This is a genomic window from Streptomyces sp. NPDC000229 (assembly GCF_040300825.1).
Classification (GTDB): domain Bacteria; phylum Actinomycetota; class Actinomycetes; order Streptomycetales; family Streptomycetaceae; genus Streptomyces.
This window is the reverse complement of sequence record NZ_JBEPEL010000009.1, coordinates 1-114,419: the sequence shown is the minus strand read 5'-3', so window position 1 is coordinate 114,419 and position 114,419 is coordinate 1. Positions and strand designations below refer to the sequence as shown.

Genomic DNA, 114,419 nt, shown 5'->3' with positions numbered 1-114,419 from the left:
CTCCTCCAGCGCGTTGGCGTGCTCGATCACCGGGCCGCGGATCTCGTAACAGACCTCGCTGAGTTTGCTCGACTGCCGGAACTCCATGCGCGACGACCTCCCAGAAGTGGTGTTGCTTGGTTTTACCAAGTTCGAGCTTGGAAAGTCCAACAACTTGTCTAGACTGCGTCGCATGCCACGACGCCGACGTTACGACCAGTACTGCGCCGCCGCCCGTGCCCTCGATGCCGTCGGTGACCGCTGGACGCTCCTGATCGTCCGCGAACTGCTCGCGGGGCCGCGCCGCTACACCGACCTTCACGCCGATCTGCCCGGCGTCAGCACGGACATGCTGGCCTCGCGGCTCAAGGACATGGAGCGGGACGACCTGGTGACCCGCCGCCGCCTCCCGCCGCCCGCCTCCGCGTACGTGTACGAACTCACCGGGCACGGCCGCGACCTGCTGCCCGTGCTCCGCGCCCTGGCGGCCTGGGGCGCCGGGGCGCTCGACGAGCCCCGCCCCACCGACGCGGTGCGGGCGCACTGGTTCGCCATCCCGTTGCTGGATGCCCTGGAAAGGGTGGCTGTGCGGCCCGGCGTGGTGGAAGTCCGGCTCGACGAGGGGACGTTCCACGTGCGGGTGGGTTCTGCCGATGGTGAGGCGGCCTACGCCGACGGTCCCGCGGACGAGGGTCCGGACGCGCGCCTGAGGATGGACGCCGCGACGTGCGTGGCCGTCGCGCGCGGGGACATGTCGGTCGGTGAAGGTGTGAAGTCGGGGCGTATCGAAGTCGAGGGGGAAGGGGACCTGGCGATCGCGCTCAGAGGGAACACGAGGTCGGTCTGACCCGTCGCGAACCGCCGCAGCGCGCGAAGCAGTGGAGCCCGCGGGCTCAGAGGGCGAGCGCCGTCCCGTGAGCGCCGAAGCCGCAGATGACCAGACCGTCCCGGAAGGTCAGTGCCTCGTAGACCCTTCCGCCGATCTGATCGCGGTAGTCGATGACCAGCGAGTCGACGCCCACCCTTACGTCCCCGACCTCGAAGCGCAGGTCGGGGATGCGGCGCAGCCCCTCTGTCCAGTGCTCCCGCAGCGCCTTCTTGCCGCGTACGGTGCCGGACGGATCGCCGTGGAAACGGCTGACCATCGGGGAGGAGAAAGTCACGTCGTCGTGGTAGTGGGCGAGGATGCGGTCGATGTCGTGGGCGTTCCAGTCGTCCGCCCACTGCGCCGCGAACTTCCGCGCGAAATCGAGTCCATGGGCCGGATATCAGATGCGTCGCGCAATGGGCGCAGAGTGACTTCGGCCTGGAGCAGCGCCGCCGCAAGCCGCTCCCGGGCGGCCGTCTGCGCCGCGATCCGGGCGTCCAGCACCGCGAGACGCTCCCGGGCGATCTCCAGGCCCCGCCCGGAGGGCGGCGAGCCCGCGACGTCACCGTCCAGGCAGGCCCTGAACGCCGCCACGTCCTCCAGCGTCAGTCCGGCGTCCAGGAGATGGCGGATGTTGCGTACGCGGACGGCGGCACCCTCGTCGTACTCCCGGTAGCCGTTGGGTGCGCGGGCCGATGTGATCAGACCCTGTTGTTCGTAGTGGCGGAGGGCGCGGGCCGTGGTGCCCGTCGCCCGTGCCAGTTCCCCGATGCGCACCGTGCTCCCCTCCGGTCAGGGAGTCATTGGTATCACGCGCTTCCGAACTCGTGCGCGGCTCACGCCACCACGGCGCCGCCGTCCACGGGCAGTACGGTGCCCGTGACGAACGAGGCGCCCGGCGAAGCGAGTTGGGTGATGGCCCAGGCGACCTCCTCGGGGCATCCGATCCGGCCGAGCGGGGTGTGCGCCCGCTGCCACGCACGCACGCCGGCCACCTCCTGTGGAGACAGCCCGGAGTGCTCGCCCATCGGGGTCTCGACGGCGCCGGGCGCCACGGCGACCACGCGGACCCGGCGCGGGGCGAGTTCGACGGCCCAGCTGCGGGTGAGGAGTTCGAGGGCGGTCTTCGTCGCCGCGTACATGGCATTGCCCGGCCAGGCGCGCTGACCGACCGAGGTGGTGACGTTCACGATCACACCGCTCGCCGCTTCCAGAGCGGGCAGCGCGGCCTGGGTGAGGAGGACGGGCGCCACGAGATTGGTGTCCAGCTGGGGCGCCATGGAGGCGCGGGTGTGGGAGCCGAGGCGGCCACTGCCCACGACGGCCGCGTTGTTCACGAGGACGTCGAGGCTGCCGTGGGCGTCCAGCGCGGCGCTGACGATGCGGTCGGCCGCCCCGGCCTCGGTGATGTCGGCGACGAGCGGCCGGATGGTGCCCGGGTGGCCCTGTGCCGTCTCGGCGAGGGGCTCCGGGCGGCGGCCGACGGCGAGGACGTGCGCACCCTCCGCGGCGAACGCCTTGGCGGTGGCCCGGCCGATACCGGTACCGGCGCCGGTGACGATGACGACCCTGGGGTTCTTCTCGTGGTTCATGGGCCGATCCTCGAACCATGACGCCAATGTCAAGGTCAAGCCGGTCGTCGACTGGGGCAGCATGAGGGCGTGAGGTTCGAACCGATCACCTGGGAACGCCTGGCCGAGGCCCTTGCCGCGCACGTGGACGGGCTGAGCCCGACCGACGGTGGGCCGTGGCTGAAGGTCGCCGTCGACGGGGCGCCCGCCGCCCGGCCGGGAAACCCCGCCGCGCAGCTGGCGGAGGCGCTGCGGTTGCGCGGGCGGGCGGTGATGGCCGTGGGAACGGAGGGATTCCTGCGGCCGGCGTCGCTGCGGTACGAGTACGGCAAGGAGGACCCCGACGCGTACTACAGCGGCTGGTTCGACACCGGTGCGCTGTGGCGGGAGGTGTTCGGGCCACTGGAACCGGGCGGCAGCGGACGGGTCCTGCCCGACTTGTGGGACCCCGCCGCGGACCGGGCGACCCGGAGCCCGTACCGGACGCTGGCCCCGGGCGGGGTACTGGTGCTGCACGGGCCGTTCCTGATCGGCCACTGGTTCCCCTTCGACCTGACGGTCCACCTGCGCCTGTCACCCGGCGCGCTGGCCCGCCGCACCGAGCAGCCGTGGACGCTGCCGGCCTTCGAACGGTACGAGGCCGAGGTCGGCCCTGCGGAAACGGCCGACGTCGTCGTCCGCGCCGACGACCCCCGCCACCCGGCCTGGACGGGCCTGCCCTAGGGCCTCTCGTTCGGATCTTGCTGGGCTCGTGATGCCTGGACACCGCACCTCGCGGCGTTGTCGTCGGTCGCCCATGCTCCGCAGTGGCTCCTCCCCCTGCCTTCGGCGGGGGGACCCCCACCTCCGCCTTGCGATGCACGGCACCGGACGCCACTCCCTGATCCAGCCTGATCCAAACGAAAGACCCTAGCCGCCGCCCTCCCGGTTCCGTGCCCGGTGCTCATCCGTGACCCCGCCGGACAGGCGCCTTGGCCCGGTCCGTCGTTCCCCGCCCGGGCCGTCACGTGTCCTCGTCCGGTCCGTCGCTCCCCGCCCCGCCCGGCAGGCGCCTTCGTCCGGTCCGTCGCTCCCCGCCCCGCCCGGCAGGCGCCTTGGCCCGGTCCGTCGCTCTCCGCCCGGTCCGTCGCCCTCCTCCCCGCCCGTCACCCCGCGCCCGGGCGGCCGCCCAGTACCGTGACCGCCGTGGCGCCGGCCTGGCAGCCGGCCTCCGCGGCCGCGGTCGGATCCGCACCGGACAGGAGGGCTGCCAGGAAAGCGCCGGTGAACGCGTCGCCCGCGCCCGTCGAGTCGACCGCCCGGGCCGCCGGGGCGTCGACCCGGGAGACGACCCGCCCCGCCACGGCGATCACCGCGCCCGCCGCGCCCAGGGTCACCACGACGAGCGGGAAACGGCGGCTCAGCGCGGCCGCCGCGTCCGCGGGGTCGGCCAGGCCCGTCAGCAGCGAGGCCTCGTCGGCGTTGGGCAGGAGCAGGTCCGCGCCGTCCACCGCGGCCAGGAACGGGTCCACGCCGAGCTCCGAGACGAAACCGGCCGACGCGGGGTCCACGCTCACCGGCACACGCCGTTCCCGCGCTGTCGCCAGGGCCAGCCGCGCCGTCTCGCGGCTGGTCCCGGCAAAAAAGAGATACCCGGACAGGTGCAGACGGGACACCCCGTCCAGCAGAGTTGGCGACCAGTCGCCAGCCCCGAGCCGGAGGGCCGCGCCGCTGTCCGTGAGGAACGTCCGCTCGGCGGCCGCGTCCACCAGCGCGACCACCGTCGCGGTCGGCGCCCCCGGGTCCCGTACCAGCCATGGCCGTACCCCCGCGTGCCGCAACCGCTCCTCGTGCCAGGCCGCCCAGTCGGTGCCCACCCGGGCCAGGATCCGCACGTCCGCGCAGCCCGAACGCGCCGCCCAGCACGCCACGTTCGCGCCCGCCCCGCCCGGCAGCGTCCGGATCTCCGCGGCCGTGTCGGTAGCCGGGGCGAGTGGCGTAAGGTGCCGGGCGACCACGTCGGTGACCACGTCCCCGACCACGAGCAGCGCGCCGCTCACAGCGCGGCCGCGATACGCGCCGCCAGCCGCACATTGCCGCGCACCGCCGCCAGGTTGGCCTCCAGGGACGCCCCGTCGGTGTGCCGCATCAGGTGGTCCAGCAGGAACGGCGTCACGGCCTGTCCGGTGATTCCCCGCTCCCGGCACTCCTCCAGCGCCCGCGCGAGCACCCGGTCGTGGAGCTCCGGATCCAGCTGCTCCTCCTCCGGCACCGGATTGGCGACGATCAGCGCCGCCTCCGGGCCGCCCAGTGCGTCCTGCGCCCGTATCACCGCCGCCACCTCCTCCGGCGACCGCACGGTCCAGTCGACCGGCTCGCCGGAGGAGGCCAGGTAGAAGCCGGGGAAGTGTTCCGTCCCGTACCCGAGGATCCCCACGCCCAGCGTCTCCAGCCGCTGGAGCGTCGCGGGCACGTCCAGGATGGACTTGACCCCCGCACACACCACGGCGATCCGGGTCTGCGCCAGCAGCCGCAGGTCCGCCGACTCGTCCTGGGTCTGCGCCCATTCGCGGTGTACGCCGCCGAGCCCGCCGGTCGCGAAGACGCGGATACCCGCCCGTGCCGCCAGGAACGCCGTCGCCGACACCGTCGTCGCACCGCTCGCCCCCGCCGCCAGGGCGGGCGCCAGGTCGCGATGGCCCAGCTTGCGTACATCGGGGTCGGCCGCGACCCTCTCCAGCTGCTCCTTGTCCAACCCCACGCGCGCCACGCCGTCCAGGACCGCGACGGTGGCCGGAACGGCCCCAGCGGCCCGTACGAGAGCCTCCAACTCCTCCGCCACGGCCAGGTTCCGGGGGCGGGGCAGGCCGTGCGCGATGATCGTCGACTCCAGGGCGACGACGGGCAGACGCGCGGCCATCGCCTCCCGTACCTCTTCCGACAACGTCACTGTGGTCTCCGGCATGTCCCATCCCTGGCGCGGCGGCGCCCCGCGCAAACGTCCGGACGGGCGGCAGATGGGCTCGCCCGCACGGCCACCGCCTCACGGTCAGCGGCCCGAGACCCGTGACGGCCGGGGCGCGTACCGCGCGAGCGCCGAGACCCGGAACCGCGGCGGACGACGGATTTCGTCGCGGCGGCCGCTTTCACGGGGCGGAGCGGCACGCGCCGGACCGCACCGGGCTCCTCCGGCCCATGCTGGTCGCGAGGCGCCCGGAGGTCCCCGCTACAGTCACCGGCCATGACGACCCTTGACCGACCTTCGTTTGCCGTGCACATACCCGATGCCGAGCTGGAGCCCGAGCCGCTGGACCCGCAGCAGATCGTCTCCGGCGACCCGGTGGTGACCGGCAAGGTGCTGTGGGAGTCGGCGGACGGCACGCAGGTGCGCGGCATCTGGCAGATCACGCCCGGCGTGGTGACCGACACCGAGGCCGACGAACTGTTCGTGGTCGTCAGCGGGCGCGCCACCGTCGAGATCGAGGGCGGCGACACCCTGGAACTCGGCCCGGGCGACGCGTGCGTGCTGCGTGAAGGCGACCGTACGACGTGGACGGTGCACGAAACGCTGCGCAAGGCGTACCACATCTGCCTCTGACGCCCCGGGGGCCCGGCGCCGGCCCCGCGTCACCCGGTCGTGTCAGCCACGCTTCCGCCGTATCGCCAGGGCGGCCAGGGGGATCAGCAGCAGTGCGCCCACCGCGTTCAGCCAGCCGTATCCCGCCTGGGCGACGACCAGGCCGGCGCCCGCCCCGCCGACGCCCGCCGCCGTGTTCATGGTCAGGTCCGACAGACCCTGCACGGCGGCGCGGGCGGCCTGCGGCACGGAGTCGGTCAGCAGCGCGGAGCCGGAGACCAGTCCTGCGGACCAGCCGAGCCCGAGCACGAACAGCCCCGCGGCGGTCTGCCCATGGCTCGCCCCGGCCGTTCCGGCGAGGAGCGCGGCGAGGGCCAGTAGCCCCACGGCCAGACCGATCACGGACAGCCGGCCGAGCCGGTCCGACAGCCAGCCCATCACGGGCGAGAACGCGTACATGCCCGCGATGTGACCGCTGATGACGAGGCCGATCAGCGTGATGTCCGCCCCGTGGTGGCTGAGCGCCACCGGGGTCATCGACATGATCGAGACCATCGCGGTGTGCGAGACCGCCACGGTGACCAGCGCCAACCGCGCCCGCGGCGACTCCCGCACCGCCCGCACCCCGGCCCGCACCGACCGGCCCTCGGGTCCCGCGGCTTCCTCCGTACCGTCCGCCAGGGCCCGCGCGGTCAGCAGCGGATCGGGCCGCAGCAGGACCGCGACCACCGCCGCCGACACCAGGAACACCCCGGCCGCCCAGAGGAACGGACCGGCTGCCGCCGGTATCCCGAGCCCCGACACACTCCGCCCGGCGGGCGCGGCGATGTTGGGTCCGAGCACCGCCCCGATGGTCGTCGCCCACACCACGGTGGAGATGGCCCGACCGCGCCGCTCAGGCTCCGCCAGGTCCGCCGCGGCGAAACGCGCCTGGAGGTTGGCCGACGACCCGGCACCGAACCCCGCCATACCGGCCAGCAGCAGCGGGAAGCTTCCGACGACCGCGGCCAGCACGACCACACCCGCCCCGACCGCCCCGATCACATACGCCAGGACCAGGCCGGGCCGCCGCCCGCGTGCGGTCATCAGCGCGGCCAGTGGCATGGACAGCACTGCCGTCCCCGCGACGGTGGCGGTCGGGGCCAGCCCGGACAGCGCCTCCGTGCCGCTCACCTCCTGCGCCAGTACGGAGGCGAGGGCGATCCCGGTCGCCACCCCCAGCCCTCCCAGGATCTGGCTGGCGATGAGGACGGCCGAGATCCGCCGCTGGAGGGCGGGCAGATCGGCGGCCACGACGGACGCCACGCTCGCGGCTGCGCCACCGGCACCGGAAGAGGGCGTCCCCGTCGATCCGGGGGTCTCCGGCATGTGAGGGTCTGTAGTCACCGAAGCAGTGTGCCACCCCTTACAGGATCGGAACAGTGGTCGGAACGGTGTCAGAACAACGGCTGCGGCAGCACCCCCTCCAATGCCAACAGCCGGCGCTTGGTCTCCAGCCCTCCGCCGAACCCGCCGATTCCCCCGTCGCTCTCCACCACCCGGTGACACGGCACCACCACCGGCAACGGATTGGCGCCCATCGCCGCGCCCACCGCCTGCGCCGCTCCCGGTTGGCCGACCCGCCCGGCCAGCTCCCCGTACCCGACGACCGCTCCGTACGGCACCCCGGAGGCCAGCTCGCGCAGCACCTGCCGGTTGAACCCGGCGGTCAGCGACCAGTCCAGCCGCACTCCGAACTCCCGCAGAGCACCGCTGAAATACGCCTCCAGCGCGCGTATCGGCCCGGCCAGGCGCCCCGTCGCACACTCCACGAGCTCCGCGCCGAGCTGCCCCTCCAGCCGCTTCAGCGCCCGGCCGCGCACCGCGTCATCGGCGTGGAACACCACGCTCACCAGGCCCTCGGCCGTCGCGGCGAGCAACAGCGGGCCGATGTCGCTGCCGACGACGGCCCACTCCACGAACTGCCCGTTGCTGTCCATGCCGACCACCGTACGACCGGCCACTGACAACGCTCCGCCACGGTCCTGGAGGGCGATGTCCCCGTCGTGGCGCGGACCACGCCGTGTCAGGGCGACGACCGGCTCGCCGCGCCGGCTCATGGACGCGGAATGGCCGAATGTGGGTGGGCGGGCCGCCGCGGCCCCCGACGGAGCTCTTCCGTCGGCACATCTCCGCGCAAATATGTGTTCGGTCCTCGCTGCGCCATAGCCTCGCCCCCGTACCAGCGGGTACACATGGCACCATCGGCGCTGCGGCTCGGGCGCGAGCTTCCGGACGGCGGGGCACACAGGGCGAAGGGCGTACGGGCATGCAGGGCACAGTCGACGGTTTCAGCTATGGCTTCGTCACACCCGTGGCTGCTTTTCTCATGGCGTGCCTGGGCGGCGCCCTCGGGCTGCGCTGCACCATCAGGTCGCTGCGCAAACACGGCACCCTCAAACTCGGCTGGCTCGCCCTGGGCGCCACCTCCATCGGCTCGGGCATATGGACCATGCACTTCATCGCGATGATGGGTTTCACCGTCCAGGAGGCGCCGGTCGGCTACGACCCGACCATTACGTTCGCCAGCCTCGCCGTGGCGATCGTGATGGTCGGCGTCGGGATCTTCATCGTCGGATACCGGGGCGCCACCGCGATGGCACTGGTCACCGGCGGCACCATCACGGGTCTGGGCATCGCCACCATGCACTACCTGGGCATGGCCGGAATGCGCCTGCCGGGCCGGCTCCAGTACGACACCCTCACCGTCACCCTCTCCGTCGTGATCGCGGTCGTGGCGGCGACCTCGGCGCTGTGGGCGGCCGTCTCGATCCACGGCTTCCTGCCGAGCCTCGCCGCCAGTCTGGGCATGGGCGTCGCGGTCACCGGGATGCACTACACGGGCATGGCCGCGGTCAGCGTGCACCTGCACGGCGACGGGTCCCCGGCCGGCGGCGACACCGCGACCTCGCTCCTCGGGCCCATGCTGGTCGGTCCCGCGGTGTTCCTGCTCCTCGCCGGGGCGGTGGTGGTGTTCGACCCGCTGCTGGTGACGGGCGACCGCGCCCGGCAGCGGCCCGTGCTCCCGGCCCCTCGCCGCCCCGGCGCGCCGGCCTCGTGGCAGAGCCACTCCCACGGCGAGCGGGCCGTCCGGCCGCCGGCCCGCCGGCCGCGCCGCCGGGAGCGCACCGGCGACCGCTGACGGTCGCCGGCACCGCCCGGCGAAAGCTCGTACCCCGCTCGCCCCCCGAGTGTCAGTGCCGGGTCGTACGGTGGTTTCATGCGGCCCGTTTCCAAGATCGAACGCTCGGTGGCGCCCTTCGAGGTCGTCAGCCCCTACCAGCCCAGCGGCGACCAGCCGACGGCCATCGCCGAACTCGCCCGGCGCATCCGCGCAGGCGAGAAGGACGTGGTCCTGCTCGGTGCGACCGGCACCGGCAAGTCGGCGACGACCGCCTGGATGATCGAGCAGCTCCAGCGCCCCACTCTTGTGATGGCGCCGAACAAGACGCTGGCCGCCCAGCTGGCCAACGAGTTCCGCGAGCTCCTGCCGAACAACGCGGTCGAGTACTTCGTCTCGTACTACGACTACTACCAGCCCGAGGCGTACGTACCCCAGTCGGACACCTACATCGAGAAGGACTCCTCGATCAACGAGGAGGTCGAGCGGCTGCGCCATTCCGCCACCAACTCGCTCCTGACCCGCCGGGACGTCGTCGTGGTGGCCTCCGTGTCCTGCATCTACGGCCTCGGTACACCCCAGGAGTACGTCGACCGGATGGTTCCCCTCAAGGTCGGCGAGGAGATCGACCGGGACCAGCTGCTGCGCCGTTTCGTCGACATCCAGTACACCCGCAACGACCTGGCGTTCACCCGCGGCACCTTCCGCGTGCGCGGCGACACCATCGAGATCTTCCCGGTCTACGAGGAGCTGGCCGTCCGGATCGAGATGTTCGGCGACGAGATCGAGGCGCTGTCCACGCTCCACCCGCTCACGGGCGAGGTCATCAGCGACGACCGGGAGCTCTACGTCTTCCCGGCCAGCCACTACGTGGCGGGACCGGAGCGCATGGAGAAGGCGGTCAACGGCATCGAGCGGGAGCTCGAGGAGCGACTGGCCGAGCTGGAGAAGCAGGGCAAGCTGCTGGAAGCCCAGCGGCTGCGGATGCGCACCACGTACGACATCGAGATGATGCGCCAGATCGGCTCCTGCTCGGGCATCGAGAACTACTCGATGCACTTCGACGACCGGGAGCCCGGCTCCCCGCCCAACACCCTCCTCGACTACTTCCCCGAGGACTTCCTGCTCGTCATCGACGAGTCCCACGTCACCGTGCCCCAGATCGGCGCCATGTACGAGGGTGACGCCTCCCGCAAGCGGACCCTCGTCGACCACGGCTTCCGGCTGCCGTCCGCGCTCGACAACCGGCCGCTGAAGTGGGAGGAGTTCCAGGAGCGGATCGGGCAGACCGTCTACCTGTCGGCCACGCCCGGACAGTACGAGCTCTCCCGCTCCGACGGCTTCGTCGAGCAGATCATCCGCCCCACCGGCCTGGTCGACCCCGAGGTCGTCGTCAAGCCCACCGAGGGCCAGATCGACGACCTGGTCCACGAGATCCGCCTGCGCACCGAGCGGGACGAGCGGGTCCTGGTCACCACCCTGACCAAGAAGATGGCCGAGGACCTCACCGACTACTTCCTGGAGCTGGGCATCCAGGTCCGCTACCTGCACAGCGACGTCGACACCCTCCGCCGGATCGAGCTGCTGCGCGAACTGAGGGCCGGTGAGTACGACGTCCTGGTCGGCATCAACCTGCTCCGCGAGGGGCTCGACCTGCCCGAGGTCTCCCTCGTGGCCATCCTCGACGCCGACAAGCAGGGCTTCCTCCGCTCCGGCACCTCGCTGATCCAGACCATCGGCCGAGCGGCGCGCAATGTCTCCGGCCAGGTCCACATGTACGCGGACACCATCACCCCGGCCATGGCGAAGGCGATCGACGAGACCAACCGCCGGCGCGAGAAGCAGGTCGCGTACAACACGGCCAACGGCATCGACCCGCAGCCACTGCGAAAGAAGATCAACGACATCGTCGCGACCATCGCGCGCGAGGAGGTCGACACCGAGCAGCTGCTCGGCACCGGCTACCGCCAGTCCAAGGACGGCAAGGGCGCCAAGGCACCCGTTCCCTCACTCGGCTCCAAGGCGGCGCAGGGCGGCGGCAAGGCAGGTGCCAAGGCGGGCAAGGCGGGCGGAAAGGGCGCGCTGGTCAGCGACCGCCCGGCGGCCGAACTGGCCGGAATCATCGAGGAGATGACCGAGCGGATGCGAGCGGCGGCGGCCGAGCTGCAGTTCGAGGTGGCGGCACGGCTGCGCGACGAGGTCAGCGAGTTGAAGAAGGAGCTGCGGCAGATGAAGGAGGCGGGCATCGCCTGACGCCGCCACAGCCGGTGTGTTGCAACACCGCCACAAAAGCGGGCCTGGCCTGATGCCGTGTCGCCGCCCCTGCGTAGGGTGCTGGGCAACCGCACTGTCAGACGGTCGCGGGGGTATGCAATGAGAGGGGACAGCGCGTGACGGTCAATATGACCAAGGGCCAGGCCATCAACCTGCAGAAGAGCGACGGGGGGACTCTCACCGCCGTGCGGATGGGGCTCGGGTGGCAGGCGGCGCCGCGTCGCGGTCTGTTCGGCTCGCGCACCCGGGAGGTCGACCTGGACGCCTCGGCCGTGCTCTTCGCCGAGAAGCAGCCCGTGGACGTGGTCTTCTTCCGCCACCTGGTCAGCGACGACGGCTCCGTCCGCCACACCGGTGACAACCTGGTCGGTGGCGCGGGACAGGGCGGCGACGACGAGGCGATCCTCGTCGACCTGCAGAGGGTCCCGGTCCACATCGACCAGATCGTCTTCACGGTGAACTCCTTCACCGGCCAGACGTTCCAGGAGGTCCAGAACGCCTTCTGCCGCATCGTCGACGAGACGAACGGCCAGGAGCTGGCGCGCTACACCCTGGACGGCGGCGGCCAGTACACCGCGCAGATCATGGCCAAGGTCCACCGGGCCGGTTCGGGCTGGCAGATGACGGCTCTGGGCACCCCGGCCGCCGGCCGCACGTTCCAGGACCTGATGCCGTCGATCCTGCCGCACCTGTAGGCGCGCGGCACACGCACCCACCCGCAGCTCCCGGAGGCCAGGCCGCCGGGGGCTGCGGTTCACACGAGGCACCACCGAGGCACCGCAGCACCGAGGGGACACAGGCATGACGGCCGAGCTGGTCCGGGGGCAGAACCATCCCTTGCCCCACACCCGACTCGAGATCCGGGTGTCGGCCGGGGCACCGGTCGTCGCCGGTGCCACGCTGGGCGACGAGAACGGCACGGTCGCAGGCGTCGAGTGGGTCGCCCACCCCGGCTCGCCCGCCCTGCCGGGCCTCGAAGTGTCCCGGCAGGCGGCCGCCGAGCACCGGCTCGCGGTGGACCTCGACGCCCTGCCCGAGGCGGTCCACCGGGTGACGGTGCTCCTCGCCCTGCCCGGCGGTGCCGGGGGGCCGGCCCGGTTCGGCGCCATGGCCGCGCCCTTCGCGGCGGTCACCGCCCTGGACGGCACCGAGGTCGCCGGCTACACGATGACGGGGCTGGACACCGAGTCCGCCGTCGTCGCCCTGGAGCTGTACCGCCGCCAGGGCGTCTGGAAGATGCGCGCCGTAGGCCAGGGGTACGCGGGCGGGCTCGCAGCGATGCTCGCCGACCAGGGCCTCGACCGGGCCGCCGAGCTCGCGGCAACCATCGAGGAAGCGGTCGCGAAGGGGATGACCCGGTCGGTGGCCGCGCCTCCGCCCCGTACTGCCGGGAGCGACCGCGCGAGGTTCGGCACCCCGCTGACCGCCTCGGGCGCCCCCGGCGGCACGGGCCCGGGTGGCACGGCCCCCGCCGGCACGGCTGCCGACACCGGCGCGGCCACCCCCGCGGGGCCCACCCCGGGCGGGCCCATCGACTACGCCCACCCGCGGCGTAGGGCCACCGCCCCGCCGCCCCCGGGCTCCGACACCGGCCGGCCCGCGGCACCCCCCACCGCTCCGACACCGCCCACCGTCCCTGCACAGCCCACCGCCCCTGCACAGCCCGGCCAGCCCGCTCCGCCGGTCGCCGGCGACGCCAGCGGCTGGTCCATGGACGAACGCCTGTACAACCAGGTCTGGGGCATGTTCGAGGACCTGGCCCGTACCACCGCCGCGTACCGCAGCGCCGTCGACTTCGCGGAGTCCCGCATGGACCAGGAGCTCGACCGCGTCCTGTCCGACCCGCGCAGCCGTATCGGCTCCGCCGGTGAGGCCGCCCGCGCGGCGGCCCGCGCGAAGCGCGACGAGCTGACGGCCCGGGCACGTGAGGCGCTCGACCGGGACCTCGCGCAGCTCACCGCCGAGTCCGAGGTCGTCGAGCCCGCTCTTCCGGTCGCGTACGCCGGCTGGGACAACCCGGTCTGGCACGGCTATCGCGTCCCCACCGAGACCCCGATGGCCCTGCGCCTCGGCGACCTCCACCTCCCCGAGTGCCCCGAGCTGCGCATCCCGATGCTGGTGCGGCTTCCGCTGGAGCGCGGCCTGTGGGTGGACAGCGGCCGCACCGGCTCCGAGGCCGCCCTGATGGTGGACGACGCCGAGCTGCGCCGGCTGGCGATGGACACGGCGGTCCTGCACGTGACACGGATGCTCGCGGTCCACCCGGTCGGCGAGTACGCCGTCCACGTCATCGACCCGGCGGGGTCGGCGGCCGCCTCGCTCGCCCCGCTGACCGGCTCGGGAGTCCTCGCCGCACCGCCCGCGGCCGGGGCCGGGGGAGTGGCCTCGGTCCTCGCCCGCCTCACGCAGCGCGTGGAGCTGGTGCGGATGGCCGTCAGCGGCGGTGCCACCGACGCGCTACCGCCCGACCTGGACACCGCCGGCCAACTGCTGATCGTCAATGATTTCCCGCACGGCTTCGACGACCGGACCGTCACCCAGCTGCGGTATCTCGCGGACGAGGGGCCGGCGGTCGGCGTCCATCTGCTGCTGGTCGCCGACCGGGAGGACGCCGGCGCCTACGGGCCGGCCCTCGACCCGCTGTGGCGCTCGCTGCTGCGTCTGACGCCCGTCCCCGACGACCACCTCGCCGACCCATGGGTGGGCCACGCCTGGACGTATGAGCCGCCCCGGTTGCCGCCGGGCAGCGGCGTCCTTGACCAGGTCCTGTCCCAGGTGGTCGGCGCCCGTACCAACTGGCGTCGCTGACCTGCGGACTTGGTGGTTCTTTTACTTTTCCCTTTACCTTTCTTTGGTCTTTGCGGTAACGTTCTTGGTGCGGAGGGGAGTACTCCCGTGCGCGGCGTGCCCGTCAGTACGGACGGTCGGACGTAAGACCGGTCCCGGGGCGCCGGCCCGTGGCGTGACCTGGTGACGGATGCCGGGACGCCCGGGTGGAAGAGACCTCCGGCAGCGACGACGCTGATCAGTAGCCGTACGACGCCGGAGGCGCAGTGGACGTTTCGATGAGTCTGTGGGTGGCGACCATTCTTGGTCTGTCCGCCCTGATCGCGGTCGACTTCTTCATCGGGCGCAAGCCCCATGACGTGTCGATCAAGGAAGCCGGAACCTGGACGGTCGTCTGGATCGTCCTTGCCGCGCTGTTCGGCCTGGGTCTGCTGTTCTTCGGCGAGAGCCAGGCGTCCGGCGAGTTCTTCGCCGGTTACATCACCGAGAAGTCGCTGAGCGTCGACAACCTCTTCGTCTTCGTCCTCATCATGGCGAAGTTCGCGGTGCCGACCCACCTCCAGCAGCGGGTGTTGCTGATCGGGGTGCTGGTCGCCCTGGTGCTGCGCGCGATATTCATCGCCGCCGGCGCCGCGATCATCGCGAGCTTCTCGTGGGTCTTCTACATCTTCGGCGCGTTCCTGATCTACACCGCCTGGAAGCTGGTCCAGGAGGCGCGTGCCGACGAGCCGGAAGAGGAGTTCGAGGAGAACCGCCTCCTCAAGTCCATCGAGAACCGCTTCGGTGTCGCCGACAAGTACCACGGCACCAAGCTCTTCATCCGCAACAACGGCAAGCGTGTGCTGACCCCGCTGATGGTCGTCATGCTCGCCATCGGCACCACGGACGTCCTGTTCGCGCTGGACTCCATCCCCGCGATCTTCGGCCTGACGCAGGACCCGTACATCGTGTTCACCGCCAACGCCTTCGCTCTGATGGGTCTGCGGCAGCTGTACTTCCTCATCGGCGGCCTGCTGAAGAAGCTGGTCCACCTGAGCTACGGCCTGTCGGTGATCCTCGGCTTCATCGGCGTGAAGCTGGTGCTGCACGCCCTGCACGAGTCCGGCGTGCACGTACCCGAGATCTCCATCCCGGTCTCGCTCGCGGTCATCTGCGGTGTGCTGGTCATCACCACGATCACCAGCCTGATCGCCTCCAAGAAGCAGGCGGAGCGTGAGGCCGCCGAGGCGGCCTCGAAGGACAGCGTCGGCGCCTGACCACCCACCGGGCTCCGACACAGCACGGCACCGGCCGGTGCGGCTCGCATGGCGACCCGCACCGGCCGGTGCCCGTCTTTCACCAGCTGCGACCTCGGGAACCAGCGGGACCGTGATCCGGCCGGCAGCGTGCCTCACGCGGCTGCCGACTCCCTCGCCGGCTCCGCCACCTGCTTGGGCAGTGTCTCGGGCAGCAGCGCGAAGCAGCCGAGACTGAGCAGGGCGATCGCCGTCAGGTACACGGCAACGCCCCATGGCGGCCCCGAACCGCCCGCCGAGGCCGTCGCCACCATGGGGGTCAGCGCCCCGCCCAGGACGCCCGCAAGGTTGTAGCCGACGGCCGCGCCGGTGCAGCGCACCCTCGGCTCGTACAACTCCGGCAGATACGCGGCGACCACGGCGAACATCGTGATGAACGCCAGCAGCGCCCCCGTGAACCCCAGGAACATCAGCAGCGGCCGCGCCGTGTGCAGCAGGCCCACCATCGGGAACATCCACAGAGCGGCGGCCGCGCACCCGGCCAGGCACATCGGCCGCCGCCCGTAACGGTCGCCCAGCATCGCGGCGAACGGCGTGGCAACCCCCTTGATCGCCACCGCAGCCATGATGCAGACGAGCATCACCGTACGGCTCACGCCGAGCCGCTCGGTGCCGTACGCCAGCGCCCACGTGGACACCGCGTAGAAGATCGCGTACCCCACCGCCAAGGCGCCGGCCGTCAGCAGCACCAGCCGCCAGTGGCCGCGCGCCACTTCCGCCAGGGGAGAGGTCGCGCGCCTGCCGGTCTCGGCGAGCTCGCGGAACTGGGGCGTCTCCGTCAGGGACGTGCGCAGCAGCAGCCCACCGGCCGCCAGGAGCCCCGCCGCCCAGAACGGCACACGCCACCCCCACTCCCGGAACTGGGCGTCGCTCAGCGTCGCCGACAGCGCCAGCATCACCCCGTTCGCCAGCAGGAACCCGACCGAGGGGCCGATCTGCGGAAAGCTCGCCCACAGTGCGCGCCGCCGCTCGGGCGCGTGCTCCGCCGTCAGCAGCACCGCCCCTCCCCACTCCCCGCCCAGCCCCAGCCCCTGGAGGAACCGCAGCACCAGCAGCAGCACCGGAGCGGTCACGCCGAGTGTCGCGTACGACGGTACGCACCCCACCCCGACGGTCGCCGCGCCGGTGAGGATCAGGGAGGCGAACATCACCGGACGCCGCCCGTACCGGTCACCGATGTGCCCGAAGAGCGCGGAACCGAGCGGACGTGAGAGGAAGCCGACCGCAAAGGTGCCGAAAGCCGCCAGCGTTCCGGCCACCGGTGAGAAGGTCGGAAAGAACAGCGGCCCCAGGACCAGCGCGGCGGCGGTGCCGTAGACGAAGAAGTCGTAGAACTCGACGGCCGTGCCGGCGAGCGAGGCGGCGGCGAGCCGCCCCATGGAGGGGGTACGCACGGGCGTATCCGGAGTATGACTCTGGCGCATGTCGCGCCAACTACCCGTCGCGCCCCGGGGTTACGGGGCGCGGGGGAGGCGTACGGGAGTGTCTACCAGCCGCGCTCGCGCCACTCCGGGAGCTTCGGGCGCTCCTCGCCCAGCGTGGTGTCCCTGCCGTGGCCCGGGTAGACCCAGGTCTCGTCCGGCAGCACGTCGAACAGCTTGGTCTCGACGTCCAGGATCAGGCCGGCGAAGGCGTCCGGGTCCTTCCACGTGTTGCCGACACCGCCCGGGAAGAGGCAGTCGCCGGTGAAGACGTGCGGATGGCCGTGCGGGTCGTCGTAGATGAGCACGATGGAACCGGGGGTGTGCCCCACCATCCGGCGGGCGGTGAGCTCCACCCGGCCGACCCGGATGGTGTCCCCGTCGTCCACGGGGACGTCCGTCGTGACGTCGATGCCCTCGGCGTCGTACTTCCCGGCGTACGTACGGGCGCCGGTGGCCGCCACGACCTCGGCCAGCGCGTCCCAGTGGTCGCGGTGGCGGTGGGTGGTGACGACGGACGCGATGCCGTCGTCACCGATCAGCCGGAGCAGGGTCGCGGGCTCGTTCGCCGCGTCGATCAGCATCTGCTCACCGGTGGCCCGGCAGCGCAGCAGATAGGAGTTGTTGTCCATCGGACCGACCGCGACCTTGGAGATCATCAGGTCCGCCAGCTCGTGCACATCGGCGGGCCCGCCGACCTTCACCGCTCCGCTGTACGTCATGAAGCCAGCCTATAGCGGGGGCAGTACGGGAAGGGCGCCACCCGCGACCTCCAGGGCCGCGCCGTCGCGGCGGCCCGCGAGCCAGCCGAGGAGGTCCGCCGCGGGGCCGGAGACGGTCACCTGGGCGCCGTCGTCGCCGCCCGTACGCCACTCCCTGCCGGCGGCCAGCAGGCGGGTCGGAGGCACGGTGGGATGGCCGGTGAAGCGGTCCGCCAGGAAAGCGATCTCGCGCTCGGTGAACTCCTGCGGCAGGTCTTCCAGCTCGTAGCCGATGCCCAGGTCGACATGGTGCAGCTCCACCTCGACGAGGCGGCGGAAGGGCAGACGGGCGGCCCGGTCGGTCACCCCGTTGCGGAGCTCCACCGTGCGGTCCCAGTCGGCCGGCACCTCACTCTCCGCCTGGAACCGGGCGGCGCTCTCCCGTACGTCGTCGAGCTGGACGGTCAGGGGGCGGGGGGCGTCGCGCTCGATGTCGGCCTCACGCGCCTCGGCACTGAGATACATCGGTCGGCCCTGGAGAACATTCACGAGGGCGTCGGCGTTACGTGAGAGGTGGGCCAGTACATGGCCACGGGTCCAGCCCGGCAGCCGGGACGGCGCGGTGACGGCGGCGTCGTCGAGTGTGGCGGCCGCGGTGAGCAGCCGGTCGGTCGCCTCACGTACGGAGGTCAGGTCATGAGCATGGTCGATCATGCTGCTGACCCTAGCGCCGCCACACGATCGGGTGAAGGTGGCGGAGCGTGGCCGGAAATCGAATGCACGTGCTATACGCTCGGTGGAGGCATCCTTGAAGGACAGACATCCATTTGGCGGCCCCCCGTAGGCTTGAAAAGTCTGGGACGGGGGCTGTGCCCCCGCTTCTCTCAAGAAAGGTGCGGACCGGCGTGGCCGACCGTCTCATCGTCCGTGGCGCGCGCGAGCACAATCTGAAGAACGTCTCGCTCGACCTCCCGCGTGACTCCCTCATCGTCTTCACCGGGCTCTCCGGGTCGGGCAAGTCCTCCCTCGCGTTCGACACGATCTTCGCCGAGGGGCAGCGCCGGTACGTCGAGTCGCTCTCCTCCTACGCCCGGCAGTTCCTCGGCCAGATGGACAAGCCGGACGTCGACTTCATCGAGGGCCTCTCCCCGGCCGTCTCGATCGACCAGAAGTCGACCTCGCGCAACCCGCGCTCCACGGTCGGCACCATCACCGAGGTCTACGACTACCTGCGCCTGCTCTTCGCGCGCATCGGCAAGCCGCACTGCCCCGAGTGCCGCCGGCCCATCTCGCGCCAGTCGCCGCAGGCCATCGTCGACAAGGTGCTGGAACTGCCCGAGGGCAGCCGTTTCCAGGTCCTCTCGCCACTGGTGCGCGAGCGCAAGGGCGAGTTCGTCGACCTCTTCGCCGACCTCCAGACCAAGGGCTACAGCCGGGCGCGGGTGGACGGGCAGACCATTCAGCTCGCCGAGCCGCCCACGCTGAAGAAGCAGGAGAAGCACACCATCGAGGTGGTCGTCGACCGCCTCACGGTCAAGGAGAGCGCCAAGCGGCGGCTGACCGACTCCGTCGAGACCGCGCTGGGCCTGTCCGGCGGCATGGTCGTGCTCGACTTCGTCGACCTCCCCGAGGACGACCCCGAGCGCGAGCGGATGTACTCGGAGCACCTGTACTGCCCGTACGACGACCTGTCCTTCGAGGAGCTGGAGCCCCGCTCCTTCTCCTTCAACTCTCCCTTCGGCGCCTGCCCCGACTGCACCGGCATCGGCACCCGCATGGAGGTCGACCCGGAGCTGGTCGTCCCCGACGAGGAGCGGTCCCTCGACGAGGGCGCGATCCACCCCTGGTCGCACGGCCACACCAAGGAGTACTTCGGGCGGCTGATCGGCGGGCTCTCCCAGGCCCTCGGCTTCCGCACCGACATCCCCTGGGCCGGCCTTCCCGCCCGCGCCAGGAAGGCCCTGCTGTACGGGCACAAGACCCAGGTCGAGGTCCGCTACCGCAACCGTTACGGCCGGGAGCGGGCGTACACCACGCCGGCCTTCGAAGGCGCCGTCTCCTTCGTCAAGCGGCGGCACAGCGAGGCCGAGAGCGACTCCAGCCGCGAGCGTTTCGAGGGCTATATGCGCGAGGTGCCCTGCCCCACCTGTGAGGGCACGCGCCTCAAGCCGATCGTCCTCGCGGTCACGGTCATGGAGAAGTCCATCGCCGAGGTCGCCGCGATGTCGATCAGTGAGTGCGCCGACTTCCTCGGCGAGCTGAAGCTGAACGCCCGCGACAAGAAGATCGCCGAGCGGGTGCTCAAGGAGGTCAACGAACGGCTGCGGTTCCTGGTCGACGTCGGCCTGGACTACCTATCGCTCAACCGCGCGGCCGGCACGCTGTCCGGCGGCGAGGCCCAGCGCATCCGGCTCGCCACGCAGATCGGCTCCGGCCTGGTGGGTGTGCTGTACGTGCTGGACGAGCCGTCCATCGGCCTCCACCAGCGCGACAACCACCGGCTGATCGAGACCCTGGTGCGGCTGCGTGACATGGGCAACACGCTCATCGTCGTCGAGCACGACGAGGACACCATCAAGGTGGCCGACTGGGTCGTCGACATCGGCCCCGGCGCGGGCGAGCACGGCGGCAAGGTCGTGCACTCCGGCCCCTTGAAGCAGCTGCTGGCCAACAAGGACTCCATGACCGGTCAGTACTTGGCCGGGAAGCGGTCCATCCCCACCCCGGACATCCGCCGCCCGGTGGACCCGGCGCGCCGGCTGACGGTGCACGGCGCCCGGGAGAACAACCTGCGGGACATCGACGTGTCCTTCCCGCTCGGTGTCCTCACGGCGGTCACCGGTGTGTCCGGCTCCGGTAAGTCGACGCTGGTCAACGACATCCTGTACACCCACCTGGCACGCGAGCTCAACGGCGCCAAGTCCGTGCCCGGGCGGCACACGCGCGTGGACGGCGACGACCTGGTCGACAAGGTCGTCCACGTCGACCAGTCGCCCATCGGCCGCACGCCGCGCTCCAACCCGGCGACGTACACCGGTGTCTTCGACCACGTCCGCAAGCTGTTCGCCGAGACGATGGAGGCGAAGGTCCGGGGGTACCTGCCGGGCCGGTTCTCCTTCAACGTCAAGGGCGGCCGCTGCGAGAACTGCGCCGGTGACGGCACCATCAAGATCGAGATGAACTTCCTGCCGGACGTGTACGTCCCGTGCGAGGTCTGCCACGGGGCGCGCTACAACCGGGAGACCCTGGACGTCCACTACAAGGGCAAGTCCATCGCCGAGGTGCTGGACATGCCGATCGAGGAGGCCCTGGACTTCTTCGAGGCCGTCCCGACGATCGCACGCCACCTGCGCACCCTCACCGAGGTCGGCCTCGGGTACGTCCGGCTCGGCCAGCCCGCGCCGACGCTCTCCGGCGGCGAGGCGCAGCGCGTGAAGCTGGCGTCCGAGCTCCAGAAGCGGTCCACGGGCCGCACGGTGTACGTCCTGGACGAGCCGACCACCGGTCTGCACTTCGAGGACATCTCGAAGCTGATCAAGGTCCTGTCCAACCTGGTCGACAAGGGCAACTCGGTGATCGTCATCGAGCACAACCTGGACGTCATCAAGACGGCCGACTGGGTCGTGGACATGGGCCCCGAGGGCGGCAGCGGCGGTGGCCTGGTCGTCGCCGAGGGCACGCCCGAGGAGGTCGCGGCCGTCCCGGCCAGCCACACCGGCAAGTTCCTCAGGGACATCCTCGGCGCGGACCGCATCAGTGACGCAGCCCCGGCGGTACCGGCGGCGCGGAAGCGGACGACCGCCAAGAAGACGGTCGCGGCGGCGGACGGCGCGGCCCGCAAGACGGCCACGGCGAAGACGGCGAAGGCGAAGAAGCAGACGGCCCGGGCCGCCAAGTCCTGACCGGTCGCGGCCGGCGGGCCGGGACCCGCACGACGGGCAGGCCCGCCGTGCCGGGGCCCGTCGGCGGCCCGGCCGTCTTCGGCACGGCACCGCCCCGGGTTCACGTTCGGGGCGGTGCCGTTCGTCCGCCCGGTCCGTCGGGTCAGCCCGGTCAGCCGGGTCCATCGGTCGCACCAGCGCGGTCGGCCGGCTGCCCGGGGGAGTGACCGGCGGCCTGGGCCCGGGGTGTCAGGCGGGCCGCGAGGGCGGGGATGGTGTCGGCGAACCAGAGGTGAGTGCCGCGGTTTGCTTCACGGACGAAGTCCCGTAGCGGCGTGCTGCCCGCGACATGGTGGGAGACGTCCCCGATGACCGCCAGCCGGAGCCGGTAGTCCCCGAACTTCTGCACGACCTCGCCCGCCAGACCCGTGCGGAGCGAGAAGAAGTCCGGACCGAGCCGCTCCACCGGCACAGCGACCAGTTCCGCGTCCCGGCCCAGCGCGTCACCGATCAGGTCGAGCGCGGCCTGCCGGCCATCCAGCGGCGGGCCGTCGGGCACGCAGACCAGCGTGGAGACACCGCGCAGCGGCACCACGGAGTCGGCCGTCACGAGCTCCGCCGCGTACGGCGGCTCCGCACCCGGACGGGAGCAGGTGATCGCCGCCGCCCGGGCCGCGAAGGACAACAGGTCCGTCCAGGCGGCGGCGTCCAGGGCGGACGGGGCACGCGAGCCCAGGCCGTGCAGCAGCGCCGCGTTCACCGTGTCGCCCGCGCCGATGGTGTCGGCGACCGCCACCGGGACCGCGGGCACCGACACGGTCAGCTCGCCCGTGAACACGGTCAGCCCCTCCGCGCCCCGGGTCAGCACCACCGCCGACGGACCTTTCGCCGCCCACTCCTCCGGTGAACCGCCCAGCCAGCGGGCGTCCTCCTCGGACAGCTTCAGCAGCGACACATACGGCAGCCAGCCCGCGAACCGCTCACGGTAGGCATCCGCGTCCGGGATCAGCCCCGGCCGGACGTTCGGGTCCAGCAGCGTGAGCACCCCGCGCCCCGCTTCCCGCCGCAGCAGCGCCTCGTACGCGCTCGCGCCCGGCTCCAGCACCAGTGAGCAGGTGCCGAAGGCCACGGCCCGCACCGCCTCGGGCAGCCGCTCGGGCAGCTCGAAGAGCCGGTCGGCCGTGCCCTGCGCGTAGAAGGAGTACCCCGCCGAGCCGTCCGGCCCGACCGAGGCCACCGCCAGCGTCGTCGGCTCGGCACCTCGCTGTACGAGGCCGGTCGCGACACCCGCCGCCCGCAGCCCGTCCAGCAGCGCCTCGCCGAACGCGTCCGTGGAGACCCGGGAGCAGAAAGCGGCCTCGGCGCCGAGCCGTCCCAGCGCCACCGCCGTGTTGTACGGGCCACCGCCCCGCCGCGGCACCAGGGCCGACAGGGGCCCGGCCCCCGGCGGCGCGTCGGGAACGAGGTCGATCAGGGACTCTCCGGCGGCGACGATCACGAGCCCGAACGTAACCCATCGCCCCCGCCGCCCGACAGCCCCGCAAGCACCCCCGCCCGGTCTCCGCGGGCCGGATCCGTCCGGCGCCCCGCCGCGCCCACAGCCCCGGCCGCCCGGCCCCCGCCCCGCCCGGTCTTGGCCCCGGCGCCCGGCCGCGCCCACAGCCCCGCCCCGCCCGGTCCCCGCCCCGCCCGGTCTCCGCCCCGGCGTCCGCCCCGAACCCCCGCCTCCGCCCCGAACCCCCGCCTACGCCCCGCCCCCGGCCCCACCCCGAACCCCCGCGAAAGGCCGCCGATCTACGCCGGTATCGTCGGTTCCGTCACCGATACCCCCCAGCCCACCGTGGAGCCCCCATGCCCGGCCAGCCGACCGCCCGCCGTACCGTGCTGAAAGGCGCCGCCCTCGCCGGTGCCGCCGGGCTCGGCGCAGCCGCCTGCTCCACCGAGTCGAAGGTCGGCCACGCACAGACCCCCACCCCCACCGCCCCCGTCGACCTGGGCGCGGCGGACGCGGTACCGGTCGGCGGCGCCAAGCTCTACCGCGAGCAGCGGCTGGTGGTGAGCTGCCCCGCCAAGGGCCAGTACAAGGCGTTCAGCGCCCAGTGCACCCACGCGGGCTGCGTCTTCGACAAGGTCGAGGGCACCGAGGGCAACTGCCCCTGCCACGGCAGCCGCTTCGACGTCACCACCGGAAAGGCGCTGAAGGGCCCGGCCACCGCCGCCCTGCCGGAGGTCCCGGTCAAGGTCACCGGCGGCAAGCTGGTCGCGGGCCCCGACGCCTAGGCCCCGACGCCTAGACCCGCTCACTCCCAGTCCCAGTCCCAGTCGATCCCCAGGATTCCCGGCCGGACGCCCTGCTCCACGAAGTGAACGGAACGGTGCCGCCCGCTCAGCGTCAGGTCGCTGCGGGCACCGCGCGGAGCGCCCGCCGCCGTCTGGGCGAAGCGCCGGCACCGTACCGGCAGGGCGTCCTCGTGGAACCGCACCTGGAGGACGTACTGCCCGCCGGCGAAGCTGAAGCCGCGCACGTACTCGCCGCTCACCCCGCCCGTGCCGTCCTCGAAGCCGTACCCGAAGAGGTACGTCTCACCCGCCCTCAGCCGCGCGTCGAACAGCAGCTCCGCGACCACCACGCCGGTCTCCCCGTGCCGCCGCACCCGCCCGGTACGGCAGTTCTCGCCCGCCCGCACCACCACGCGCTCCGGGTCGCAGCCGGGGTCGCCGTGGTGGATGGCCAGGTAACGGTCGACGCCGTCCCGGTGCGCCCGGACGACCTGCTGGGAGTCCCGGCCGGCCAGCTCCCGCCCGGCTCCTATCCGTACCCGTTCCTGGTGGCCCACGGTGTGCAGCCCGCCGTCCGCAGGCGCCTCCAGCTCCGCGATCAGCTGCTCCACCGCACCCGAGACCTCCACCAGTGAGCGGTACGACCGGGCCGCCGGCCTGGTCACCGCCGTCCCCGGCCGCTCGGTCGCCGGGTTGCCGAGCAGCCGGATCAGGGACTCGCCGGGCAACTGGAGCAGCTCCTCCAGGGCCCGCACCGCCTTCAGCGACTCCGGCCGCTGCGGACGGCGGGCGCCCTGCTGCCAGTAGCAGAGGCTGGTCACCCCGACCTTGATGCCGCGGTGCGCCAGATGGTGCTGCACCCGCTGGAGCGGCAGCCCGCGCACCGCCAGGGCCGCGCGCAGCGCCAGGTGGAACGGGCCGGTGTGCAGGATCTGCGCCAGATCGGTCTCGGTGTGTGCCATGGGAGTCCTCGGTGAACGTTCACGACGGGGCGGTGCGACTCCGGGCCGGTGGCGACGGGCGGGCTGGTGGGGGCGGGGATCCGTTCACTCGTCAACCAGTGGCGTTCACAGCGCGGTGTCACCCCGCATTGAAGCGTGTTGACCTGCCCCCGACAACGATCGATGCTCCCAGCAGCGTCCGGACGCGATCCTCCCTCCCCACATCCCCAGTCGGAGGAACGCGATGCGCAACCAGAGCAACCCCCCGAGCACCACCCCAGGCAAAGCCAGAGCGCTCATCCTCGCGGTGCTCCTCGCCGCCACGACCGCCCTCCTCCCGGTGACCGCCGCCACCGCCGAGGATCAGTCCACGACGACGCTCGCCGCCAAGCGTCTGAACATCACCATGCAGGCCCAGGCCAAGAGCAACTGGTGCTGGGCCGCCGGCGGCAACACCATCGCCACCTGGTTCGGCCGCTCCTACTCCCAGAACCAGTTCTGCAACGCCGCCTTCAACCGGCAGCAGGGCAATGACTGCCCCAACTGGCAGGCCACCCTCGGCAACGTACAGAACGGGCTGCGCTGGGCCGGCGTCAGCCCGGGCTCGTACGTCGACGGCTGGCTGCGCTACTCCACCGTCCAGACCGAGATCAACGCGAACCGTCCCGTCGAGACCCGTATCCAGTGGTCGAGCGGCGGCGGACACATGCATGTGATCTACGGGTACGACGACGCCAACAGCTGGGTGTACTGGGGGGATCCATGGCCCTCCAGTGACCGCTACAACTGGGCGTCGCACGCCTGGTACGTCGACAACAACTCTTTCTCCTGGACCCACTCGCTCTACCGGATAGGGGCGTGAGCGCCATGACCCCACGCCGTCTCCTGACAGCAGTCGCCCTCACCCCCGCGCTGCTGCTCCTCCCCGCCCCCACGGCCACCGCCGCCGACACCCCGGACGCGGCGGTCACCGCACCCGCCACCGTCGATACGCTCTCCCGCTTCTTCGCCCGCGACGGCGCCGTGACACGGGCCGCCGCCCACCCCCGTATCGAGGGCTCCGCCGTCCCGGTACGCGTCCTGTCGCCGGACTTCGTGGCGGGCAGGACGGGGGCGCCGGTCGCCCGCGTCGAGTTCCATGCCGCCGGTGCGGTGTCCTCCGACGGACAGAAGGCCTCCGTGTGGACCGCCCGCCAGGGCGCGAAGGGCTGGCAGGTGGTGAACATCGCGACCGGTGACGACGAGATCCGGTACGCGAAGGAGGGCGCCCGCCGCCTGCCCGGCGGGACGGTCTTCCGGGAGCCCCAGATCGACGCCTGGTACGTCCACAAGGGCGGCAAGGTGCTCCCGCTGGACGAGGACGCGGTACGCGCGGTGGGTGCCCCCGGCACCACGCTCGCCGCCTACCAGGACAGGGTCGCGGCGGCGTACGGGGACAAGCTCCCCGGCACGGCGTACGCGCACAAGGGCGGCGCCGGCGGGTACGGAGGGCCCGCCGGACCCGCTGCCCCGGCTCCGGCCCCGGCCCCCGCCGCCGCAGCGGCCGGTGACCGTACGCCCGCGCCTGCGGCGGCCGCCGGAGCAGCGGCGCTCGGCGCCCTGGCCCTCACCGGTGTCTGGGCACTGCGCCGCCGTCGCACCTGAGGCCCCGCCCCGCCACCCCCCCCGTCGGCCGGCCACCCCGCCGGCCGGCACCGCGGAGCGCTTCCGTCCCCACCGGAGGCGCTCCGCGGCCGTTCCCCGGACACCTCGGGGACACCCGTGGTGTCAGTGGACGCCAGTAGGGTGTGAGACATGGCAGACCCCTCCAGCTACCGCCCCAAGCCGGGACAGATCCCCGACTCGCCGGGGGTCTACAAATTCCGCGACGAGCACCGCCGGGTGATCTACGTCGGGAAGGCGAAGTCCCTGCGCCAGCGGCTCGCCAGCTACTTCCAGGACCTGGCGGGCCTGCACCCGCGCACGCGCACCATGGTGACGACGGCCGCCTCCGTCGAGTGGACCGTGGTGTCGACCGAGGTCGAGGCGCTCCAGCTGGAGTACTCGTGGATCAAGGAGTTCGACCCGCGGTTCAACGTCAAGTACCGCGACGACAAGAGCTATCCGTATCTGGCCGTCACCCTCAATGAGGACTTCCCGCGCGTGCAGGTCATGCGGGGCCAGAAGAAGAAGGGCGTCCGGTACTTCGGCCCGTACAGCCACGCCTGGGCCATCCGCGACACGGTCGACCTGCTGCTGCGCGTCTTCCCCGTGCGGACCTGCTCGGCAGGCGTGTTCAAGAACGCCGAGCGCACCGGCCGGCCCTGTCTCCTCGGGTACATCGGCAAGTGCTCGGCGCCGTGCGTGGGCCGGGTCGACCCGCAGGAACACCGGGAACTGGCCGAGGAGTTCTGCGACTTCATGGCCGGACGCACCGGCACGTACATCCGCCGCCTGGAGAAGGACATGATGCTGGCGGCCGAGGACATGGAGTACGAGAAGGCCGCCCGGCTCCGAGACGACATAGAGGCCCTGAGGCGGGCCATGGAGAAGAGCGCCGTCGTCCTCGCCGACGCCACCGACGCCGACCTGATCGCCGTCGCCGAGGACGAGCTGGAGGCGGCCGTGCAGATCTTCCACGTCCGCGGCGGGCGGGTGCGCGGCCAGCGCGGCTGGGTCACCGACAAGGTCGAGGCGGTCGACACGGCGGGCCTCGTCGAGCACGCGCTCCAGCAGCTGTACGGCGAGGAGAGCGGCGACGCCGTCCCCAAGGAGGTCCTCGTGCCGGCACTCCCCGAGGACCTGGACGCGATCACGCAGTGGCTCACCGACCGCCGCGGGTCGAACGTCTCCCTGCGCATCCCGCAGCGCGGCGACAAGAAGGCCCTGATGGAGACCGTGGGCCGCAACGCCCAGCAGGCCCTCGTCCTGCACAAGACGAAGCGCGCCAGCGACCTGACCACCCGCTCGCGCGCCCTGGAGGAGATCGCCGAGGCCCTGGACCTGGACACGGCGCCCCTGCGCATCGAATGCTTCGACGTCTCCCACCTCCAGGGCGAGGACGTCGTCGCGTCCATGGTCGTCTTCGAGGACGGCCTGCCCCGCAAGAGCGAGTACCGCCGCTTCCAGATCAAGGGTCGTGTCGGAGACACGCAAATCTGGCACGGTGAGGGCCAGGACGACGTCCGCTCCATGCACGAGGTGATCACCCGCCGCTTCCGGCGGTACCTCGCGGAGAAGGAGAGGACCGGCGAGTGGACCCTGGAGGAGACCGACGGCGAGGTCCCGGCGGAGCTGCCGGAGGACGACGGCCGGCCGAAGAAGTTCGCGTACCCGCCGCAGCTCGTCGTGGTCGACGGCGGGCAGCCGCAGGTCGCCGCGGCCCAGCGCGCGCTCGACGAGCTGGGCATCGACGACGTCGCCGTCTGTGGCCTCGCCAAGCGTCTGGAGGAGGTCTGGCTGCCCGGCGACGACGACCCCGTCGTCCTGCCGCGCACCAGCGAGGGGCTGTACCTCCTCCAGCGGGTCCGTGACACGGCCCACGACTTCGCCATCCGGTACCAGCGCACCAAGCGCCACAAGCGGATACGGACCAGCCCGCTGGACGCGGTCCCGGGCCTGGGTGACGCCCGCAAGCAGGCGCTGATCAAGTACTTCGGCTCGGTGAAGCGGCTGCGGCAGGCGACAATCGAGCAGATCTGCGAGGTGCCGGGGTTCGGCCGGAAGACCGCCGAAGCCGTGGCCGTGGCCCTCGCCCAGGCGGCCCCGGCCGCCCCCGCCGTGAACACGGCCACAGGAGAGATCATGGAAGACGACGACGGGGGAACCAGAAATGACTGAGCACCACCCGACGGCTGGACCAGAGCCGACAGCGCGAGAAGACGGAGCAGCACACGTGAATACGGGCACGACGATCGAGCCCGGAGAGGCCGCCGAGGCGGCCATCCCCGAGCTGGTGATCATCTCCGGCATGTCCGGCGCCGGTCGCAGCACCGCCGCCAAATGCCTGGAGGACCTCGGCTGGTTCGTCGTGGACAACCTGCCGCCCGCGCTGATCCCCACCATGGTGGAGCTCGGCGCCCGTTCCCAGGGCAATGTGGCGCGCATCGCCGTCGTCGTCGACGTACGCGGCCGCCAGTTCTTCGAGAGCCTCCGCGAGTCGCTCGCGGTCCTCGACGCCAAGCAGGTCACCCGCCGGATCGTCTTCCTGGAGTCGTCCGACGAGGCGCTGGTCCGCCGCTTCGAGTCGGTGCGCCGCCCGCACCCGCTCCAGGGCGACGGCCGGATCGTCGACGGCATCGCCGCCGAGCGCGACCTGCTGCGTGAGCTGCGCGGTGACGCCGACCTGGTGATCGACACCTCCAGCCTCAACGTCCACGAGCTGCGCGCCAAGATGGACGCCCAGTTCGCCGGTGACGAGGAGCCGGAGCTGCGGGCCACCGTCATGTCGTTCGGCTACAAGTACGGCCTGCCCGTCGACGCCGACCTGGTCGTGGACTGCCGCTTCCTGCCCAACCCGCACTGGGTGCCGGAGCTGCGGCCGTTCACCGGCCTCAACGAGGAGGTGTCGGGCTACGTCTTCAACCAGCCGGGCGCCAAGGAGTTCCTCGACCGGTACACCGAGCTGCTCCAGCTGATCTCCACCGGTTACCGCCGCGAGGGCAAGCGGTACGTGACGATCGCCGTCGGCTGCACGGGGGGCAAGCACCGCTCCGTCGCCATGTCCGAGAAGCTCGCCGCCCGGCTCGCCTCGGAAGGGGTCGAGACCGTCGTCGTCCACCGGGACATGGGGCGCGAGTGAAGCAGTACCGTCGGCGTACGCGGTCCCTGTCCGTCCGTACGCTCCGCAGACGCGGCGCCCAGCCCAAGGTCGTCGCCCTCGGCGGCGGCATGGGCCTGTCCGCGTCCCTCGCCGCGCTGCGCCGTATCACCGGTGACCTGACCGCCGTGGTCACGGTCGCCGACGACGGCGGGTCCAGCGGCCGGCTCCGGGAGGAGCTCGGCGTGCTGCCGCCCGGGGACCTGCGCAAGGCCCTGGCGGCGCTGTGCGGCGACGACGACTGGGGCCAGACGTGGTCCCGCGTCATCCAGCACCGGTTCCAGTCCAAGGGCGACCTCCACGAGCACGCGGTCGGCAACCTGCTGATCGTCGCCCTGTGGGAGCAGCTCGGCGACCATGTCCAGGCGCTGGACCTGGTGGGCAGGCTGCTCGGCGCCCACGGCCGGGTGCTGCCCATGTCGGCCGTGCCGCTGGAGCTCCAGGCGCTGGTCAAGGGCCACGACCCCGACCGCCCGGAGGACGTGGACACCGTCCGCGGCCAGGCGACCGTGGCGCTCACGCCCGGCGAGGTGCAGTCCGTGCACCTGGTGCCGAACGACCCGCCCGCCGTGCCCGAGGCGGTCGAGGCGGTGCTCGACGCGGACTGGGTGGTGCTCGGACCCGGCTCGTGGTTCTCCTCCGTCATCCCGCACCTCCTGGTCCCCGAGCTGCTGGAAGCGCTCGTCGAGACCAAGGCGCGTCGGGTCCTGTCGCTGAACCTCGCTCCGCAGCCGGGAGAAACCGAGGGCTTCTCTCCGCAGCGTCATTTGGAGGTTTTGGGACGACACGCCCCTAAACTCGCCCTGGACGTGGTGCTGGCCGACGAGGCCGCCGTGCCCGACCGCGAGTCCCTCGCAGACGCCGCCAAGCGGCTCGGTGCCGCGGTCGAGCTGGCCCCGGTGGCGAGGAAGGACGGCTCGCCGAAGCACGACCCGGAGCTGTTGGCCGCCGCGTACGACCGTATTTTTCGGATGCATGGAAGGATCGGCCCATGGCGATGACGGCAGCGGTGAAGGACGAGATCTCCCGGCTTCCCGTCACCCGGACCTGCTGCAGAAAGGCGGAGGTCTCGTCGATCCTGCGGTTCGCCGGCGGGCTGCACCTGGTCAGCGGGCGGATCGTGATCGAGGCGGAGCTGGACACCGCGATGGCGGCGCGCCGCCTGAAACGGGACATCGCGGAGATCTTCGGGCACGGTTCCGAGCTGATCGTGATGGCACCGGGTGGGCTGCGGCGCGGCTCGCGCTTCGTGGTGCGCGTGGTGGCGGGCGGCGACCAGCTGGCCCGCCAGACCGGTCTGGTGGACGGCCGGGGCCGCCCCATCCGGGGCCTGCCGCCGCAGGTCGTCTCCGGGGCGACCTGTGACGCGGAGGCCGCCTGGCGCGGTGCCTTCCTGGCGCACGGTTCGCTGACCGAGCCGGGCCGCTCCTCCTCGCTGGAGGTCACCTGCCCGGGACCGGAGGCCGCGCTGGCGCTGGTCGGTGCCGCGCGGCGGCTCTCCATCGCCGCGAAGGCCCGCGAGGTGCGGGGCGTGGACCGCGTGGTGGTACGGGACGGGGACGCGATCGGCGCCCTGCTGACCCGGCTGGGGGCGCATGAGTCGGTGCTGGCCTGGGAGGAGCGGCGGATGCGCCGCGAGGTCCGCGCCACCGCCAACCGGCTGGCCAACTTCGACGACGCCAACCTCCGCCGCTCGGCCCGTGCCGCGGTCGCGGCCGGCGCCCGGGTGCAGCGCGCGCTGGAGATCCTCGGCGAGGAGGTCCCCGAGCACCTGGCGGCGGCCGGCCGGCTGCGCATGGAGCACAAGCAGGCCTCCCTGGAGGAGCTCGGCGCCCTCGCCGACCCGCCGCTGACCAAGGACGCGGTCGCGGGCCGTATCCGCCGCCTGCTGGCCATGGCCGACAAGCGGGCCCAGGACCTGGGCATCCCCGGTACGGAGTCCAACCTCTCGGAGGAGATGGCCGACGGCCTCGTCGGCTGACCCCTCCGCCGACGGCCTCGTCGGCCGACGACGCCCTGTGCGCGCCGCCGCCCCATCCGGAGCGGCGGCCTGCCGAGACCGCACCGGCCCGGCGCAGCTCACCGGCCACGGCCTCCGAGGCGGTATTGACATGATCATGAAGTGTCATGAGCCTGGCGCCTGTCCACTTCCGTGGCAGACAACCGCAAGGGGGGCACATGAGACGTAGAGCGAGAGCGATCCTCGCCGCGGCTTCACTGCTGGTGACCGGACTGGCGGCGGCACCCGTCGCCGGGGCGGAGCAGCAGGACAGCGGGAACACCGGAGGCGGCGACAGCCTCTCCGTGTGGCACGCGAAGGTGACCAAGGAGCAGGTCCCGCTCCTGCTCGACGCCGGTACCGACGGCCATGAGCTGAGCGAACAGGTACCCGAGAAGGGCACCGCCACCGTCGAGCTGTACCTCACCGACCGGCAGGCCGGGGAACTGCGCGACAAGGGCGTCGGCATCACCGAGCACGACCTCACCACTGCCGCCGAGAAGCGCGTCGCCGCCGCCGGCGACGGCGTCTTCCGGCCGTACGGCGGCAAGGGCGGGCTCAAGGACGAGATCCTGGCGACCGCCCGGGCCAATCCAGCCCTTACCAAGGTCATCAGCATCGGCAGGACGCTCAAGGGCCAGGACATCCTCGCCCTCAAACTCAGCAAGGGCGCCAAGAAGTACAAGGACGGCTCCAAGCCCGCCACCCTCTACCTCTCCAACCAGCACGCCCGCGAGTGGATCACGCCCGAGATGAACCGGCGGCTGCTCCACCACTACCTCGCCGGCTACGGCAAGGACCCGCGTATCACCAAGATCGTCGACACCACCGAGCTCTGGTTCGTCCTCTCGGCCAACCCCGACGGCTACGACCACACCCACGCCGCCCCCGCCAACCGTCAGTGGCGCAAGAACCTCCGCGACAACAACGGCGACGGAAAGATCGCCCCCGGCGACGGCGTCGACCTCAACCGCAACTTCTCCTACAAATGGGGCTATGACGACGAGGGCTCGTCGCCCGACCCCGCCGACGAGACCTACCGTGGCACCGGCCCGATGTCCGAACCCGAGACCAAGGCGCTCCACGCGTTCCAGAAGCGGATCGGATTCCAGTACGGCATCAACTACCACTCCGCCGCCCAGCTGATCCTGTACGGCGTCGGCTGGCAGGTCGCCACCGACACCCCCGACGACGTCGCCCTCAAGGCCCTGGCCGGCACCCCCGCCAAGCCCGCGGTCCCCGGCTACCGCCCCCAGGTGTCCTCCGAGCTCTACACCACCAACGGCGAGGCCGACGGACACGCGGCCAACGTCAACGGCATGCAGATGTTCACCCCGGAGATGTCCACCTGCGCCACCGCCTCCCGCGTCGACCCGAACGACGCCTGGGAACCGGCCGACTGCGCGTCCATCTTCACCTTCCCCGACGACGAGAAGCTGATCCAGCAGGAGTTCGCCAAGAACGTCCCGTTCGCGCTCGCCGTCGCCGAGTCCGCCGCCCGCCCGGACAACCCGGTCTCCCCGGTCGGCGCCGACGCCCCCGCCTTCGTCCCCGACACCTTCACCACCTCCTACGCGTACGACGGCGACGACCAGGAAGTGGCCGTCACCGCCCGCAAGTCGCTGCGCGACAAGGAGCTCAAGTACCGTGTCAACGGCGGCCGTACGCACGACCAGCGGCTCGAAGCCTGGGAGGGCGGTGAGACGTACGGCGGCGAGGACAACCTCTACTACGACGAGTACCGCGCCGAGGTCCAGGACGGCGAACCCGGCGACACCGTCGAGGTCTGGTTCACCGGCCGCACCCGCGACGGCAAACGCGTCTCCTCGACCCCCTTCACGTACACGATCCAGGCACGCCCGCGCGGCGACACGCTCGTCCTCGCCGAGGAGGGCGGCACCACACCGGCGAAGCACACCGCCGCGTACACCAAGGCGCTGAAGGACAACGGCCGCAGGGCCGCCGTCTGGGACGTCGCCACCCAGGGCGCCCCGCACCCGCTCGGCGTGCTCGGCCACTTCGACACCGTCGTCTGGTACACCGGCGCCGACCGGCCCTCCGGGGCCACCACCCTCGCCGTACGGGAGTACCTCAACGAGGGCGGCAAGCTGATCAACGCCGGTGAGAACTCCGGCGGACTCGTCGACATCGGCCGCGCCGACTCCAACGACTTCGCCCAGTACTACCTCGGCGCCTACCGCCGCTCGGGGATGGCCTCACCCGGCGCCTTCCAGGGCACGGGCCGCTTCGCCGGTACGGAGGTCACCCTCGGGGGCGCGCCGGGCAACCCGCTCGACAGCGCCGGCGCCTACACCGTCACCTCCGACACCCTCGACCCGAAGCGGTTCCCCCAGTTCCGCAGCGCCGCCGCGGGCGACTACCCCGGTGTACGCACCCCCTTCGAGCCGTACGAGGGCGAGACCTTCGCCGCCGCCCGGCACGTGGACAACGCCTGGATGCGGCTCGCCCGCACCGTCGACCTGACCGGGACGGACGCGGCGGCGAAACCCACGCTCCACTTCCGGCTCAGCCATGACACCGAGCCCGGGTACGACAACGTGGTCGTCGAGGCGCACACCGTGGGCCAAGACGACTGGACGACCCTGCCCGACGCCCACGGCCGCTCCTCCTCCGAGGTCCCGGCCGACTGCGCCGAGGGCTACTACCTCGCCGGGCACCCCTTCCTCGCGCACTACCTGACCCTCGGCGAGGACGGCTGCACCGCCACCGGAACCACCGGCGCCTGGCACGCCTTCACCGGCACCTCGGGCGGCTGGCAGCCCGTCTCCGTCGACCTGAGCGCCTACGCCGGCAAGCAGGTCGAGCTGTCCCTCTCGTACATCACCGACCCCGGCACCGGCGAGACGGGCGTCTTCGTCGACGACACCCGGCTCGACATCGGCGGCACCCGGCAGAGCGAGGGCTTCGAGACCTCGCTCGGAGCCTGGACCGTCCCCGGCCCGCCGGCCGGCAGTCCGGGCAACGCCACCGACTGGGCCCGGTCGCCCGCGCTGTTCCACTCCCGGGCGGCCGTCACCACCCGCGACACCGTGCTGCTCGGGTTCGGACTGGAGCACGTACCCGGTTCCGCCGAGCGCAAGCGGCTGCTCGGCACGGCGCTCGGAGCGCTGCGCCGCTGACGAGCGCACCCCTGCACCGACGAGCGCTCCACACTGACGCTCGGTAGCCGGACGAACGCCCCGGTGCACCGTACTGTCCAGTAGGACAGGGGTTGCGGTGCACCGGGCTCGCCCGGGTGCGCTTGATGTCACTCCGCCGCCTGGAGGGAGGTAGGGTCGTAAGCGGTCGGGGACATCCCTAATAGAAACTCGCCGGGCGTCGAAACCCGGCGTACCTAACGAGGAGATCGGTTCGTGACGATCCGCGTAGGCATCAACGGCTTTGGCCGCATCGGTCGTAACTACTTCCGCGCGCTGCTGGAGCAGGGTGCAGACATCGAGATCGTGGCTGTCAACGACCTGGGTGACACTGCGACCACGGCCCACCTGCTGAAGTACGACACCATCCTGGGCCGCCTCAAGGCCGAGGTGACCCACACCGCCGACACGATCACGGTCGACGGCCACACCATCAAGGTGCTCTCCGAGCGCAACCCGGCCGACATCCCGTGGGGCGAGCTGGGCGTCGACATCGTCATCGAGTCGACCGGCATCTTCACGAAGAAGGCCGACGCCGAGAAGCACATCGCCGGTGGCGCCAAGAAGGTCCTCATCTCGGCTCCGGCCACCGGCGAGGACATCACCATCGTCATGGGCGTCAACCAGGACAAGTACGACGCGGCCAACCACCACGTCATCTCCAACGCCTCCTGCACCACCAACTGCGTGGCGCCGATGGCCAAGGTCCTCGACGAGAACTTCGGCATCGTCAAGGGCATGATGACGACCGTCCACGCGTACACGAACGACCAGCGGATCCTGGACTTCCCGCACAAGGACCTCCGCCGCGCCCGCGCCGCCGCGGAGAACATCATCCCGACCTCGACGGGCGCCGCCAAGGCCACCGCCCTGGTCCTCCCGCAGCTGAAGGGCAAGCTGGACGGCATCGCCATGCGCGTCCCGGTCCCCACCGGCTCGGTCACCGACCTGGTCCTGGAGCTGGACCGCGAGGTCACCAAGGACGAGATCAACACCGCCTTCCAGAAGGCCGCCGAGGGCCAGCTGAAGGGCATCCTCGAGTACACCGAGGACCCGATCGTCTCCTCGGACATCGTCAACTGGCCGGCGTCCTGCACCTTCGACTCCCAGCTGACGATGGTCCAGGGCAAGCAGGTCAAGGTCGTCGGCTGGTACGACAACGAGTGGGGCTACTCCAACCGCCTCGTCGACCTCACCGTCTTCGTCGGCGGCCAGCTCTAAGAAACTGAGTACCAGGGCAGGCACTTCGATGTGAGCGCAGGGCTCGGGCAGCGCAACGCCGCGCTGTACGGGCCCTGTCGCTTGCGTCGATCTTCCAAGGAGTACGGAGCAACAGGGACAGATGAAGACGATCGACGAGCTTCTTCGCCAAGGGGTCGAGGGCAAGCGGGTATTCGTCCGCGCCGACCTCAACGTGCCGCAGGACGGCACCACCATCACCGACGACGGCCGCATCCGCGCCGTCCTGCCGACCGTCAAAGCGCTGACCGAAGCCGGCGCCAAGGTCGTCGTCGCCTCGCACCTCGGCCGCCCCAAGGGCGCCCCGGACCCCGCCTTCACGCTGCGGTTCGCCGCCTCCCGGCTCGGTGAGCTCCTCGGCCGGCCCGTCGCCTTCGCCGGCGACACCATCGGCTCCGAGGCCCACTCGGCCGTCGCCGGCCTGGACAACGGCCAGGTCGCCGTCCTGGAGAACCTCCGCTTCAACGCGGGCGAGACGTCCAAGGACGACGCCGAGCGCGCCGAGTTCGCCGCCCGCCTCGCCGCCCTCGCGGACGTGTACGTCGGTGACGGCTTCGGCGCCGTGCACCGGAAGCACGCCTCCGTCTACGACCTGCCGCGCCTGCTGCCGGCGTACGCCGGCTACCTGATCGCCACCGAGGTCGGCGTCCTGAAGAAGCTCACCGACGACGTCAAGCGCCCCTACGTCGTCGTGCTGGGCGGCGCCAAGGTCTCCGACAAGCTGGGCGTCATCGACCACCTGCTGGAGAAGGCCGACCGCATCCTCATCGGCGGCGGCATGGCGTACACCTTCCTCAAGGCCAAGGGCCACGAGGTCGGCATCTCGCTCCTCCAGGAGGACCAGGTCCCGGCCTGCCTGGAGTACCTGGCCAGGGCCGAGAAGAAGGGCGTGGAGTTCGTGCTCCCCGTCGACGTGCTGGTTTCGGCCGAATTCCCGGACCTGAAGACCAAGGCCCCGGCCAACCCGACCCTGGTCGCCTCGACCGCGATCCCGGCCGACCAGGAGGGTCTGGACATCGGTCCCGAGACCCGCAAGCTGTACGCATCGAAGCTCGCCGACGCGGCCACCGTCTTCTGGAACGGCCCCATGGGCGTCTTCGAGCACCCCGACTACGCCGAGGGCACCAAGGCCGTCGCCCAGGCGCTCGTCGACTCCCCGGCCTTCACGGTCGTCGGCGGTGGCGACTCCGCCGCGGCCGTCCGGATCCTGGGCTTCGACGAGGACGCATTCGGCCACATCTCGACCGGCGGCGGCGCGAGCCTCGAGTACCTCGAAGGCAAGACGCTTCCCGGCCTCGCCGCACTGGAGGACTGACCCTCAATGACCGCCCGTACCCCGCTGATGGCGGGCAACTGGAAGATGAACCTCAACCACCTCGAGGCCATCCGCCACGTCCAGAAGCTCGACTTCGCCCTGTCCGACAAGGACTACGACGCCGTGGAGGTCGCCGTCCTCGCGCCCTTCACCGACCTGCGGTCCGTCCAGACCCTGGTCGACGGTGACAAGCTGAAGATCAAGTACGGCGCCCAGGACATCTCGGCGCACGACTCCGGCGCGTACACCGGTGAGATCTCCGGCGTGATGCTGTCCAAGCTGAAGTGCACGTACGTCGCCGTCGGCCACTCCGAGCGCCGGCAGTACCACGCCGAGACGGACGAGATCTGCAACGCCAAGGTGAAGGCGGCCTTCCGCAACGGCCTGGTCCCGATCCTCTGCGTCGGCGAGGGCCTGGACGTCCGCAAGGCCGGTGACCAGGTCTCCTACACGCTCGCGCAGCTCGACGGCGGCCTGAAGGACATCCCGGCCGAGCAGGCCGAGACGATCGTGATCGCCTACGAGCCGGTGTGGGCCATCGGCACCGGCGAGGTCGCCACGCCCGAGGACGCCCAGGAGGTCTGCGGGGCGATCCGCGGGCGGCTCGCCGAGCTGTACTCCAAGGAGCTGGCCGACAAGGTCCGCATCCAGTACGGCGGCTCCGTGAAGGCCTCGAACGTGGCCGCGATCATGGCGCAGCCCGACGTCGACGGCGCCCTGGTGGGCGGCGCGGCGCTGGACGCGGACGAGTTCGTCAAGATCGTCCGGTTCCGCGACCAGTGAGTATGCGGTAGGGCGGAATCGTCGTACCCTTGCGGGGGCCGAGGCTCTTCATCGGAGCCTGGGCCCCCGTCGTCCGTAGAAGTCCGATAGTCCGTGTAATCCGAGAATTGCCAGGAAGTAGGGTCCAGCCGTGGTTATGGGGTTCTCGATCGCCCTCATCGTCTTCAGCGCGCTGCTGATGCTGCTGGTGCTGATGCACAAGGGGAAGGGCGGCGGCCTCTCCGACATGTTCGGTGGCGGCATGCAGTCGTCCGTCGGTGGCTCCTCGGTCGCCGAGCGCAACCTGGACCGCATCACCGTGGTCGTCGGTCTGCTGTGGTTCGCGTGCATTGTCGTACTTGCTCTCCTGATCAAGCTGGACAACTGACGTCTCGGTTCCGCGTCCCGGGGAGGGGTGTAACTCCAATCACTGGACGCGCGTTGGGCCTTACGTAGACTGGGGCATCTTCGAGCACCATCACGCAGGGAGTTACAACCGTGGCAAGTGGCAACGCGATCCGGGGAAGCCGGGTCGGCGCGGGGCCGATGGGGGAGGCCGAGCGGGGCGAGTCCGCGCCGCGACTCCGCATCTCCTTCTGGTGCTCGAACGGGCACGAGACGCAGCCGAGCTTCGCGAGTGACGCACAGGTCCCGGAGACCTGGGACTGCCCGCGGTGCGGGTTCCCGGCCGGCCAGGACCGGGACAACCCGCCGGACCCGCCGCGCACCGAGCCGTACAAGACGCACCTGGCGTATGTACGGGAGCGGCGCAGCGACGCGGACGGCGAGGCGATCCTGGCCGAGGCGCTGGCGAAACTCCGCGGCGAGATCTGAGCAGTCGAGGGCCCTGTAGGTGGATTCCACCGACAGGGCCCGTCTTGTTGCGCGTGGCACCGCCGGTGCCGGGTCCGCGCTTGCCGCCGCCTCGTCGGTGTCCCAGATCAATTAGGTTGGAGGGGCAGCGGGGCAAGCAGGCAGGTACGAGAAGAAGTGGGCTGATGTCCGAGATGAATGCAGAAAGCCGCACGAGGCTCAACCGGATGCCCGAGTGGACGGCCCTCGGCAAGCACCGGGAGCAGCTGGGGCAGACGCATCTGCGCGAATTGTTCGCCGCCGACCCGGCGCGCGGCACGGCATACACGCTGCGGGTCGGCGACCTGTATCTGGACTACTCCAAGCACCTGGTCACCGATGAGACGCTGCGGCTGCTGCGCGAGCTGGCCGCCGCGACCGGGGTGGCCGAGCTGCGGGACGCCATGTTCCGCGGAGAAAAGATCAACACCACGGAGAACAGGGCGGTCCTGCACACGGCGCTGCGCGCACCGCGCGAGGCCGTGATCGAGGTCGACGGCGAGAACGTGGTGCCGGGCGTGCACGCGGTGCTCGACAGGATGGCCGCCTTCTCGGAGCGGATCCGTTCCGGTGAGTGGACCGGTCACACCGGCAGGCCCATCAAGAACATCGTCAACATCGGCATCGGCGGCTCCGACCTCGGACCGGCGATGGCGTACGAGGCGCTGTGCTCCTACACCCGGCGCGACCTGACGTTCCGTTTCGTCTCCAACGTGGACGGCGCCGACCTGCACGAGGCGATCCAGGACCTGGACCCGGCCGAGACGCTCTTCATCATCGCGTCGAAGACGTTCACCACCATCGAGACCATCACCAACGCCACCTCCGCCCGCGACTGGCTCCTCACCGAGCTGAGGGCCGGTCAGGAGGCCGTCGCCAAGCACTTCGTCGCCCTGTCGACCAATGCCGGGAAGGTCGAGGACTTCGGCATCGACACGGCCAACATGTTCGAGTTCTGGGACTGGGTCGGCGGGCGGTACTCCTACGACTCCGCCATCGGCCTCTCCCTGATGATCGCCATCGGACCGGACCGGTTCCGGGAGATGCTCGACGGCTTCCACCTGGTCGACGAGCACTTCCGTACCGCCCCGCCCGAGCAGAACGCGCCGCTGCTGCTCGGGCTGCTGGGCGTCTGGTACGGGGCGTTCTTCGACGCCCAGTCCCACGCCGTCCTGCCCTACAGCCACTACCTGTCGAAGTTCACGGCGTACCTCCAGCAGCTCGACATGGAGTCCAACGGCAAGTCCGTGGACCGCGACGGCAACCCGGTCGACTGGCAGACCGGCCCCGTCGTCTGGGGCACGCCCGGTACGAACGGGCAGCACGCCTACTACCAGTTGATCCACCAGGGCACCAAGGTCATCCCGGCCGACTTCATCGGCTTCGCCAAGCCCGTCGCCGACCTGCGGCCCGGCCTGGTCGGCCAGCACGACCTGCTGATGGCCAACTTCTTCGCCCAGACCCAGGCGCTCGCCTTCGGCAAGACGCCCGACGAGGTCCGGGCCGAGGGAGTGGCGGAGGAACTGGTTCCGCACAAGACCTTCCGCGGCAACCACCCCACCACCACGATCCTCGCCGACGAGCTGACCCCGTCCGTGCTCGGCCAGCTGATCGCGCTGTACGAGCACAAGGTCTTCGTCCAGGGCGCCGTCTGGAACATCGACTCCTTCGACCAGTGGGGCGTCGAGCTCGGCAAGGTGCTGGCCAAGAAGATCGAGCCCGTACTGACCGAGGGCGAGGGCGGCGAGCAACTCGACAGCTCCACCGCCGCGCTGGCGAAGCGGTACCGGACGCTTCGGGGCCGCTGATCGGATGACGGGGGAGGACGCGGTGCGGCTGGGGCCGCCGAACAACACGCTGAACGAGCGGGTCGTCGGTTCCGGCTGTGGCTGCCCGCCGGGATCCTGGCCGTGACCGGGCTCGCCCGCACCGCGTTCTTCCCCCGCTGGTGGTTCACGGTCCACCGCTGGGAGGTCACCGACGACGCCGTCACGTTCGGGCCGGTACCTTCCGGCAGGAGTGGCGGATCGGGCACGTCGGCTGCGCCGGGCCCGGTCACGCTGACCGCGACGACGACGGCGGCCGGAGCGGGCGTGCCACGTCCACGACACGGACGAGAGCGGAGCGCGGCGCATCGCAGGGCGAGTGACGCACGGCACAGCGCCGGCGGTGTCGCCGTCCGGCAGGTGCGTTGATCATGGAGCATGACATACACCAGCCGTCGTACGGTCCTCACCGCCCTCGCCACCGCCGCCGTCAGCGGCCCGCTGCTGGGCGGAGTGACCGCTTCCCCGGCACACGCCACCGACGAGTTCGACCTCTACACCTCCAATACCGACCTCTACACCAAGCTGGCCGGCAAGGAGGGCACCGACTTCGCCCGCCGCTACAAGCGGCACGAGTACCTCGACAGCAGCCTCGGGGAGAGATACCCGTACAACCGCACCACGATCATGGCCATGCACGGCGGCGGCATCGAGACGGGGACCTCCGAACTGTGCCTCGGCATAGCCGGGTACCACCCCGCCACCCTCGCGCCGCTCCAGGACGGGTACGGGGTGCACGACTACTGGATGTTCGAGGGTCTGCGCTCCTCCAACAACCGTGAACTGCACGTCACCGCCAAGAACAACGACGACCGCGTCGCCCTGTCCATGGCCGCCGGCAGCCTCAACGTCCTGAGCCTGCACGGCTGCACGGCGGCGCAGGCGGGGACCGCCAACCCGCAGGCCGTGGTCGTCGGCGGACTCAACGAGCGGTTCAAGACCCTCCTGAAGGCGGAGTTCGGCAAGGCGGGCATCGCCTGGCGCGACGGCAACGACCCCGAGGTCCGCGACCTGGCCGGCATCAATGCGGACAACCCCTGCAACCGCACCATGCTCTCCAAGGGCGGCCAGCTGGAGCTCACCACCGAGCTGCGGGCCGCGATGTTCTCGGTCAACACCCGCGCCGGACGGGCCGGCAGCACGACGGAGGTGTACGACCGGTTCGTCCGGGCCTGCCGGGCGGCGATCGCGGCACTGGAGAAGGACGCGGACCAGGTCATCCTCTGACCCCGCTCGACGCCGAAGGCCCGGCTCACCCGCAGGGGTGAACCGGGCCTTCCACCAACGGGACTGAGCCCCGTCAGGGACTCGCCGGGGGATGCAGGGCCCGCGGGAGCCGGGCGGCCGCCGCCTGGTCCAGCAGCCACAGCGTCCGCGACCTGCCGTACGCGCCGGCGGCCGGGGCCTGTATCTCGCCCGCGCCCGACAGGGCGATCGCCGCCGCCTGTGCCTTGTCCTCGCCCGCGGCCAGGAGCCACACCTCACGCGCCGCGCGGATCGCCGGGAGCGTCAGCGAGATCCTGGTCGGCGGCGGCTTCGGCGCGCCGTGGACGCCCACCACCGTGCGCTCGGTCTCCCGTACCGCCGGAAGCTCCGGGAAGAGCGAGGCGACATGCGTGTCCGGGCCCACGCCCAGCATCAGCACGTCGAACGTCGGCACCGGACCGTGGTCGTCCGGCCCGGCGGCGGCAGCCAGTTCGTCCGCGTACGCGGCAGCGGCGGCGTCCGCGTCCGTGCCGTACGCCCCGCCCGCCACCGGCATGGTGTGCACCCGCGCCGGGTCCAGCGGGACGCTGTCGAGCAACGCCTCGCGGGCCTGGGTGTCGTTCCGGTCGGGGTCGCCCGCGGGGAGGAACCGCTCGTCGCCCCACCACAGGTCCAGGCGCGACCAGTCGATCGCGTCCCGGGCGGGGGACGTACTGAGCGCCGCCAGCAGGCCGTTGCCGTTGCGGCCACCCGTCAGGACCACCGAGGCGGAGCCCCGCGCGGCCTGGGCGTCCACGATCCGCGTGATCAGCCGGGCCGCCGCGGCCTGGGCCATCAGCTCCTTGTCGCGGTGCACGACGAGCTGCGGAGCACTCACTTGGCGGCCGCCTTCTTGGCCGGCGACTTGGCCGCGGCCTTCTTCCCGGCGGGCTTGTCCCCGGCGGACCCACCGTCGGCCGACGCGTCCTCACCGGACGTGCCCGCGGCCGGCTGCTCGCCGGACTCCCGCACACCGCCGGCGGCCGACCGCGCCGCCTCGCCCAGCCGCTCCACCCCGTACCGCAGCGCCGACGCGTACGTGTCGTCCGGGTCGAGGCGCCGCAGCTCCTCCGCGATCAGCTCGGACGTCTCACGCCGCTTGAGGGCCACCGCCCGGTTGGGCTGCCCCTCGATGCAGAGCGTGGCGAGCGAGCCGTCCGGCCGGTCCAGCACGATGGGGCCGCAACTGGTCTGCATCCGTACCGCGGTCAGACCCGGCCCCGACGACGTCGCGCGCTTCACCGGGATCTTCAGCCGGTCCGCCAGCCACATGGCCAGCAGCTCGACGCTCGGGTTGAACTCCTCGCCCTCCACCTCGGCCGACGTGACCTCGCACGCGACCTGGTCAAGGGCCGCCGCCAGCATCGAACGCCACGGCGTGATCCGGGTCCAGGACAGGTCCGTGTCACCCGGCGTGTAGGCGGCGGCGCGCGCCGCCAGCTCCCGCACCGGGTGCTCGGAGGCGTACGAGTCGGTGACACGCCGCTGCCCGAGGGCGCCCAGCGGGTCGTTGGCCGGGTCGGCCGGGCCGGCCACGGGCCACCAGACCACCACCGGGGCGTCCGGCAGCAGCAGCGGCAGGACCACGGACTGGGCGTGGTCGATGACCTCGCCGTACAGCCGCAGGACCACCGTCTCGCCGGTGGAGGCGTCCGCGCCCAGCCGCACCTCGGCGTCCAGGCGCGCGTTGGCCCGGTCGCGCGGCGAACGGGAGGGACGCTTGATGACCACCAGGGTCCGCGACGGGTGCTCGCGGGACGCGTCGTTGGCCGCCTTCAGGGCGTCGTAGGCGTTCTCCTCGTCCGTGACGATGACCAGGGTGAGCACCATGCCGATGGCCGGCGTACCGATGGCGCGCCGCCCCAGCACCAGCGCCTTGTTGATCTTGCTGGATGTGGTGTCCGTAAGGTCGGTCTTCATGGCCGGCGCCAGCTCCGTCCGTCTCGTGCGAGCATCTCGTCCGCCTCGACCGGCCCCCACGTCCCGGCCTCGTACCGGGCGGGCTTGCCGTGCCGGTCCCAGTACTGCTCGATCGGGTCCAGGATCTTCCAGGACAGCTCGACCTCCTCCGTGCGCGGGAAGAGGTTGGCGTCACCGAGCAGGACGTCGAGGATGAGCCGCTCGTACGCCTCGGGGCTGGACTCCGTGAAGGACTCGCCGTACGCGAAGTCCATGGAGACGTCCCGGACCTCCATCGACGTGCCCGGCACCTTCGAGCCGAACCGCAGGGTCACGCCCTCGTCCGGCTGGACACGGATGACCAGGGCGTTCTGGCCCAGCTCCTCCGTCGCCGTGTGGTCGAACGGGGAGTGCGGCGCGCGCTGGAAGACGACCGCGATCTCGGTGACGCGGCGGCCGAGCCGCTTGCCGGTGCGCAGGTAGAAGGGGACACCCGCCCAGCGGCGGTTGTCGATCTCCAGCTTGATCGCGGCGTAGGTGTCGGTCTTCGACTGCGGGTCGATACCGTCCTCCTCCAGGTAGCCGACGGCCTTGGCGCCGCCCTGCCACCCGGCCGCGTACTGGGCGCGCACGGTGGACCTGCCGAGGTCCTTGGGCAGCTTCACCGCGCCCAGCACCTTGGTCTTCTCGGCCGCGAGCGCGTCCGCGTCGAAGGAGGCCGGCTCCTCCATCGCGGTCAGCGCGAGCAGCTGGAGGAGGTGGTTCTGGATGACGTCACGGGCGGCGCCGATGCCGTCGTAGTACCCGGCGCGGCCGCCGATGCCGATGTCCTCGGCCATGGTGATCTGCACGTGGTCGACGTACGACCGGTTCCAGATCGGCTCGAAGAGCGTGTTGGCGAACCGCAGCGCCATGATGTTCTGGACGGTCTCCTTGCCCAGATAGTGGTCGATCCGGAAGACCTGGTCGGGCGAGAAGACCTCGTGGACGATCTCGTTGAGCTCCTTGGCGGAGGCCAGGTCGTGCCCGAACGGCTTCTCGATGACCGCGCGCCGCCAGGAGTCGTCCTTCTCCTCGGCCAGCCCGTGCTTCTTCAGCTGCTGGACGACGACGGGGAAGAACTTGGGCGGTACGGAGAGGTAGAACGCGAAGTTGCCGCCGGTGCCCTGCGCCTGGTCGAGCTCCTCCATGGTCTTCTTCAGGGTTTCGAACGCCTCGTTGTCGTCGAAGTTGCCCTGGACGAACCGCATGCCCTGGCTGAGCTGCTGCCACACCTCCTCACGGAAGGGCGTGCGGGCATGCTGCTTGACGGCCTGGTACACCTCGTCGGCGAAGTCCTCGTCCGCCCACTCGCGCCGGGCGAACCCGATCAACGAGAAACCCGGCGGGAGCAGGCCGCGGTTGGCGAGGTCGTACACGGCAGGCATCAGCTTTTTACGGGACAAATCGCCCGTGACGCCGAAGATCACCAGGCCCGACGGCCCCGCGATGCGCGGGAGCCGTCGGTCTGCGGCGTCACGGAGCGGATTCGCACCATGAACTGCGTTCAAGGTTTACGCCTCCGAAGGGGCGAGGCGCTTGAGCTCCGCCTCGGTCGACTTGAGCAGGTCGTTCCAGGACGCCTCGAACTTGTCGACGCCCTCGTCCTCCAGCAGCTGCACCACGTCGTCGTAGCTGATGCCCAGCTTCTCGAGGGCCGCCAGGTCGGCGCGCGCCTGGTCGTACGTGCCCGCGATGGTGTTGCCGGTGATCTCACCGTGGTCGGCGGTGGCCTCCAGGGTGGCCTCCGGCATGGTGTTCACCGTGCCCGGCGCGACCAGCTCGTCGACGTACAGCGTGTCCTTGTACGCCGGGTCCTTGACGCCGGTCGACGCCCACAGCGGACGCTGCTTGTTGGCCTGCGCCTTGTCCAGCGCGGCCCAGCGGTCGGACGAGAAGACCTCCTCGTACGCCTCGTACGCAAGACGGGCGTTCGCCAGCGCCGCCTTGCCGCGCAGCGACCTGGCCTCGTCGGTGCCGATGGAGTCAAGGCGCTTGTCGATCTCGGTGTCCACACGGGACACGAAGAAGGACGCCACCGAGTGGATCTTCGACAGGTCCAGGCCGCGCTCCTTGGCCTTCTCCAGACCGGCCAGGTAGGCGTCCATCACCGCGCGGTAGCGCTCCAGCGAGAAGATCAGCGTGACGTTGACGCTGATGCCGAGGCCGATGACCTCGGTGATCGCCGGCAGACCCGCTTTGGTGGCCGGGATCTTGATGAGGGTGTTCGGCCGGTCCACCAGCCACGCCAGCTGCTTCGCCTCGGCGACCGTCGCCTTGGTGTCGTGCGCCAGGCGCGGGTCCACCTCGATCGACACCCGGCCGTCCTGGCCCTGGGTAGCGTCGTAGACCGGACGCAGGATGTCGGCGGCGTCCCGCACGTCCGCCGTCGTGATCATGCGGATGGCTTCCTCGACGGTCACCTCACGGGCCGCCAGGTCCGACAGCTGGACGTCGTAGCCGTCGCCCTGCGAGATCGCCTTCTGGAAGATCGACGGGTTGGTGGTGACACCGACCACATGCTGCTGGTCGATCAGTTCGGCGAGGTTGCCGGACGTGATCCGCTTGCGCGACAGGTCGTCCAGCCAGATCGCGACGCCTTCGTCGGAGAGGCGCTTGAGTGCGTCTGTCATGAGAATTGCATCTCCTACTAGTCGTATACCGGCGTCAGCGCGCTGCGGCTTCGAGGGATTCCCGGGCGGCGGCGGCGATCGCCTCGGCAGTGAAGCCGAACTCCCGGAAGAGCACCTTGCCGTCGGCCGAAGCGCCGAAGTGCTCCAGCGAAACGATGCGACCCGCGTCACCGACGTACCGGTGCCACGTCAGACCGACGCCGGCCTCGACCGCGACGCGCGCCTTCACCGAAGGCGGCAGCACCGCATCCCGGTACCCCTGGTCCTGCTCCTCGAACCACTCGACGGACGGCATCGAAACGACCCGGGTCGGGACGCCGGCGGCCTGGAGCTGCTCACGGGCCTCGACGGCCAGGTGCACCTCGGAACCCGTACCGATCAGCACGACCTGCGGCTCGCCGCCTTCGGCGTCGAACAGCACGTAGCCACCGCGGGCGGCGTCGTCGTTCCACTCGTACGTCGGCACGCCCTGGCGGGTGAGGGCCAGACCGTGCGGGGCGCCCTTGCCGAACTCCTTGGTCCAGCGGCGGAGGATCTCGCGCCAGGCGATCGCCGTCTCGTTGGCGTCGGCCGGGCGCACGATGTTCAGGCCGGGGATGGCGCGGAGCGAGGCCAGGTGCTCGACCGGCTGGTGCGTCGGGCCGTCCTCGCCCAGACCGATGGAGTCGTGCGTCCACACGTACGTCACCGGCAGGTGCATCAGCGCGGAGAGACGGACGGCGTTGCGCATGTAGTCGGAGAACACCAGGAAGGTGCCGCCGAAGATGCGGGTGTTGCCGTGCAGCGCGATGCCGTTCATCTCCGCGGCCATGGCGTGCTCGCGGATACCGAAGTGGATGGTGCGGCCGTACGGGTTCGCCTCGGGCAGCGGGTTGCCCTCGGGGAGGAATGACGACGTCTTGTCGATCGTCGTGTTGTTCGAGCCGGCCAGGTCGGCGGAGCCGCCCCACAGCTCGGGGATGACCCCGCCCAGCGCCTGGAGCACCTTGCCGGAGGCGGCGCGGGTGGCGACGCCCTTGCCGGGCTCGAAGACCGGGAGCTTCTCCTCCCAGCCGGTGGGCAGCTCGCCCGCGGCGATGCGGTCGAACTCGGCGGCGCGCTCCGGGTTGGCGGCACGCCACTCCTGGAACTGCTTCTCCCACTTCGCGCGGGCCTCGCGGCCGCGGTCGAGGGCCTGGCGGGTGTGGCCGATGACCTCTTCCGACACCTCGAAGGACTTCTCGGGGTCGAAGCCCAGCACGCGCTTGGTGGCCGCGACCTCCTCGTCGCCGAGCGCCGAGCCGTGGGCGGCCTCGGTGTTCTGCGCGTTGGGCGCGGGCCACGCGATGATCGAGCGCATCGCGATGAACGACGGGCGAGAGGTCTCGGCCTTGGCGGCCTGGAGGGCACGGAAGAGGGCCTCGGGGTCGAGGTCGCCGTTCTCCTTGGGCTCCACGCGCTGGACGTGCCAGCCGTACGCCTCGTACCGCTTCATCGTGTCTTCGGAGACGGCGGTCTCGGTGTCGCCCTCGATCGAGATGTGGTTGTCGTCCCACAGCAGGATCAGGTTGCCCAGCTTCTGGTGCCCGGCCGTCGAGGACGCCTCCGCGGAGATGCCCTCCTGGAGGCAGCCGTCGCCGGCGATGCAGTAGACGAAGTGGTCGAACGGCGAGGTGCCGGGCGCCGCCTCGGGGTCGAACAGGCCGCGCTCGTAGCGGGCGGCCATGGCCATGCCCACGGCGTTGGCGACACCCTGGCCCAGCGGGCCGGTCGTCGTCTCGACGCCGACCGTGTGGCCGTACTCCGGGTGGCCCGGGGTCTTGGAGCCCCAGGTGCGGAAGGCCTTCAGGTCGTCCAGCTCCAGGCCGAACCCGGCCAGGTACAGCTGGATGTACAGCGTCAGGGACGAGTGGCCGGCGGACAGCACGAAACGGTCGCGCCCGGTCCAGTCGGCGTCCGCCGGGTCGTGCCGCATCACCTTCTGGAAGAGGGTGTACGCGGCCGGGGCCAGGCTCATGGCCGTACCGGGATGGCCGTTGCCGACCTTCTGTACGGCATCGGCGGCCAGGATGCGGGCGGTGTCGACGGCCCGCTGGTCCAACTCGGTCCACTCGAGGTCTGTGGTGGTCGGCTTGGTGCTCACCCTGGGTCAGGGCTCCTCTCCACATGTCGAATGCCGGTGGCGTAGATCCCACCGGCCGTTGTTGAGCCTACCCCCGTGAGAACGCGCAATTTTTCGAGTCATTCCAGAGTGCCGGGATCGACCGGGATCCGCCTCCTGACTGGGCTCCAGGGCATTCAGCAAGTGAATACGGAGGCGCTCATCCGATCGCTCATCCGAGCGTGGAAACCACCCTTTGCGGTGCCCTCTCCAACACGACCGACCCCCGAGGAGGGCGAGGTATGGGCAACGTCTACAGTGGCGTGGTACGCGCGAGTCTTTACCGGGCCTTCACGCCCAGGAGGCGACTCGCTGGGATGTCTCTGTCAGGGGTGTGCGTGACGGCCGTCGAATCCCGTCCGGCGGGTGTGCTCGACAGGAGCACGGGGAAGCGGCCATTCGGGGCCCGCGTCAGGGCCTTCGTGGCGCTGACCAAGCCGCGGATCATCGAGCTTCTGCTGATCACCACGGTTCCGGTGATGTTCCTGGCCGAGCAGGGCGTGCCCGACCTGTGGCTGGTGCTCGCCACCTGCCTCGGCGGCTACCTGTCCGCCGGCGGCGCCAACGCGCTGAACATGTACATCGACCGCGACATCGACGCCCTGATGGACCGCACGTCGCAGCGGCCCCTGGTCACCGGGATGGTCTCGCCGCGCGAGGGGCTGGTCTTCGGCCTCACCCTCGCCGTCGTCTCCACCCTCTGGTTCGGGCTGCTCGTCAACTGGTTGTCCGCGTGGCTGTCCCTGGGCGCGCTCCTCTTCTACGTCGTGGTCTACACGATGATCCTCAAGCGGCGCACCGCGCAGAACATCGTGTGGGGCGGCATCGCCGGCTGCATGCCGGTGCTCATCGGCTGGTCGTCCGTGACCAATTCGATGTCCTGGGCCGCCGTCGTCCTCTTCCTCGTCATCTTCTTCTGGACGCCGCCGCACTACTGGCCGCTGTCGATGAAGGTGAAGGAGGACTACGCGCGCGTGGGTGTGCCCATGCTGCCCGTCGTGGCCTCCAACCGGGTCGTGGCCCGCCAGATCGTCCTCTACAGCTGGGTGATGGTGGCCGTCTCCCTGCTGCTGACCCCGCTCGGCTACACGGGCTGGTTCTACACGGCGGTGGCGCTGGCGACCGGTGGCTGGTGGCTGTGGGAGGCGCACGCCCTGCAGAACCGCGCCAAGGCGGGCGAGACCGGTGGCAAGCTCAAGGAAATGCGGCTGTTCCACTGGTCGATCACCTATGTGTCGCTGCTGTTCGTGGCGGTCGCGGTGGACCCGTTCCTGCGGTAGACCAGCCCCTGGCGAGTTTCATTACCGGTGGGTAGCATCCTGTCTATGGCAGACACCAAGCAGGGCGGCACCAAGCAGGCCGAGCACCGGGCGGCGAAGCTCGCCAAGCAGATCCAGGCCTTCTCCAAGGAGCACGGCGGCGCCGAGGGGCAGCTCGCCTACATCGGCCAGATGGGCACCCGCATCGTGCTCGTCGGCGAGGACGGCGGCTGGGGCGATCTCGTCGCCCCGACGCACGAGGTCGCGAAGAGCGCCGCCGAGAAGGCGGGCCTCACCCTCCACGAGTCCTTCGACGGCGACTTCGCGGCGAAGGTCCGCACCGGCCCGTACGAGTGGACCCGCATGGCCGGCATCCAGGTCGGCGGCCCGTCGAACGACTGAGGCAACACCTTGGGCGGGGCTCACCCGTTAGGACCTGTGACGGTTCAGCCATCGCAGGGAGCCCCCGTAATGATCGACACCCCGACGCTGGTGGACCAGTACTGCCACGGGGTGCTCCGCACGGAGCTGGGCCTGGGCGCCTTCGAGACCCTGCTCGGCCGGTCCGCCGGACCGCCCGCGGCCGGCACGACCTTCTTCGACACCCAGACCGGCTTCGCCGTACGGCGCTGGTGCCCGCCCCTGCTCGGCCTCGAACCGCACTGCCCGCCCGCCCACTACCTGGCCCGCCGCCGCGAGCTCGGCGTCCTGGAATCGGGCCGCCGACTGCTCCGCGCCACCGGGATCTCCACCTACCTCGTGGAGACCGGCCTGCCCGGCGACCTCACAGGGCCGGTCGAGATCGCCGCCGCGGGAGACGCCAGGGCCCATGAGATCGTCCGACTGGAACTGCTCGCCGAGCAGGTCGCCGACACGTCCGGCACCGTCGACTCCCTGCTCGCCAATCTCGCCGAGGCCGTGCACGGGGCGGCCGTCTCCGCCGTCGCGTTCACCTCCGTGGCGGCGGTACGCCACGGGCTCGCCCTCGCGCCCGCGCCGCCCGGGCCCGGTGAGGTGCGGGGCGCGGCAGGGCGCTGGCTGGCCCGCCGCAGGGTCGGCGGGGCGCTCACCGACCCCGTACTGCTGCGGCACCTGCTGTGGATCGCCGTCGCGTCCGGGCGGCCGCTCCAGCTGCACGTGGCCGAGGACGACCCCATGACGCTCGGCGAGTTCGCGGCGGCCACCGCCGGGCTGGGCACCGACCTGGTGCTCCTGCACGGCTACCCGTACCACCGGCAGGCCGCGCACCTGACGAGCGTGTTCCCGCACGTGTACGCAGACCTGGGCCCCGCGCTCGCGCGGACGGGTGCGCGGGCGGCGGCCGTCCTCGCCGAGACGCTGGAGCTCGCGCCGTTCGGCAAGCTGCTGTTCTCCAGCGGCGCGCGGGGGCTGCCCGAGCTGCACGTGGTGGGGGCGCGGGTGTTCCGCGAGGCGCTCGGGCGGGTGCTGGCCGACTGGGTCTGCGACGGCTCCTGGTCCCGCCGCGACGCCCAGCGGGTGGCCGGGATGATCGCGGCGGGGAACGCCCGGCGGGTGTACCGGCTGGGCTGAGCGGCTCGGTCAGGCGGTGGGGCTCAGCGCCTGGTCCGGCGCCTGGGCGGGAATCGCGGTGCCCGGCGCCGCGAGCGGGCGCTCACGCAGGCTCAGCGCCAGGCGCAGCACGGCGATCCACATCAGGGACGAGCCCAGCATGTGCAGGCCCACCAGGACCTCCGGCACACCGGTGAAGTACTGCACGTACCCGATCCCGCCCTGCGCCAGCAGCACCAGCAGCAGGTCACGGGCGCGGGCCCGGGTGTCGTCCGGGGCGTCCACCACGCGCAGCACGAAGAACATGGCCAGGGCCAGGGCGCACACCGCCCAGGCGAAGAGCGCGTGGACCTGTGCGACGGAGGCGTAGTCGAACGGCATGCGCGGTACGTCACTGCTGTCACCCGCGTGCTCGCCCGAGCCCGTCACCGTCGTGCCGGCCGCGACGAGCAGCCCGGCGACCACCACGAGGGTCCAGCCGAGCTTCCGCACCGGCCCCGGCACGCGCGGGCGGGCCGCCCCGTCGCCCTCACCGGTACGCAGCCAGCTGAGCGTGGTCACTGTCAGCAGCGCGTTGGCGGCGAGGAAGTGGACGGCGACCGTCCAGGGGTTGAGTTCCAGACGGACCGTGATGCCGCCGATGACGGCGTTGAGCGCCACGATCCAGAACTGCAGCCAGCCCAGGCGGCTCAGCTCCCGCCGCCACGGCTTGGCCGCGCGCGCCGCGATGATGAACCAGCCCACCGCCGCGGACACCACATACGTCAGCATCCGGTTGCCGAACTCGATCGCACCGTGGATGCCCTGCTCGGACGTGGTGAAGAGGCTGTCGTCCGTGCACTTGGGCCAGGTGTCGCAGCCGAGCCCGGAACCGGTCAGCCGGACGGCGCCGCCCGTGACGATGATCACGACCGTCATGACCACGGCGGAGAGTGCGGCGCGCCGGACCGTCTTGGGGGAGGGTGTCCAGCGCTGGGCGATGGAGGCGAGGGGGGTCAACACGGACTCCATCGTAGGTGCCTGCTTGTGCATGCGTTCACGAGGGGCCCCTCCGGGCTACTCCCAGCGGAAGAAACGCCCCGCCGCGCCCAGCCCGAGCACCGCCCACACCGCCAGGACCCCCGCCGCGCCCCACGGCATCGACGCGCCGCCCTGGAGCACGTCCCGCAGCCCCTCCGACAGGGCCGAGATCGGCAGCAGCTCCAGCACCGAGCGCGCCGCGTCCGGGAACCTCTCCAGCGGAACGATCACCCCGCCGCCCACCAGGAGCAGCAGGAACACCAGGTTCGCGGCGGCCAGCGTCGCCTCGGCCCTCAGCGTCCCGGCCATCAGCAGACCGAGCCCGGAGAACGCCGCCGTACCGAGCAGGAGGAGCAGGAGAACGGACAGCACGCCGCCCCGCGGCGACCAGCCGAGCGCCAGCGCGATCACCGTCAGCAGCGCGACCTGCAGGATCTCCGTCACCAGGACCGAGGCGGTCTTGGCGGTCATCAGCGCCCAGCGGGGCAGCGGTGACGCGCCGAGGCGCTTGAGCACCCCGTACCGCCGCTCGAAGCCGGTCGCGATGGCCTGCCCGGTGAACGCGGTCGACATCACGGCGAGCGCGAGAACGCCGGGCGCGAGGAAGTCCACGGCCTTCCCGCTGCCCGTGTCGATGATGTCGACCGTCGAGAACAGCACGAGGAGGAGGGAGGGGATGATCACGGTGAGCAGCAACTGCTCCCCGTTGCGCAGCATCATCTTCGTCTCGAACGCGGCCTGCGCGGCGATCATCCGCCCGACCGGCGCCGCGCCCGGCTCGGGGGTGTAGGTCCCGGCACTCATGAACGCAGCTCCTTGCCCGTGAGCTCCAGAAAAACGTCTTCGAGGGTGTGGCGCTCCACCGCGATGCCGTCCGGCATCACCCCGTGCTGCGCGCACCACGTGGTGACCGTGGCGAGCAGTTGCGGGTCGACCGTGCCGCTGATGCGGTACGCGCCCGGCGTCAGCTCGGCGGCCGCGGTGCCGTCCGGCAGCGCCTTGAGCAGCGAGCCGAGGTCCAGGCCCGGGCGGCCGGTGAAGCGGAGGGTGTTCTCGGCGCCGCCGCGGCACAGCTCCTCGGGGCTGCCCTGGGCCACGACCCGGCCGGCGTCGATGATGGCGACGTCGTCGGCCAGCTCCTCGGCCTCGTCCATGAAGTGGGTGGTCAGGACGGTGGTGACGCCGTCGGTACGCAGTTCGCGGATCAGCTCCCAGGTGGAGCGGCGGGCCTGCGGGTCGAGGCCGGCGGTCGGCTCGTCCAGGAACACGAGCCCGGGGCGGCCGACGACGGCCATGGCGAGGGCCAGGCGCTGCTGCTGGCCGCCGGAGAGCCGCCGGTACGTCGTCCGGCCGCAGGACGCGAGCCCGAGGCGTTCGATCAGGGCGTCCACGTCGAGGGGGTGGGCGTGCAGCTTGGCCATGTGGCGGAGCATCTCGTCGGCGCGGGCGCCCGAGTAGACGCCGCCGGACTGGAGCATCACGCCGATGCGGGGGCGGAGGCGGGCGGCGTCGGCGACCGGGTCGAGGCCCAGGACGCGGACCGTGCCGGCGTCGGCGCGGCGGTAGCCCTCGCAGGTCTCGACGGTGGTGGTCTTGCCGGCCCCGTTGGGTCCCAGGACGGCGGTGACGGTGCCCGCCCGGACGTCGAGGTCGAGGCCGTCCACCGCGGTCTTGGTCCCGTACCGCTTGACCAGGCCCCGGACCTGGACGACGGACTCGTTTCGCATGGGCGGAAGTCTAGAGAGCCGGGCGGCGTGCCCCGTTCGGCGGGTGGCACCCCGAAGGGGAGGAATACGCCGTAATGAGGCGCGGCGGGGCTGCGCTCAGGGGGCCCGGCGGGACGGCGGCGGTGGCCGCGACCGGGCAAAACGGGCAGGTCAGACGGGGGTGCGGTGACTGCGCCGGGTCGCTGCCGCTGATCGTTTCCGCAGGTCAGGTTAGGTTTCCCTTAGTGATGTACGGCACCGTCCACCCCTCAGGACGTCGCTTGTCAGGCTCTGAGGAATTACGCAACAATGGCGTTGTGAAAAACGTCGGTGAGGCTCCCGCGGCTCCAGCGGAGGAACTCGCGACCGGGGAGCGCTCCACGCGCAACCGGGTCGCGCGCTCCATCCTGGATCACGGCCCGTCCACCGTGGCCGAGCTCGCGAAGCGGCTCGGCCTCACTCAGGCCGCCGTCCGCCGGCACCTGGACGCCCTGGTCGCCGACGACGTCGTCGCCCCGCGCGAACAGCGTGTCTACGGCGCTCGCACCCGTGGCCGCCCGGCCAAGGTGTTCGCCCTGACGGACTGCGGCCGGGACGCCTTCGACCAGTCGTACGACACGCTCGCCGTCGACGCCCTCCGCTGGATCGAGCGCAACGCGGGCGGGGAAGCCGCCGTCGCCGCGTTCGCCCGGGACCGGGTCGAGGCCCAGGCGGAGGCGTACCGCGAGGCGGTCGAGGCGGCGGCGCCCGAGGACCGCGCCGAGGCGCTCGCCAAGGCCCTGAGTGCGGACGGGTACGCTGCCACGGCGCGCAACGCGCCCGTCGGGCAGCAGTTGTGCCAGCACCACTGCCCGGTCGCCCATGTCGCCGAGCAGTACCCGCAGCTGTGCGAGGCTGAGACGGAGATCTTCAGCCGTCTGCTCGGGACCCATGTGCAGAGACTGGCCACCATCGCCCACGGCGACGGGGTCTGCACGACGTACATCCCGCACAGCGCCCCACAGACCACCACATCATCAGCATCCGCAAGCACGGCCGGGAGGAACCCCGCATGACCACCGAGATCAGCCACCCCGAGCTCGAGGGCCTGGGTCGGTACGAGTACGGCTGGGCCGACTCGGACGCGGCCGGTGCCGCCGCCAAGCGCGGTCTCTCCGAGGACGTCGTCCGCGACATCTCCGGGAAGAAGAACGAGCCGGAGTGGATGCTGAAGCTGCGGCTGAAGGGTCTGCGCCTCTTCGACAAGAAGCCCATGCCGAACTGGGGCTCCGACCTGTCGGGCATCGACTTCGACAACATCAAGTACTTCGTCCGCTCCACGGAGAAGCAGGCGGCCTCCTGGGAGGACCTGCCCGAGGACATCAAGAACACGTACGACAAGCTCGGCATCCCCGAGGCGGAGAAGCAGCGCCTCGTCGCCGGTGTCGCGGCCCAGTACGAGTCCGAGGTCGTCTACCACCAGATCCGTGAGGACCTGGAGGAGCAGGGCGTCATCTTCCTGGACACCGACACCGCGCTCAAGGAGCACCCGGAGCTCTTCCAGGAGTACTTCGGCACGGTCATCCCGGTGGGCGACAACAAGTTCGCGTCGCTGAACACCGCGGTGTGGTCGGGTGGCTCCTTCATCTACGTGCCGAAGGGCGTGCACGTCGAGATCCCGCTCCAGGCCTACTTCCGCATCAACACGGAGAACATGGGCCAGTTCGAGCGGACGCTGATCATCGTCGACGAGGACGCCTACGTCCACTACGTCGAGGGCTGCACCGCCCCGATCTACTCCTCGGACTCCCTCCACTCCGCGGTGGTCGAGATCATCGTGAAGAAGGGCGCCCGCTGCCGCTACACGACGATCCAGAACTGGTCGAACAACGTCTACAACCTGGTCACCAAGCGCGCCGTGGCCTACGAGGGCGCGACCATGGAGTGGGTCGACGGCAACATCGGCTCCAAGGTGACGATGAAGTACCCGGCCGTCTACCTGATGGGCGAGCACGCCAAGGGCGAGACCCTGTCCATCGCCTTCGCGGGCGAGGGCCAGCACCAGGACGCCGGCGCCAAGATGGTCCACATGGCGCCCAACACCTCCTCCAACATCGTCTCCAAGTCGGTGGCGCGAGGCGGCGGCCGCACCTCCTACCGCGGTCTCATCGAGATCGGCGAGGGCGCCCCGGGCTCCAAGTCCAACGTGCTGTGCGACGCGCTGCTCGTCGACACGATCTCCCGCTCCGACACGTACCCCTACGTGGACGTCCGCGAGGACGACGTGTCCATGGGCCACGAGGCGACCGTCTCCAAGGTCTCCGAGGACCAGCTCTTCTACCTGATGAGCCGCGGCCTGTCGGAGGACGAGGCCATGGCGATGATCGTGCGCGGCTTCGTCGAGCCGATCGCCAAGGAGCTGCCCATGGAGTACGCGCTCGAGCTCAACCGGCTGATCGAGCTGCAGATGGAAGGCGCGGTGGGCTAAAGCCCGCCCGGCCGTATCGATCACGTCCCCGGGCTCACCCGGTGTGAGTCCAGTGAGCCGCCCGCGGGGCGACCGGCCCAGGCCGGCCCCGCCGCGCGGGCAGCGAACGCACCGAACGCAGAAAGCGAGCAGACCGACAGCCATGGCTGAGGCTCAGAACAACCCGGCGGGGACCATCCCCGTGGGCTCCACCACCGCCGGCTCCATCGCGGTGGCCGCCGAGTCCACCGTCGCGACCCGCATGAGCGCGCCCCCGTCCTTCGACGTCGCGGACTTCCCCGTCCCGCACGGCCGTGAGGAGGAGTGGCGGTTCACGCCGCTGGAGCGGCTCCGCGGGCTGCACGACGGCACCGCGATCGCCACCGGCGACGGCGTGCGCGTCGAGGTGGAGGCGCCCGAGGGCGTCACCGTCGAGACCGTCGGCCGTGACGACGAGCGGCTCGGCAAGGCCGGCACGCCGGTGGACCGGATCGCCGCCCAGGCGTACTCCGCCTTCGAGAAGGCCTCGGTCGTCACCGTGCCCAAGGAGACCGTGCTCACCGAGCCGGTCCGGATCTCCGTGCACGGCGAGGGCGGCACCGCCTTCGGCCACCAGGTGATCGAGCTCGGCGCGTTCGCCGAGGCCGTCGTGGTCATCGACCACACCGGTGACGCGGTGCTCGCCGCCAACGTCGAGTACGTCCTCGGTGACGGCGCCAAGCTCACCGTCGTCTCCATCCAGGACTGGGACGAGAAGGCCGTCCACGTCGCCCAGCACAACGCGCTGGTCGGCCGCGACGCCTCCTTCAAGTCGGTGGTGGTCACCTTCGGCGGCGACCTCGTCCGCCTGCACCCGCGCGTGAAGTACGCCGGGACCGGCGGCGAGGCCGAGCTGTTCGGTCTGTACTTCACGGAGAAGGGCCAGCACCAGGAGCACCGCCTCCTCGTCGACCACAACACCCCGCACTGCAAGTCGAACGTGGCCTACAAGGGCGCGCTCCAGGGCGAGAACGCCCACGCCGTGTGGATCGGTGACGTGCTCATCCAGGCCGCGGCCGAGGGCACCGACACGTACGAGATGAACCGCAACCTGGTTCTGACCGACGGCGCCCGCGTCGACTCCGTACCGAACCTGGAGATCGAGACCGGCGAGATCGCCGGCGCCGGTCACGCCTCCGCCACCGGCCGCTTCGACGACGAGCAGCTCTTCTACCTGATGGCCCGCGGTATCCCGGAGACCGAGGCCCGCCGCCTCGTCGTCCGCGGCTTCTTCGCCGAGCTGGTCCAGCAGATCGGTCTGCCGGACGTCGAGGAGCGCCTGATCGCCAAGATCGAGGCGGAGCTGGAGGCGTCCCTCTGATGCCCTTCGTCCGAGCCTGTGGGCTGAGCGAGCTGGAGGAGGACACCCCGAAGCGGGTGGAACTCGACGGCACGCCCATCTCCGTCGTCCAGACCGAGGGCGAGGTGTTCGCGATCCACGACATCTGCTCGCACGCGAACGTCTCGCTGTCGGAGGGCGAGGTCGAGGACTGCCAGATCGAGTGCTGGCTGCACGGGTCCGCCTTCGACCTCCGTACCGGCAAGCCGTCCGGTCTTCCCGCGACGCGCCCCGTCCCCGTATACCCCGTAAAGATCGAAGGGGACGATGTGCTCGTCTCCGTCACCCAGGAGTCCTGAGTCACCCATGGCAACGCTTGAAATCCGCGACCTGCACGTCTCCGTCGAGGCCGACAACGCCACGAAGGAGATCCTCAAGGGCGTCGACCTGACCGTGAAGCAGGGCGAGACCCACGCCATCATGGGCCCCAACGGCTCCGGCAAGTCGACGCTCGCGTACTCGCTGGCCGGTCACCCCAAGTACACGATCACCGGCGGCACCGTCACCCTCGACGGCGAGGACGTCCTGGAGATGTCCGTCGACGAGCGCGCCCGCGCCGGCCTCTTCCTCGCCATGCAGTACCCGGTGGAGGTCCCCGGCGTCTCGGTGAGCAACTTCCTGCGCACCTCCGCCACCGCCATCCGCGGCGAGGCCCCCAAGCTGCGCACCTGGGTGAAGGAGGTCAAGGAGGCCATGGAGCGCCTCAACATGGACCCGTCCTTCGCCGAGCGCAACGTCAACGAGGGCTTCTCCGGCGGTGAGAAGAAGCGCCACGAGATCCTCCAGCTGGAGCTCCTCAAGCCGAAGGTCGCCATCCTCGACGAGACCGACTCCGGCCTGGACGTCGACGCGCTGCGCATCGTCTCCGAGGGCGTCAACCGCGTCCGCGAGACCGGCGAGGTCGGCACCCTGCTGATCACGCACTACACGCGCATCCTCCGGTACATCAAGCCGGACCACGTCCACGTCTTCTCCGCCGGCCGGATCGTCGAGTCGGGTGGCCCCGAGCTCGCCGACAAGCTGGAGAACGAGGGCTACGAGTCCTACACGAAGGGTGGCGTATCCGCGTGACGCAGCTGCCGGGCCTCCTCGACACCGAGGCGCTCCGCAAGGACTTCCCGATCCTCGACCGGGTGCTCCACGACGGCAAGAAGCTGGTGTACCTGGACAACGCGGCGACCTCGCAGACGCCGCGCCAGGTCATCGACGTGCTCAGTGAGTACTACGAGCAGCACAACGCCAATGTGCACCGCGGCGTGCATGTGCTGGCCGAGGAGGCCACGGCGCTGTACGAGGGCTCGCGTGACAAGGTCGCCGCCTTCATCAACGCGCCGAGCCGCGATGAGGTGATCTTCACCAAGAACGCCTCGGAGTCGCTGAACCTCGTCGCCAACATGCTGGGCTGGGCGGACGAGCCCTACCGGGTCGACAGCGACACCGAGGTCGTCATCACGGAGATGGAGCACCACTCCAACATCGTCCCGTGGCAGCTGCTGTCGCAGCGCACCGGCGCGAAGCTGAAGTGGTTCGGGCTGACCGACGACGGCCGCCTCGACCTGTCCAACATCGAGGAGATCATCACGGAGAAGACGAAGATCGTCTCCTTCACTCTGGTCTCCAACATCATGGGTACGGTCAACCCGGTCGACGCGATAGTCCGCCGCGCCCAGGACGTCGGCGCGCTGGTGCTGATCGACGCGTCGCAGGCCGCCCCGCACATGCCGCTGGACGTACAGGCGCTCGGCGCCGACTTCGTGGCCTTCACCGGTCACAAGATGTGCGGCCCGACCGGCATCGGCGTCCTCTGGGGCCGCCAGGAGCTGCTGGAGGACCTCCCGCCGTTCCTCGGTGGCGGCGAGATGATCGAGACCGTGTCGATGAGCTCGTCGACGTACGCCCCGGCGCCGCACAAGTTCGAGGCGGGTACGCCCCCGATCGCGCAGGCCGTCGGCCTGGGCGCGGCCGTGGACTACCTGTCCGCGATCGGCATGGAGAACATCGCGCGCCACGAGCACGCGATCACGGAGTACGCGGTCCGCCGCCTCCAGGAGGTTCCGGACCTGCGGATCATCGGCCCGGTGACGGCCGAGGACCGCGGCGCGGCGATTTCCTTCGTCCTGGGCGACATCCACCCGCACGACGTGGGCCAGGTCCTCGACGAGCAGGGCATCGCCGTCCGGGTCGGCCACCACTGCGCGCGGCCGGTCTGCCTCCGGTACGGAATTCCTGCGACCACGAGGGCGTCGTTCTATCTGTACTCCACGCCGGCCGAGGTCGACGCCTTGGTCGAGGGGCTGGAGCACGTCCGGAACTTCTTCGGCTAGGAGCGGGTGTGAAGCTGGATTCGATGTACCAGGACGTCATCCTGGACCACTACAAGCATCCGCACGGACGGGGCTTGCGGGACGGTGACGCCGAGGTGCACCACGTCAACCCGACGTGCGGGGACGAGATCACGCTGCGCGTGAAGTACGACGGGTCGCGGATCGCCGACGTGTCGTACGAGGGGCAGGGCTGCTCGATCAGCCAGGCATCCGCCTCCGTCCTGAATGAACTCCTCGTGGGCAAGGAACTCGCCGAGGCGCAGCGGATCCAGGCCACGTTCCTGGAACTGATGCAGTCCAAGGGCAGGATCGAACCCGACGACGCGATGGAGGAGGTGCTGGAGGACGCGGTGGCGTTCGCCGGTGTCTCCAAGTACCCGGCCCGGGTGAAGTGCGCCCTCCTGAGCTGGATGGCCTGGAAGGACGCCACCGCCCAAGTTCTGGGTGACGGCGCGGAGAGGAACACCGCATGACTGAGAACGACACGGCCGGGAAGCCGGCGGCGGGCGGCGAGACGGCCGAGGCGGCTCCGGCCGCGCCGGTGACCGGTGCCGAGACGGCCGGGATGAAGCCGGCGTCCGAGGAAGAGGTCCGCGAGGCGCTGTACGACGTCGTCGACCCCGAGCTGGGCATCGACGTCGTCAACCTCGGCCTCATCTACGGCATCCACATCGACGACTCCAACATCGCGACCCTCGACATGACGCTGACGTCGGCGGCCTGCCCGCTGACCGATGTGATCGAGGACCAGGCGAAGGCCGCGACGGACGGCATCGTCAACGAGCTGAAGATCAACTGGGTCTGGATGCCCCCGTGGGGTCCGGACAAGATCACGGACGACGGCCGGGAGCAGCTGCGCGCGCTCGGCTTCAACGTCTGACGCTTCGGCTTTTTCGGCTGCGACGGCCATGCCCCCAGGCACACTGGCGGGCATGGCCGTTTCTCTGTACCAAATCGCGATCGACGCCCATGACGTGAAGGCCCTGGCCCGCTTCTGGACGCGGGTCCTGGACTGGAAGGTGCTGTACGAGGACGACGAGGAGATCGTCATCGGCGCCGACGAGCACGCGATGCCGGGCATCGTCTTCCTCCTCGTACCGGAGAGGAAGACCGTCAAGAACCGGCTGCACCTCGACCTGGCGCCCGACGACCAGGAAGCCGAGGTCGAGCGGATCATCGGCCTCGGGGCGCGGCGGGCGGACGTCGGGCAGGGCGACGACGTGACATGGGTGGTCCTCGCGGACCCCGAGGGCAATGAGTTCTGCGTGCTGCGACCGAAGAAGTCGCTCACCGAGTGAGGTCCGCGGCCGGCCCATGTGTACGCTCGTACATATGGGATACGGACTGCTCGCCGCCGCGATCGCGGCAGAAGTGGCCGGTACGACGGCCATGAAGTACAGCGAGGGCTTCACCCGGCTGTGGCCCTCGCTGATCACCGTCGCGGGCTACCTGATCGCCTTCGCGCTGCTCGCTCAGACACTCAAGACCCTCTCCGTCGGCGCCGCGTACGCCATCTGGGCCGGCGTGGGCACCGCGGCCGTCGCCGCGATCGGAATGCTGTTCCTGAACGAGTCGACCAGCCTGGTCAAGGTCACCGGCATCGCCCTGGTCATCGCCGGAGTGGTCGTCCTCAACCTCGGCGGAGCCCACTGATGGCGCCGCGCGCCCCCCGCCGGTACGACCCCGACCGGCGACACCGCATCATCGACGCGGCGATCCGCGTCATCGGGCGCAGCGGCATCGCAGGGCTGAGCCACCGCACGGTGGCCGCGGAGGCGGACGTGCCGCTCGGCTCGACGACGTACCACTTCGCCTCCCTGGACGAGCTGCTCGTCGCCGCGCTGCGCCGGACCAACGAGGGCTTCGCCGCGGCCGTCCGCGAGAGCGGCGCGCTCACCGACCCCGAGGCGGACCTCGCGGCGGAGCTCGCGAGGCTGACGGGGCAGTGGCTGGGCGGCGGGCGCACCGGCGTGGAACTGGAGTACGAGCTGTACCTCGCCGCCCTCCGGCGCCCCGCGCTGCGCCCGGTGGCCGCCGAGTGGACGGACGGCGTGGTGACCGCCCTGTCGGCCAGGACGGACCCGGCCACCGCCCGCGCGCTGGTCGCCCTGCTGGACGGCATCTGCCTCCAGGTGCTGCTGACGGACACGGCGTACGACGAGGAGTACGCCGCTGAGATGCTCGGGCGGCTGCTCGTGTGAACCCCACCAGGCACTTCGGGCAACAGAGGGTGTGACCACACCCGCCAGAGACGGAGACTCAGTGATCGGCCCACCGGACGCCGGCACCGGCGACGGCCATGACGACTCGACCGTCATAGCCCACTCGCTGGACCGCCCCGAGGCCTTCGCCGAGCTGTACAACCGGTACGCCGCCGACATCCACCGGTACGCCGCCCGGCGCCTCGGTGACGCGGCCGCCGACGACATCACGGCCGACACGTTCCTCGCCGCCTTCCGCGCCCGCGCCCGCTACGACCAGGGGCGCGCCAACGCCCGCCCCTGGCTCTACGGCATCGCCGCCAACCTGATCGGCAGGCAGCGCCGTACCGAGGTCCGCGCCCTCAACGCGCTGGCCCGCACCGGGCACGACCCGGTCGCCGAGTCCTGGGTCGACCACGCCGACGACCGGGTCACCGCCCAGGCCGCCCACGGGCCGCTGGCCGGCGCGCTCGCGTCCCTCTCGGGCGGCGACCGGCACGTGCTGCTGCTGGTCGCCTGGGCGGACCTGACGTACCAGGAAGTCGCCGAGGCGCTGTCCATCCCGGTCGGCACCGTCCGCTCCCGCCTCAACCGGGCCCGCAAGAAGGTACGGGCCGCGCTCGGCGACTGTGACCCCACCCTCGTACACGACTTCGCCACGGAGGTCACCCATGGATGAGATGCGGACGCTCCAGGACTTCCGCGCGGACGCGCCCACCCCCGACCGTGCCCGCCTCGCCGCCGGCCGCCAACGCCTCCTCGACGAGGCCGGCCGCCCCCGGCGGCGCCTGAGGGGCGGCTGGTGGCTCGCGATGGCCGGCGCGGCGGCGGGCGTCGTGGTCGCGGCGGTGCTCGTGACCCACGTCGTGCCGCCGGCCGACGGGCCCCGGGTGAAGGCCGAGTACGCCACACCTCCCGAACCGCGCGACGGGCAGTGGCTCTACCGGAAGGTGCTCACCCGGCAGTCGACGCTGAACTTCCGCGACGACAACAACCCCGTGACAGAGAAGGGGCCCGGCTGGAAGCCGTACTGGACGCACGCCGACGAGACGTGGACGCAGTACGGTAGCGGGAAGATGCGAAAGGCGCTGATGGCGGGGGGCATGGACTCCGTCGAAGTCTCGTCGCGATGGGGAGCGCCGAAGGACACCCGGGCCAAGCTCGCGAAAATGCCGAACGAGCCGCTCGAACTGATGCGGGCGCTGCGCGACATCATCACGATGCCCAAGGGCGACCCGGCCGCGCTGGACATCGGCGACTACCGGCGGATCAAGTTCGCCTTCACCGACCTCGACTCCATCCCGCCGAAGGTCCGCCTGTCGCTCTTCCAAACGCTCCGAATCATCCCCGGCGTCACAGTCCGCGAGGAGCCGGCCGAAGACGCCCTGGGCAGGCCCGCGATCGCCGTGCACTGGTCGGACGACAACGAGTTCACCCAGGACACCCACCGGCGCGACGAACTGCTCCTGGACCCGGAGACCTACGAATACCGGGGTGAGCGGACGCTGCTGCTCGCGGGCGGCATGATCGACTCCAAGGTGACGACGAAGGACACCCTGATCCGGGTCAGCGCGGTGGAGAAGACCGCCGTGGTGGACAAGTCCGGCACACGCCCCTGACCCGTCCCGCGTCGCCCGCCCCGGCACGGGGGTCCGGGGCGGGCGACCGGGCCGCGGGGTGGGGCCGGGGTTCGGCGGGGCGACCGGGACGTGAGACCGGTTCGCCCGGACGGCGGGGCGCCGGTTAGGTTTCTGGCATGACTTCTGCACCTCGCACCACCGGCGCCGTCGCCGCCGGCCTCGCCACCATCGCCGGCGACGGCACCGTTCTCGACACCTGGTTCCCGGCCCCCGAGCTCGTCGCCGAGCCCGGGCCCGCGGGGACCGAGCGGCTCACCTCCGGCCAGGCCGTGAACCTGCTCGGCGAGGGCGCCGCCAAGGCCCTCGGCGTCGACGCCCGCCGGGGCGTCGAGGTCGTCGCCGTACGCACCGTCATCGCCTCGCTCGACGAGAAGCCGCTCGACGCCCACGACGCCTACCTGCGCCTGCACCTGCTCAGCCACCGGCTCGTCAAGCCGCACGGGCAGAACCTGGACGGGATCTTCGGGCTGCTCGCCAACGTCGCCTGGACCTCCCTCGGCCCCGTCGCCGTCGACGACGTCGAGAAGGTCCGGCTGAACGCCCGCGCCGAGGGCCTGCACCTCCAGGTCACCAGCATCGACAAGTTCCCGCGTATGACCGACTACGTCGCGCCCAAGGGCGTCCGCATCGCCGACGCCGACCGCGTCCGGCTCGGTGCGCACCTCGCCGCCGGGACGACCGTCATGCACGAGGGCTTCGTGAACTTCAACGCCGGCACGCTCGGCACCTCGATGGTCGAGGGCCGCATCTCCGCGGGCGTCGTCATCGGCGACGGCAGCGACATCGGCGGCGGCGCCTCCACCATGGGCACCCTCTCCGGCGGCGGCAACGTCATCATCTCGGTCGGCGAGCGCTGCCTGATCGGCGCCGAGGCGGGCGTCGGTATCGCGCTCGGCGACGAGTGCGTCGTCGAGGCCGGCCTCTACATCACCGCCGGTACGCGCATCACGATGCCCGACGGCCAGATCGTCAAGGCCCGTGAGCTGTCCGGCGCGTCCAACATCCTCTTCCGCCGCAACTCGGTCACCGGCACCGTCGAGGCCCGCCCGAACAACGCGGTGTGGGGCGGCCTCAACGACATCCTCCACAGCAACGACTGATTCGTGTGATGGTGCGTAACCTTTCCGCCGGTCGGGTGGATAAGCAGGTCGCGCAGATCACACGAATCGGCAAGGCGAGGGACGGTTCATATGAAGACCGGCAGGTTCATCGTTCCGGGCGTACTCGCGCTGGCGGCCATGTTCGCCCCGGGTGCCGCCGCCCACGCCGACGAGCCCCACAGCGGCTCGGACAACGGCCACCGGGTGTCGCTGGTGTCGATCGGCCAGATCGACGACCCCATGGAGGACGTGCTGGAGCACGTCGCCGTCCTGGGTCACAACTCGGTCGTCGGTTCCTGAACCAGTTCCTCGTACGCCGCCCGCAGCCCGTCGACCGCCTCCCGGTCGGCGGGCTGCAGCGGTTCGCGGACCGGGCCCGCGTCCAGCAGTGCCTTCACCGTCACCGTGCCCGGCAGGCCGGACGCCATCATCAGCTCCGCCAGCGCCGCGGTGCGCTGGTTGAGCCGGGCGGCCAGTGCGGTGTCGCCCTCGTCGAACGCGTCCAGCACCGCCCGCATCTGGCGGGGCGCCACGTTGGCGACCGTGCTGACGAACCCCGCGCCGCCGATCGCGTACAGCGGCAGGTTCGTCTCCTCGCAGCCCGAGTAGTACGCCAGTGACGTGCGGGCGAGGACCTTCGTCGTGCCCAGCAGGTCGTACGCGCAGTCCTTGACCGCCACGATCCTCGGGTGCCCGGCCAGCCGCAGCACCGTCTCCGGCTCGATGCGCGTGCCGGTGCGGCCGGGGATGTCGTACAGCGCCAGGGGCAGGCCGGTCGCGTCCGCCACCCGCCGGAAGTGGGCCTCGACGGCCGCCTGGGGCGGGCGGCTGTAGTACGGGGGGATCACCAGCAGGCCGTCCGCGCCCGCCCGCTCCGCCTGGCGGGCCAGCTCCACCGTGTGCGCCGTGTCCGCGGTGCCGACGCCCGCCACGAGCGGGATGCCCGGGCCCAGCGCGTCCCGCACCGCCCGCACCAGCGCGGCCTTCTCGGCGTCCGTGGTGGTCGGCGACTCGCCGGTGGTGCCGTTCAGCACCAGACCGTCGCAGCCCTGGGCCACCAGGTCGGAGGCCAGCTTCTGCGCCCGGTCCAGGTCGAGCTCCCCGGCGGCGGTGAAGGGCGTGACCATCGCGCACAGCGCGCGGCCGAAGGGGCGAGGGGGCGGGTCGACGACGGTCATGAGCGCAGTCTGGGGCGCAGGACGGTGTAGGTCTACTTAGTTCTTCTACGGGCCAGGGGTGAGCTTTGCTGAAGAATCGGCCGGTTCCGGGACCGCTCGGCGGGGTACCCGGACCTCCCCGTACGAGATGGGAGGCGATCCGCGTGGCCGGAGAACCGTCGGTCGGCGAGCTGGTCAAGCAGGCGTCGGAACAGCTCTCCGACCTGGTGAGGACCGAGATGCGCACCGCGCAGGCCGAGATGAGGGAGAAGGGAAAACGGGCGGGCAAGGGCGGCGGGATGCTGGGGGCCGCGGCGGCCGTCGGCTACGTCGGGCTCATCGGTGTGTGGGCCACCGTGGCGGCCGCGCTGGCCGTCGCGCTCGACGTCTGGCTCGCGGTGCTCATCGCGACCGCGCTGTTCCTGGCGGTCGCCGGTGTGCTCGCCCTGCTGGGCCGCACCCAGCTGAAACGTGCCGTGCCGCCCAAGCCGGAGCGGGCGATCGACGGTGTGCGCTCGGACGTCCACGAGATCAAGGAGAGGGTCCACCGATGACACGGGAGACGCCCCACAGCCCGGGACCTGACGAACTCCGCCTCCAGGCGGCACGCAAACGGCAGGAACTGGGCGAGACCATCGACCAGCTGATGGCCAAGACGGATGTGAAGGCGCGCGCCGCCCTCCTGGTGCACGACAAGACCCCGGAACCGGTACGCGAACATCCGCGCCGGCTCCTGGCGGTGGTCGCCGCGGGCGTGGTCGCGGGCGTGGTGCTGTGGCAGCTGCGGCGCAGTGGAAAGTGGGGATGAGGACGGGAATGGCGAAGCAGCAGAAGAACAAGAAGAAGCGCAAGCAGAAGTTGCTCTACCGGCCGGTGGGCCTCGCCCTGGGTATGGCGAGCGGTGCCGTGGCCAGCACCCTGTTCGCCAAGGCTTGGGCCGCCATCGGGAACGGCGACGCCCCGGACGCCATGGACGAGGAACGGGAGTGGAAGGAAATCCTCCTGGCCGCCGCCGTGCAGGGCGCGATCTTCGCGGTGGTCAAGGCGGCGGTGGACCGCTCCGGGGCGGTGGGGGTGCGCCGCCTGACGGGCACCTGGCCCGGCTGACCGGCCGGTCGGACAAGCGGTACGCGGCCACGCCCTCCCTGTTGCCCGTCGACGGGGAGGGCGTGGCCGCGCCGTCGCCCCTTGACCTCAAGCGCACTTCAGCTTTCACCATGGTCATGCGACCGCGCCACACGGGTGGTGCGGCGTCCGTCCGAGAGGGACACGACATGACCGTGATCCATGAGACCGACGCCCGCCCCGACCTTCGCCGACCCGGCGTGGGCGTCGTCAAGGTCAGCACCTGGCGCGTCGGCACGCCGGAGCGGCAACGGGCCGCCGTCGACGCCATCGCGGCGGCGTGGCGGAAGCGGGACTGGCCGGACGTGGGGCTGCTCTCCTACAGCGTCCACATCGGCGAGGACGGTGACACGCTCCTGCACTACTCGCAGTGGACGAGCGAAGAGGCCTACCAGGACTTCTCCCGGTCCCACCGGGACGACAGGAACGCCGAGATCGACGCCGCCGTGCCCGGCATCGAGCGGGTCGCGCTGCAGTCGTACGAGCTCTACCGCAGCGTCCGGCTGAACCCGGACGACACCCGCGTACCCGGCTGCGTGGTGATCGTCGACGTCGAGTTCGACGGACCGGACGCACACCGGCAACGGGCCTGGGTGGACGCCGTGTTCGAGGCGCTGGAGACCGACCCGAGCCCGCATCCTGGCGGCATCTCCGGGCACTTCCACATCGGCCTCGACGGCACCCGTGTGCTCAACTACGCCGAGTGGGAGAGCGCAGAGGCCCACATCGAGGCGCTCGCCGCGCCGGGCGACGGGATCGGCGCGGCCACCCCGCAGTGGCGGAAGGTGCGTACGTACCCCGGTGTGGCCCGCGGTGGCGTGAAGCGGTACACGCCCGCGCTGAGCCTCAGCGCGGGCGTGTCCTGAAGGCGGTACGGCGGTACGGCGGTACGGCGGTACGACGCGATGCGATGCGACGGCGAAACGGCGTCCGGCGTTCCGGCGTCACGGGCGGAAGCGCAGCACCTGCGGGTCGTGGTCACTGTTCTGCTCGGAGAACTCCGCGTTGATGTGCACGCTGTCGTACTCGAAGCGGCGGATCGACGGGCTGGTCAGGATCTGGTCCAGCACCTGGCTGTTGCCCTGGTACACGTACGAGTAGCGCTCGCTGCGCGGCAGCGAGGTGACCGCCGCGTGGAGCGCGCCGCCGTCCGTCAGCGCCTTCGTCGTCTCGGAGAACTCGAAGTCGTTGATGTCACCGAGGACGACGACGTCGGCGGTGCGCTGGACCTTGAGGATGTCCTTGACGAAGGTGTTGACGGCCTTCGCCTGCTGGAGACGCTGGGGTTCGGAGGAACGGTTCGGCGGCTGGTGGTGCGAGACCAGCGACTCGTCGCCGCCCTTCGAGCCGAAGTGGTTGGCGATGACGAAGACCGTGCGGCCCCGGAAGGTGAACTCACCGGCCAGTGGCTTGCGGCTGTTGTTCCACGCCGCGTTCGCCGGGTCGATCCGGCCGGGGGAGTGGGTCAGGGCCGCCTGCCCCTTCTCCTGTACGACACCGGTCGCCGTCGACGCGTCACCGCCCGCACGGTCGGTGAACGCGACGCGCTCGGGGTTGAAGAGGAAGACCTGGCGGATGTTGCCGCCCGGCTCGCCGCCGTCCTTGTTGTTGACGGGGTCGATGGTGCGCCAATGGTACGTCGGACCACCGGCCGCGGCGATCGCGTCCGTGAACTTCTTCAGCGTCTGGTCGGCGGCGACCGTACCGTCGTTCTTGGCGCCGTTGTTGTCCTGGATCTCCTCCAGGGCGACGATGTCCGGCGAGGCCAGGTTCTCCACGACGGCCTTCGCCAGCGCGTCGAACTTCTCCTGCGGGTCGCTCGGGTCCAGGTTCTCGACGTTGTACGTCGCCACCGCGAGCTCACTGCGGTGCTGCTTCTCGGTCGTCTCGCGCTCCAGGCCGCGGTCGGCGACCGTGCCGAGGGTGCGGGCGGTGAGGGTGTAGCCGCCGAACTGGTTGAAGTCCAGCGGGCCCTCGGTCGTTCCGGTCAGGCAGTCACCCACGTTCGCCTTCGGGAACGGCTGCTGGGCGACGGGGGCGAGCGACTGGATCTTGAGCCGGCCGGTGTTCTGCGAGGTGTACGAACCGTAGACGGTGCCGCCGCGCCGGTTGTCGTTCTCCTGCGGCTTCACCGTCACCCACAGCTCGTTGTGGGCGGTCGCCCCGACGACCCGGGAGGAGCCGATGCGGATGTTCGTGCCCTCCAGGGACTCGTAGTAGTCCAGGGCGTAACGGCCGGGCTGGAGGGGGAGGCCGTTGACGGACCCTCCGGCCGCCGGGTCGCCCTCGGGGGCGTACGCGGAGGGGACGGACCGGGCCGAGACGGTGGTGGGCGCGGGGACCGGGTTGCCGGAGGAGGTGACGGTGACGGTGGGCTTGGTGATCTGGGTGAGCGACTGGTTGCCGGAGGACGTGCCGCCCGGGACGTACTCCGTGACCGTGCCGGAGACGGTGACCGCGTCGCCGACGGCGACGGTCGGGGCGGAGCCCGTGTAGACGAAGACGCCCTCGCTGGTGGCGGGGTCGCCGTCGGCCTGCGTGTCCTGGAACCAGAAGCCGCGCGAGCCGTACGTCCGTACGCCGGTGACGACGCCGGTCACACCGCTGACCTGCTGCCCGGCGAGCGGGGATATGCGGGTGGTGCCCTGGATGTCGTGGATGCGTATCGAGTCGGCGGCGCCGGTGGAGTCGGCCGCGGTCGCCGATCCCGTGGCGATCAGGCCGGCGGCGAGGGCGGTGGCGACGACGGCGGAGACGGCGGCGGTTCGCGTCGCGGTTCTCGGCAGGGGGGAAGACATCACGGGGCTCCGGAAGGTCGTGGGAGGTACTGAGCGGTAGCTCTACGCGCGTCAATCTCTTGGCTGGGGCCTGTACTTGTCAAGGGCTCGCGGGTGGCCGGAATTTGACCGGTACATGAACGAAGGGGCGGATGCGGGAATGCGTCTACGCTGGGGGCCGCCCGACCCCCACGTATGCCCCGAGGAGAAACCGCTGATGTCGTCGGATCGCCCCACCCTGCCGCCGGTACGGCTGCCCTCGGACGCGGAGCTGGCGCGGGACGCGCTCGTCGCCCCGCTGCTGGCCCGGGCCGTACGGCTCGCCCGCTGGGCGGGGCCGGAGACCCGGGTCGGTGCCGGCGGCGAACTCGTCGAGGAGCAACTGCCCGCCGCCGCCGAGGCGCTGGGGCTCACTGCGGACGAGGACGGCGCGGCCTACGCGAGCGAGGCCTGGCGGGTCGCCGTCGACACCGGGCTCGTCGTGGTCGAGGAACCGCAGGACGACGAGAACGGCGGCGAGGGCGGTGCCGTCGAGGCGGGCGGACCGCTCGCGCTGGTCGCCGGCGGGGCCCCGCAGGACATCCTGGCGCTGTGGCTCGAGGCCCTGGAGACCGCGCTCGACGACGCGACCGCGCCGCTGGTCGACGACCTCGCGGACATCATCGGCGAGGACGGCGACCTGGACCTGGACGCGCTGGACTGGGACCCGCAGCACGAGGCCGAGTTCCTCGACGGCGTCCTCGGCAACCTGTACCTGCTCACCGTCGCCGAGGGCGGCTCCGGGGACGCCCCGGTGCCGCTGCCGGCGCTCGCCGCGTCGATGCTCGTGCCCGACGACATGGGCGAACCGACCGACGACATCCTGGAGCAGGTGTCCGAGGCGATGATGCGGCTGGACGACCAGTTCCGGGTGCTGGAGCCGATCGGGCTGGTCGAGTACCAGCCGGTCGACGAGGCGCTCATGGTGGAGGAGGGCGAGGAGCCGCCCGCGTCGGTCGCCGACGACGAGGACGTATCGCGCTACGGGATGGTGAAGCTGACGCCGCTCGGGCTGTACGGCGTCCGCGCCCGGATGCTGGAGGCGGGCATGGACGCGCCGGCGGTCGGTGACCTGGCCGACAAGGGCGCGGACGCGCTGCTCGACGGGGTGGCCCACTACCCGGAGGCGTCGGCGCGGGCCGAGACGCACGCGTGGCTCGCCCGCCGCGAGGCGCTCCCCGCGGCGCGTGAACTGCTCGTGGCGGCGAAGGGCGCGGACGCCGGCTCGCCGCTGCGCCGGCTCCACTGCCAGCAGGCGCTGTCGCTGGTGGGAGCGGATGCGGAACCGGCGGTACGGGAGGTCCTGGACGACCCGGAGCTGGGCGGACTCGCGCGGGTCTGGCTCGCGGAGCTGGGCGCGGCGGACGTGCCGGCGCCGCCGGAGGCGATGGTCTTCTGGCTGTCCATCGACACGATCGCCGCGCAGCTGGACGCCGGGAACGTCGGGGACCAGGAGGAACTGCGGGAGCTGGTGGAGGGGTTGACGAGCCAGCACAGCCAGTTCTTCGACGCGGCGTGGCGGGTGGACCACCCGGCCACGCCGGAGGTCCTCGAAGCGATGGGCCGACTGCACCGTGACAAGCGGGTGGCGAAGGAAGCCCGCAAGGCCGCGTTCAAGGCCCGTTCGCGGGCGGGCGACTGACGGGGGCTGCCGCTCCCGCGGCCCCGGCCGAACGGGGCTCTGCCGGCACGGGGCCTGGCTGGAGCGGGGCTCCTGCCGGACGGGGTCTGTGCTGGTACGGGGCCCTGTTGGTACGGCGGTCTGCTGGAGCGGGGTCCGTGCTGGGACGGGGCTCCTGCCGGAAGCGGTCTGCGCCGGCACGGGGCCTTGCCCTTACGGGGCTTGCGCTGGAGCAGGGCTCCTGCCGGGCGGGCAGGGGCCGGCGGGGGTGGGCTCTCTGCTCGCGGCGGGTGGGCGCAACGGGCGGACGGTGCCCTTCTCGGTGCCTCCGGTGCGGTGCCCCCTCCGGGCTCGTCTCTCGCCCGGAGGGGGCACCCCCACGAGGCCGAAGCCTGTCGGCTCAGGTGTTGAGGGCGTGCCCGGTTGTTGCGTCCACGTGGTCCGGGATCTCGTCGTGGTGATCGCCCACGGTCGGTGTCCCGGCGGGCTCGAACATGAGGAATGCGGTGCCGGACGGAGCGTACGGCTTGTGCTCCGTGCCGCGGGGAACGGTGAAGACCGCCCCCTGTGGGAGCACGACCGTGCGCTCCCCGTCGGGCTCGCGCAAGAAGATGTGCAGCTCGCCGTCGAGTACCAGGAAGAACTCGTCGGTGTCGTCGTGGACGTGCCACACGTGTTCGCCCTCGGCCTTGGCGATGCGGACGTCATAGTCGTTGACGCGCGCGACGATGCGGGGGCTCCACAGGGCATCGAAGGAGGCCAAAGCCTTGCTGAGGGGGATGGGTTCGCTACTCATGGGTTCATCCTGGCCCGTTTCGCATGGCTGCCGTGAGTGCTAGGAATTGCACATGGCGAAAGAATCCTCGCACGCGGTTCGCGCGGCGGGCGTACACCGGGTCGTCGTGATCGTGGACGAGAACTCGAACCCCTTCGAGCTCGGCTGCGCGATCGAGGTTTTCGGTCTGCGCAGACCGGAGATCGGCCGTGATCTCTACGACTTCGGGCTCTGCTCCCCCGAGCCCCGCACCCTGATGCGAGACGGATTCTTCACGCTGACGGGAGTCGCCGATCTGGAAGCGGCCGACACGGCGGACACCTTGATCGTCCCCAACCGCCCGGACGTCGAAGTGCCCCGCCGCCCCGCCGTGCTCGACGCCGTCCGACGGGCGCACGCACGCGGTGCGCGCCTGGTCGGCTTCTGCAGCGGCGCCTTCACACTGGCCGAGGCCGGGGTCCTCGACGGGCGCCGGGCCACAGCGCACTGGCAGTGGGCGGATTCCTTCCGGGCCCGCTTCCCCTCTGTCCGGCTCGAATCGGACGTGCTGTTCGTGGACGACGGCGACATCCTCACCGCCGCGGGGAGCGCGGCTGCGCTCGATCTGGGGTTGCATGTGGTCCGCCGCGACTACGGCGCGGAGATCGCCAACTCCGTGAGCCGGCGACTGGTCTTCGCGGCGCACCGGGACGGAGGGCAGCGGCAGTTCGTGGAGCGCCCCATGCCCGACCTGCCTGACGAGTCCCTGGCGCCTGTCCTGGCCTGGGCCCAGGAACGGCTGGACTCACCGCTCACTGTGTCCGACCTTGCGGTACGTGCGGCGGTCAGTCCGGCGACGCTGCATCGCCGCTTCCAGGCGCAACTGGGCACGACGCCGTTGACGTGGCTCACGGGGGAACGACTTGCCCTGGCGTGCCGGTTGATCGAGCGAGGTGAGTCCCGGTTCGAGGTGGTGGCGCAGCGCAGCGGGCTTGGCACCGCTGCCAACCTGCGCACGCTGATGCGCCGCGAGACCGGCATCACTCCGTCGGCGTACAAACGCCGGTTCTGCGCGGAGGTGAATTGACGGCGGGGCATCCCCTTCCGGCGAACCACGAGAAGGTGCTTCGTCGTCGGCAAGCGCCGGGGCGAGAAGGCTGGTGAGCTTGGCCTGACCGTACGCCAGCCGGGCGAAGGCGGTGTGCGGGCAGATGTCACGGGGCTGACGGCCTTCCCCGGTCCGGGGCGGCCGTGGGGGACGAACACCGGCCCGCGGTTGCGGCCTGGGAGAGCCGCATCGGCCGGGCCGGGACGGCGGGGCCGTCGTGGCCGCGCTCCCGGCACCGGCCGAGCCAGGACGGCACCGCGGGCGATGTCTCCCTGGGGGTCCTACAGAGCCTTGGCGGCCGGCTTGACCATGCCGCGCACGGTCCGCGACTTCACGAACTCGCCCATGGCGGTCATCTCCCACTCGCCGGAGAACTGCTTGACGAGCTTCGCCATCATGACGCCGGTCTGCGGTTCGGCGGAGGTGAGGTCGAAGCGGACCAGTTCCTCGCCGGTCGCCGCGTCCATCAGCCGGCAGTAGGCCTTGGCGACCTCGGTGAACTTCTGGCCGGAGAAGGAGTTGACCGTGAAGACCAGTCCGGTGGCGTCGGCGGGGAGCCGGCCCAGGTCGACCACGATCACCTCGTCGTCGCCCGCGCCCTCGCCCGTGAGGTTGTCGCCGGAGTGCTTGATCGAGCCGTTCAGGATCGCCAGCTTGCCGAAGTAGCAGCTGTCCAGGTGGTTGCGCTGGGGGCCGTACGCGATGACGGAGGCGTCCAGGTCGATGTCCTTGCCGCGGAACGCGGGCTCCCAGCCGAGGCCCATCTTGACCTGGGAGAGGAGGGGGCGGCCGCCCTTGACGAGGGAGACGGTCTGGTTCTTCTGGAGGCTGACCCGGCCCTTGTCGAGGTTGATCTTCCCGGTGCCGGGCGCGGGCGCCGGGGCGGCAGGGGGAGCCGGGGGTGCGGGCGGCGCGGCCTGGGCGGCAGGCGGGGGCGTCGGTGCCTGGGCGGGGGCGGGCGCGGGCGTCGGGGCGGCCTGCGCCGGCTCCTCGTCGACCGAGACGCCGAAGTCGGTGGCGATGCCGGCCAGCCCGTTGGCGTACCCCTGTCCGACGGCGCGGGCCTTCCAGGCGCCGTTTCGGAGGTAGACCTCGACCACGACCAGCGCGGTTTCCGCGCCGAGCTGCGGCGGTGTGAAGGTGGCGAGCGCGGTGCCGTCGTCGGCGTTGCGGATGGTCGCGGTGGGTTCGATGCCCTGGAACGTCTGCCCGGCGGCGTCCGGGCTCGCAGTGACGACGATCTTCTCGATGCCCGGCGGGACGGCGGCCGTGTCCACGATGATCGCGTCGGGTGCCGTGCCGCCGCCGGACCGGTAGGTCACGCCGGGGCCGGACGGCTGGTTGTAGAAGATGAAGTCGTCGTCGGAGCGCACCTTGCCGTCGGCGGTGAGCAGCAGGCCCGATACGTCGAGCCGCACGGGCGCGGCGACGTCCACCGCCACACGGGTGACGGGAAGCGGGATGTTCGAGCCGGGGGTCATAGCTGTCATGCCTGAGGTAACGACCGAGGCCGCTTTGCCGTTCCCTTACCTTCGGCCACTCCGGTTACGCGGGTGGTCGGGGGCGCCCCGCGGCCTGCCGACGGGGCGGCCCTGGTGGGTGATCTCGGCGGTGCCGTGTCAGTACGGCCACCGGGGAGGGTTCGTGCAGAAGTGGCCGCCCAGGTGGGCGTGGTCGGGGTTGGCGTCGTCCAGTTCGCCGTGTTCGGCGACGAGCTTCCCGGCGTACTGCTCGGAGTCGTCCTGCGGCTCGTATCCGAGGCCCCGGGCCGTCGAGAGGTCCCACCACAGGCGGGTGTTGGCGGACGAGCCGTACACCACGGTGTGCCTGACGTCCTCGGCGGTGAGGGCGGCGTGGAAGAGGCGGGCGCAGTCGCCGGGGCTCAGCCAGACCGAGAGCATCCGTACGGAGGTGGGCTCCATGAAGCAGGAGCCGATGCGTACGGAGACCGTTTCGACGCCGTGCAGGTCCCAGTAGAGCTGGGCCAGGTCCTCGCCGAAGCACTTGGACAGGCCGTAGTACGTGTCGGGACGGCGCGGGGTGTCGACCGGGATCAGTGGTTCTCCCTCGCGCGGGCGCGGGGTGAAGCCGACGGCGTGGTTGCTGGACGCGAAGAGGACCCGCTTCACGCCCTCCTCCCGGGCGGCCTCATAGAGGTTGTAGGTGCCTTCGATGTTGGCGCGCAGGATCTTCTCGAAGGGGGCTTCCAGGGAGATGCCCGCCAGATGGATGATCGCGTCCACGCCCCGTACGGCCTCGCGCAGCGCGTCCTTGTCGGCGAGGTCGGCGGTGATCGCGTGCCGTTCGCCCTCGATGGGGGTGGCGTCGAAGAGGCGCAGCTCGTATCCGTACGCGGGCAGCAGCCCCCGCATCAGGGTGCCGAGGCCGCCGGCGGCTCCGGTGAGCAGGACCGTTCGGGGAGCGGGCATGGGCGGATCTCCTTGGTGGGGACGAGTGGGTCGCGTACATGGATAACGTTCATAAGCGTGGACACGCTAGGGAGCGGGCCGGAACACCGTCAAGTGTGGCGGGGGGTCGCCAACTCCGCCTCTGAGTTGCGGTTTTCCGTCAAACTTCCGCCTTGACCGGCCCGAGGAGGCGGGTCTAGCGTGGCGATGTTCAGAAATATGGACGCCGATCATAGTTGTGCACGACGCCTTGTTCAGGGAGCGCCCGTGACCTCAGCCCCGCTCGCCGGCCGACTCGACGGCCTGCTCTTCTTCCCCGTCACCGCGTACGGACCCGATGGCGCGCTCGACCTCGACGCGTTCCGCGCGCACGTGCGCGCCGGGGTCGAGGCAGGTGCCGGTGCGGTGTTCGCCTGCTGCGGCACGGGCGAGTTCCACGCCCTCACGCCCGAGGAGTTCCGCGCCTCCGTGGCGGCCGCCGTCGAGGCGACCGCGGGACGGGTGCCGGTCGTGGCGGGCGCCGGGTACGGGACGGCCCTTGCGATCCAGTACGCGAAGCTCGCCGAGGAGGCCGGCGCCGACGGGCTGCTCGCCATGCCGCCCTACCTCGTCGTCGCCGACCAGGCAGGGCTGCTGCGCCACTACACCGCCCTGGCCGGGGCCACCGGGCTCGACGTCATCGTCTACCAGCGCGACAACGCGATCCTCACCCCCGAGACGGCGGTCGGACTCGCCCGCGTCGACGGCGTCATCGGCCTCAAGGACGGCCACGGCGACCTGGACCTGATGCAGCGCATCATCAGCGCCGTACGCGCCGAAGGCCTCGACCTGCTCTACTTCAACGGCCTGCCCACCGCCGAACTCACCGGCCCCGCCTACCGGGGCATCGGCGTCACGCTCTACTCCTCCGCCGTCTTCTGTTTCGCCCCCGACATCGCCCTCGCCTTCCACCGGGCGCTGAACAGCGGCGACGACACGACCGTCGACCGGCTCATCGACGGCTTCTACCGGCCGCTGGTCGAACTGCGCGCCCAGGGACGGGGATACGCCGTCTCGTTGGTCAAGGCGGCCGTGCGGCTCGGCGGCCTGGAAGTCGGCGAGGTCCGCCCACCGCTCAGCGAGCCCACGCCCACCCACATCAAGGAGCTCGCCGAGATCATCGAGCGCGGCCGGGCCCTGCTGGGGGACCAGCGGTGAGGGCCTCCGCCTTCGTCTACCCGTGGGACGTCGTCGGCGACCCGGACGCCGCCGCGCGGATCGCGGACCTCGGCGTCCAGCAGGTCACCCTGGCCTCCGCGTACCACACCACCCGGGCCCTGACCCCGCGTCACCCGGCCCACCGCCTCGTCACCGCCGAGTACGCCGCCGTCCTCTACCCGCCGGACCCCTCCCGCTGGGCCGGGCGGGACCTGGCGCCGTACGAGGCGGGCGACTGGGCGCCCGGTGACGCGTACGGGGAGGCCTCCCGGGCCCTGGAGGCCGCCGGGCTGGACGTCCACAGCTGGGTCGTCCTCGCGCACAGCTCCCGCCTCGGCGCCGAGCACCCCGGCACCTCCGTGGTCAACGCCTACGGCGACCGCTACCCGTGGGCGCCCTGCATCGCCCGCCCCGAGGTGCGGGCCTACCTGGTGGAGCTGGCCGCCGAGGCGGCGGTACGCCCCGGGGCGCGCGGCACCGAGCTGGAGTCGTGCGGCTGGTACGGGATGGCCCACCTGCACGCCCACGACAAGACCGCGGGCGTCGCCCTCGGGGACGCCGCGCAGTACCTGATGTCCCTGTGCTTCTGCGCCGTGTGCCGCGACGGGTACGGGGAACAGGGCCTGGACCCGGACGAGACGGCCGCCGCCGTGCGCCGGGCACTGGAGCCCGTGTGGGCCTCGGGCGGATCGCCCGACGCCGGATGGCCCGCCGTGGAGAAGCTGCTGGGCGCCGGCCTCGCCGCGGCCACCCTCGCATGGCGCACCCGGGCCGCCCGCACCCTCCAGGAGGCGGCCGTCGCGGCGGTCCGGGCGGCCGCCCACCCGGCGTTCCGGATCCTGCTGCACGCCGACCCCGCCCCGTACCGCACGGGCGCCAACGCCGGGGTGGACCCCGCCCACATCCTGTCCGTCGCGGACGGCGTCGTGCTGCCCTGCACGGGCGGCGGCGCGGAGACGGTGCTGCCCCCGTTCGCCGCCCACGCGCGCGTGGACGCCGTCCTGGCGGCCAACTTCACGGTGGTGACCGGCATGGGAGGGTCACCGTCCACCCTCGCCGCCGACGCCGCCCACGCCCGGGAGCTGGGCGCCACCGAACTGCGGCTCTACCACGCGGGCCTGGCCTCCGGCCCGGATCTGGCCGCCGTCAGGGCCGCCCTGTCCCCCTGAGCCCGGGCAGCCCGAGCACGGCGGCCGTCACCAGGCCCGCCACCGCCGGCACCGGCAGCAGGACGCGCGCGTCCACGACGGCGACCAGGGCCGCGCCCAGCGCCAGGGCCAGGGCGTTCGGGACGAAGAGCAGCGTGTTGGCGGTGGCGGCGGTGCGGCCCAGAACCGCGTCCGGGGTCCGCCGCTGCACCGCCGTCAGCGCGCCGATCACCACGCACGGCAGGCCCGCGCCGATGAGCCCGCTGCACGCCGGCGCCGTCGCGTCGTACGGCAGCGCCCGCCCGCCCACCGCGACGGCGAACAGCGCGATGCCCGCCGTCATGAACCCCCGCTCGCCCAGCCGCCGCAGCAGCGGCCCCGCCACCACCCCGGACACCACGGAACCGGCGCCCTGCACCGCGTACAGCACCAACGCGGGCGAGCGCCCGAGGACGTCACCGGCCACCGCGTAGATCAGCGCACCGTTCACCCCCGCCGGCCCCATGGTGAACGCCCCCGCCACCACCAGCGGCCTCAGCGCCACCGACCGCCACAGGTACCGTGCCCCCTCCCCTCCCACGTGTCCGACAGCCGCCCACCGGTCCGCTCCGGTGGCTCCTCCTCCCGCGCCCGCAGCAGCGCGAACGCCCCCGCCGCCAGCGCGAACGTCACCGCGTCCAGGACCGCCACCGGCGCCCCGCCGAACCGCGCGAACAGCGCCGCACCCGTCAGCGGCGCGAGCAGCATCATGCCCTCGTCGGCGGCCATCCGCAGCCCGCCCAGGCCGCCCAGCCGGTTCACCATGCCCACCGGCGTGCGGAGCAGGGGCCCCGAACGCATCGGGCAGCCTCCCTGCTCCCGGCCCCGGAACACCCAACTGACGAGTTCTGTCATAAGCGTTGACGAACACGGGCCGCCGCTCTAGCTTCATCGCGTCGTACTTCGTACGTCATATATGAGACGCGATACGCGAGATATGAGAGCAGCCGCCCCTATGGCCTTCGCCGCCGCCCCCAGCCCCATTCCCTCCCGTACGCAGTACGTCCTGGAGGCGATCAAGCACGCGATCCTCACCGGGCAGCTACCGCCCGGAAAGGCCCTCGTGGAGACCGAACTGGCGGCGCGGTACGGGGTGTCCAAGACCCCCGTACGGGAGGCCCTCAAGACCCTGGCCGGGACCGGCCTCGTCGTCATGAGCCAGTACAAGGGCGCCACCGTCCGCACCGTCGATGCCGCCATGGCGCACGAGGTGTACGACGTGCGCCTGCTCCTCGAACCCGAGGCGCTGCGCCGCACCATCACCCGCCGTGCGTCCCTCGACGCCGCCGGCCAGGCGCTCGCCGACGCCGACGCCGCCGCCGACCAGGCCGAACGCTCCCTCGCCAACCGGGAGTTCCACCGCGCCCTCTACCTGCCCTGCGGCAACCCGCTGCTCGCCCGGATGCTCGACGAGGTACGCGACCAGGCCGCCCTGGTGTCCACCGTCGCCTGGAGCGCGCAGCCCTCCTGGCGGCAAGAGGCGGAGGAGCACCGGCGGATCCTGGGCCTGGCGCGGGCCGGGGACGCCGACGGCGCCGCACGTGCCCTGCACGACCACATCGCCTCGTTCGTCGAGCGGGCCTTCCCGGAGGAGGCCCGGTGACCCCTGTGACGGAAAGGCCCGCACGCATGGACCACACATCGCTGAGGGCGGCACTCGCGGACGTCGTCGCCATCCCCGTGACCCCCTTCGACGCCGACGGCGGTGTCGACCGCGCCACCTACCGCGCCCTGCTGCGCAGACTCCTCGACGGCGGTGTACGGGCCGTCACCCCCAACGGCAACACCGGCGAGTTCTACGCCCTCACCCCCGAAGAGCGGGTCCTGCTGACCGAGTTGACCGTCGGGGAGACCGGCGACCGGGCCGCCGTCCTCGTCGGCGTCGGACACGACCTGCCGACCGCGACCGCCGCCGCCCGGCACGCGCGCGCGTGCGGCGTCGGCATGGTCATGGTCCACCAGCCCGTGCACCCGTACGTCTCGCGCGACGGCTGGATCGAGTACCACCGCGAGATCGCCGACGCCGTCCCCGAGCTGGGCGTCGTGCCGTACGTCCGCAACCCGCTCCTCGACGGCGCGACCATCGCCCGGCTCGGCGAGCTGTGCCCCAACGTCATCGGCGTCAAGTACGCCGTGCCCGACGCCGCCCGCTTCGGCGCCGTCGCCCGCGACGCCGGACTCGACCGGTTCGTGTGGATCGCCGGCCTCGCCGAGCTGTACGCACCCGCCTACTGGGCCATGGGCGCCACCGGCTTCACCTCCGGGCTGGTCAACGTCGCCCCGGCCGTCTCGCTCGCCATGCTGGAGGCGCTGCGCGCCGGGGACCAGCAGGCCGCCGCCAAGGTGTGGGAGCAGATCCGCCCCTTCGAGGACCTGCGCGCCGCCGACCAGTCCGCCGACAACGTCACCGTCGTCAAGGAGGCCCTGGACGCCCTCGGCCTGTGCCGCCGTGACGTGCGCCCGCCGAGCCGCCTGCTCCCCGAGGCGCGCCGCGCCGAGATCGCCGCGATGGTCGGGGGCTGGTCCCTGTGAGGCCGGAAGAGCTCCGCAGCCACCAGTGGTACGGCACCGACGGCCTGCGCTCGTTCAGCCACCGCGCCCGCACCCGCCAGCTCGGCTACCTCCCCGAGGAGCACCTCGGCAAGCCGGTCATCGCGATCCTCAACACCTGGTCCGACATCAATCCCTGCCACGTCCACCTCCGCGACCGTGCCCAGGCCGTCAAGCGGGGCGTGTGGCAGGCCGGGGGCTTCCCGCTCGAGTTCCCGGTCGCCACCCTCTCCGAGACCTTCCAGAAGCCCACCCCCATGCTCTACCGCAACCTCCTCGCCATGGAGACGGAGGAGCTGCTGCGCTCGTACCCCGTGGACGGCGCCGTGCTGATGGGCGGCTGCGACAAGTCGACGCCCGCGCTGCTGATGGGCGCCTCCTCCGCCGACCTGCCGGCCGTCTTCGTACCGGCCGGGCCGATGCTGCCGGGCCACTGGCGGGGCGAAGTGCTCGGCTCGGGGACGGACATGTGGAAGTACTGGGACGACAAGCGGGCCGGGGTCATCGGCGACTGCGAGATGGCCGAGCTGGAGAGCGGTCTCGCCCGCTCGCCCGGCCACTGCATGACCATGGGCACCGCCTCCACCCTCACGGCGGCCGCCGAGGCCCTGGGCGTCACCCTGCCGGGCGCCTCCTCGATCCCGGCCGTCGACTCCGGCCACGACCGGATGGCCGCGGCCTCCGGGATGCGGATCGTCGAGCTCGTACGCCAGGACCTGAAGCTGTCGCGGATCCTGACCCGGGAGGCGTACGAGGACGCCGTGACGACCGTCCTCGGACTCGGCGGCTCCACCAACGCCGTGATCCACCTGATCGCCATGGCGGGCCGCTCCGGCGTCACCCTCACGCTCGACGACTTCGACCGGATCGCCCGGACCGTGCCGGTCCTCGCGAACCTCCGCCCCGGCGGCCGGTACCTCATGGAGGACTTCCACTTCGCGGGCGGGCTGCCCGGATTCCTCTCCCGCATCACCGACCTGCTGCACCTGGACCGGCCGACCGTCGCCCACGCCACCCTGCGCGAGCAGCTCGACGGGGCCCTGGTGCACGACGACGACGTGATCCTGCCGCGTGAGCGGGCGCTCGCCGACGAGGGCGGTGTCGCCGTCCTGCGCGGCAACCTCTGCCCCGACGGCGCCGTCATCAAGCACATCGCCGCCGAACCGCACCTGCTCAAGCACACCGGACCCGCCGTCGTCTTCGACGACTACCGGACCATGCAGCGCACCGTCAACGACCCGGCTCTCGGCATCACCGCCGACCATGTCCTGGTGCTGCGCAACTCCGGGCCCAAGGGCGGCCCGGGGATGCCGGAGTACGGGATGCTCCCGATCCCCGACCACCTGCTCAAGCAGGGCGTGCGGGACATGGTGAGGATCTCCGACGCCCGGATGAGCGGCACCAGTTACGGCACCTGTGTCCTGCACGTCGCGCCCGAGTCGTACGTCGGAGGCCCGCTGGCCCTGGTGCGCACCGGCGACCTCATCACCCTCGACGTGGAGGCGCGCACGCTCCACCTGGACGTACCCGACGTCGAACTGGAGCGGCGCAGGGCCGAGTGGACCCCACCGCCCGCCCGGTACGGACGCGGCTACGGCGCCCTCTACAGCGAACACATCACCCAGGCCGACACCGGCTGCGACTTCGCGTTCCTCGCCCGGGCCGGCGAGGTCCCGGACCCCTACGCGGGCTGAACCGCCCTCCCATGGCCGGATCCTCATGTCCGACATCTCGAACGTGATCCGGTAAGCGCTTCACCCCACGCAATGACGAACGGAGACATGTCATGGCCCAAGCCGCAGCCGTGGCGAAACACCCCCGGGCCGGCCGGCGCCGCACGGGGACCGGAGCCGAACCACGCCGCCTGCCGTATCTGCTGATCGCGCCCGCCGGTCTGCTGATGCTGGGCTTCATCGCCTACCCGGTGCTGAGCGTCTTCCACTACAGCCTCCAGCACTACAACGTCACCAAGCCGTGGAAGAACGGCTACGCGGGCCTGGACAACTTCACCCGCCTCTTCACCGAGGACCCGCTCTTCTGGCCCACGCTCGGCTTCAGCGCCAAATGGGTCGTCGTCCAGGTCGGCCTGCAACTCGCCCTCGGACTCGTACTGGCCCTGCTGGTCAACCAGACGTTCGTCGGCCGGGCCGTCGCCCGCGCCCTGGTCTTCTCGCCGTGGGCCGTCTCCGGCGTCCTGACCACCACCATCTGGATGCTGCTCTACAACCCCTCCACGGGCATGAGCCGCTACCTCGCCGACGTCGGCATCGGGTCGTACGGCACCTCCGTGCTCTCCGACACGGGCACCGTCTTCTGGGCGGCGGTCGTCGCCGAACTGTGGCGCGGGGTCCCCTTCTTCGCCATCCTCATCCTCGCCGACCTCCAGTCCATCCCCAGGGACCTCTACGAGGCGGCGTCCGTGGACGGGGCCGGCCGGCTGCGGCAGTTCTTCCACATCACGCTGCCGCACCTCAAGGACGCGATCATCCTCTCCACGCTGCTGCGCGGCGTCTGGGAGTTCAACAACGTCGACCTGCTCTACACCCTCACCGGCGGCGGACCGGCCGGCGTCACCACGACGCTGCCCCTGATGATCGCCAACACCGGTATCGAGGGCCACGACTTCGGGTACGCCTCCGCGCTCACCACCGTCGCCTTCGTGATCCTCCTTTTCTGCTCGATCCTCTATCTGCGCCTGAGCAAGTTCGGAGGCGACCGCTCATGACCGCCCAACTCGCGGAAAAGGGCACCCACGCGCGCGTGCCCGCGCTCCAGGGCCCGCTGCCCCCGTCCCGGACGCGGCGCTCGCCGAAACGGGAGCGCGCCTTCGACGACGTACCGCGCTGGCAGATCTACCTCCCGCTCGGGCTGTACCTGCTCTTCACGCTCGTCCCGTTCTACTGGATGCTGCTGTTCGCGCTGCGGCCCGCCGGGTCGACGTCGCTGGTGCCCTGGCCGATGACCTTCGAGCACTTCGACAAGGTCTGGAACGAGCGCAGCTTCGGCGTCTTCTTCCAGAACAGCATGCTCGTCGGTGTCGCCACCCTGGTGACCACGACGCTCATAGCCCTCTCCGGCGGTTACGCGCTGGCCCGGTTCAACTTCCGGATCAAGAACGGCTTCATGCTGGCGCTGCTGTGCTCCCAGTTCATCCCGGGCGCCCTGATGCTGGTCCCGCTGTTCGAGATCTTCCGCGAAATGCGGATGATCAACTCGCTGGGCAGCGTGATCATCGCCGAGACGGTCTTCCAACTCCCGCTGTCGATCATCCTGATCAGCGGGTTCATCAAGAACGTACCGGTCTCCCTGGAGGAAGCCGCCTGGGTGGACGGCTGCTCCCGCTTCCGCGCCTTCCGCGCGGTGGTCCTGCCGCTGCTGCGGCCCGGACTCGTCGCGGTCGGCTCCTTCGCCTTCGTCCACAGCTGGAACCACTTCCTGTTCGCCCTGATGTTCCTCAGCAGGCAGGACAGGCAGACCATCCCCGTCGGCCTCAACACCCTCATCGGCTCGGACAGCGTGGACCTGGGCGCGCTGGCGGCCGGCGGAGTCGTCGCCGCCGTACCCGTGGTGATCGTCTTCGCCTTCATCCAGAAGTGGCTCATCACCGGCTTCAGCGCCGGCGCGGTGAAGGGCTGAGCCCCATGATCCCGATTCCCCTCGTCCTGGCGGGCGCCCGAGGTCACGGCCAATGGCACCTGCGCAACATTCGGCGCCTGCAACGGGCGGGCCTCGTGCGCCTCGCGGGCGTCTGCGAACTGCGGCCGCTCGCCGCCCGCGAACTCGACGGTTTCGACGGCGTGGCCCAGTCCGCCGACTTCACGGCCCTCCTGGAGACCACCGGCGCGGGCATCGCCGTCATCTGCACACCCATCGACACCCACACCCCGCTGGCCCTCGCCGCCGCCCGGCGAGGGGCGCACGTCCTGCTGGAGAAGCCGCCCGCACCCTCGTGGGCGGAGTTCCGCCGCCTGGCCGACGGGGTGCGGCACGCCGGCATCGCCTGCCAGATCGGCTTCCAGTCGATCGGCTCGCACGCCCTGCCCGCCATCGCCGACCTCATCGCGGACGGCGCCATCGGCGAGGTCACCGGCATCGGCGCCGCCGGGGCCTGGGCCCGCGACGAAGCGTACTTCCGGCGCTCCCCCTGGGCCGGGAAACGGCGCCTGGACGACGGTACGGACGTGGTCGACGGCGTCCTCACCAACCCGCTCGCCCACGCCGTGGCCACCGCCCTCGCCCTCGACGGCAGCCCGCGCGCCGACGACGTGACGGGCATCCAGCTCGAACTCGCCCGGGCCAACGACATCGAGGCCGACGACACCTCCTGCGTACGGATCACGACGGCACACGGCACACCCCTCACCGTCGCCGTGACGCTCTGCGCCGAACAGCCCGGAGAGCCGTACGTCGTCGTCCACGGCAGCCACGGCCGCATCACGCTCTGGTACAAGCAGGACCGGGTCCTGGTGCAGCGCGCCGGACACGGCCCCGTGGAGACCGTCCACGGCCGCACGGACCTGCTGGAGAACCTGATCGCCCACGTACGCGGTGGTGAGGGCCTGCTCGTCCCGCCGCACCGCACCGGCGCGTTCATGCGACTCGTCGAAGCCGTACGCACCGCCCCCGAACCGCGCCGGCTCCCCGAAGGGACCTGGTACGCGGACGGCGGCCCTTCAGGGCCCCGCCGCGTGGTCAAGGGCATCGACGGGCTCGTCCACGCGAGCGCCGACACCCTCCGCCTCTTCTCCGAACTGGAGAACTCCCCGTGAACCTCCTCCTGCGCTGCGCGGGCCGCCCCGTCGCCCGCTACCTCCACCGGCCCGACATCGGCCTCCGCCTCTCGCCCCGCCCCTACCTCCACCCCGTCACCACCCTGGGGGGCGCCCCCGTCACCGAGGAGCGCCCCGAGGACCACCCTCACCACCTGGGCGTCTCGGTCGCCGTCCCGGATGTGGCGGGCCACAACTTCTGGGGCGGCCGCACCTTCGTACGCGACCAGGGCCCGACCGAGCTCGACAACCACGGCGTCCAGCACCACGAGGGCTGGAAACTGCGCGACCCGGACGGGTTCGTCGAAGACCTGTCCTGGCGCGCCGAGGGCCGCGAACTGCTCCGCGAGTGCCGGACCGTCGCCGCCACCGGACTGACCCCCGCCGCCTGGGCGCTGGACTTCACCTTCGCCCTCACCAACCCCGGCCCCGAACCCCTCTCCATAGGGTCGCCCGCCACCAACGGCCGCCCAGGAGCCGGATACGGAGGTTTCTTCTGGCGCGCCCCCCGCGCCCCCCGCGCCCTCCGCCCCTCTCGTGTCCCCCACGCCCCCGAGGAGGCCACCGCGCCGGGCGTCTTCACCGCCGAGGCGGAGGGTGAGACCTCCGTTCACGGCCGTGTCGCCGACTGGCTCGCTCTGACCGGCCGCGACTGGACGCTCGTCTTCGCCGGCGCCACCGAGGAGACGCGGAAGGACCCCTGGTTCGTCCGCACCGGGGAGTACCCCGGCGTCGGCTCCTCCCTGGCCTGGGAGCGGCGCCTTGCGCTGCCCGCCGGAGCGACCGTCGTACGCCGGGTGGTGACCGTCGTCGCGGACGGCGCCCTCGACCGGGGCGAGGCCGCCGCCCTCGTACGGAAGGCCCTGTCATGACGCCGGTGTGGACCGCCGACCTCGGCGACGGGACCTACCGCAACCCGGTCCTGAACGCCGACTGGTCCGACCCCGACGTCGTCGCCGTCGGCGAGGACTTCTACCTCACCGCCTCCAGCTTCGGCCGCGCCCCCGGGCTGCCCCTGCTGCACTCCCGCGACCTGGTCAACTGGTCGATCATCGGGCACGCCCTGGACCGGCTGGAGCCGGCCGCCGACTTCGCCGCACCCCGCCACGACCGGGGTGTGTGGGCGCCGTCCCTGCGCCACGCCGACGGCCGCTTCTGGATCTTCTGGGGCGACCCCGACCACGGGATCTTCCAGGTGCACGCCGAGCACATCCGGGGCCCGTGGAGCACGCCGTACCTCGTCAAGGCGGGCAAGGGCCTCATCGACGCCTGCCCCCTGTGGGACGAGGAGACCGGCGAGGCGTACCTCGTGCACGCCTGGGCCAAGTCCCGGTCCGGCGTGAAGAACCGGCTCACCGGCCACCGGATGAGCCGCGACGGGCGCACCCTCCTCGACGAGGGGAAGGTGATCGTCGACGGGGACCGCATCCCCGGCTGGTTCACCCTGGAGGGGCCCAAGCTCTACCGGCACGACGGCTGGTTCTGGATCCTCGCCCCCGCCGGGGGGGTGGAGACCGGCTGGCAGGGCGCCTTCCGGGCGCGGGACTTCTTCGGGCCGTACGCGGAGAAGGCCGTCCTCGCGCAGGGCTCCACCGACGTCAACGGCCCCCACCAGGGCGGCTGGGTGCGCACCCCGGCGGGCGAGGACTGGTTCCTGCACTTCCAGGCGCGTGGCGCGTACGGGCGCGTCGTCCACCTCCAGCCGATGGCCTGGGACGCGGACGGCTGGCCCGTGCTCGGTGACGGCGGCGAGCCCGTGCGCGTCCACCGCAAACCGGCCGCCCCGCCGCAGCCCGTGGAGGCGCCCGCGACCGACGACGCGTTCCCGGGCGGGCGCCATGGGCGGCAGTGGCAATGGACGGCGAACCGGTGCGCCGGGTGGACCGTCGAGCACGGCGGCGACGGGCTGCGGCTGGCGTGTGTCCGGAGCGCCGACGCCCACGACCTGCGCCTCCTGCCGAACGTGCTCACCCAGCGGCTGCCCGCCGAGACGTTCACCGCCGAGGTGACCCTGGCGCTGGAGTCCACCGAGCCCGGTGCCCGCGCGGGGCTCGCCGTCCTGGGCGACGCCTTCTCGTGGATCGGGCTGGAGCGGGGCGCGGGCGGCGAGGTGCGGCTGGTCCACCGGTTCGCCGAGGCGGTCGCCGAGAAGGAGCGGGACGCGGAGCACGCGCGCGTGGTGCCGGTTTCGGCGGGCGGACGGGTGCGGCTGCGTGTCGAGGTGTCGCCGGGTGCCCGCTGCCGGTTCTGCGCCGACACCGGCACGGGGGAGGGGTGGCGGGCTTCGGGGCCGGTCTTCGCCGCCACGCCCTGGCGCTGGGTCGGGGCCCTGCTCGGCCTGTTCGCGGTGGCTCCCCCGGGACAGGGAAGCGCCGGGACGGCCACGTTCACCGGATTTCACGTCAACTGATCTCTTGTGTAGGCCGATTGGAGCCGCCATGCCGTACCCGTGCAGCAAGCGCTTGCCAGGCCGGGCCCTGGCCGCCGTCACCGCCCTCGTATCCGCCCTCGGCCTGGGTGTGGCCGCCCCGGCCGCCGAGGCCGTGCCCGTATCCGTACAGGCGCAGAGCCACACGTCCGGGCCCCACCAGGCGGACGAACCCCACGGCTTCGCCTCCCTCGCCGGCGGGACCACCGGCGGCAAGGGAGGCAAGGTCGTCACCGTCCGCACCCAGACCGACCTCGCCAGGTACGCGGGCGCCACCGAGCCCTACACCATCCGGGTCGCGGGCTCGATCGACGTCGAGCCCTTCGGCTCCTCGATCACCGTCGCCTCCGACAAGACCATCGTCGGCGTCGGCACGAGCGGTGAGATCGTGCACGGCGAGCTCCAGCTCAAGCCGGGCACGCACAACGTCATCATCCGCAACCTCACCATCCGCGACTCCTACGTGGAAGGCGACTGGGACGGCAAGACCACCGACTTCGACGGCATCCAGATGGACTCCGTCCACCACGTCTGGATCGACCACAACCGCTTCACGCACATGGGCGACGGACTGCTGGACGTCCGCAAGGACAGCCAGTACGTCACCGTCTCCTACAACCGCTTCGACAACCACAACAAGGCGTTCGGCATCGGCTGGACGGACAACGTCACCACCCAGATCACCATCGACCACAACTGGTTCAGCGGCACCAAGCAGCGCAACCCCTCCGCGGACAACTGCGCCTACGCCCATCTCTTCAACAACTACCTGTCCGCGCAGGTCGCGGACGGCGACCCCGTCTGGTCGTACGGGAACTGGGCGCGCGGCAAGACCCGGATGGTCATCGAGAACAGCTACTACGAGGACGTCCAGCACCCCCACCAGGCCGACCCCACCGCCGAGCTGGTGGAGCGCGGGTCCATCCTGCGAGGGACGACCGGCCGCCACGACGAATGGGGCGCCGCCTTCGAACCACGTGACTTCTACGCCTACCGGCTCGACCCCGCGGCCGCCGTACCGGCCCTGGTGAAGCGCTTCTCCGGCCCGCAGCGGACGATCGGCACGAACACGGTGCTCGACGTGCCGGGCGCCCACCCCACCGTCCAGGCCGCCGTGGATGCCGTCCCGGCCGGGAACGACGGGCTCGTCACGATCCGGATCGCGCCCGGGACGTACCGCGAGAAGGTCCGCGTCCCCGCCGACAAGCCGAGGATCGCCCTGGAAGGCACGGGCCCGGACCGGGACGCCACCGTCATCGTGTACGACACGCCGAACGCGTACGGAGGGTCCTCCGCCAGCGCCACCGTCCTGATCGCCGCCTCCGACGTCACCGCCCGCAACCTCACCTTCGTCAACGACTTCGACGAGGCGGCGGTCGAGCTGAACGCCGAACAGGCCCTGGCGATGAAGACCACCGGCGACCGGATCGTCTTCGAGAACACCGCCTTCAAGGGCAACCAGGACACCCTCATGACCGACAGCCCCCGGCTCGACGCCATCAGCCGGGTCTACATCCGCGACGCGTACATCGAGGGCGACGTCGACTTCGTCTACGGGCGGGCCACGACCGTCATCGAGCGGTCGCTGATCCGGGCACTCAGCCGCGGCTCCGCCACCAACAACGGGTACGTCACCGCCGCCAGCACCTGGAAGGACAACCCGTACGGCTTCCTGATCACCCGCTCCCGGATCGTCAGCGACGCCCCGGCCGGCTCCTTCCACCTCGGCCGGCCCTGGCACCCGGGCGGCAACCCGGACGCCATCGGGCAGGTGCTGATCCGCGAGACCGAGCTGCCCGCCGCGATCAAGGCGTCGCCGTGGACCGACATGGGCGGCTTCTCCTGGAAGGACGCCCGCTTCAGCGAATACCGCACCTACGGCCCGGGCGCCGTCGTCACCGCCGACCGCCCGCAGATGTCCGACGCCGACGCCACCCGCCACGAGGTCGCCGACTACCTCGCCGGCCGGGACGGCTGGGCCCCGCACCGCTCCCGCACGAACTGAGAGAGAAGAGCCGACCATGAACAACCCGCAGACGTGCCCCGGACGGCGCCGTACGGCCGCCGCCGCCGTGTCCCTGGCCGCCGTGCTCGCCCTGACCGCCACCGCATGCGGTGACGACGGCACCGCCGCCGCGGGCGAAGAAGGCTCCGGCAAGGGCACCATCACCTTCTGGGACAACAACGGAGGTGTGCGCACCGCCGTCTGGCAGGAGATCATCAAGGATTTCGAGGCCAAGAACCCCGGGATCGAGGTCACCTACGTCCCGATTCCCAGCGAGGACGTGCAGTCCAAGTACGACACCGCGATCGCGGGAGGCGGCCTGCCGGACGTCGGCGGTGTCGGCGCCGCGTACCTCGCCAACATCGTCGCGCAGGACGCGCTCGAGCCGGTCGGCGACCGGATCGAGGACTCCGCCCTCAAGGGCAAGCTCGTCCCCAACATGGTCACCTCGGTCAAGTCCGCCGGGGGCCGGGGCGACGAGATGTACTCGGTGCCCACCTCCGCGAGCAACGGCACGCTGTACTACCGCACCGACCTGTTCAAGGCGGCGGGCCTGGACGCGCCGACGACCTGGGCGAAGTTCTACGCGGCGGCCACCAAGCTGACGGACGTCGAGAACAACAAGTTCGGCTACACGATCCGGGGCGGCGCGGGCTCCATCGCGCAGGCGCTGGACGCCATGTACGGGCAGTCGGGCATCACGTCCTTCTGGGACGGTGACAAGACCACCGTCAACGACCCGAAGAACGTGGCGGCGCTGGAGAAGTACGTCGGGCTGTTCAAGAAGACGACGCCCGAGGCGGACGTCAACAACGACTTCAAGAAGATGGTCGCCCAGTTCGACACCGGCACCATCGGCATGCTGAGCCACAACCTCGGCTCGTACACCGACCACGTGAAGGCCCTCGGCAAGGACAAGTTCGCCGGCATCCCGAATCCGGTGGGCGACAGCGGTACGCGCGTCCAGGTCTCCAACCCGATGGATGGCCTCGGGTTGTTCAAGAGCAGCAAGAACAAGGCCGCGGCCTGGAAGTTCATCGAGTTCGCCGTCTCCCGCGAGTCCAACAGCAAGTGGAACGAGTCGGCGGGCGCCATACCGGCGAACGCGGAGGCGGCGTCCGACCCGTGGATGAACGAGGCCGAGGCCACCAAGCTGGGCGCCAAGGCGCTCACCGACGGCTCCACCAAGATCGTGGAGCTGCCGTACTACCTGCCCGACTGGAACAAGATCAGCAAGGCCGACAACGAGCCCAACTTCCAGAAGGTGCTGCTGGGCGTGATGACGGCGAAGGAGTTCCTGGACACGCTGGCCGATCAGCTCAACGAGGCGCAGGCCGAGTGGAACGAGCAGAACGCGTCCTGACGCGGGGGGGGGGCGTTCCGGTCTCCCGGCCCGCCCCGCGTTCTGCCCTGCCGGCCCGCCCCCGGCCCGCCCGGGTACCGGAACGGTGGACCGCCCGTACGTACGGTCGCTGCCGGTGGGGGTGGGGCGGGGCCCCTCCGGGCTCACCTCCTCGAGGCCGACGGTCCCGGGTCCGATGCAGGGGAGCCCACCCGTCGCCGCCAACCTCTGCGGGGGCGACCCTGCACGGCCCCGCCCCGGCCGTCCGCCGGGTGCGGGAGTTGTTTCCTTCTTCGTACGAGAGGTTACGCATGTCCCTGAGCCGTAGACGGACCGTGGCGGCGCTCGCCGCCGCCCTGCCGCTCGTGCCCGCGGGTACCGCCGCGGCACGGTCCCGTGACCGGACGGTGTGGATCGCCGGTGACTCCACCGCCGCCCAGAAGTATGCGGACGCGGCGCCCGAGACCGGGTGGGGCATGGCCCTGCCCTTCTTCCTCACCCCGCACCTGGCCGTGGCCAACCACGCGCTGAACGGCCGCAGTTCGAAGAGCTTCATCGACGAGGGCCGCCTCGACACCGTCCTCGCGGGCATTCGTCCCGGCGACCTCCTGCTCGTCCAGTTCGGGCACAACGACCAGAAGGCCGCCGACCCCGCCCGGTACACCGAGCCGTGGACGACCTACCGCGAGCACCTGCTCCGGTACGTGACGGGGGCGCGGGCGCGCGGGGCGCGGCCCGTGCTGCTCACGTCCGTCGAGCGGCGGAGGTTCGACGCCGAGGGCAACGCGGTGCCCACGCACGGGGAGTACCCGGCCGCGATGCGGGCGCTGGCCGCCGAGGAGGGCGTGACACTCGTCGACGTACAGGCCGCGTCGATCGCCGAGTGGCAGAGGCTCGGGCCCGAACCGTCGAAGGAGTACTTCAACTGGCCCGGCAAGCAGGACAACACCCACTTCCGGCCGCGCGGCGCCATCGAGGTGGCGCGGATGGTCGCGGGCGGCCTGCGGAAGCGCGGTGTGCTGGCCGCCCGCGACGTACGGCGGCTGGAGGAGCCCGTCCCGGCCGGATGGATCACCTGGCCGTGAACCCCACACAAGGAGCCGCAATGTGTACCCGAATCATGGGCGCCTCCCTCGCCGGATGCACCGCACTCGTCCTGACCCTCACCCCCGCCCACGCGGCGGCCGACCTCGGGCGCCAGACCCTCGCCGCGGGCGATGGATGGGCGTCCGAGGGCGCGGGCACCACGGGAGGCGCCGCCGCCGACGCCGCGCACATCCACACCGTCAGAAGCTGGGCCGCGTTCAAGGCCGCCCTCGCGGCCGGCGGCACCGCCCCGAGGATCATCCGGGTGGTGGGCACCCTCGACGCCACCGAAGGCGGCTGCGAGGCGTTCGAGGCGGACGGATACGACTTCCAGCAGTACCTCGCCGACTACGACCCGGCCGTGTGGGGCTACGACACCCCCGTCAGCGGACCGCAGGAGGACCTGCGCGCGGCCTCCGCCAGGAAGCAGGCCGCCTCCATCAAGGCGTACGTCCCCGCCAACACGACCATTGTCGGGGTCGGCAAGGGTGCCGGGATCACGGGGGGGCAGTCTCCAGATCCAGAACGTGGACAACGTCATCGTCCGCAATCTGGCCCTGGAGAGCCCGCTCGACTGCTTCCCGCAGTGGGACCCCACGGACGGCTCGACCGGCGCCTGGAACTCCGAGTACGACGCGATGGTCGTGTACGGCTCCTCGCATGTGTGGATCGACCACAACACCTTCACGGACGGGCGGTACCCCGACAGTTCGCTTCCCCGCCACTACGGCGAGCTCTATCAGCAGCACGACGGCGAGCTGGACATCGTGCGCGGCGCCAACCATGTGACCGCGTCCTGGAATGTGTTCGCCGACCACGACAAGACGTTGATGATCGGCAACAGTGATGGTGCGGCCGCCACGGATGCGGGAAAGCTCAAGGTGACGCTGCACCACAATCTCTTCACCGGTGTCGTCGAGCGTACTCCGCGCGTCCGCTTCGGCCAGGTCGACGTGTACAACAACCACTTCGTGGTGAAGGAGGGGCAGAGTTACGCGTACTCCTTCGGCATAGGCATCGAGTCGCGGCTGTACGCGGAGAAGAACGCCTTCAGCCTCCCCGAAGGGGTCGGCGCCGGAAAGGTCCTGAAGAAGTGGAAGGACGCCCCGCTCACCGCGGTGGGCAACCGCGTCAACGGTCGTACGGTCGATCTCGTCGCCGCGCACAATGCCATGAACCCGGGTAATCCGCTCCGGTCCGGTGCCGGTTGGACACCGGCTCTCCGGACCCGGGTGGACGATCCCCGCGTCCTCCCCGGCCTCCTCGACGCCCGCGCGGGCGCCGGCAAGGTCTGCTGACAGCGTGTGCCGCGCCGGCCTGCCAGTCCCCGCGTCGGCCGGCGCGAGCCGGGGGCCGACCCGGCCGATCCTGTCGGGAAGGTTGACAGCTCCTGTGCCGCCTGGCTTCATGAACAGCGCGCATTGGGAGCGCTCCCACGCCTGTCACGTGCTTCTCGTCCCGACAGAAGGGCACACAGTGGGACTGTCACGCGTACACAGCCGCCTGCGCGCGCTGGCCGCCGCAGTGATCGCCGCCGGGTTGGTGGTGGCCGTCGCCCCGGTGACCGCCGCCCGGCCCACGGTCCCGGAGGCGGCCGCCGTCGCCGCCCCCGGGGACGACTGGCTGCACACCGAGGGCAACAGGATCGTCGACGCGAACGGCGACGAGGTCTGGCTCACGGGCGCCAACTGGTTCGGCTTCAACGCCTCCGAGCGGGTCTTCCACGGCCTCTGGTCCGGCAACATCACCCAGATCACCAAGTCCATGGCGGACCGGGGCATCAACCTGGTCCGCGTACCGATCTCCACCCAGCTGCTGCTGGAGTGGAGGAACGGACAGGCCGCCGTCCCGAACGTCAACACCCACGCCAACCCGGAGATCGCCGGCAAGACGTCCCTGGAGATCTTCGACTTCTGGCTTGCCCTGTGCAAGCAGTACGGCATCAAGGTCATGCTGGACGTGCACAGCGCGGAGGCCGACAACTCCGGCCATGTGTATCCGGTGTGGTGGAAGGGCTCGATCACGCCCGAGCAGTTCTACACCGCGTGGGAGTGGGTGACCGCGCGCTACCGGAACGACGACACCCTCGTCGCCATGGACGTCAAGAACGAGCCGCACGGCAAGGCCAACGAGGCCCCGCGCGCCAAGTGGGACGGCTCGAGGGACCAGGACAACTTCAAGTACGCCTGTGAGGCGGCGGGCAAGCGCATCCTCGCCGTCAACCCGAACCTGCTGGTGCTGTGCGAGGGCATCGAGGTGTACCCCAAGGCGGGCGTGAGCTGGACGTCCACCACCCCGACCGACTACTACTCCACCTGGTGGGGCGGGAATCTGCGCGGCGTCCGCGACCACCCGGTGGATCTGGGGGCCAACAGCGATCAGCTGGTGTATTCCCCGCACGACTACGGACCGTTGGTCCATGCCCAGCCGTGGTTCACCGGAGAGTGGAACCGTACGACCCTCGAACGTGACGTGTGGGACCCCAACTGGCTGTACCTGCACAAGGAGAACAAGTCCCCGCTGCTCATCGGCGAATGGGGCGGCTTCCTCGACGGCGGCCCGAACGAGAAGTGGATGACCGCGCTGCGGGACCTCATCGTCGAGCACCGCATCCACCAGACCTTCTGGTGCATCAACCCCAACTCCGGTGATACCGGCGGCCTGCTGCTCGGCGACTGGAAGTCGTGGGACGAGCAGAAGTACGCCCTGCTCAAGCCCGCCCTGTGGCAGCACGGCGGCAAGTTCGTCAGCCTGGACCACGAGGTGCCGCTCGGCGGCGCCGGGAGCACCACGGGCATCAGCCTGCGCGAGGTGTACGGAGACGGCGGCGGCGATCCCGACCCGGTGGACACCACCCCGCCCACCGCACCGACCGGGCTGACCAGCACGGCGAAGACGTCGACCAGCGTGTCCCTGTCGTGGACGGCGGCGACCGACAACGTACGGGTGACCGGCTACGACGTGTACCGGGGCACGACGAGGGTGAACGCGGCGCCGGTGACCGGCACCGCGTACACCGACACCGGGCTCACTCCCTCCACCGCGTACGGCTACGCGGTACGCGCCCGGGACGCGGCGGGCAACGCGTCGGCGCCGTCCGCGGCGCTGAGCGTCACGACCGACCCGGGCGGCGGCCCGTCGGGCGCGGTGAAGGTCCGGTACAAGAACAACGACGCGTCGGCGACGGACAACGCCATCCGGCCGGGGCTCCAGGTGGTCAACACCGGCTCGCCCGCGCTGGACCTGCGCACGGTGTCCGCGCGGTACTACTTCACCCGGGACGGCGGTTCCCCTGCCGTCAGCGCCTGGTGCGACTACGCGGCCGTGGGCTGCGCCCAGCTGAAGCTCCGGGTCGTGCCCCTGACCACGCCGGTCGCCGGGGCGGACGCCTACCTGGAGGTGACGTTCGCCGCCGGGTCCCTGGCGGCCGGGAGGGACACCGGTGACATCCAGCTCCGGATGAGCAAGTCCGACTGGTCGAACTTCAACGAGGCCGACGACTACAGCCGTACGGCGTCGACCGCGTACGCCGACGCCCCGGCGATCCCGGCGTACACCGGCACCGCTCTGGCCTGGGGCGCGCCGCCCGCCGCCTGAGCCCGGCCGGATCCCCACCCGGGAGCGCGCCCTCCGACGGGAGCGCTCCCGGAACCCCTCCCCGAACAAGGAGCCGCACATGACCACCCCGTACCGCGGAAGCGGGTGGCGAGCGTTCGCCGCCGCCCTGGCCGCGGCCACCGTCACGGCCACGCTGCTCGGTGCGGCCCCTGCCGTGACCGCCAAGGCCCCCGCCCACGTGGACAACCCCTTCGCGGGCGCGTCGTTCTACGTCAACCCCGACTACTCACGCCTCGTCGAGGGATCCATCGCCAGGACCGCCGACCCGCGGGTCCGGGCGAAGATGCGGACGGTCAAGCGCTACCCGACGGCCGTCTGGCTGGACCGTATCGCCGCGATCCACGGAGGCGCCGCCAACGCGGGCCGCAAGAGCCTCGCCGACCACCTCGACCTCGCGCTCGCCCAGAAGAAGCACGGCCGGCCGGTGGTCGCCACCTTCGTGGTGTACGACCTCCCCGGCCGTGACTGCGCCGCCCAGGCCTCCAACGGCGAACTGCCGCTCACCGAGGCCGGCCTCGCCCGCTACCGGACCGAGTACATCGACGCCATCGCCAAGGTCCTCGCCCGCCCCAAGTACCGCGACATCCGCATCACGACCGTGATCGAGCCCGACAGCCTGCCGAACCTCGTCACCAACCTGAGCGACCCGGAGTGCGCCCAGGCGCAGAGCAGCGGCATCCAGGTCGAGGCCATCCGGTACGCGCTCGACACGCTGCACGCCATCCCGAACGTCTACACGTACATGGACTTCGCTCACTCCGGCTGGCTCGGCTGGGACAGCAACCTCGCGCAGACCGCGCAGTTGTACACGGACGTCGCCAAGGGGACGGCCGCGGGCCTGGCGAGCGTGGACGGTCTGGTCACCAACGTCTCCAACTACACCCCGCTCGCCGAGCCGTTCCTCACCGACCCGGACCGCGTGGTGGGCGGCGCCCCGGTCAAGTCGAGCGCCTTCTACGGCTGGAACCCGCAGTTCGACGAGGCGGACTTCACCCGGGCCGTCCACCGCGCGCTGGTCGCCCTGGGCTGGCCCACGAGCACCGGGATGGTCGTCGACACCTCCCGCAACGGCTGGGGCGGCCCCGGCCGGCCCACCGCCGAGAGCACCAGCACCTCCCTCGACACGTACGTCACCGAGTCCAAGGCGGACCGCCGGCCGCTGCGCGGGCTGTGGTGCAACGTGAGCGGCGCCGGCCTGGGCGAGCCGCCGCAGGCGGCACCCGCCGGCCACCCGGACTCGCACCTGGACGCCTTCCTGTGGGTCAAGCCGCCGGGCGAGTCGGACGGGGCGGGCAAGGACATCCCGAACGACGAGGGCAAGCGCCCGGACCCGATGTGCGACGCGGAGGCGACACCCGGCGCGCTGCCGGACGCGCCACTGGCCGGCCACTGGTTCCACGACCAGTTCCGGATGCTCGTCACCAACGCCCACCCGGCGATCCCGCTGAAGTAACCCGACGCCGCCCACCGGCACCGCGATCACTTCGCCGGGCACCCCCTGGGACCGCTCCCTCGCCCCCGGCGCCAGAAACCCGGCAACCGGCCGGCCGTACCCACGGGGGGACGGCCGGCCGGTTGCCGCCGTCGCGGCAGGGGCCGGCTACGCCACCGCGCACGCCGTTCCGTTGAGGGTGAACTGCGCGGGCCTGGCGAACGTCCCCGTGTAGGTGCCCTGGAAGCCGAACGACTGGGTGCCGTTCGCCGGGATCCGGGCGTTGGAGGAGGTGTTCGTGGCCGTCACCGCGCCGGAGGAGGGGGTGAGGGTGGCGTTCCAGGCGTTGGTGACGCGCTGGCCGGAGGGGAGGGTGAAGGCGACGCGCCAGCCGTTGACGGGGGCGGAGCCGGTGTTGGCCACGGTCACGTCGGCGGTGAAGCCGCCCGGCCAGACGTTGGTGGCGTAGGTGACCCGGCAGGCGGCGGGGGTGCCGGGGCCGCCCGGGTCGCCGGGGCCGGTGCCGCCGGGGTTGACGGTGGAGGAGAAGGAGGTCACGCGCAGCCCGGCGCCGTTCTGCCACGGCTCGAAGCCCGCCTGGACGCTGGTGAGGTACCAGGACGGCTGCGCGAGGCCCCGGGCGACGGCCTGGTCGACGAAGTCCATCACGTCGAAGCTCCAGCTGGTGAGGGCGGAGGGCGCCACGAAGGAGATGACGTCGTTGGCGCCGTTGCTGCCGGTCCAGACCTCCCAGGACCGGCCGCCCACCGTGGCCGTACCGATGGGTGAGCCGATGGGCTGGATCGGGCCGACCCGGTTGAACCAGATCATGATCTCGGTGCGGTTCACGCCGTCGGTGCGGGGTGTCGGGTCGAGCCAGATGTCGTACGAGGCGTTGTAGACGGCGTTGCTGACGTACCCGTACGAGATGCTGGACGGCGCGCTGCCGATGGCGTCGACCCGCATCGGCAGGTTGGTGCCGGGGGAGCAGTTCGTGTAGTGGCAGCCGTTGTAGATCGAGGGGTACGACTTGGGCGCCCCGTTCGTCGGGACGGAGCCGTCGGCGCGGGTGAGCTCGAAGCCGGTGGCGGTCGCGTTGACGCACTGCGTGGCGCTGGTGCCCCAGCGGTTGTTCTGGACGACGTAACGGCCCTGGATGGTCGTGGAGCCGAACTGGTCGCAGATCAGTGTGTCGGCCCGCGCGGGGGCGGTCGCCGTCAGGAGTGCGGTCAGTGAACCCAGTGTCAGCAGGGCCGCTGTCGCGGCGGTACGCAGGGAGCGGGCGCGGTGGCGGGTGCGGCGGATGAGGCTGTTCATACGGGTGCGGGTCCCTTCCGGATGAGCGGTATGAGGGGGTCCGATCTGGGAGCGCTCCCATTCCTGCGTCCGTTCAGTGACTGTAGGAGCCCGAGGGGCGGGGGGCAAGAGATCGGACGCGTGCATTGACGTGAGCCCATCACGTCAGCACAGTGGTGGGCGAGGGCGGGAGCGCTCCCAAAACCTGCCGCCCTCACCCCGGTGGCGCGGCGGCGGAGAACGCCGATCTCCTCCGCCGTGCCGCCTTCCATCCCCAGGAGGGAACCCGATGCGCCGACCCACCGCACGTTTGGCCCTGGCCGCCTTCGCCGCGCTCGCGCTCGTCGTCACCGCCATCGCCGTCCAGCTGGGCGTCTCCCGCCCGGCCACCGCCGCCGCCGGGCAGACCACGGCCGTCAACGGCGGCCCCGAGACCTTCACGCAAGCGCTCCCGACCGGCGGGGCCTCGCAGTACACCACCCCGCTGGAACGCTGCCACACCAGCCCCAGCTACCCGCTCTCCGGCCGCAACCCCATCCTCGACGAGCCGCTGACCAGGTCCTTCACCTCCAATGTCCCGCTGTCCGTCAGCGTCCGCGCCGACAGCACCACCGGATACGGGCTGCGCGAGCTGGTCTTCACCAACCGCTCCAGCAAGCCCATCCACCTCGACTGCGGCGTCCTGGTCTTCCTCGCCCCGTCCGGATCCGACCAGCACCACTACGGCGCCTCGCAGCCCTTCGGCCACCCGCAGCAGGACTTCGTCGAGGTGAAGCGCGGCGACGGCACGTCGTACTACATCGCCCGCCTCGGATTCCACGACGTGGCGCTGCCCCAGCGCGGCATCGACCCCGGCCACACCTGGGTCTACAAGCTCGGCGGCCCGGGCCAGGGCGCCGTGAGCCTGGAGACCACCCGTGACTCGATCCGCTTCACCGCGGACCTGACCGTCTCCTCCAACACCGACCTGGTGAAGAAGTACGGCACCACGCGCTACGCCAACTGACGGTCCCGCGGCCATCTCCCACAGGGCCGCGTGGCCGGGTACCTGCCCCCCGGCCACGCGGCCCGCATCCGCCGAAGCCCCGAAGTGCCGAAGCCCGGAAGGCCCCATGCGCCGAATCGCCCGTCTGCCGCTGCTCGCCACGGTGTTCGTCGCCCTCCTCGCCATGGCCTTCGTCAGCCGCGCCCAGGACGGCACCCCCGCGGCCCCGGCCGCCGGCGGAGGCCGGGGTGCCACCGCCGCCCAGGCCGCCCGGTCCGCCGCCCAGAACCACCTCGGCCTCATCTCCGGCGGCGACTGGTCCGGCGCCTGGGACGGCTGGAGCAGCGACGCCAAGCAGCGGGTGCCGCGCGCCACCTACGTACGCGCCGGCCAGGCCTGCCACCCGCTGCTCGCCGTGCCGCTCCAGACGGTCCGCGCCGTCCCCGTGCACGACCGCGCGGTCGACGTCGACTGGCAGGGCGGTGGAGCCTCCGGCACCCTGCGCATGGTGTACGAGGACGGGCGGTGGCGGGTGGCGACGACGCCGGCTCAGCGGTGCGGCGTCACGTCGACGCCCGCTCCACCAGCTCCGTCCGCAGGATGACGTGCCGCCAGGACGCCGCGCCGCCCTCCTGGAGGGCCTCCAGCAGCACCTGGGCCATCGCCCGGCCCATCTCCTCCACCGGCTGGCGCACCGTCGTCAGCCGAGGGTCCGTGTGCTGGGCGATCGGCGAGTCGTCGAACCCCACGACGGCCACGTCCTGCGGCACCCGCCGCCCCGCCGCCCGCAGCACGTGCAGCGCGCCCGCAGCCATCACGTCCGACGCCGCGAAGATCGCGTCCAGTCGCGGGCACCGCGCCAGCAGCTCCGCCGTCGCCCGTCCCCCGCTCTCCTCCGTGAAGTCGCCCTGCGCGGTCAGCGCCGGGTCCACCGCCCCGAACGCCGCACGCATCTCCTCCCGGTAGCCGCGCAGCCGGCACTGCGCCCCGTACATGTCGAGCGGACCCGCGATCGTCGCGATGGCGCGCCGCCCCGTCGCCACCAGGTGCCGCACGGCCGCCCGCGCCCCGCCGACGTTGTCCGAGTCGACGTACGACACCGGCTCGTCGCTGCGCCGCCGCCCGCTGAGCACCGTCGGCACCTCCAGCTCCGCCAGCAGGTCCGGCAGCGGTTCGCTGTCGTGCACCGACACCAGCAGCACCCCGTCCACCCGGCCCGCCCGCGCGTACTGCACGAACCGCTGCCGCTCCTTGTCGCCGCGCACCAGCGTCAGCAGCAGCTGCATCTCGGTGTCGGCGAGGCCCGCGCCGACCCCGTGGACGATGTCGGAGAAGAACGGCTCGGCGAAGAACCGCCGCGCGCTCTCCGGTATCACCAGCGCCACCGCGTCGGCCCGGCTGCCCGCCAGGGCGCGGGCGGCCCGGTTCGGTACGTAGCCGAGCTCGGCGATCGCCTGCTGGACCAGCAGCCGCGTCGCCTCCTTCACCCCCGGCGCGTTGTTGACGACCCGCGACACCGTGCCCCGTCCCACGCCCGCGAGCGCGGCGACCTCCTCCAGCGTGGGCGGGCCCACGCGTCCTCGTCCGACCATCGCGTGACCTCCAAAGCTCCATCGAATCACCGGACACGGCCACGCCCCACCCCTTGATCACATGTGTTACACGGCGTAAACCCGGAACCGCCCACTCCGCGGCCACAATCGGTCCACCCGCCCGCCGACCACCCCACCCCGTCCGACGAGGAGTCCCATGCCGGCAGCACAGGCCGTGGCCCACGCCGTCGACCGCCACTTCCGCATCAGCGAACGTGGATCGAGCTTCGCACGCGAGGTCCGTGGCGGGTTCGCCACCTTCTTCACGATGGCGTACATCCTCGTCCTCAACCCGATCATCCTGGGCGGAGTCGAGGACAAGTTCGGTACGCAGCTGTCGGGGCCCCAGCTCGTCACCGTGACCGCCCTGGTGGCGGCGGTCATGACCGCGGTCATGGGGCTCGGCGGCAACCTCCCGCTCGCCCTCGCCGCCGGACTCGGCCTCAACGCCGTCGTCGCCTTCCAGCTCGCGCCGCTAATGAGCTGGGCGGACGCGATGGGCCTGGTGGTCCTCGAGGGCATCCTCATCTGCGTCCTGGTCGTCACCGGGCTGCGCGAGGCGGTCATGAACGCCATCCCGCAGCAGCTCAAGCAGGCCATCAGCGTCGGCATCGGGCTGTTCATCGCGTTCATCGGCTTCATCGACGCCGGTTTCGTCACCCGCATCCCCGGCGACAGCGGCACCGTCCCCGTCCAGCTGGGCGCCACCGGACAGCTGGCCGGCTGGCCGGTCCTGGTCTTCTGCCTCGGCGTCCTGCTCACCATCGCGCTCATGGCGCGCAGGATGCGCGGCGCGATCCTCATCTCCATCGTCACGATGACGGTCGTCGCGATCGTCATCAACGAACTCGCCGACATCGAGCCACTCGCCTGGGGCCTGACCGTCCCCGCCATCCCCGACGACATCGTCGCCGCCCCGGACTTCGGCCTCGTCGGCTCCTTCAGCCTCTTCGGCGCGTTCGAGCAGGTCGGTGCCGTCACCCTGGTGCTGCTGGTGTTCACCCTCCTGCTGAGTGACTTCTTCGACACCATGGGCACGGTCGTCGGTGTCTCCAGCGAGGCGGGCCTCCTCGACGAGAAGGGCAGGGTCCCGAACATCGGGCGCATCCTGCTCATCGACGGGGTCGCGGCGGTCGCGGGAGGCGCGGCCTCCTCGTCCTCCAACACCTCGTACATCGAATCGGCGGCCGGTGTCGGCGAAGGCGCCCGCACCGGTTTCGCCTCGCTCGTCACCGGCGGCCTGTTCGCCGTGGCGCTCTTCCTGACGCCACTGGCCGCCGTTGTCCCCTCCCAGGCCGCCGCGCCGGCGCTGGTCGCGGTCGGCTTCCTGCTGATGGCCCAGGTGCGCCACATCGACTGGGAGAGGTACGAGATCGCCATCCCCGCGTTCCTGACGGTCGCGGTCATGCCGTTCACGTACTCCATCACCAACGGCATCGGCGCCGGCTTCCTCGCGTACGTCGTCATCAAGACGGTCCTGGGCAAGGCCCGCGAGGTGCATCCGCTGCTGTGGGGCGCGGCGGTGCTGTTCGCGGTGTACTTCGCGATCGACCCGATCGAGCAGCTGGCGGGCGCCGGGGACTAGCGCGTCCGGCGGCGCCGGGTCCGCCCGCGGGGTGGCCTGTGGACGGACCTGCCGCGTCGTCAGCCCTGAGCGCGCCGGCCGGTCCGGCGCTCGTGGCGCAGCGCCGCCCCCGTCACCACCGCACCCAGGCCCTCCCACAGGCCCACGCCGAGGAACCCGGCCGGGGCGCGGCCGGTGACGACCGCGACGGTGAACACCGCGCAGGTGAGGAGGCGGAAGGGGACCGTCCAGCGAAAGAAGGCCTTCCAGTCGGCCAGCGCCGCCAGCAGGTAGTAGGCGCCCATATTGACCGCCGCCATCGACGAGGCGGTCAGGAACAGCAGCGTGTGGTCCTTTTCCGCGCGCCGGCCCTCCGGTATGGGCGCGAAGCCCATGAGGGTCAGCAGTGTGTCCGGGGCGATCAGGCCCACCGCGCCGAGCGCCGTGGCGAGCAGCCCGAAGACCGCCATCGTCCAGCCGGACGGGGAACGGGGAAGCAGGCGGGGAAGCGGTGGCACGGCGGGTCCTCCTACGTACAGGGGTGGGGACCTGCATACCGTGCGGCCGCCGACCGCCCCCCGCCGGAGGTTACTTCAGGGCCGCCGCCATCATCTTCTGTGCCACCGGAGCCGCCAGCCCGTTGCCGCTGACCTCCGCGCGCTCGGCGTTGGAGTCCTCGATCAGCACAGCGACGGCGACCTCCTTGCCGGTCTCGGCGTCCTTGGCGTACGAGGTGAACCAGGCGTACGGCTTCTCGCTGTTGTCCACACCGCGCTGCGCCGTGCCCGTCTTGCCCCCCACCTCCGCGCCGTCGACCCGGGCGTTGGAGCCGGTGCCGTCCTCGACGACCGTGACCATCGCGCTGCGCAGCTGCTCGGCGGTGGAGGACGACACGATCCGCCGCGCCTCCCCGTCCTCGTACGCCTCCAGGGTGTCGCCGTCCGCGTCCACGACCTTGGACACCATGTGCGGCGCCGCCAGCATCCCGTCGTTGGCAATGGCGGCCGACACCATCGCCATCTGCAGCGGCGTGGCCGTCACATCGAACTGTCCGATGCCCGACAGCGCCGTCTGCGCCTTGTCCATCCCGGAGGGGTAGACGCTCGGGTAGGCGCGTACCGGCACGTCCTGCTCGTCATTGTTGAAGCCGAACTTCTCCGCCATCGCCCGGACCTTGTCCTGGCCGAGGTCGACGGCCATCTTCCCGAAGACGTTGTTGCAGGAGTACTGGAGCGCGACGCGGATCGAGGCGTTCTCGCAGGGTGCGGCGGGGTTCTCGTTCTCCAGGTCCTTGACGGTGCCCGGCATCCGGTACGGGTTCTCGCTGCGGGTCGGCTCGTCGACCGACGCGTACAGGCCGTCCTCCAGCGCCGCCGCCGCGACGACCAGCTTGAACGTCGAGCCCGGTGCCACCGGTTGCCGGATCGCCCGGTTCACCAGCGGCTTGTCCTCGTCGCCGGTCAGCTTCTTCCAGGCGTCGCCGTCCGTCATCCCGGCGATCGTCGACGGGTCGTACGACGGGGTGCTGACCATGCCCAGGATGCGCCCCGTCCTCGGGTCGATCGCGACGGCCGCGCCCTTCACGTCGCCCAGCGCCTCGAATCCGGCCTTCTGCACCGCCGGGTCGATGGTCGTGAGCACATCGCCCGGCTCGGTCCGCTCGCCGGTGAGCGCGCCGAGCGGGTTCTTCAGCCGGGGGTCCGTCCCGTCCAGCACCTTGGAGTAGATGCCCTCCAGCTGGTTCGACCCGTACGCCTGCGAGCTGTAGCCGGTCACGGCCGCGTACAACTCGCCGTCCTCGTACGTGCGCTTGTAGCGCAGGTCCCCGCCCTTCGTCTCCTTCGAGCCCGTGACCGGCGAACCGGCCACGACGATGTCCCCGAGCGGATGGGCGTACTGCTCCATGACGTTCCGCCGGTTGTGCTTGTCGTCCGCGAGCGCCCTGGCTTCGTACGCCTGCACCCAGGTCGCCCGGAGCAGCAGGGCGAACACCAGCAGCAGGGAGAAGCCGGCGGCTCTTCTGATCGTCTTGTTCATTCCGCACAGAAAGGACGAACGGGAGGAACGGGCGGGTTCCGGGGCACCCGCTTTCTCAGGAAACGTTCATCCGCGGGGGCCGGCCGGGGTGATGAAGCCCGCCTCGTACGCCGCGATCACCGCCTGCGTACGGTCCCGCGCCCCCGTCTTGGCCAGCACTGCCGCCACATGCGTCTTCACCGTCGCCGGGCCGACCCCCATCCGCCGGGCGATCTCCGCATTGGTCAGCCCCGTCGTCATCAGCCGCAGCACCTCCGCCTCCCGCTCGGTCAGCCGCGCCACCCAGGGCGCGGCGGCCGCCGGGCGCAGGCGCGCGTACTCGGCCGCCAGGCCCCGCAGCGCCGCCGGGTACAGCAGCGAGTCGCTGCGCGCGACCAGCCGTACCGCGGCCACCAGGTCCTCCGCCGCCGCCCGCTTCAGCAGGAACCCGGCCGCCCCGGCGCGCAGCGCGTCGTACACATAGCTGTCGTTCTCGAACGTCGTCACCACCACGATCCGGGGCGCGGGCCCGGGCGCCGAGGCGAGGATCCGCTCGGTGGCGCGGATCCCGTCGATCTCCGGCATCCGGACGTCCATCAGGACCACGTCCGGGCGCACCTCGCGCACCACGGACACCGCCTCGGCGCCGGTCGATGCCTCGCCGACCACCTCCAGGTCCGGCTCGGCGTCCAGGATGACCCTCAGGGCGGTACGCACCATCCGCTCGTCGTCCGCCAGGACGATCCGGATCATCGGGCGGCCTCCCTCAGCGGCAGGCGCACGGCCAGCCGCCACACCCCGTCCACCGGACGGGCCTCGGCGGTGCCGCCCAGCAGCCGCGCCCGTTCGCCGATGCCCCGCAGTCCCCGGCCGCCGCCGGGGCGGGCCACCGGGGGCCGGGCGGGCAGGGGGTTCTCCATGATGATCTCCAACTCGTCCTCGTACCGCCCGATGGTCACCGTCACCGGCTCGCCGCCCGCGTGCCGGGCCGCGTTGGTCAGGCCCTCCTGGACGATCCGGTACGCCTCGCGGGACACCGCCTCCGGTACGCCGGCCACGTCACCGCCCCGCACGTTCAGCGACACGTGCCGCCCGGTCGCGGACAGCAGCGCGTCCAGCGCCTCCAGGCCCGGCAGGCCCGGCAGCTCCCCGTCGTCCTCGCCCTGCCGCAGCAGGCCCAGCACGGCGTCCAGTTCGCCGACCGTGCGGCGTGTCGTCTCCTCGATGGCCGCCAGCGCCTCCCGTACGAACTCCGGGTCGCTGTCGAGCACCTTGCGCGCCGCGCCCGCCTGGAGCGTGACGGCGCTCAGCGCGTGTCCCACCGAGTCGTGCAGCTCCCGGGCGAGGCGGTTGCGTACGGCCAGTTCGGCGGCGCGCCGCTCCGCCGCCGCCAGCCGGTCCGCGGGCGTCGGCCCCAGCAGCAGCGGCGCCTGCCGGGCCAGCAGCGCCCCGGCCCCGGCGGCCGCCGCCGCGAGGGCGACCAGCATCGCGAGCCCCGCGGGCACCCCGCCGTACACCAGCCACCGCTGGTCCAGCGACCAGAACTGGGCGGCCGCCGACGTGCGCAGCCCGGCCGAGAAGGGCAGCGCCATCACCGCCACCGCGAACGGCGGCAGCGCCAGCGACGCCCCGCTGACCAGCCCGCCGAGCCCCACGTGCAGCGTGAACCACCCGGCGGTGCGCGCCCTCGCCGCCCGCGACCGGGCCGGGCCGTCCGCGAACCGCTCCGCCGGAACCCCGCACAGCGTCCGCGCCACCGCCACCGACATGGGCCGGGCCAGCGGGAACAGCGCCGATACGGCGGCGAGCGGCAGGGCGACACCGTACGCGCCGAACTGCGTCGCCAGGGAACCGGAGAACATCCCGGCCTCGTTCGTGAAGGGCGCGACGACCAGCGTGCCGAGCAGCCAGTACGGCATCAGCAGCGCGCCGCCCAGGATCAGATGGACCCACCGCAGCCGTGCGCGCCGCCCCAGCAGTGCCGTGACCGACGCCCTCACGCCGAACGCCCCGCCCGCCTCCGCAGGAACACGGCCACGCAGCCGGCCAGCAGAATCCCCGTGATCATTTCGCCAGCGTAGGCCAGCTCCATGACGGCCGTGGGCTCGTCGGCGGGATCGCTCTGCGGCACCAGGGCGGCGAGCAGCAGCCAGCCGCCCCAGCAGCCCACCCCGCCCGACCCGATCCAGGCGAGCGCCAGCGGGGCCTTGACGGGCAGGGAACGCCCCAGGCGGAACACCAGCATCAGCACACCCGCCACCGCGGCGGCGACGAAGAGCAGGCGTACGGCCTCCAGGACGTGGAAGTCGCTGCCGCGTTCGGTGATCAGTCCCGCCGACAGGCCACGGGTCGAGCCGGCGAGCCACAGCGCGTGCAGCGCCGACGGCACCAGCAGCAGCACCGAGGCCGCCACGGCGGTCACCCTGACGACGGGCGGGAGCAGCGCGGGGGACAGGTCGCGCACCCTGCCCCGCCACACCCGGCTCCAGCGGTCCCGGGCGTACAGGGCGAACAGCGTCCCGAGGCTGAGGCCCTGGACGATGAAACCGCTGTAGACGACGGTGAAGACCCACTCGTCGAGGAACGGTTCGGAGGGCGCCGAGTGCCCGGCCGCCATCTGGGCCGGGTACCCCACCATGATCGGCGCCAGCAGGCCGGTCGCCGCCCACATGGGGAGCGCCAGCAGCCACGCCTTGACGGCCATCCCCCAGCGCTGGGTGAAGAGCAGGGCGAGGACGACGACGGCCGCGTCCATCAGCACGGTCATCAGATTGAGCGCGGCCATCAGGCCCGGGTCGTTCAGCAACGCGCTGCCCTCGGGGATGCCGACGCGGCTGCCGGACACCCAGGCGATCTTGAGCGAGACGTAGGGGACGCAGGAGGCGATGGCGAGGGCGCGCAGTATCCGGCGCGTTGGGCCCGGCCGGGTCATGGCGGTGAGGGCGGGAGAGGTCGTCGTCATGCCCCCCACGCTCCCGCCCGCGGCCGTCCCCGCGCCTCCTGCCTGACGGTGAACCGTCTCCGCCGCGCGGGGGAGGGCCGGGTCAGCCGTCGAGGCGGAGGACCACCTCGTCGGTCTCCTCGCCGCGGGCGTGCGCGAGGCCCCGGTCGTGGCCGACGACGGTGAAGCCGCACTTCTCCAGGACCCGGATCGAGCCCTTGTTGTCGGCGGCGGCGCGGGCGTGCAGCGGGCGCACCGGCACGACGTCGAGCAGGGCACGCAGGGCGGCGGTGGCGATGCCGCGCCCCCAGTGCGTGCGGCCGATGACGTACGTCACCTCCCGCTCCTCCGGCGGCCCGTACACCGCCGTGTGGCCGACGACCTCCCCGTCGGCGAGCACGGTGCGGACGACGGCGTCGGAGGCGAGGACCCGGGCCCAGTGCGCGTCGAAGTACGCCCGGTCCGTGGGGTCTTCGCAGGTGAAGGCGGCGACCCGGCTGGACTCCGGGTCGCTCATGTGCGAGAAGAACACCGGCAGGTCGCTCTCGCGCACCTCGCGGAGGACGACGTCCATCAGAGCCTCCGGGTGGCGAGCGTCAGCCGGTCGCGGGCGTCGAACAGGGCGTCCTTGATCATCTGTTCGTGCGCCGGGGTGAGCCGGGCGACCGGCACCGAGCAGCTGATGGCGTCCCGCGCCGGGGTGCGGTACGGGATCGCGATGCCGAAGCAGCGCAGGCCGAGCGTGTTCTCCTCGCGGTCCACGGCGAACCCCTGCTCGCGGACGGTGCGGAGTTCCTCGATGAGCTTCTCGCGGTCGGTGATGGTGTGCTCGGTGAGCGCCGGCAGGGTCTCCGGGAGCATCTTGCGGACCTGCTCGTCGCTGTACGTGGCCAGCAGCGCCTTGCCGAGCGAGGTGGAGTGGGCGGGCAGCCGGCGTCCGACGCGGGTGAACGGCCGCAAGTAGTGCTGCGACTGGCGGGTGGCGAGGTAGACGACGTTGGTGCCGTCCAGCCGGGCCAGGTGGATGGTCTCGGTGGTGTCGTCGGAGAGCCGGTCCAGGGTCGGGCGGGCGGCGGCGACGACCTCGTCACCGTCGATGTACGAGGTGCCCACCAGCAGGGCGCGCACACCGATGCCGTACCGCGTGCCCGTGGCGTCCGTTTCCACCCAGCCGAGCTCCACCAGGGTGCGCAGCAGCATGTAGAGGCTGGACTTGGGGTAGCCGACGGCTTCCTGGACGGCGGCCAGGGAGTGCATGCCGGGGCTACCGGCGAAGAACTCGAGCAGTTCCACCGTGCGGACGGCGGACTTGACCTGCGCTCCGCCGGATTCGGTAGCTGACATTCGACCTCGCCCCTCTTGTGACACGCCGCGCCCGTTAATAGAGTCCCATTCATCATCAGGAACGCTGTTCAGAATACCGAACAACCATGGTGGGCTGGAAGGACGTAGTGGTGTCAGCAGCACAAGTCTGGAGTGTCGACCCCCGAACCGGGAAGCGGCGGGAACAGGTTGCCGTCGAAGCCACGGCCGAGGACGTCGACCGCGCCGTCCGCGCCGCGCACGCCGCCCGGGACGCCCTCGCCGACCGCACGGTGCGCGCCGCGTTCCTGCGGACCGCCGCCGAACTGCTCGACGGGGCGAAGGACCGGCTGGTGGCGGCGGCCGACGCCGAGACCGCACTCGGCCCGGCGCGCCTCACCGGAGAACTGGCCCGCACCTGCTTCCAGTTGCGCGCCTTCGCCGACATCGTCGACGAGGGCGACTTCCTCGGCGTGATCATCGACCACCCCGACGACACCGCCACCCCGCCCATCCCGGACCTGCGCCGCTACAAGGTGCCGCTCGGTGTCGTCGCCGTCTACTCGGCCTCCAACTTCCCCTTCGCCTTCTCCGTGCCCGGCGGCGACACCGCCAGCGCGCTCGCCGCCGGCTGCCCCGTCGTCGTCAAGGCCCACCCCGACCACCCGGCCACCTCCGAGCTGACCGCCGCCGTCCTCGGCCAGGCCGCCGCGCAAACCGGCATCCCGCAGGCCGTCGTCGGCCTCGTCCACGGCTTCGACGCGGGCGTCGCGCTCGTCACGCACCCGCTGATCGCCGCCGCCGGATTCACCGGCTCGGTACGCGGCGGGCGGGCGCTCTTCGACGCGGCGGCCGCCCGGCCGGTACCGATCCCCTTCCACGGCGAACTCGGCTCCCTCAACCCGGTCGTGGTCACCGAGGCGGCCGCCGCCGAGCGTGCCGAGCAGATCGGGACCGGACTCGCCGGGTCGATGACCCTCGGGACCGGTCAGTTCTGCGTCAAGCCCGGCCTGGTGCTGGCGCCCACCGGCGCGGGTGGCGACGAACTGGTCGCCGCCCTGGCCGGCGCGGTCAAGGGCGTGGGCGAGGGCGTGCTCCTCGACCACCGCATGCGGGACAACTTCGTCGCGGGCGTCGCCGAACGCGCCGCGCTCCCGGGCGTCGAGGCCCCCGTCACCCCCGGCGCGGGTGACGAGCACACCGTCAGCCCCGGCTTCCTGACCGTGCCGGCCGCCGAACTGGCCACCGAGGGCGCGCACGACCTGCTGCTGGAGGAGTGCTTCGGCCCGGTCACCGTCGTCGCCCGGTACGACAGCGACGACGAGGTCACCGCCGTCCTGTCCCGCCTGCCCGGCAACCTCACGGCCACCGTGCACCTCTCGGCCGAGGAGTCCTCCGGTGAGGGCCGCGGCGCCGAGATCCTCGCCGAACTCACCCCGCTCGCCGGCCGCGTCCTCGTCAACGGTTGGCCCACCGGCGTCGCCGTCGCCCCCGCCCAGCACCACGGCGGCCCCTACCCGGCCACCACCTCCACCTCCACCTCCGTCGGCGGCACCGCCGTCGAGCGCTGGCTGCGACCCGTCACCTACCAGTCGACCCCCGAGGCACTGCTCCCGCCGGAACTGCGCGACGACAACCCGCTCGGCCTGCCACGCCGCGTCGACGGGCGGATGGAGCCCCGGTCCGGCACCTGACGGCCCCCGTCCCGGCCCGTGGGCCCGCCCGGCGGCCGCTCCGCAGGTCGCACGGGCCGGGCCGGGCCGATGAGCCGGCCGGGCTCGGCGGCCGCTCGGCGGCGCCGGCCTCGGCACGGTCCGGGGGCGAGCAGACCGCCCGCCGCATGCTGGAGGAGGCGGGCTTCACCGGTGTCCAGGTCCGGTCGGTCGAGGGAGACCCGCTGAACGTCTACTACGCCGCGACGACCACCCCCGCTCAGTGACGGCACGTCACCTGGCGATGCAGCTCCGCTCGCCGTCGTCGGTGCGGGCGCCGGCCGCGACCGTCCCGGGGGTCCGGGTGCCGTCGAGCGCGAGGGGGGAGGGGGAGGGTCGGCACGCCGGTCCGTCCGAAGGACACGCCTCAGTGCCCGCCGCGCGGCTCCACACAGCCGCCCTCCATGTAGGGCCCGTGCGCCTCCACCCGGGCGGGCGGGCCGAGGTAGCCGGTGACGCACGGTCCGGCGCCGGGGACGAACAGGCTGAAGCCGAGGAGCGGGCCGTTGCGGTAGACCTGGGTGCCGTCCGCCGGATACCCGAGCTTCTCCAGCGCGGCCCGGAGACCGTTCTCGTCGCGCACGCCCGCCAGGGACTCGGCGATCCGGCCGGCGTGGGCGCGCCCCCGGCACTCGGCGTCCGGCTTCATCGGCATTTGCTGCTTGAACCCGTGGTTCTCGGCGTACTTGGCCCGCTCGGGGTCGTACGGCTCCTGGGCGGCCGAGGTGCTGGGGGAGGGGCTGGGCCGGGCGTCGGCGCACCGGTCTCCCACGCCCGGGAACATCCGGTCGTGCTCGGTGAGGGCGGCCTTCCGCTGCTCCGCGTGGTCCGGGGACGGGGAGCCGGAGGCCCCCGGTGACCGCGACGACACCCGTTCGGTGCCGCAGCCGGTCACCAGCAACAGCCCGGCGAGGGCGGCGGGCAGTACGAGACGTCTCACCGGAGCACTCCTTTTCCGGTACGGCACGGCGGGCCGTGCGAGTTTCGCGTACCGGAGCGGGGATCGTCGTGAGTATCTGTACTCAGAAGAAGGCGAGGCCCCAACGATGGGAAAGATCGTCCTGTTCATGTCCGTCTCCCTGGACGGCTTCATGGAGGGGCCGAACCGTGAGCTCGACTGGCACCTGGTCGACGACGAGCTGCACGGCCACTTCAACGAGGAGCTGGCGGCGGTGGGCGCCTTCATGAGCGGGCGCGTCACCCACGAGCTGATGGCGGATTTCTGGCCGACCGCCGATGCCGACCCCTCCACCCCCGCCACGATGGCGGAGTTCGCCGGCATCTGGCGGGAGAAGCCCAAGTACGTGTTCTCCAGCACCCTCCAGGAGGCGGGCTGGAACACGACCGTCGTCCGGGACGTCGACCCCGAGGAGGTGACGGCGCTGGCGAAGCAGTACCCGGGCGATCTGGCACTCGGCGGGGCCGACCTCGCCGCCGCGTTCCGGCGGCACGACCTGATCGACGCGTACCGCATCTACGTCCACCCCGTCCTCATCGGCCGGGGCAAGCGGCTGTTCCCCGACGCGGACACCAGGTCCGACCTGCGGCTCGTCGAGACCCGGACGTTCGGCAACGGAGTGGTGCTCCTCCGGTACGAGAGGGAATGAGCGGTGCCCGTGGCGCGTTGGCGGGCGGAGCGGAGGATGCCTCCGTACCGCCCTGCCCTCGCCTCACGACCTGGAGAGAAAGACACATGCGCGTCGAGATCTGGAGCGACATCGCCTGCGCGTGGCCGACAGGCACGAACAGGGGTCGGCAACTCCCAGGTGCCTCGCGGTGCGCGTAGCAAGTCGCCTTAGAGCGGCCAGGAGTGGGCCGGATCGTCCAGCCAGACGGCTTGCCCTTCCGCTGTGACTGTGAGCCCGAACCGGTCATGCCCTGGCTTACCGTTCTGCTCCCACCACCGGTAGGCGGCTTCGGCTTCGTCCCACAGTCGGCGCGGACCGGCTTGCCACACTCTCGCCGTGTCCCCATCGCGGAACATCACACAGGCCCATGACCGATCGGTCAGCGAGTAGAGCCACATCGGCCGTGCTCCGTCGCGCTTGTCGGCAACGGTGTGCACGCAGTCCCGTACGCGCAGACCCAACGCGAACGACTGGGGGCTGAACCGTCCGCTTCCCAGGAAATCCCCCTCCACGAGGTTGGTTTCCGTCTCGTCACCATCGGCCACGCTGCCTGTGACGTATTCGCGGTGCACCACCGGCCCCAGACGTTGGGCGCGCAGCTTCATGAACTCCACCGGGCCCGAGAACAGACCCAACGCGCTCTCTCCGTCATCGGAGACGACCAGCCGGACCACAGCGTCACCGTTGCCGAAATGGGTGCCCCACGGAGCCACGATCACTCCGCCCGGTCGGCACTGCTGTACCCACGTGAACGGGATCGCTCGTAGACCGCATGTCGCAATAATCCGGTCGTACGGTGCCCGGTCGGCGTAGCCCTTGAAGCCGTCCCCGTGAACAACCTCGACAGGCAGCCCGAACCGCTCAAGGGCTCCGCGCGCCGTCGTCGCAACCGCTTCGTCCACTTCGATGGTGACGACGTTCTCTGTCCTCAACCGGTGTGCCAGCAAGGCAGCGTTCCAGCCGGTGCCCGAGCCGATTTCCAACACCTGGTTACCGGGCTGCACCGCCAGCGCTTGCAGCATGCGGAAAACGACGCTGGGCATAGAGGCGGAGGAGGTAGCGACTCGGCCCGCAGCCTTACCGCTGTGCTCGCCGTCGTCCCACTGAGTGACGATCGGGACATCCGCGTCTGCATATCCGTACCAAGCCTCTGGCTCCTCCGCCCTGGACACGCCGACGCTGCGCCCGGTGGCCATGTCGAACGGCCAGATGAGATCCGGCAGGAACGCGGAGCGGGGAACGGCTGCGAAGCTCGGCACCCAATCCGAGGAAAGGGCATCAGCGGAAATGAGGACGCGCCCCAGCTCTGTACGGCCGGGGCGGTCCTGGTGTGCTCCGGTGGCCACTGTCAGCCCTGGGGCGGGTTGGGAACGCCGGGGCCACCATCGGGAGTCGGCGGCTCGTGGGGACCGGGGTAGGGCTCACCAGGCAGCTTGTCGCCGCCACCGTTTGCCAGGATCGCTTCCATTTCTCTCCTTCGCTGTGCCGACACAGAGACCCTCCCCATGTCGCCGTGCCTGACCCGTACCGGCTGCGACTTCCCCGCCGATAAGAGGG

Annotated in this window: 106 protein-coding genes and 2 pseudogenes (1 of these 108 running past the window's edge); 69 read left to right on the top strand and 39 right to left on the bottom strand. The window is 71.5% G+C overall.

All coding sequences use genetic code 11. The features are described 5' to 3' along the window. Positions 1-87, bottom strand: the 5' portion of a protein-coding gene (locus ABT360_RS08070) for a pyridoxal phosphate-dependent aminotransferase (RefSeq protein ID WP_351812472.1). Its footprint begins 1,125 nt before the window's first position; 87 of the gene's 1,212 nt are visible here — the first part of the coding sequence; its start codon is at positions 85-87; its stop codon lies beyond the left edge, outside the window. Between the two features lie 85 nt (positions 88-172). On the opposite strand from ABT360_RS08070, the gene ABT360_RS08065 reads away from it, so the two are divergent. Then, entirely contained in the window at positions 173-826 is a 654-nt protein-coding gene (locus ABT360_RS08065; protein ID WP_351812469.1) for a winged helix-turn-helix transcriptional regulator, read from the top strand. 46 nt (positions 827-872) lie between these two features. Here the strand turns inward: ABT360_RS08065 and ABT360_RS08060 are convergent, their stop codons facing one another. The 3 genes and pseudogenes from ABT360_RS08060 to ABT360_RS08050 form a co-directional block, all read right to left on the bottom strand. Beyond that, complete coding sequence (locus ABT360_RS08060) at positions 873-1,166, bottom strand: nuclear transport factor 2 family protein (protein WP_351812541.1); 294 nt, start codon at positions 1,164-1,166, stop codon at positions 873-875. A gap of 116 nt (positions 1,167-1,282) precedes the next feature. Continuing rightward, positions 1,283-1,624, bottom strand: a pseudogene (locus ABT360_RS08055) (MerR family transcriptional regulator); the annotation flags it as partial. A 59-nt stretch (positions 1,625-1,683) separates the two neighbouring features. Then, positions 1,684-2,439, bottom strand: a complete 756-nt coding sequence (locus tag ABT360_RS08050) for an SDR family NAD(P)-dependent oxidoreductase (RefSeq protein ID WP_351812466.1) — start codon at positions 2,437-2,439, stop codon at positions 1,684-1,686. 69 nt (positions 2,440-2,508) lie between these two features. Between ABT360_RS08050 and ABT360_RS08045 the strand changes: the two genes are divergently transcribed. After that, on the top strand, positions 2,509-3,141 hold the full coding sequence (locus ABT360_RS08045) for a uridine kinase (protein ID WP_351812463.1): 633 nt from the start codon (positions 2,509-2,511) through the stop codon (positions 3,139-3,141). A 422-nt stretch (positions 3,142-3,563) separates the two neighbouring features. On the opposite strand, the gene ABT360_RS08040 is transcribed toward ABT360_RS08045, so the two are convergent. After that, on the bottom strand, positions 3,564-4,457 hold the full coding sequence (locus tag ABT360_RS08040) for a carbohydrate kinase family protein (RefSeq protein ID WP_351812460.1): 894 nt from the start codon (positions 4,455-4,457) through the stop codon (positions 3,564-3,566). Next, positions 4,454-5,362 carry a pseudouridine-5'-phosphate glycosidase gene (locus tag ABT360_RS08035; RefSeq protein ID WP_351812457.1) on the bottom strand — a complete coding sequence of 303 codons (909 nt, stop codon included), beginning with the start codon at positions 5,360-5,362 and terminating at the stop codon, positions 4,454-4,456. The genes ABT360_RS08040 and ABT360_RS08035 overlap by 4 nt, the downstream gene beginning before the upstream one ends. Before the next feature lie 276 nt (positions 5,363-5,638). Here ABT360_RS08035 and ABT360_RS08030 point away from each other — a divergent pair, with 276 nt between their 5' ends. After that, positions 5,639-5,995 carry a cupin domain-containing protein gene (locus ABT360_RS08030; RefSeq protein WP_351812454.1) on the top strand — a complete coding sequence of 119 codons (357 nt, stop codon included), beginning with the start codon at positions 5,639-5,641 and terminating at the stop codon, positions 5,993-5,995. A 42-nt stretch (positions 5,996-6,037) separates the two neighbouring features. On the opposite strand, the gene ABT360_RS08025 is transcribed toward ABT360_RS08030, so the two are convergent. Both ABT360_RS08025 and ABT360_RS08020 read right to left on the bottom strand, forming a co-directional pair. Then, on the bottom strand, positions 6,038-7,342 hold the full coding sequence (locus tag ABT360_RS08025) for an MFS transporter (RefSeq protein WP_351812451.1): 1,305 nt from the start codon (positions 7,340-7,342) through the stop codon (positions 6,038-6,040). 68 nt (positions 7,343-7,410) lie between these two features. Beyond that, on the bottom strand, positions 7,411-7,953 hold the full coding sequence (locus ABT360_RS08020; RefSeq protein WP_351812448.1) for a methylated-DNA--[protein]-cysteine S-methyltransferase: 543 nt from the start codon (positions 7,951-7,953) through the stop codon (positions 7,411-7,413). A gap of 329 nt (positions 7,954-8,282) precedes the next feature. On the opposite strand from ABT360_RS08020, the gene ABT360_RS08015 reads away from it, so the two are divergent. From ABT360_RS08015 to ABT360_RS07995, 5 genes are all read left to right on the top strand, one after another. Beyond that, entirely contained in the window at positions 8,283-9,155 is an 873-nt protein-coding gene (locus ABT360_RS08015) for an MHYT domain-containing protein (protein WP_351812445.1), read from the top strand. Between the two features lie 78 nt (positions 9,156-9,233). Then, positions 9,234-11,387, top strand: a complete 2,154-nt coding sequence (uvrB, locus tag ABT360_RS08010) for an excinuclease ABC subunit UvrB (protein ID WP_351812442.1) — start codon at positions 9,234-9,236, stop codon at positions 11,385-11,387. A gap of 137 nt (positions 11,388-11,524) precedes the next feature. Further along, entirely contained in the window at positions 11,525-12,103 is a 579-nt protein-coding gene (locus ABT360_RS08005) for a TerD family protein (RefSeq protein WP_351812439.1), read from the top strand. 106 nt (positions 12,104-12,209) lie between these two features. Further along, entirely contained in the window at positions 12,210-14,216 is a 2,007-nt protein-coding gene (locus tag ABT360_RS08000) for a TerD family protein (RefSeq protein WP_351812436.1), read from the top strand. Between the two features lie 245 nt (positions 14,217-14,461). After that, positions 14,462-15,451, top strand: coding sequence for a TerC/Alx family metal homeostasis membrane protein (locus ABT360_RS07995; RefSeq protein ID WP_351812433.1), 990 nt, complete (start codon positions 14,462-14,464; stop codon positions 15,449-15,451). Positions 15,452-15,585: 134 nt separating this feature from the next. On the opposite strand, the gene ABT360_RS07990 is transcribed toward ABT360_RS07995, so the two are convergent. The 3 genes from ABT360_RS07990 to ABT360_RS07980 form a co-directional block, all read right to left on the bottom strand. Beyond that, positions 15,586-16,869: an MFS transporter gene (locus ABT360_RS07990; protein WP_351812538.1), complete on the bottom strand. Its 1,284-nt coding sequence runs from the start codon at positions 16,867-16,869 to the stop codon at positions 15,586-15,588. A gap of 107 nt (positions 16,870-16,976) precedes the next feature. After that, a complete protein-coding gene (locus ABT360_RS07985) occupies positions 16,977-17,633 on the bottom strand; it encodes an MBL fold metallo-hydrolase (protein ID WP_351812429.1) in 657 nt (218 codons plus the stop codon). A 9-nt stretch (positions 17,634-17,642) separates the two neighbouring features. Next, the gene (locus ABT360_RS07980) at positions 17,643-18,326 is read right to left on the bottom strand and encodes a maleylpyruvate isomerase family mycothiol-dependent enzyme (RefSeq protein ID WP_351812426.1); all 684 of its coding nucleotides are present in this window, start codon (positions 18,324-18,326) and stop codon (positions 17,643-17,645) included. Between the two features lie 191 nt (positions 18,327-18,517). Between ABT360_RS07980 and uvrA the strand changes: the two genes are divergently transcribed. Continuing rightward, entirely contained in the window at positions 18,518-21,514 is a 2,997-nt protein-coding gene (uvrA, locus tag ABT360_RS07975) for an excinuclease ABC subunit UvrA (protein ID WP_351812423.1), read from the top strand. Between the two features lie 151 nt (positions 21,515-21,665). Here the strand turns inward: uvrA and ABT360_RS07965 are convergent, their stop codons facing one another. Next, positions 21,666-22,991 (bottom strand): PfkB family carbohydrate kinase, encoded by a 1,326-nt coding sequence (locus ABT360_RS07965; protein ID WP_444852193.1) that lies wholly within the window; start codon positions 22,989-22,991, stop codon positions 21,666-21,668. A 353-nt stretch (positions 22,992-23,344) separates the two neighbouring features. Between ABT360_RS07965 and ABT360_RS07960 the strand changes: the two genes are divergently transcribed. After that, positions 23,345-23,773, top strand: a complete 429-nt coding sequence (locus tag ABT360_RS07960) for a Rieske (2Fe-2S) protein (RefSeq protein WP_351812420.1) — start codon at positions 23,345-23,347, stop codon at positions 23,771-23,773. Between the two features lie 20 nt (positions 23,774-23,793). On the opposite strand, the gene ABT360_RS07955 is transcribed toward ABT360_RS07960, so the two are convergent. Next, on the bottom strand, positions 23,794-24,735 hold the full coding sequence (locus ABT360_RS07955) for a hypothetical protein (RefSeq protein WP_351812417.1): 942 nt from the start codon (positions 24,733-24,735) through the stop codon (positions 23,794-23,796). 223 nt (positions 24,736-24,958) lie between these two features. Between ABT360_RS07955 and ABT360_RS07950 the strand changes: the two genes are divergently transcribed. From ABT360_RS07950 to ABT360_RS07880, 14 genes are all read left to right on the top strand, one after another. Continuing rightward, positions 24,959-25,576 carry a papain-like cysteine protease family protein gene (locus ABT360_RS07950; protein ID WP_351812414.1) on the top strand — a complete coding sequence of 206 codons (618 nt, stop codon included), beginning with the start codon at positions 24,959-24,961 and terminating at the stop codon, positions 25,574-25,576. A 5-nt stretch (positions 25,577-25,581) separates the two neighbouring features. Then, entirely contained in the window at positions 25,582-26,358 is a 777-nt protein-coding gene (locus ABT360_RS07945) for a hypothetical protein (protein ID WP_351812411.1), read from the top strand. Between the two features lie 150 nt (positions 26,359-26,508). After that, on the top strand, positions 26,509-28,533 hold the full coding sequence (uvrC, locus tag ABT360_RS07940) for an excinuclease ABC subunit UvrC (RefSeq protein ID WP_351812408.1): 2,025 nt from the start codon (positions 26,509-26,511) through the stop codon (positions 28,531-28,533). Next, the gene (rapZ, locus tag ABT360_RS07935) at positions 28,526-29,494 is read left to right on the top strand and encodes an RNase adapter RapZ (protein ID WP_351812405.1); all 969 of its coding nucleotides are present in this window, start codon (positions 28,526-28,528) and stop codon (positions 29,492-29,494) included. Before uvrC ends, rapZ begins: the two co-directional genes overlap by 8 nt. After that, positions 29,491-30,513 carry a gluconeogenesis factor YvcK family protein gene (locus ABT360_RS07930; protein ID WP_351812402.1) on the top strand — a complete coding sequence of 341 codons (1,023 nt, stop codon included), beginning with the start codon at positions 29,491-29,493 and terminating at the stop codon, positions 30,511-30,513. The genes rapZ and ABT360_RS07930 overlap by 4 nt, the downstream gene beginning before the upstream one ends. Beyond that, positions 30,504-31,493, top strand: a complete 990-nt coding sequence (whiA, locus tag ABT360_RS07925) for a DNA-binding protein WhiA (protein ID WP_058944780.1) — start codon at positions 30,504-30,506, stop codon at positions 31,491-31,493. Before ABT360_RS07930 ends, whiA begins: the two co-directional genes overlap by 10 nt. Before the next feature lie 197 nt (positions 31,494-31,690). Then, positions 31,691-34,651, top strand: coding sequence for a M14 family metallopeptidase (locus ABT360_RS07920; RefSeq protein WP_351812398.1), 2,961 nt, complete (start codon positions 31,691-31,693; stop codon positions 34,649-34,651). Between the two features lie 234 nt (positions 34,652-34,885). Next, entirely contained in the window at positions 34,886-35,890 is a 1,005-nt protein-coding gene (gap, locus tag ABT360_RS07915; protein ID WP_351812395.1) for a type I glyceraldehyde-3-phosphate dehydrogenase, read from the top strand. A 121-nt stretch (positions 35,891-36,011) separates the two neighbouring features. Further along, positions 36,012-37,223 carry a phosphoglycerate kinase gene (locus tag ABT360_RS07910; protein WP_351812392.1) on the top strand — a complete coding sequence of 404 codons (1,212 nt, stop codon included), beginning with the start codon at positions 36,012-36,014 and terminating at the stop codon, positions 37,221-37,223. Between the two features lie 6 nt (positions 37,224-37,229). Next, positions 37,230-38,006, top strand: coding sequence for a triose-phosphate isomerase (tpiA, locus tag ABT360_RS07905; protein WP_351812389.1), 777 nt, complete (start codon positions 37,230-37,232; stop codon positions 38,004-38,006). A 136-nt stretch (positions 38,007-38,142) separates the two neighbouring features. Then, complete coding sequence (gene secG / locus ABT360_RS07900) at positions 38,143-38,373, top strand: preprotein translocase subunit SecG (protein ID WP_064073089.1); 231 nt, start codon at positions 38,143-38,145, stop codon at positions 38,371-38,373. A gap of 110 nt (positions 38,374-38,483) precedes the next feature. Beyond that, the gene (locus tag ABT360_RS07895; RefSeq protein WP_003976875.1) at positions 38,484-38,819 is read left to right on the top strand and encodes an RNA polymerase-binding protein RbpA; all 336 of its coding nucleotides are present in this window, start codon (positions 38,484-38,486) and stop codon (positions 38,817-38,819) included. 173 nt (positions 38,820-38,992) lie between these two features. Continuing rightward, positions 38,993-40,645: a glucose-6-phosphate isomerase gene (pgi, locus tag ABT360_RS07890; protein ID WP_351812531.1), complete on the top strand. Its 1,653-nt coding sequence runs from the start codon at positions 38,993-38,995 to the stop codon at positions 40,643-40,645. 396 nt (positions 40,646-41,041) lie between these two features. Further along, positions 41,042-41,890: a poly-gamma-glutamate hydrolase family protein gene (locus tag ABT360_RS07880; protein ID WP_351812386.1), complete on the top strand. Its 849-nt coding sequence runs from the start codon at positions 41,042-41,044 to the stop codon at positions 41,888-41,890. A 73-nt stretch (positions 41,891-41,963) separates the two neighbouring features. Here the strand turns inward: ABT360_RS07880 and pgl are convergent, their stop codons facing one another. Genes pgl through tkt form a run of 5 tightly spaced genes read right to left on the bottom strand, consistent with a single transcriptional unit; the run spans position 41,964 to position 48,601 of the window. Further along, positions 41,964-42,746 (bottom strand): 6-phosphogluconolactonase, encoded by a 783-nt coding sequence (gene pgl / locus ABT360_RS07875; RefSeq protein WP_351812383.1) that lies wholly within the window; start codon positions 42,744-42,746, stop codon positions 41,964-41,966. Continuing rightward, positions 42,743-43,828, bottom strand: coding sequence for a glucose-6-phosphate dehydrogenase assembly protein OpcA (gene opcA / locus ABT360_RS07870; RefSeq protein ID WP_351812380.1), 1,086 nt, complete (start codon positions 43,826-43,828; stop codon positions 42,743-42,745). Before opcA ends, pgl begins: the two co-directional genes overlap by 4 nt. Then, positions 43,825-45,357, bottom strand: a complete 1,533-nt coding sequence (gene zwf, locus ABT360_RS07865) for a glucose-6-phosphate dehydrogenase (RefSeq protein WP_351812378.1) — start codon at positions 45,355-45,357, stop codon at positions 43,825-43,827. Before zwf ends, opcA begins: the two co-directional genes overlap by 4 nt. A 3-nt stretch (positions 45,358-45,360) precedes the next feature. After that, positions 45,361-46,479, bottom strand: coding sequence for a transaldolase (gene tal, locus ABT360_RS07860; RefSeq protein WP_351812375.1), 1,119 nt, complete (start codon positions 46,477-46,479; stop codon positions 45,361-45,363). A gap of 34 nt (positions 46,480-46,513) precedes the next feature. Continuing rightward, the gene (tkt, locus tag ABT360_RS07855; protein WP_351812372.1) at positions 46,514-48,601 is read right to left on the bottom strand and encodes a transketolase; all 2,088 of its coding nucleotides are present in this window, start codon (positions 48,599-48,601) and stop codon (positions 46,514-46,516) included. 356 nt (positions 48,602-48,957) lie between these two features. Between tkt and ABT360_RS07850 the strand changes: the two genes are divergently transcribed. The 3 genes from ABT360_RS07850 (at position 48,958) to ABT360_RS07840 (ending at position 51,429) form a co-directional block, all read left to right on the top strand. Further along, complete coding sequence (locus ABT360_RS07850; RefSeq protein WP_351812369.1) at positions 48,958-49,899, top strand: heme o synthase; 942 nt, start codon at positions 48,958-48,960, stop codon at positions 49,897-49,899. Between the two features lie 45 nt (positions 49,900-49,944). Beyond that, on the top strand, positions 49,945-50,280 hold the full coding sequence (locus tag ABT360_RS07845) for a hypothetical protein (RefSeq protein WP_351812367.1): 336 nt from the start codon (positions 49,945-49,947) through the stop codon (positions 50,278-50,280). A gap of 69 nt (positions 50,281-50,349) precedes the next feature. Beyond that, positions 50,350-51,429, top strand: coding sequence for an amidohydrolase (locus ABT360_RS07840; protein ID WP_351812365.1), 1,080 nt, complete (start codon positions 50,350-50,352; stop codon positions 51,427-51,429). A 9-nt stretch (positions 51,430-51,438) separates the two neighbouring features. Here ABT360_RS07840 and ABT360_RS07835 read toward each other — a convergent pair whose 3' ends face one another. The 3 genes from ABT360_RS07835 to ABT360_RS07825 are packed head-to-tail and all read right to left on the bottom strand — an operon-like array spanning position 51,439 to position 54,155. Next, entirely contained in the window at positions 51,439-52,419 is a 981-nt protein-coding gene (locus tag ABT360_RS07835) for a COX15/CtaA family protein (RefSeq protein WP_351812362.1), read from the bottom strand. Positions 52,420-52,464: 45 nt separating this feature from the next. Next, the gene (locus ABT360_RS07830) at positions 52,465-53,232 is read right to left on the bottom strand and encodes an ABC transporter permease (protein ID WP_351812359.1); all 768 of its coding nucleotides are present in this window, start codon (positions 53,230-53,232) and stop codon (positions 52,465-52,467) included. After that, positions 53,229-54,155 (bottom strand): ABC transporter ATP-binding protein, encoded by a 927-nt coding sequence (locus ABT360_RS07825; RefSeq protein WP_351812356.1) that lies wholly within the window; start codon positions 54,153-54,155, stop codon positions 53,229-53,231. The genes ABT360_RS07830 and ABT360_RS07825 overlap by 4 nt, the downstream gene beginning before the upstream one ends. Before the next feature lie 296 nt (positions 54,156-54,451). Here ABT360_RS07825 and ABT360_RS07820 point away from each other — a divergent pair, with 296 nt between their 5' ends. From ABT360_RS07820 to ABT360_RS07750, 15 genes are all read left to right on the top strand, one after another. Continuing rightward, the gene (locus ABT360_RS07820) at positions 54,452-55,189 is read left to right on the top strand and encodes a helix-turn-helix transcriptional regulator (RefSeq protein WP_351812353.1); all 738 of its coding nucleotides are present in this window, start codon (positions 54,452-54,454) and stop codon (positions 55,187-55,189) included. Further along, complete coding sequence (gene sufB, locus ABT360_RS07815) at positions 55,186-56,601, top strand: Fe-S cluster assembly protein SufB (RefSeq protein WP_344364789.1); 1,416 nt, start codon at positions 55,186-55,188, stop codon at positions 56,599-56,601. Before ABT360_RS07820 ends, sufB begins: the two co-directional genes overlap by 4 nt. A 142-nt stretch (positions 56,602-56,743) precedes the next feature. After that, entirely contained in the window at positions 56,744-57,940 is a 1,197-nt protein-coding gene (sufD, locus tag ABT360_RS07810; RefSeq protein ID WP_351812349.1) for a Fe-S cluster assembly protein SufD, read from the top strand. Then, positions 57,940-58,257, top strand: a complete 318-nt coding sequence (locus ABT360_RS07805) for a non-heme iron oxygenase ferredoxin subunit (RefSeq protein ID WP_126883593.1) — start codon at positions 57,940-57,942, stop codon at positions 58,255-58,257. Before sufD ends, ABT360_RS07805 begins: the two co-directional genes overlap by 1 nt. Before the next feature lie 7 nt (positions 58,258-58,264). Beyond that, positions 58,265-59,029: a Fe-S cluster assembly ATPase SufC gene (gene sufC, locus ABT360_RS07800; protein ID WP_351812346.1), complete on the top strand. Its 765-nt coding sequence runs from the start codon at positions 58,265-58,267 to the stop codon at positions 59,027-59,029. Beyond that, entirely contained in the window at positions 59,026-60,282 is a 1,257-nt protein-coding gene (locus ABT360_RS07795; RefSeq protein ID WP_351812343.1) for a cysteine desulfurase, read from the top strand. Before sufC ends, ABT360_RS07795 begins: the two co-directional genes overlap by 4 nt. 8 nt (positions 60,283-60,290) lie before the next feature. After that, on the top strand, positions 60,291-60,755 hold the full coding sequence (gene sufU / locus ABT360_RS07790; protein WP_351812340.1) for a Fe-S cluster assembly sulfur transfer protein SufU: 465 nt from the start codon (positions 60,291-60,293) through the stop codon (positions 60,753-60,755). A gap of 92 nt (positions 60,756-60,847) precedes the next feature. Next, entirely contained in the window at positions 60,848-61,162 is a 315-nt protein-coding gene (locus tag ABT360_RS07785) for a metal-sulfur cluster assembly factor (RefSeq protein ID WP_351812528.1), read from the top strand. Between the two features lie 52 nt (positions 61,163-61,214). Further along, positions 61,215-61,580 carry a VOC family protein gene (locus tag ABT360_RS07780; RefSeq protein ID WP_351812337.1) on the top strand — a complete coding sequence of 122 codons (366 nt, stop codon included), beginning with the start codon at positions 61,215-61,217 and terminating at the stop codon, positions 61,578-61,580. Between the two features lie 34 nt (positions 61,581-61,614). Continuing rightward, positions 61,615-61,935, top strand: a complete 321-nt coding sequence (locus ABT360_RS07775) for a DMT family transporter (RefSeq protein WP_351812334.1) — start codon at positions 61,615-61,617, stop codon at positions 61,933-61,935. After that, positions 61,935-62,483 carry a TetR/AcrR family transcriptional regulator gene (locus tag ABT360_RS07770; protein WP_351812332.1) on the top strand — a complete coding sequence of 183 codons (549 nt, stop codon included), beginning with the start codon at positions 61,935-61,937 and terminating at the stop codon, positions 62,481-62,483. The genes ABT360_RS07775 and ABT360_RS07770 overlap by 1 nt, the downstream gene beginning before the upstream one ends. A 61-nt stretch (positions 62,484-62,544) precedes the next feature. After that, positions 62,545-63,162: an RNA polymerase sigma factor gene (locus ABT360_RS07765; protein ID WP_444852192.1), complete on the top strand. Its 618-nt coding sequence runs from the start codon at positions 62,545-62,547 to the stop codon at positions 63,160-63,162. Then, entirely contained in the window at positions 63,155-64,102 is a 948-nt protein-coding gene (locus ABT360_RS07760) for a hypothetical protein (RefSeq protein WP_351812329.1), read from the top strand. Before ABT360_RS07765 ends, ABT360_RS07760 begins: the two co-directional genes overlap by 8 nt. Before the next feature lie 137 nt (positions 64,103-64,239). Next, positions 64,240-65,223 carry a 2,3,4,5-tetrahydropyridine-2,6-dicarboxylate N-succinyltransferase gene (gene dapD, locus ABT360_RS07755; RefSeq protein WP_351812326.1) on the top strand — a complete coding sequence of 328 codons (984 nt, stop codon included), beginning with the start codon at positions 64,240-64,242 and terminating at the stop codon, positions 65,221-65,223. Positions 65,224-65,313: 90 nt separating this feature from the next. Beyond that, positions 65,314-65,523, top strand: a complete 210-nt coding sequence (locus ABT360_RS07750; protein WP_351812323.1) for a hypothetical protein — start codon at positions 65,314-65,316, stop codon at positions 65,521-65,523. Here the strand turns inward: ABT360_RS07750 and dapA are convergent. Then, entirely contained in the window at positions 65,499-66,401 is a 903-nt protein-coding gene (gene dapA / locus ABT360_RS07745; RefSeq protein ID WP_351812320.1) for a 4-hydroxy-tetrahydrodipicolinate synthase, read from the bottom strand. The genes ABT360_RS07750 and dapA overlap by 25 nt on opposite strands. 143 nt (positions 66,402-66,544) lie before the next feature. On the opposite strand from dapA, the gene ABT360_RS07740 reads away from it, so the two are divergent. From ABT360_RS07740 to ABT360_RS07725, 4 genes are all read left to right on the top strand, one after another. Beyond that, positions 66,545-66,934: a phage holin family protein gene (locus ABT360_RS07740; RefSeq protein ID WP_351812317.1), complete on the top strand. Its 390-nt coding sequence runs from the start codon at positions 66,545-66,547 to the stop codon at positions 66,932-66,934. Further along, positions 66,931-67,188, top strand: coding sequence for a DUF3618 domain-containing protein (locus ABT360_RS07735; RefSeq protein ID WP_351812315.1), 258 nt, complete (start codon positions 66,931-66,933; stop codon positions 67,186-67,188). The genes ABT360_RS07740 and ABT360_RS07735 overlap by 4 nt, the downstream gene beginning before the upstream one ends. Before the next feature lie 8 nt (positions 67,189-67,196). Continuing rightward, positions 67,197-67,487, top strand: coding sequence for a DUF4235 domain-containing protein (locus ABT360_RS07730; protein WP_351812312.1), 291 nt, complete (start codon positions 67,197-67,199; stop codon positions 67,485-67,487). A gap of 167 nt (positions 67,488-67,654) precedes the next feature. After that, complete coding sequence (locus tag ABT360_RS07725; protein ID WP_351812309.1) at positions 67,655-68,371, top strand: antibiotic biosynthesis monooxygenase; 717 nt, start codon at positions 67,655-67,657, stop codon at positions 68,369-68,371. Between the two features lie 78 nt (positions 68,372-68,449). Here ABT360_RS07725 and ABT360_RS07720 read toward each other — a convergent pair whose 3' ends face one another. After that, a complete protein-coding gene (locus ABT360_RS07720) occupies positions 68,450-70,303 on the bottom strand; it encodes an endonuclease/exonuclease/phosphatase family protein (protein WP_351812306.1) in 1,854 nt (617 codons plus the stop codon). A gap of 196 nt (positions 70,304-70,499) precedes the next feature. Here ABT360_RS07720 and ABT360_RS07715 point away from each other — a divergent pair, with 196 nt between their 5' ends. Further along, positions 70,500-71,963: a hypothetical protein gene (locus ABT360_RS07715; protein WP_351812303.1), complete on the top strand. Its 1,464-nt coding sequence runs from the start codon at positions 70,500-70,502 to the stop codon at positions 71,961-71,963. A 379-nt stretch (positions 71,964-72,342) separates the two neighbouring features. Here the strand turns inward: ABT360_RS07715 and ABT360_RS07710 are convergent, their stop codons facing one another. Continuing rightward, on the bottom strand, positions 72,343-72,738 hold the full coding sequence (locus ABT360_RS07710; RefSeq protein WP_351812301.1) for a cupin domain-containing protein: 396 nt from the start codon (positions 72,736-72,738) through the stop codon (positions 72,343-72,345). 52 nt (positions 72,739-72,790) lie between these two features. Here ABT360_RS07710 and ABT360_RS07705 point away from each other — a divergent pair, with 52 nt between their 5' ends. Further along, positions 72,791-73,783 carry a GlxA family transcriptional regulator gene (locus ABT360_RS07705; protein ID WP_351812298.1) on the top strand — a complete coding sequence of 331 codons (993 nt, stop codon included), beginning with the start codon at positions 72,791-72,793 and terminating at the stop codon, positions 73,781-73,783. A gap of 302 nt (positions 73,784-74,085) precedes the next feature. On the opposite strand, the gene ABT360_RS07700 is transcribed toward ABT360_RS07705, so the two are convergent. Both ABT360_RS07700 and ABT360_RS07695 read right to left on the bottom strand, forming a co-directional pair. Continuing rightward, on the bottom strand, positions 74,086-75,294 hold the full coding sequence (locus ABT360_RS07700) for a TerD family protein (RefSeq protein WP_351812295.1): 1,209 nt from the start codon (positions 75,292-75,294) through the stop codon (positions 74,086-74,088). Between the two features lie 129 nt (positions 75,295-75,423). Continuing rightward, a complete protein-coding gene (locus ABT360_RS07695; RefSeq protein ID WP_351812292.1) occupies positions 75,424-76,233 on the bottom strand; it encodes an NAD-dependent epimerase/dehydratase family protein in 810 nt (269 codons plus the stop codon). A gap of 246 nt (positions 76,234-76,479) precedes the next feature. On the opposite strand from ABT360_RS07695, the gene ABT360_RS07690 reads away from it, so the two are divergent. Then, positions 76,480-77,409, top strand: a complete 930-nt coding sequence (locus tag ABT360_RS07690) for a 5-dehydro-4-deoxyglucarate dehydratase (protein WP_351812289.1) — start codon at positions 76,480-76,482, stop codon at positions 77,407-77,409. Continuing rightward, positions 77,406-78,578 (top strand): hypothetical protein, encoded by a 1,173-nt coding sequence (locus tag ABT360_RS07685; protein ID WP_351812286.1) that lies wholly within the window; start codon positions 77,406-77,408, stop codon positions 78,576-78,578. Before ABT360_RS07690 ends, ABT360_RS07685 begins: the two co-directional genes overlap by 4 nt. Here ABT360_RS07685 and ABT360_RS07680 read toward each other — a convergent pair. Together ABT360_RS07680 and ABT360_RS07675 are read right to left on the bottom strand one after the other, a co-directional pair. Beyond that, a complete protein-coding gene (locus tag ABT360_RS07680) occupies positions 78,556-79,101 on the bottom strand; it encodes a hypothetical protein (RefSeq protein ID WP_351812284.1) in 546 nt (181 codons plus the stop codon). The two genes, ABT360_RS07685 and ABT360_RS07680, sit on opposite strands and share 23 nt — an antisense overlap. Then, the gene (locus ABT360_RS07675; RefSeq protein ID WP_351812281.1) at positions 79,092-79,397 is read right to left on the bottom strand and encodes a hypothetical protein; all 306 of its coding nucleotides are present in this window, start codon (positions 79,395-79,397) and stop codon (positions 79,092-79,094) included. Before ABT360_RS07675 ends, ABT360_RS07680 begins: the two co-directional genes overlap by 10 nt. Before the next feature lie 154 nt (positions 79,398-79,551). On the opposite strand from ABT360_RS07675, the gene ABT360_RS07670 reads away from it, so the two are divergent. From ABT360_RS07670 to ABT360_RS07605, 14 genes and pseudogenes are all read left to right on the top strand, one after another. Continuing rightward, complete coding sequence (locus ABT360_RS07670) at positions 79,552-80,199, top strand: GntR family transcriptional regulator (protein WP_351812278.1); 648 nt, start codon at positions 79,552-79,554, stop codon at positions 80,197-80,199. Between the two features lie 26 nt (positions 80,200-80,225). Beyond that, positions 80,226-81,128, top strand: a complete 903-nt coding sequence (locus tag ABT360_RS07665; protein ID WP_351812276.1) for a dihydrodipicolinate synthase family protein — start codon at positions 80,226-80,228, stop codon at positions 81,126-81,128. Beyond that, positions 81,116-82,840 carry an L-arabinonate dehydratase gene (araD, locus tag ABT360_RS07660; protein ID WP_351812522.1) on the top strand — a complete coding sequence of 575 codons (1,725 nt, stop codon included), beginning with the start codon at positions 81,116-81,118 and terminating at the stop codon, positions 82,838-82,840. Before ABT360_RS07665 ends, araD begins: the two co-directional genes overlap by 13 nt. A gap of 92 nt (positions 82,841-82,932) precedes the next feature. Then, positions 82,933-83,871, top strand: coding sequence for a carbohydrate ABC transporter permease (locus ABT360_RS07655; protein ID WP_351812273.1), 939 nt, complete (start codon positions 82,933-82,935; stop codon positions 83,869-83,871). Beyond that, positions 83,868-84,782, top strand: a complete 915-nt coding sequence (locus ABT360_RS07650) for a carbohydrate ABC transporter permease (protein ID WP_351812270.1) — start codon at positions 83,868-83,870, stop codon at positions 84,780-84,782. The genes ABT360_RS07655 and ABT360_RS07650 overlap by 4 nt, the downstream gene beginning before the upstream one ends. A gap of 5 nt (positions 84,783-84,787) precedes the next feature. Then, positions 84,788-85,915, top strand: coding sequence for a Gfo/Idh/MocA family protein (locus ABT360_RS07645; protein ID WP_351812267.1), 1,128 nt, complete (start codon positions 84,788-84,790; stop codon positions 85,913-85,915). Continuing rightward, the gene (locus ABT360_RS07640; RefSeq protein WP_351812264.1) at positions 85,912-86,787 is read left to right on the top strand and encodes a PmoA family protein; all 876 of its coding nucleotides are present in this window, start codon (positions 85,912-85,914) and stop codon (positions 86,785-86,787) included. The genes ABT360_RS07645 and ABT360_RS07640 overlap by 4 nt, the downstream gene beginning before the upstream one ends. After that, entirely contained in the window at positions 86,784-88,325 is a 1,542-nt protein-coding gene (locus ABT360_RS07635; protein ID WP_351812261.1) for a glycoside hydrolase family 43 protein, read from the top strand. Before ABT360_RS07640 ends, ABT360_RS07635 begins: the two co-directional genes overlap by 4 nt. Positions 88,326-88,353: 28 nt before the next feature. Further along, complete coding sequence (locus ABT360_RS07630) at positions 88,354-90,348, top strand: pectinesterase family protein (RefSeq protein ID WP_351812258.1); 1,995 nt, start codon at positions 88,354-88,356, stop codon at positions 90,346-90,348. Positions 90,349-90,364: 16 nt separating this feature from the next. Then, on the top strand, positions 90,365-91,711 hold the full coding sequence (locus ABT360_RS07625) for an ABC transporter substrate-binding protein (protein WP_351812255.1): 1,347 nt from the start codon (positions 90,365-90,367) through the stop codon (positions 91,709-91,711). Positions 91,712-92,001: 290 nt separating this feature from the next. Continuing rightward, positions 92,002-92,775 carry a rhamnogalacturonan acetylesterase gene (locus ABT360_RS07620; RefSeq protein ID WP_351812252.1) on the top strand — a complete coding sequence of 258 codons (774 nt, stop codon included), beginning with the start codon at positions 92,002-92,004 and terminating at the stop codon, positions 92,773-92,775. A gap of 20 nt (positions 92,776-92,795) precedes the next feature. Further along, positions 92,796-94,074, top strand: a pseudogene (locus tag ABT360_RS07615) (pectate lyase family protein). Between the two features lie 178 nt (positions 94,075-94,252). Next, a complete protein-coding gene (locus ABT360_RS07610; RefSeq protein WP_351812249.1) occupies positions 94,253-96,373 on the top strand; it encodes a cellulase family glycosylhydrolase in 2,121 nt (706 codons plus the stop codon). 79 nt (positions 96,374-96,452) lie between these two features. After that, on the top strand, positions 96,453-97,847 hold the full coding sequence (locus tag ABT360_RS07605; protein ID WP_351812246.1) for a glycoside hydrolase family 6 protein: 1,395 nt from the start codon (positions 96,453-96,455) through the stop codon (positions 97,845-97,847). A gap of 147 nt (positions 97,848-97,994) precedes the next feature. On the opposite strand, the gene ABT360_RS07600 is transcribed toward ABT360_RS07605, so the two are convergent. After that, positions 97,995-99,143 (bottom strand): GH12 family glycosyl hydrolase domain-containing protein, encoded by a 1,149-nt coding sequence (locus ABT360_RS07600; RefSeq protein WP_351812244.1) that lies wholly within the window; start codon positions 99,141-99,143, stop codon positions 97,995-97,997. 268 nt (positions 99,144-99,411) lie between these two features. On the opposite strand from ABT360_RS07600, the gene ABT360_RS07595 reads away from it, so the two are divergent. After that, positions 99,412-100,128: a hypothetical protein gene (locus ABT360_RS07595; RefSeq protein WP_351812242.1), complete on the top strand. Its 717-nt coding sequence runs from the start codon at positions 99,412-99,414 to the stop codon at positions 100,126-100,128. A gap of 106 nt (positions 100,129-100,234) precedes the next feature. Beyond that, positions 100,235-100,711 (top strand): hypothetical protein, encoded by a 477-nt coding sequence (locus ABT360_RS07590; RefSeq protein ID WP_351812239.1) that lies wholly within the window; start codon positions 100,235-100,237, stop codon positions 100,709-100,711. Here the strand turns inward: ABT360_RS07590 and ABT360_RS07585 are convergent. Continuing rightward, the gene (locus ABT360_RS07585; protein WP_351812236.1) at positions 100,671-101,699 is read right to left on the bottom strand and encodes a LacI family DNA-binding transcriptional regulator; all 1,029 of its coding nucleotides are present in this window, start codon (positions 101,697-101,699) and stop codon (positions 100,671-100,673) included. The two genes, ABT360_RS07590 and ABT360_RS07585, sit on opposite strands and share 41 nt — an antisense overlap. A 157-nt stretch (positions 101,700-101,856) precedes the next feature. Here ABT360_RS07585 and ABT360_RS07580 point away from each other — a divergent pair, with 157 nt between their 5' ends. Then, entirely contained in the window at positions 101,857-103,284 is a 1,428-nt protein-coding gene (locus ABT360_RS07580) for an NCS2 family permease (protein WP_351812234.1), read from the top strand. Positions 103,285-103,343: 59 nt separating this feature from the next. Here ABT360_RS07580 and ABT360_RS07575 read toward each other — a convergent pair whose 3' ends face one another. From ABT360_RS07575 to ABT360_RS07545, 7 genes are all read right to left on the bottom strand, one after another. Further along, positions 103,344-103,733, bottom strand: coding sequence for a hypothetical protein (locus tag ABT360_RS07575; RefSeq protein ID WP_351812519.1), 390 nt, complete (start codon positions 103,731-103,733; stop codon positions 103,344-103,346). A gap of 118 nt (positions 103,734-103,851) precedes the next feature. Next, a complete protein-coding gene (locus ABT360_RS07570; RefSeq protein ID WP_351812231.1) occupies positions 103,852-105,300 on the bottom strand; it encodes a peptidoglycan D,D-transpeptidase FtsI family protein in 1,449 nt (482 codons plus the stop codon). A 66-nt stretch (positions 105,301-105,366) separates the two neighbouring features. Then, a complete protein-coding gene (locus tag ABT360_RS07565) occupies positions 105,367-106,032 on the bottom strand; it encodes a response regulator transcription factor (protein WP_351812228.1) in 666 nt (221 codons plus the stop codon). After that, positions 106,029-107,279 carry a sensor histidine kinase gene (locus tag ABT360_RS07560; protein WP_351812225.1) on the bottom strand — a complete coding sequence of 417 codons (1,251 nt, stop codon included), beginning with the start codon at positions 107,277-107,279 and terminating at the stop codon, positions 106,029-106,031. Before ABT360_RS07560 ends, ABT360_RS07565 begins: the two co-directional genes overlap by 4 nt. Beyond that, the gene (locus ABT360_RS07555; protein WP_351812222.1) at positions 107,276-108,241 is read right to left on the bottom strand and encodes a hypothetical protein; all 966 of its coding nucleotides are present in this window, start codon (positions 108,239-108,241) and stop codon (positions 107,276-107,278) included. Before ABT360_RS07555 ends, ABT360_RS07560 begins: the two co-directional genes overlap by 4 nt. Positions 108,242-108,323: 82 nt before the next feature. Next, positions 108,324-108,794, bottom strand: a complete 471-nt coding sequence (locus tag ABT360_RS07550; protein WP_351812219.1) for a GNAT family N-acetyltransferase — start codon at positions 108,792-108,794, stop codon at positions 108,324-108,326. Continuing rightward, entirely contained in the window at positions 108,794-109,564 is a 771-nt protein-coding gene (locus ABT360_RS07545; RefSeq protein ID WP_351812216.1) for an IclR family transcriptional regulator, read from the bottom strand. The genes ABT360_RS07550 and ABT360_RS07545 overlap by 1 nt, the downstream gene beginning before the upstream one ends. A 110-nt stretch (positions 109,565-109,674) precedes the next feature. Between ABT360_RS07545 and ABT360_RS07540 the strand changes: the two genes are divergently transcribed. Continuing rightward, positions 109,675-111,216, top strand: a complete 1,542-nt coding sequence (locus tag ABT360_RS07540) for an aldehyde dehydrogenase (NADP(+)) (protein WP_351812213.1) — start codon at positions 109,675-109,677, stop codon at positions 111,214-111,216. A gap of 385 nt (positions 111,217-111,601) precedes the next feature. On the opposite strand, the gene ABT360_RS07535 is transcribed toward ABT360_RS07540, so the two are convergent. Continuing rightward, positions 111,602-112,174, bottom strand: a complete 573-nt coding sequence (locus ABT360_RS07535; protein WP_351812210.1) for a hypothetical protein — start codon at positions 112,172-112,174, stop codon at positions 111,602-111,604. 106 nt (positions 112,175-112,280) lie between these two features. Here ABT360_RS07535 and ABT360_RS07530 point away from each other — a divergent pair, with 106 nt between their 5' ends. Next, positions 112,281-112,841: a dihydrofolate reductase family protein gene (locus tag ABT360_RS07530; protein WP_351812207.1), complete on the top strand. Its 561-nt coding sequence runs from the start codon at positions 112,281-112,283 to the stop codon at positions 112,839-112,841. A gap of 188 nt (positions 112,842-113,029) precedes the next feature. On the opposite strand, the gene ABT360_RS07525 is transcribed toward ABT360_RS07530, so the two are convergent. Continuing rightward, on the bottom strand, positions 113,030-114,208 hold the full coding sequence (locus ABT360_RS07525) for a methyltransferase domain-containing protein (RefSeq protein WP_351812204.1): 1,179 nt from the start codon (positions 114,206-114,208) through the stop codon (positions 113,030-113,032). Between the last annotated feature and the right edge of the window lie 211 nt (positions 114,209-114,419).

Coding starts and splice junctions, on each gene's coding strand:
- ABT360_RS08000 (WP_351812436.1), top strand. CDS start 12,210: ATGACGGCCGAGCTGGTCCGGGGGCAGAACCATCCCTTGCCCCACACC.
- ABT360_RS07705 (WP_351812298.1), top strand. CDS start 72,791: ATGGCGAAAGAATCCTCGCACGCGGTTCGCGCGGCGGGCGTACACCGG.
- ABT360_RS07655 (WP_351812273.1), top strand. CDS start 82,933: ATGGCCCAAGCCGCAGCCGTGGCGAAACACCCCCGGGCCGGCCGGCGC.
- ABT360_RS07630 (WP_351812258.1), top strand. CDS start 88,354: ATGCCGTACCCGTGCAGCAAGCGCTTGCCAGGCCGGGCCCTGGCCGCC.
- secG (WP_064073089.1), top strand. CDS start 38,143: ATGGGGTTCTCGATCGCCCTCATCGTCTTCAGCGCGCTGCTGATGCTG.
- ABT360_RS08035 (WP_351812457.1), bottom strand. CDS start 5,362: ATGCCGGAGACCACAGTGACGTTGTCGGAAGAGGTACGGGAGGCGATG.
- ABT360_RS07920 (WP_351812398.1), top strand. CDS start 31,691: ATGAGACGTAGAGCGAGAGCGATCCTCGCCGCGGCTTCACTGCTGGTG.
- ABT360_RS07550 (WP_351812219.1), bottom strand. CDS start 108,794: ATGGACGTCGTCCTCCGCGAGGTGCGCGAGAGCGACCTGCCGGTGTTC.
- ABT360_RS07565 (WP_351812228.1), bottom strand. CDS start 106,032: ATGATCCGGATCGTCCTGGCGGACGACGAGCGGATGGTGCGTACCGCC.
- sufD (WP_351812349.1), top strand. CDS start 56,744: ATGGCTGAGGCTCAGAACAACCCGGCGGGGACCATCCCCGTGGGCTCC.
- dapA (WP_351812320.1), bottom strand. CDS start 66,401: ATGACCGTCGTCGACCCGCCCCCTCGCCCCTTCGGCCGCGCGCTGTGC.
- ABT360_RS07585 (WP_351812236.1), bottom strand. CDS start 101,699: ATGGTCGGACGAGGACGCGTGGGCCCGCCCACGCTGGAGGAGGTCGCC.
- opcA (WP_351812380.1), bottom strand. CDS start 43,828: ATGAAGACCGACCTTACGGACACCACATCCAGCAAGATCAACAAGGCG.
- ABT360_RS07530 (WP_351812207.1), top strand. CDS start 112,281: ATGGGAAAGATCGTCCTGTTCATGTCCGTCTCCCTGGACGGCTTCATG.
- ABT360_RS07760 (WP_351812329.1), top strand. CDS start 63,155: ATGGATGAGATGCGGACGCTCCAGGACTTCCGCGCGGACGCGCCCACC.
- ABT360_RS07555 (WP_351812222.1), bottom strand. CDS start 108,241: ATGACGACGACCTCTCCCGCCCTCACCGCCATGACCCGGCCGGGCCCA.
- ABT360_RS07750 (WP_351812323.1), top strand. CDS start 65,314: ATGAAGACCGGCAGGTTCATCGTTCCGGGCGTACTCGCGCTGGCGGCC.
- tpiA (WP_351812389.1), top strand. CDS start 37,230: ATGACCGCCCGTACCCCGCTGATGGCGGGCAACTGGAAGATGAACCTC.
- tal (WP_351812375.1), bottom strand. CDS start 46,479: ATGACAGACGCACTCAAGCGCCTCTCCGACGAAGGCGTCGCGATCTGG.
- ABT360_RS07695 (WP_351812292.1), bottom strand. CDS start 76,233: ATGCCCGCTCCCCGAACGGTCCTGCTCACCGGAGCCGCCGGCGGCCTC.
- ABT360_RS07730 (WP_351812312.1), top strand. CDS start 67,197: ATGGCGAAGCAGCAGAAGAACAAGAAGAAGCGCAAGCAGAAGTTGCTC.
- ABT360_RS08030 (WP_351812454.1), top strand. CDS start 5,639: ATGACGACCCTTGACCGACCTTCGTTTGCCGTGCACATACCCGATGCC.
- ABT360_RS07770 (WP_351812332.1), top strand. CDS start 61,935: ATGGCGCCGCGCGCCCCCCGCCGGTACGACCCCGACCGGCGACACCGC.
- ABT360_RS07990 (WP_351812538.1), bottom strand. CDS start 16,869: ATGGGGCGGCTCGCCGCCGCCTCGCTCGCCGGCACGGCCGTCGAGTTC.
- sufB (WP_344364789.1), top strand. CDS start 55,186: ATGACCACCGAGATCAGCCACCCCGAGCTCGAGGGCCTGGGTCGGTAC.
- ABT360_RS08065 (WP_351812469.1), top strand. CDS start 173: ATGCCACGACGCCGACGTTACGACCAGTACTGCGCCGCCGCCCGTGCC.
- dapD (WP_351812326.1), top strand. CDS start 64,240: ATGACTTCTGCACCTCGCACCACCGGCGCCGTCGCCGCCGGCCTCGCC.
- ABT360_RS07710 (WP_351812301.1), bottom strand. CDS start 72,738: ATGAGTAGCGAACCCATCCCCCTCAGCAAGGCTTTGGCCTCCTTCGAT.
- whiA (WP_058944780.1), top strand. CDS start 30,504: ATGGCGATGACGGCAGCGGTGAAGGACGAGATCTCCCGGCTTCCCGTC.
- ABT360_RS07780 (WP_351812337.1), top strand. CDS start 61,215: ATGGCCGTTTCTCTGTACCAAATCGCGATCGACGCCCATGACGTGAAG.
- ABT360_RS07700 (WP_351812295.1), bottom strand. CDS start 75,294: ATGACAGCTATGACCCCCGGCTCGAACATCCCGCTTCCCGTCACCCGT.
- ABT360_RS07825 (WP_351812356.1), bottom strand. CDS start 54,155: ATGCGAAACGAGTCCGTCGTCCAGGTCCGGGGCCTGGTCAAGCGGTAC.
- ABT360_RS08025 (WP_351812451.1), bottom strand. CDS start 7,342: ATGCCGGAGACCCCCGGATCGACGGGGACGCCCTCTTCCGGTGCCGGT.
- ABT360_RS07945 (WP_351812411.1), top strand. CDS start 25,582: ATGACCCCACGCCGTCTCCTGACAGCAGTCGCCCTCACCCCCGCGCTG.
- ABT360_RS07625 (WP_351812255.1), top strand. CDS start 90,365: ATGAACAACCCGCAGACGTGCCCCGGACGGCGCCGTACGGCCGCCGCC.
- ABT360_RS07650 (WP_351812270.1), top strand. CDS start 83,868: ATGACCGCCCAACTCGCGGAAAAGGGCACCCACGCGCGCGTGCCCGCG.
- ABT360_RS07775 (WP_351812334.1), top strand. CDS start 61,615: ATGGGATACGGACTGCTCGCCGCCGCGATCGCGGCAGAAGTGGCCGGT.
- ABT360_RS07805 (WP_126883593.1), top strand. CDS start 57,940: ATGCCCTTCGTCCGAGCCTGTGGGCTGAGCGAGCTGGAGGAGGACACC.
- ABT360_RS07840 (WP_351812365.1), top strand. CDS start 50,350: ATGATCGACACCCCGACGCTGGTGGACCAGTACTGCCACGGGGTGCTC.
- ABT360_RS07910 (WP_351812392.1), top strand. CDS start 36,012: ATGAAGACGATCGACGAGCTTCTTCGCCAAGGGGTCGAGGGCAAGCGG.
- ABT360_RS08020 (WP_351812448.1), bottom strand. CDS start 7,953: ATGGACAGCAACGGGCAGTTCGTGGAGTGGGCCGTCGTCGGCAGCGAC.
- ABT360_RS07715 (WP_351812303.1), top strand. CDS start 70,500: ATGTCGTCGGATCGCCCCACCCTGCCGCCGGTACGGCTGCCCTCGGAC.
- pgi (WP_351812531.1), top strand. CDS start 38,993: ATGAATGCAGAAAGCCGCACGAGGCTCAACCGGATGCCCGAGTGGACG.
- ABT360_RS07830 (WP_351812359.1), bottom strand. CDS start 53,232: ATGAGTGCCGGGACCTACACCCCCGAGCCGGGCGCGGCGCCGGTCGGG.
- ABT360_RS07635 (WP_351812261.1), top strand. CDS start 86,784: ATGACGCCGGTGTGGACCGCCGACCTCGGCGACGGGACCTACCGCAAC.
- ABT360_RS07720 (WP_351812306.1), bottom strand. CDS start 70,303: ATGTCTTCCCCCCTGCCGAGAACCGCGACGCGAACCGCCGCCGTCTCC.
- ABT360_RS07955 (WP_351812417.1), bottom strand. CDS start 24,735: ATGGCACACACCGAGACCGATCTGGCGCAGATCCTGCACACCGGCCCG.
- ABT360_RS07980 (WP_351812426.1), bottom strand. CDS start 18,326: ATGATCGACCATGCTCATGACCTGACCTCCGTACGTGAGGCGACCGAC.
- ABT360_RS07595 (WP_351812242.1), top strand. CDS start 99,412: ATGCGCCGACCCACCGCACGTTTGGCCCTGGCCGCCTTCGCCGCGCTC.
- ABT360_RS07665 (WP_351812276.1), top strand. CDS start 80,226: ATGGACCACACATCGCTGAGGGCGGCACTCGCGGACGTCGTCGCCATC.
- ABT360_RS07570 (WP_351812231.1), bottom strand. CDS start 105,300: ATGAACAAGACGATCAGAAGAGCCGCCGGCTTCTCCCTGCTGCTGGTG.
- ABT360_RS08015 (WP_351812445.1), top strand. CDS start 8,283: ATGCAGGGCACAGTCGACGGTTTCAGCTATGGCTTCGTCACACCCGTG.
- ABT360_RS07985 (WP_351812429.1), bottom strand. CDS start 17,633: ATGACGTACAGCGGAGCGGTGAAGGTCGGCGGGCCCGCCGATGTGCAC.
- uvrC (WP_351812408.1), top strand. CDS start 26,509: ATGGCAGACCCCTCCAGCTACCGCCCCAAGCCGGGACAGATCCCCGAC.
- ABT360_RS07575 (WP_351812519.1), bottom strand. CDS start 103,733: ATGGCGGTCTTCGGGCTGCTCGCCACGGCGCTCGGCGCGGTGGGCCTG.
- ABT360_RS07675 (WP_351812281.1), bottom strand. CDS start 79,397: ATGCGTTCGGGGCCCCTGCTCCGCACGCCGGTGGGCATGGTGAACCGG.
- ABT360_RS07880 (WP_351812386.1), top strand. CDS start 41,042: ATGACATACACCAGCCGTCGTACGGTCCTCACCGCCCTCGCCACCGCC.
- ABT360_RS07670 (WP_351812278.1), top strand. CDS start 79,552: ATGGCCTTCGCCGCCGCCCCCAGCCCCATTCCCTCCCGTACGCAGTAC.
- ABT360_RS07545 (WP_351812216.1), bottom strand. CDS start 109,564: ATGTCAGCTACCGAATCCGGCGGAGCGCAGGTCAAGTCCGCCGTCCGC.
- ABT360_RS07725 (WP_351812309.1), top strand. CDS start 67,655: ATGACCGTGATCCATGAGACCGACGCCCGCCCCGACCTTCGCCGACCC.
- ABT360_RS07600 (WP_351812244.1), bottom strand. CDS start 99,143: ATGAACAGCCTCATCCGCCGCACCCGCCACCGCGCCCGCTCCCTGCGT.
- uvrB (WP_351812442.1), top strand. CDS start 9,234: ATGCGGCCCGTTTCCAAGATCGAACGCTCGGTGGCGCCCTTCGAGGTC.
- ABT360_RS07785 (WP_351812528.1), top strand. CDS start 60,848: ATGAAGCCGGCGTCCGAGGAAGAGGTCCGCGAGGCGCTGTACGACGTC.
- ABT360_RS07735 (WP_351812315.1), top strand. CDS start 66,931: ATGACACGGGAGACGCCCCACAGCCCGGGACCTGACGAACTCCGCCTC.
- ABT360_RS07645 (WP_351812267.1), top strand. CDS start 84,788: ATGATCCCGATTCCCCTCGTCCTGGCGGGCGCCCGAGGTCACGGCCAA.
- ABT360_RS07605 (WP_351812246.1), top strand. CDS start 96,453: ATGACCACCCCGTACCGCGGAAGCGGGTGGCGAGCGTTCGCCGCCGCC.
- ABT360_RS07620 (WP_351812252.1), top strand. CDS start 92,002: ATGTCCCTGAGCCGTAGACGGACCGTGGCGGCGCTCGCCGCCGCCCTG.
- ABT360_RS07845 (WP_351812367.1), top strand. CDS start 49,945: ATGGCAGACACCAAGCAGGGCGGCACCAAGCAGGCCGAGCACCGGGCG.
- ABT360_RS07835 (WP_351812362.1), bottom strand. CDS start 52,419: ATGGAGTCCGTGTTGACCCCCCTCGCCTCCATCGCCCAGCGCTGGACA.
- sufC (WP_351812346.1), top strand. CDS start 58,265: ATGGCAACGCTTGAAATCCGCGACCTGCACGTCTCCGTCGAGGCCGAC.
- ABT360_RS07580 (WP_351812234.1), top strand. CDS start 101,857: ATGCCGGCAGCACAGGCCGTGGCCCACGCCGTCGACCGCCACTTCCGC.
- rapZ (WP_351812405.1), top strand. CDS start 28,526: ATGACTGAGCACCACCCGACGGCTGGACCAGAGCCGACAGCGCGAGAA.
- ABT360_RS07960 (WP_351812420.1), top strand. CDS start 23,345: ATGCCCGGCCAGCCGACCGCCCGCCGTACCGTGCTGAAAGGCGCCGCC.
- ABT360_RS07590 (WP_351812239.1), top strand. CDS start 100,235: ATGCGCCGAATCGCCCGTCTGCCGCTGCTCGCCACGGTGTTCGTCGCC.
- ABT360_RS07950 (WP_351812414.1), top strand. CDS start 24,959: ATGCGCAACCAGAGCAACCCCCCGAGCACCACCCCAGGCAAAGCCAGA.
- ABT360_RS08050 (WP_351812466.1), bottom strand. CDS start 2,439: ATGAACCACGAGAAGAACCCCAGGGTCGTCATCGTCACCGGCGCCGGT.